This window comes from Brevibacillus sp. FSL K6-0770 (genome assembly GCF_038000275.1).
Lineage (GTDB): Bacteria > Bacillota > Bacilli > Brevibacillales > Brevibacillaceae > Brevibacillus > Brevibacillus parabrevis.
Map to the genome: position 1 here is coordinate 2,553,108 of NZ_JBBOBQ010000001.1, position 114,294 is coordinate 2,667,401.

114 protein-coding genes and 3 tRNA genes (2 of these 117 running past the window's edge) are annotated in these 114,294 nt (G+C 52.8%); 91 read left to right on the plus strand and 26 right to left on the minus strand.

Annotated elements, in window-relative coordinates; genetic code table 11:
- Both leuD and leuC read right to left on the minus strand, forming a co-directional pair.
- Positions 1-434 carry the 5' portion of a 3-isopropylmalate dehydratase small subunit gene (gene leuD / locus NST23_RS12555; RefSeq protein ID WP_122963521.1) on the minus strand. Its footprint begins 151 nt before the window's first position, so only the first 434 of its 585 coding nucleotides appear in the window; it begins with the start codon at positions 432-434; its stop codon lies beyond the left edge, outside the window.
- Positions 431-1,861 (minus strand): 3-isopropylmalate dehydratase large subunit, encoded by a 1,431-nt coding sequence (gene leuC, locus NST23_RS12560; protein ID WP_122963519.1) that lies wholly within the window; start codon positions 1,859-1,861, stop codon positions 431-433. The genes leuD and leuC overlap by 4 nt, the downstream gene beginning before the upstream one ends.
- 116 nt (positions 1,862-1,977) lie before the next feature.
- Here leuC and NST23_RS12565 point away from each other — a divergent pair, with 116 nt between their 5' ends.
- The 4 genes from NST23_RS12565 to NST23_RS12580 all read left to right on the plus strand — a co-directional run bounded on the left by NST23_RS12565 (position 1,978) and on the right by NST23_RS12580 (position 5,418).
- Positions 1,978-2,865 carry a LysR family transcriptional regulator gene (locus NST23_RS12565; RefSeq protein WP_122963518.1) on the plus strand — a complete coding sequence of 296 codons (888 nt, stop codon included), beginning with the start codon at positions 1,978-1,980 and terminating at the stop codon, positions 2,863-2,865.
- Between the two features lie 88 nt (positions 2,866-2,953).
- Positions 2,954-3,301: a thioredoxin family protein gene (locus NST23_RS12570; RefSeq protein WP_122963654.1), complete on the plus strand. Its 348-nt coding sequence runs from the start codon at positions 2,954-2,956 to the stop codon at positions 3,299-3,301.
- Between the two features lie 30 nt (positions 3,302-3,331).
- Positions 3,332-4,240 (plus strand): RluA family pseudouridine synthase, encoded by a 909-nt coding sequence (locus NST23_RS12575; protein ID WP_340963749.1) that lies wholly within the window; start codon positions 3,332-3,334, stop codon positions 4,238-4,240.
- Positions 4,241-4,299: 59 nt separating this feature from the next.
- The gene (locus NST23_RS12580; RefSeq protein WP_122963516.1) at positions 4,300-5,418 is read left to right on the plus strand and encodes a YheC/YheD family endospore coat-associated protein; all 1,119 of its coding nucleotides are present in this window, start codon (positions 4,300-4,302) and stop codon (positions 5,416-5,418) included.
- Between the two features lie 92 nt (positions 5,419-5,510).
- Here the strand turns inward: NST23_RS12580 and NST23_RS12585 are convergent, their stop codons facing one another.
- The 3 genes from NST23_RS12585 to NST23_RS12595 form a co-directional block, all read right to left on the minus strand.
- Positions 5,511-6,260, minus strand: a complete 750-nt coding sequence (locus NST23_RS12585) for an alpha/beta fold hydrolase (protein ID WP_340963751.1) — start codon at positions 6,258-6,260, stop codon at positions 5,511-5,513.
- 600 nt (positions 6,261-6,860) lie between these two features.
- Positions 6,861-7,364: an NUDIX hydrolase gene (locus NST23_RS12590; RefSeq protein ID WP_340963754.1), complete on the minus strand. Its 504-nt coding sequence runs from the start codon at positions 7,362-7,364 to the stop codon at positions 6,861-6,863.
- Between the two features lie 28 nt (positions 7,365-7,392).
- Positions 7,393-7,845, minus strand: a complete 453-nt coding sequence (locus tag NST23_RS12595) for a GNAT family N-acetyltransferase (protein WP_173595832.1) — start codon at positions 7,843-7,845, stop codon at positions 7,393-7,395.
- A 203-nt stretch (positions 7,846-8,048) separates the two neighbouring features.
- Here NST23_RS12595 and NST23_RS12600 point away from each other — a divergent pair, with 203 nt between their 5' ends.
- The gene (locus NST23_RS12600) at positions 8,049-8,447 is read left to right on the plus strand and encodes an NUDIX hydrolase (protein WP_340963756.1); all 399 of its coding nucleotides are present in this window, start codon (positions 8,049-8,051) and stop codon (positions 8,445-8,447) included.
- Between the two features lie 78 nt (positions 8,448-8,525).
- Here the strand turns inward: NST23_RS12600 and NST23_RS12605 are convergent, their stop codons facing one another.
- Together NST23_RS12605 and NST23_RS12610 are read right to left on the minus strand one after the other, a co-directional pair.
- Positions 8,526-10,163, minus strand: a complete 1,638-nt coding sequence (locus NST23_RS12605; RefSeq protein WP_340963758.1) for a helix-turn-helix domain-containing protein — start codon at positions 10,161-10,163, stop codon at positions 8,526-8,528.
- Between the two features lie 126 nt (positions 10,164-10,289).
- A complete protein-coding gene (locus NST23_RS12610; RefSeq protein WP_173595834.1) occupies positions 10,290-11,321 on the minus strand; it encodes an ABC transporter substrate-binding protein in 1,032 nt (343 codons plus the stop codon).
- Positions 11,322-11,600: 279 nt separating this feature from the next.
- Here NST23_RS12610 and NST23_RS12615 point away from each other — a divergent pair, with 279 nt between their 5' ends.
- The 16 genes from NST23_RS12615 to NST23_RS12690 all read left to right on the plus strand — a co-directional run bounded on the left by NST23_RS12615 (position 11,601) and on the right by NST23_RS12690 (position 29,174).
- Positions 11,601-12,971 carry a D-serine ammonia-lyase gene (locus NST23_RS12615; RefSeq protein WP_340963760.1) on the plus strand — a complete coding sequence of 457 codons (1,371 nt, stop codon included), beginning with the start codon at positions 11,601-11,603 and terminating at the stop codon, positions 12,969-12,971.
- 346 nt (positions 12,972-13,317) lie between these two features.
- Positions 13,318-13,986, plus strand: a complete 669-nt coding sequence (locus NST23_RS12620; protein ID WP_173595836.1) for a helix-turn-helix transcriptional regulator — start codon at positions 13,318-13,320, stop codon at positions 13,984-13,986.
- Positions 13,983-15,089: an alanine racemase gene (locus NST23_RS12625; RefSeq protein ID WP_340963763.1), complete on the plus strand. Its 1,107-nt coding sequence runs from the start codon at positions 13,983-13,985 to the stop codon at positions 15,087-15,089. The genes NST23_RS12620 and NST23_RS12625 overlap by 4 nt, the downstream gene beginning before the upstream one ends.
- A gap of 10 nt (positions 15,090-15,099) precedes the next feature.
- Positions 15,100-16,062 carry an ornithine cyclodeaminase family protein gene (locus tag NST23_RS12630; protein ID WP_167470254.1) on the plus strand — a complete coding sequence of 321 codons (963 nt, stop codon included), beginning with the start codon at positions 15,100-15,102 and terminating at the stop codon, positions 16,060-16,062.
- Between the two features lie 16 nt (positions 16,063-16,078).
- Positions 16,079-17,017, plus strand: a complete 939-nt coding sequence (locus NST23_RS12635) for a dipeptidase (RefSeq protein ID WP_173598811.1) — start codon at positions 16,079-16,081, stop codon at positions 17,015-17,017.
- Between the two features lie 30 nt (positions 17,018-17,047).
- Positions 17,048-18,712: a peptide ABC transporter substrate-binding protein gene (locus NST23_RS12640; protein WP_340963765.1), complete on the plus strand. Its 1,665-nt coding sequence runs from the start codon at positions 17,048-17,050 to the stop codon at positions 18,710-18,712.
- 37 nt (positions 18,713-18,749) lie between these two features.
- The gene (locus NST23_RS12645) at positions 18,750-19,682 is read left to right on the plus strand and encodes an ABC transporter permease (protein ID WP_173598813.1); all 933 of its coding nucleotides are present in this window, start codon (positions 18,750-18,752) and stop codon (positions 19,680-19,682) included.
- A complete protein-coding gene (opp3C, locus tag NST23_RS12650; protein ID WP_242771696.1) occupies positions 19,679-20,707 on the plus strand; it encodes an oligopeptide ABC transporter permease in 1,029 nt (342 codons plus the stop codon). The genes NST23_RS12645 and opp3C overlap by 4 nt, the downstream gene beginning before the upstream one ends.
- A 13-nt stretch (positions 20,708-20,720) precedes the next feature.
- Positions 20,721-21,737: an ABC transporter ATP-binding protein gene (locus tag NST23_RS12655; protein ID WP_217021785.1), complete on the plus strand. Its 1,017-nt coding sequence runs from the start codon at positions 20,721-20,723 to the stop codon at positions 21,735-21,737.
- Positions 21,738-21,745: 8 nt separating this feature from the next.
- Entirely contained in the window at positions 21,746-22,723 is a 978-nt protein-coding gene (locus NST23_RS12660) for an ABC transporter ATP-binding protein (RefSeq protein ID WP_217021786.1), read from the plus strand.
- Between the two features lie 5 nt (positions 22,724-22,728).
- Complete coding sequence (locus tag NST23_RS12665) at positions 22,729-24,051, plus strand: serine hydrolase domain-containing protein (protein WP_173598816.1); 1,323 nt, start codon at positions 22,729-22,731, stop codon at positions 24,049-24,051.
- The gene (locus tag NST23_RS12670; protein WP_173598817.1) at positions 24,048-25,001 is read left to right on the plus strand and encodes an alpha/beta hydrolase; all 954 of its coding nucleotides are present in this window, start codon (positions 24,048-24,050) and stop codon (positions 24,999-25,001) included. The genes NST23_RS12665 and NST23_RS12670 overlap by 4 nt, the downstream gene beginning before the upstream one ends.
- Before the next feature lie 18 nt (positions 25,002-25,019).
- A complete protein-coding gene (locus tag NST23_RS12675; protein WP_280648321.1) occupies positions 25,020-25,661 on the plus strand; it encodes an FMN-binding negative transcriptional regulator in 642 nt (213 codons plus the stop codon).
- Between the two features lies 1 nt (position 25,662).
- On the plus strand, positions 25,663-26,733 hold the full coding sequence (locus NST23_RS12680) for a M42 family metallopeptidase (RefSeq protein WP_242771689.1): 1,071 nt from the start codon (positions 25,663-25,665) through the stop codon (positions 26,731-26,733).
- A gap of 72 nt (positions 26,734-26,805) precedes the next feature.
- Entirely contained in the window at positions 26,806-28,407 is a 1,602-nt protein-coding gene (locus NST23_RS12685; protein ID WP_280648322.1) for a serine hydrolase domain-containing protein, read from the plus strand.
- A gap of 320 nt (positions 28,408-28,727) precedes the next feature.
- Positions 28,728-29,174 carry a hypothetical protein gene (locus NST23_RS12690; protein ID WP_122963495.1) on the plus strand — a complete coding sequence of 149 codons (447 nt, stop codon included), beginning with the start codon at positions 28,728-28,730 and terminating at the stop codon, positions 29,172-29,174.
- Positions 29,175-29,254: 80 nt separating this feature from the next.
- On the opposite strand, the gene NST23_RS12695 is transcribed toward NST23_RS12690, so the two are convergent.
- The 3 genes from NST23_RS12695 to NST23_RS12705 all read right to left on the minus strand — a co-directional run bounded on the left by NST23_RS12695 (position 29,255) and on the right by NST23_RS12705 (position 31,593).
- A complete protein-coding gene (locus NST23_RS12695; RefSeq protein WP_340963767.1) occupies positions 29,255-29,425 on the minus strand; it encodes a hypothetical protein in 171 nt (56 codons plus the stop codon).
- Positions 29,426-29,538: 113 nt separating this feature from the next.
- Positions 29,539-30,015 carry a GNAT family N-acetyltransferase gene (locus NST23_RS12700; RefSeq protein ID WP_340965183.1) on the minus strand — a complete coding sequence of 159 codons (477 nt, stop codon included), beginning with the start codon at positions 30,013-30,015 and terminating at the stop codon, positions 29,539-29,541.
- A gap of 126 nt (positions 30,016-30,141) precedes the next feature.
- Positions 30,142-31,593: an amidase family protein gene (locus NST23_RS12705; protein ID WP_340963769.1), complete on the minus strand. Its 1,452-nt coding sequence runs from the start codon at positions 31,591-31,593 to the stop codon at positions 30,142-30,144.
- Between the two features lie 125 nt (positions 31,594-31,718).
- On the opposite strand from NST23_RS12705, the gene NST23_RS12710 reads away from it, so the two are divergent.
- Positions 31,719-32,414, plus strand: coding sequence for an HAD family hydrolase (locus tag NST23_RS12710; protein WP_340963771.1), 696 nt, complete (start codon positions 31,719-31,721; stop codon positions 32,412-32,414).
- Here NST23_RS12710 and NST23_RS12715 read toward each other — a convergent pair.
- The 3 genes from NST23_RS12715 to trhO form a co-directional block, all read right to left on the minus strand.
- A complete protein-coding gene (locus tag NST23_RS12715; protein WP_340963774.1) occupies positions 32,407-32,871 on the minus strand; it encodes an NUDIX hydrolase in 465 nt (154 codons plus the stop codon). The genes NST23_RS12710 and NST23_RS12715 overlap by 8 nt on opposite strands.
- A gap of 20 nt (positions 32,872-32,891) precedes the next feature.
- On the minus strand, positions 32,892-33,095 hold the full coding sequence (locus NST23_RS12720; RefSeq protein ID WP_340963777.1) for a hypothetical protein: 204 nt from the start codon (positions 33,093-33,095) through the stop codon (positions 32,892-32,894).
- A gap of 220 nt (positions 33,096-33,315) precedes the next feature.
- The gene (gene trhO, locus NST23_RS12725) at positions 33,316-34,260 is read right to left on the minus strand and encodes an oxygen-dependent tRNA uridine(34) hydroxylase TrhO (protein WP_122963485.1); all 945 of its coding nucleotides are present in this window, start codon (positions 34,258-34,260) and stop codon (positions 33,316-33,318) included.
- Positions 34,261-34,468: 208 nt separating this feature from the next.
- Between trhO and dut the strand changes: the two genes are divergently transcribed.
- Positions 34,469-35,005: a dUTP diphosphatase gene (gene dut, locus NST23_RS12730; protein WP_122963484.1), complete on the plus strand. Its 537-nt coding sequence runs from the start codon at positions 34,469-34,471 to the stop codon at positions 35,003-35,005.
- Positions 35,006-35,098: 93 nt separating this feature from the next.
- Here dut and NST23_RS12735 read toward each other — a convergent pair whose 3' ends face one another.
- Positions 35,099-35,401 (minus strand): DUF3846 domain-containing protein, encoded by a 303-nt coding sequence (locus NST23_RS12735; protein ID WP_122963651.1) that lies wholly within the window; start codon positions 35,399-35,401, stop codon positions 35,099-35,101.
- A gap of 154 nt (positions 35,402-35,555) precedes the next feature.
- Between NST23_RS12735 and NST23_RS12740 the strand changes: the two genes are divergently transcribed.
- The 6 genes from NST23_RS12740 (at position 35,556) to NST23_RS12765 (ending at position 42,066) form a co-directional block, all read left to right on the plus strand.
- Positions 35,556-35,870 carry a hypothetical protein gene (locus NST23_RS12740; protein WP_173595853.1) on the plus strand — a complete coding sequence of 105 codons (315 nt, stop codon included), beginning with the start codon at positions 35,556-35,558 and terminating at the stop codon, positions 35,868-35,870.
- Between the two features lie 187 nt (positions 35,871-36,057).
- The gene (locus tag NST23_RS12745; RefSeq protein ID WP_173595854.1) at positions 36,058-37,125 is read left to right on the plus strand and encodes a sulfate ABC transporter substrate-binding protein; all 1,068 of its coding nucleotides are present in this window, start codon (positions 36,058-36,060) and stop codon (positions 37,123-37,125) included.
- A 41-nt stretch (positions 37,126-37,166) separates the two neighbouring features.
- Entirely contained in the window at positions 37,167-38,003 is an 837-nt protein-coding gene (gene cysT / locus NST23_RS12750; protein ID WP_173595855.1) for a sulfate ABC transporter permease subunit CysT, read from the plus strand.
- Between the two features lie 12 nt (positions 38,004-38,015).
- The gene (gene cysW / locus NST23_RS12755; RefSeq protein ID WP_173595856.1) at positions 38,016-38,882 is read left to right on the plus strand and encodes a sulfate ABC transporter permease subunit CysW; all 867 of its coding nucleotides are present in this window, start codon (positions 38,016-38,018) and stop codon (positions 38,880-38,882) included.
- Positions 38,879-39,994: a sulfate/molybdate ABC transporter ATP-binding protein gene (locus tag NST23_RS12760; RefSeq protein ID WP_217021792.1), complete on the plus strand. Its 1,116-nt coding sequence runs from the start codon at positions 38,879-38,881 to the stop codon at positions 39,992-39,994. Before cysW ends, NST23_RS12760 begins: the two co-directional genes overlap by 4 nt.
- Before the next feature lie 458 nt (positions 39,995-40,452).
- Positions 40,453-42,066 carry an ABC-F family ATP-binding cassette domain-containing protein gene (locus NST23_RS12765; RefSeq protein ID WP_122963480.1) on the plus strand — a complete coding sequence of 538 codons (1,614 nt, stop codon included), beginning with the start codon at positions 40,453-40,455 and terminating at the stop codon, positions 42,064-42,066.
- Positions 42,067-42,141: 75 nt separating this feature from the next.
- Here NST23_RS12765 and NST23_RS12770 read toward each other — a convergent pair whose 3' ends face one another.
- A complete protein-coding gene (locus NST23_RS12770) occupies positions 42,142-42,333 on the minus strand; it encodes a hypothetical protein (protein WP_063227034.1) in 192 nt (63 codons plus the stop codon).
- Between the two features lie 40 nt (positions 42,334-42,373).
- Complete coding sequence (locus tag NST23_RS12775; RefSeq protein WP_122963479.1) at positions 42,374-44,032, minus strand: PucR family transcriptional regulator; 1,659 nt, start codon at positions 44,030-44,032, stop codon at positions 42,374-42,376.
- A gap of 165 nt (positions 44,033-44,197) precedes the next feature.
- On the opposite strand from NST23_RS12775, the gene NST23_RS12780 reads away from it, so the two are divergent.
- The 17 genes from NST23_RS12780 (at position 44,198) to NST23_RS12860 (ending at position 60,726) form a co-directional block, all read left to right on the plus strand.
- On the plus strand, positions 44,198-44,401 hold the full coding sequence (locus tag NST23_RS12780; RefSeq protein ID WP_063227036.1) for a DUF3311 domain-containing protein: 204 nt from the start codon (positions 44,198-44,200) through the stop codon (positions 44,399-44,401).
- Positions 44,398-45,891: a sodium:solute symporter family protein gene (locus NST23_RS12785; protein ID WP_173595857.1), complete on the plus strand. Its 1,494-nt coding sequence runs from the start codon at positions 44,398-44,400 to the stop codon at positions 45,889-45,891. Before NST23_RS12780 ends, NST23_RS12785 begins: the two co-directional genes overlap by 4 nt.
- A 45-nt stretch (positions 45,892-45,936) precedes the next feature.
- Entirely contained in the window at positions 45,937-47,559 is a 1,623-nt protein-coding gene (locus tag NST23_RS12790) for an amidohydrolase (RefSeq protein WP_340963780.1), read from the plus strand.
- Positions 47,556-48,815 carry a M20 family metallo-hydrolase gene (locus NST23_RS12795; RefSeq protein WP_280648332.1) on the plus strand — a complete coding sequence of 420 codons (1,260 nt, stop codon included), beginning with the start codon at positions 47,556-47,558 and terminating at the stop codon, positions 48,813-48,815. The genes NST23_RS12790 and NST23_RS12795 overlap by 4 nt, the downstream gene beginning before the upstream one ends.
- A gap of 155 nt (positions 48,816-48,970) precedes the next feature.
- A complete protein-coding gene (locus tag NST23_RS12800; protein WP_280648333.1) occupies positions 48,971-49,828 on the plus strand; it encodes a carbon-nitrogen hydrolase family protein in 858 nt (285 codons plus the stop codon).
- Positions 49,829-49,854: 26 nt separating this feature from the next.
- Positions 49,855-50,523: a GNAT family N-acetyltransferase gene (locus NST23_RS12805; protein WP_173595861.1), complete on the plus strand. Its 669-nt coding sequence runs from the start codon at positions 49,855-49,857 to the stop codon at positions 50,521-50,523.
- Between the two features lie 36 nt (positions 50,524-50,559).
- Positions 50,560-51,231, plus strand: a complete 672-nt coding sequence (locus NST23_RS12810; protein ID WP_242771654.1) for a GNAT family N-acetyltransferase — start codon at positions 50,560-50,562, stop codon at positions 51,229-51,231.
- Between the two features lie 109 nt (positions 51,232-51,340).
- The gene (locus tag NST23_RS12815) at positions 51,341-51,586 is read left to right on the plus strand and encodes an LPXTG cell wall anchor domain-containing protein (protein ID WP_340963783.1); all 246 of its coding nucleotides are present in this window, start codon (positions 51,341-51,343) and stop codon (positions 51,584-51,586) included.
- On the plus strand, positions 51,583-52,884 hold the full coding sequence (locus tag NST23_RS12820; RefSeq protein WP_122963471.1) for a sigma-54 interaction domain-containing protein: 1,302 nt from the start codon (positions 51,583-51,585) through the stop codon (positions 52,882-52,884). Before NST23_RS12815 ends, NST23_RS12820 begins: the two co-directional genes overlap by 4 nt.
- A 158-nt stretch (positions 52,885-53,042) precedes the next feature.
- Positions 53,043-53,912 carry an energy-coupling factor transporter ATPase gene (locus tag NST23_RS12825; protein WP_173595864.1) on the plus strand — a complete coding sequence of 290 codons (870 nt, stop codon included), beginning with the start codon at positions 53,043-53,045 and terminating at the stop codon, positions 53,910-53,912.
- Positions 53,909-54,769 (plus strand): energy-coupling factor transporter ATPase, encoded by an 861-nt coding sequence (locus NST23_RS12830; RefSeq protein ID WP_122963469.1) that lies wholly within the window; start codon positions 53,909-53,911, stop codon positions 54,767-54,769. The genes NST23_RS12825 and NST23_RS12830 overlap by 4 nt, the downstream gene beginning before the upstream one ends.
- 12 nt (positions 54,770-54,781) lie before the next feature.
- Complete coding sequence (locus NST23_RS12835; protein ID WP_173595865.1) at positions 54,782-55,618, plus strand: energy-coupling factor transporter transmembrane component T family protein; 837 nt, start codon at positions 54,782-54,784, stop codon at positions 55,616-55,618.
- 61 nt (positions 55,619-55,679) lie between these two features.
- Positions 55,680-56,237: an ECF transporter S component gene (locus tag NST23_RS12840; RefSeq protein ID WP_122963467.1), complete on the plus strand. Its 558-nt coding sequence runs from the start codon at positions 55,680-55,682 to the stop codon at positions 56,235-56,237.
- Positions 56,238-56,240: 3 nt separating this feature from the next.
- Positions 56,241-57,200, plus strand: coding sequence for a P1 family peptidase (locus NST23_RS12845; protein WP_340963785.1), 960 nt, complete (start codon positions 56,241-56,243; stop codon positions 57,198-57,200).
- A 58-nt stretch (positions 57,201-57,258) separates the two neighbouring features.
- On the plus strand, positions 57,259-58,476 hold the full coding sequence (locus tag NST23_RS12850; RefSeq protein WP_122963465.1) for a M20 family metallopeptidase: 1,218 nt from the start codon (positions 57,259-57,261) through the stop codon (positions 58,474-58,476).
- A 128-nt stretch (positions 58,477-58,604) separates the two neighbouring features.
- Entirely contained in the window at positions 58,605-60,386 is a 1,782-nt protein-coding gene (locus NST23_RS12855) for a M3 family oligoendopeptidase (RefSeq protein ID WP_340963788.1), read from the plus strand.
- A 97-nt stretch (positions 60,387-60,483) separates the two neighbouring features.
- On the plus strand, positions 60,484-60,726 hold the full coding sequence (locus NST23_RS12860; protein WP_063227052.1) for a hypothetical protein: 243 nt from the start codon (positions 60,484-60,486) through the stop codon (positions 60,724-60,726).
- 63 nt (positions 60,727-60,789) lie between these two features.
- Here NST23_RS12860 and NST23_RS12865 read toward each other — a convergent pair whose 3' ends face one another.
- The gene (locus NST23_RS12865) at positions 60,790-61,698 is read right to left on the minus strand and encodes a C40 family peptidase (RefSeq protein ID WP_122963463.1); all 909 of its coding nucleotides are present in this window, start codon (positions 61,696-61,698) and stop codon (positions 60,790-60,792) included.
- Between the two features lie 185 nt (positions 61,699-61,883).
- Between NST23_RS12865 and NST23_RS12870 the strand changes: the two genes are divergently transcribed.
- The 4 genes from NST23_RS12870 to NST23_RS12885 all read left to right on the plus strand — a co-directional run bounded on the left by NST23_RS12870 (position 61,884) and on the right by NST23_RS12885 (position 62,889).
- Positions 61,884-61,960 (plus strand) — tRNA-Asp (locus NST23_RS12870).
- A 42-nt stretch (positions 61,961-62,002) separates the two neighbouring features.
- Positions 62,003-62,078 (plus strand) — tRNA-Thr (locus NST23_RS12875).
- A gap of 11 nt (positions 62,079-62,089) precedes the next feature.
- Positions 62,090-62,173: transfer RNA gene (locus tag NST23_RS12880), tRNA-Leu, on the plus strand.
- A 245-nt stretch (positions 62,174-62,418) separates the two neighbouring features.
- Positions 62,419-62,889: an imm11 family protein gene (locus NST23_RS12885; protein WP_173598824.1), complete on the plus strand. Its 471-nt coding sequence runs from the start codon at positions 62,419-62,421 to the stop codon at positions 62,887-62,889.
- 396 nt (positions 62,890-63,285) lie between these two features.
- Here the strand turns inward: NST23_RS12885 and NST23_RS12890 are convergent, their stop codons facing one another.
- Entirely contained in the window at positions 63,286-63,786 is a 501-nt protein-coding gene (locus NST23_RS12890; protein ID WP_173598825.1) for a hypothetical protein, read from the minus strand.
- A 160-nt stretch (positions 63,787-63,946) separates the two neighbouring features.
- Positions 63,947-64,609 carry a hypothetical protein gene (locus tag NST23_RS12895; protein WP_122963460.1) on the minus strand — a complete coding sequence of 221 codons (663 nt, stop codon included), beginning with the start codon at positions 64,607-64,609 and terminating at the stop codon, positions 63,947-63,949.
- A gap of 218 nt (positions 64,610-64,827) precedes the next feature.
- On the opposite strand from NST23_RS12895, the gene NST23_RS12900 reads away from it, so the two are divergent.
- From NST23_RS12900 to NST23_RS12930, 7 genes are all read left to right on the plus strand, one after another.
- Positions 64,828-65,283, plus strand: coding sequence for a hypothetical protein (locus tag NST23_RS12900; protein WP_173598827.1), 456 nt, complete (start codon positions 64,828-64,830; stop codon positions 65,281-65,283).
- Between the two features lie 219 nt (positions 65,284-65,502).
- Positions 65,503-66,090 carry a TetR/AcrR family transcriptional regulator gene (locus tag NST23_RS12905; protein WP_173595872.1) on the plus strand — a complete coding sequence of 196 codons (588 nt, stop codon included), beginning with the start codon at positions 65,503-65,505 and terminating at the stop codon, positions 66,088-66,090.
- A 37-nt stretch (positions 66,091-66,127) separates the two neighbouring features.
- Positions 66,128-67,510, plus strand: a complete 1,383-nt coding sequence (locus NST23_RS12910; RefSeq protein ID WP_340963790.1) for an MATE family efflux transporter — start codon at positions 66,128-66,130, stop codon at positions 67,508-67,510.
- Between the two features lie 260 nt (positions 67,511-67,770).
- On the plus strand, positions 67,771-69,594 hold the full coding sequence (locus tag NST23_RS12915; protein WP_173595874.1) for a glycerophosphoryl diester phosphodiesterase membrane domain-containing protein: 1,824 nt from the start codon (positions 67,771-67,773) through the stop codon (positions 69,592-69,594).
- Positions 69,595-70,196: 602 nt separating this feature from the next.
- A complete protein-coding gene (locus tag NST23_RS12920; protein ID WP_122963449.1) occupies positions 70,197-71,258 on the plus strand; it encodes a methyl-accepting chemotaxis protein in 1,062 nt (353 codons plus the stop codon).
- Positions 71,259-71,301: 43 nt separating this feature from the next.
- Positions 71,302-71,724 carry a hypothetical protein gene (locus NST23_RS12925; RefSeq protein ID WP_063227061.1) on the plus strand — a complete coding sequence of 141 codons (423 nt, stop codon included), beginning with the start codon at positions 71,302-71,304 and terminating at the stop codon, positions 71,722-71,724.
- Between the two features lie 181 nt (positions 71,725-71,905).
- Positions 71,906-72,409, plus strand: coding sequence for a DinB family protein (locus NST23_RS12930; RefSeq protein ID WP_063227062.1), 504 nt, complete (start codon positions 71,906-71,908; stop codon positions 72,407-72,409).
- 481 nt (positions 72,410-72,890) lie between these two features.
- Here the strand turns inward: NST23_RS12930 and NST23_RS12935 are convergent, their stop codons facing one another.
- The gene (locus NST23_RS12935) at positions 72,891-73,547 is read right to left on the minus strand and encodes a TetR/AcrR family transcriptional regulator (protein ID WP_122963650.1); all 657 of its coding nucleotides are present in this window, start codon (positions 73,545-73,547) and stop codon (positions 72,891-72,893) included.
- A 543-nt stretch (positions 73,548-74,090) separates the two neighbouring features.
- Between NST23_RS12935 and NST23_RS12940 the strand changes: the two genes are divergently transcribed.
- Both NST23_RS12940 and NST23_RS12945 read left to right on the plus strand, forming a co-directional pair.
- Positions 74,091-75,257, plus strand: coding sequence for an SMP-30/gluconolactonase/LRE family protein (locus NST23_RS12940; protein WP_063227063.1), 1,167 nt, complete (start codon positions 74,091-74,093; stop codon positions 75,255-75,257).
- 422 nt (positions 75,258-75,679) lie between these two features.
- A complete protein-coding gene (locus NST23_RS12945; protein WP_063227064.1) occupies positions 75,680-76,516 on the plus strand; it encodes a hypothetical protein in 837 nt (278 codons plus the stop codon).
- 132 nt (positions 76,517-76,648) lie between these two features.
- Here the strand turns inward: NST23_RS12945 and NST23_RS12950 are convergent, their stop codons facing one another.
- On the minus strand, positions 76,649-77,968 hold the full coding sequence (locus tag NST23_RS12950; RefSeq protein WP_122963448.1) for a serine hydrolase domain-containing protein: 1,320 nt from the start codon (positions 77,966-77,968) through the stop codon (positions 76,649-76,651).
- A gap of 259 nt (positions 77,969-78,227) precedes the next feature.
- Between NST23_RS12950 and NST23_RS12955 the strand changes: the two genes are divergently transcribed.
- From NST23_RS12955 to NST23_RS13025, 15 genes are all read left to right on the plus strand, one after another.
- A complete protein-coding gene (locus NST23_RS12955; protein ID WP_122963447.1) occupies positions 78,228-78,911 on the plus strand; it encodes a response regulator transcription factor in 684 nt (227 codons plus the stop codon).
- Positions 78,912-79,913 (plus strand): sensor histidine kinase, encoded by a 1,002-nt coding sequence (locus NST23_RS12960; protein WP_274875256.1) that lies wholly within the window; start codon positions 78,912-78,914, stop codon positions 79,911-79,913.
- A gap of 101 nt (positions 79,914-80,014) precedes the next feature.
- Positions 80,015-80,698, plus strand: coding sequence for an ABC transporter ATP-binding protein (locus tag NST23_RS12965; RefSeq protein ID WP_122963445.1), 684 nt, complete (start codon positions 80,015-80,017; stop codon positions 80,696-80,698).
- A complete protein-coding gene (locus tag NST23_RS12970) occupies positions 80,695-83,286 on the plus strand; it encodes an ABC transporter permease (protein ID WP_274875257.1) in 2,592 nt (863 codons plus the stop codon). Before NST23_RS12965 ends, NST23_RS12970 begins: the two co-directional genes overlap by 4 nt.
- A gap of 28 nt (positions 83,287-83,314) precedes the next feature.
- Positions 83,315-84,247, plus strand: a complete 933-nt coding sequence (locus tag NST23_RS12975; protein ID WP_173595877.1) for a VanZ family protein — start codon at positions 83,315-83,317, stop codon at positions 84,245-84,247.
- A 236-nt stretch (positions 84,248-84,483) separates the two neighbouring features.
- Positions 84,484-84,834 (plus strand): hypothetical protein, encoded by a 351-nt coding sequence (locus NST23_RS12980; protein WP_287102100.1) that lies wholly within the window; start codon positions 84,484-84,486, stop codon positions 84,832-84,834.
- Positions 84,835-85,066: 232 nt separating this feature from the next.
- Positions 85,067-86,071, plus strand: coding sequence for a helix-turn-helix domain-containing protein (locus NST23_RS12985; protein WP_340963793.1), 1,005 nt, complete (start codon positions 85,067-85,069; stop codon positions 86,069-86,071).
- Positions 86,072-86,287: 216 nt separating this feature from the next.
- Positions 86,288-86,899, plus strand: coding sequence for a VanW family protein (locus tag NST23_RS12990; RefSeq protein WP_122963439.1), 612 nt, complete (start codon positions 86,288-86,290; stop codon positions 86,897-86,899).
- 157 nt (positions 86,900-87,056) lie between these two features.
- The gene (locus tag NST23_RS12995) at positions 87,057-87,590 is read left to right on the plus strand and encodes a hypothetical protein (protein WP_122963438.1); all 534 of its coding nucleotides are present in this window, start codon (positions 87,057-87,059) and stop codon (positions 87,588-87,590) included.
- 72 nt (positions 87,591-87,662) lie between these two features.
- Positions 87,663-88,292, plus strand: coding sequence for a fumarylacetoacetate hydrolase family protein (locus NST23_RS13000; protein WP_122963437.1), 630 nt, complete (start codon positions 87,663-87,665; stop codon positions 88,290-88,292).
- Positions 88,293-88,572: 280 nt separating this feature from the next.
- On the plus strand, positions 88,573-89,478 hold the full coding sequence (locus NST23_RS13005) for a C40 family peptidase (protein WP_122963436.1): 906 nt from the start codon (positions 88,573-88,575) through the stop codon (positions 89,476-89,478).
- A 232-nt stretch (positions 89,479-89,710) separates the two neighbouring features.
- Positions 89,711-91,291 carry an acyl-CoA synthetase gene (locus tag NST23_RS13010; protein ID WP_122963435.1) on the plus strand — a complete coding sequence of 527 codons (1,581 nt, stop codon included), beginning with the start codon at positions 89,711-89,713 and terminating at the stop codon, positions 91,289-91,291.
- A gap of 109 nt (positions 91,292-91,400) precedes the next feature.
- Positions 91,401-92,234, plus strand: a complete 834-nt coding sequence (locus NST23_RS13015; protein ID WP_173598836.1) for a transglycosylase domain-containing protein — start codon at positions 91,401-91,403, stop codon at positions 92,232-92,234.
- A 308-nt stretch (positions 92,235-92,542) separates the two neighbouring features.
- Entirely contained in the window at positions 92,543-92,791 is a 249-nt protein-coding gene (locus NST23_RS13020; RefSeq protein WP_173598837.1) for a YuzF family protein, read from the plus strand.
- Positions 92,792-92,859: 68 nt separating this feature from the next.
- Positions 92,860-93,753, plus strand: a complete 894-nt coding sequence (locus NST23_RS13025; RefSeq protein ID WP_063227078.1) for a manganese catalase family protein — start codon at positions 92,860-92,862, stop codon at positions 93,751-93,753.
- 100 nt (positions 93,754-93,853) lie between these two features.
- Here the strand turns inward: NST23_RS13025 and xerS are convergent, their stop codons facing one another.
- Positions 93,854-94,966 (minus strand): tyrosine recombinase XerS, encoded by a 1,113-nt coding sequence (xerS, locus tag NST23_RS13030; RefSeq protein ID WP_122963432.1) that lies wholly within the window; start codon positions 94,964-94,966, stop codon positions 93,854-93,856.
- A gap of 173 nt (positions 94,967-95,139) precedes the next feature.
- Here xerS and NST23_RS13035 point away from each other — a divergent pair, with 173 nt between their 5' ends.
- The 5 genes from NST23_RS13035 (at position 95,140) to NST23_RS13055 (ending at position 99,472) form a co-directional block, all read left to right on the plus strand.
- Entirely contained in the window at positions 95,140-95,517 is a 378-nt protein-coding gene (locus tag NST23_RS13035; protein WP_122963431.1) for a (2Fe-2S) ferredoxin domain-containing protein, read from the plus strand.
- Between the two features lie 311 nt (positions 95,518-95,828).
- On the plus strand, positions 95,829-97,022 hold the full coding sequence (locus tag NST23_RS13040; RefSeq protein ID WP_173595882.1) for a glycine C-acetyltransferase: 1,194 nt from the start codon (positions 95,829-95,831) through the stop codon (positions 97,020-97,022).
- Entirely contained in the window at positions 97,019-97,981 is a 963-nt protein-coding gene (locus NST23_RS13045) for an L-threonine 3-dehydrogenase (RefSeq protein WP_340963796.1), read from the plus strand. Before NST23_RS13040 ends, NST23_RS13045 begins: the two co-directional genes overlap by 4 nt.
- A 153-nt stretch (positions 97,982-98,134) precedes the next feature.
- Entirely contained in the window at positions 98,135-98,941 is an 807-nt protein-coding gene (locus NST23_RS13050) for a TrmB family transcriptional regulator (protein WP_340963797.1), read from the plus strand.
- Positions 98,942-98,998: 57 nt separating this feature from the next.
- The gene (locus tag NST23_RS13055) at positions 98,999-99,472 is read left to right on the plus strand and encodes a GNAT family N-acetyltransferase (protein WP_340963798.1); all 474 of its coding nucleotides are present in this window, start codon (positions 98,999-99,001) and stop codon (positions 99,470-99,472) included.
- A gap of 106 nt (positions 99,473-99,578) precedes the next feature.
- Here the strand turns inward: NST23_RS13055 and NST23_RS13060 are convergent, their stop codons facing one another.
- On the minus strand, positions 99,579-101,183 hold the full coding sequence (locus NST23_RS13060) for an S-layer homology domain-containing protein (RefSeq protein ID WP_340963800.1): 1,605 nt from the start codon (positions 101,181-101,183) through the stop codon (positions 99,579-99,581).
- Between the two features lie 151 nt (positions 101,184-101,334).
- Between NST23_RS13060 and NST23_RS13065 the strand changes: the two genes are divergently transcribed.
- Positions 101,335-102,312, plus strand: a complete 978-nt coding sequence (locus NST23_RS13065; RefSeq protein ID WP_122963427.1) for a YpdA family putative bacillithiol disulfide reductase — start codon at positions 101,335-101,337, stop codon at positions 102,310-102,312.
- Between the two features lie 17 nt (positions 102,313-102,329).
- On the opposite strand, the gene NST23_RS13070 is transcribed toward NST23_RS13065, so the two are convergent.
- Both NST23_RS13070 and NST23_RS13075 read right to left on the minus strand, forming a co-directional pair.
- The gene (locus NST23_RS13070; RefSeq protein ID WP_242771620.1) at positions 102,330-102,668 is read right to left on the minus strand and encodes a histidine triad nucleotide-binding protein; all 339 of its coding nucleotides are present in this window, start codon (positions 102,666-102,668) and stop codon (positions 102,330-102,332) included.
- 433 nt (positions 102,669-103,101) lie between these two features.
- The gene (locus tag NST23_RS13075) at positions 103,102-104,388 is read right to left on the minus strand and encodes an acyl-CoA thioesterase/bile acid-CoA:amino acid N-acyltransferase family protein (RefSeq protein ID WP_122963425.1); all 1,287 of its coding nucleotides are present in this window, start codon (positions 104,386-104,388) and stop codon (positions 103,102-103,104) included.
- A 155-nt stretch (positions 104,389-104,543) separates the two neighbouring features.
- Between NST23_RS13075 and NST23_RS13080 the strand changes: the two genes are divergently transcribed.
- From NST23_RS13080 to NST23_RS13130, 11 genes are all read left to right on the plus strand, one after another.
- Entirely contained in the window at positions 104,544-104,984 is a 441-nt protein-coding gene (locus tag NST23_RS13080) for an Rrf2 family transcriptional regulator (RefSeq protein WP_122963424.1), read from the plus strand.
- 265 nt (positions 104,985-105,249) lie between these two features.
- Positions 105,250-105,639 carry a response regulator gene (locus NST23_RS13085; protein ID WP_122963423.1) on the plus strand — a complete coding sequence of 130 codons (390 nt, stop codon included), beginning with the start codon at positions 105,250-105,252 and terminating at the stop codon, positions 105,637-105,639.
- 298 nt (positions 105,640-105,937) lie between these two features.
- A complete protein-coding gene (locus NST23_RS13090) occupies positions 105,938-107,299 on the plus strand; it encodes an ethanolamine ammonia-lyase subunit EutB (protein WP_122963422.1) in 1,362 nt (453 codons plus the stop codon).
- A gap of 22 nt (positions 107,300-107,321) precedes the next feature.
- Complete coding sequence (gene eutC, locus NST23_RS13095; protein WP_122963421.1) at positions 107,322-108,155, plus strand: ethanolamine ammonia-lyase subunit EutC; 834 nt, start codon at positions 107,322-107,324, stop codon at positions 108,153-108,155.
- 76 nt (positions 108,156-108,231) lie between these two features.
- Positions 108,232-108,441: a hypothetical protein gene (locus NST23_RS13100; protein WP_122963420.1), complete on the plus strand. Its 210-nt coding sequence runs from the start codon at positions 108,232-108,234 to the stop codon at positions 108,439-108,441.
- A 112-nt stretch (positions 108,442-108,553) separates the two neighbouring features.
- Positions 108,554-109,498, plus strand: a complete 945-nt coding sequence (locus NST23_RS13105; RefSeq protein WP_122963419.1) for a helix-turn-helix transcriptional regulator — start codon at positions 108,554-108,556, stop codon at positions 109,496-109,498.
- Between the two features lie 74 nt (positions 109,499-109,572).
- Positions 109,573-110,064 (plus strand): GyrI-like domain-containing protein, encoded by a 492-nt coding sequence (locus NST23_RS13110; RefSeq protein WP_173595886.1) that lies wholly within the window; start codon positions 109,573-109,575, stop codon positions 110,062-110,064.
- A 131-nt stretch (positions 110,065-110,195) separates the two neighbouring features.
- The gene (locus tag NST23_RS13115) at positions 110,196-110,798 is read left to right on the plus strand and encodes a TVP38/TMEM64 family protein (protein WP_122963417.1); all 603 of its coding nucleotides are present in this window, start codon (positions 110,196-110,198) and stop codon (positions 110,796-110,798) included.
- A 23-nt stretch (positions 110,799-110,821) separates the two neighbouring features.
- Positions 110,822-111,511 carry a response regulator transcription factor gene (locus NST23_RS13120; protein ID WP_122963416.1) on the plus strand — a complete coding sequence of 230 codons (690 nt, stop codon included), beginning with the start codon at positions 110,822-110,824 and terminating at the stop codon, positions 111,509-111,511.
- Positions 111,512-111,518: 7 nt separating this feature from the next.
- Positions 111,519-112,856, plus strand: a complete 1,338-nt coding sequence (locus NST23_RS13125; protein WP_340963803.1) for a HAMP domain-containing sensor histidine kinase — start codon at positions 111,519-111,521, stop codon at positions 112,854-112,856.
- A 96-nt stretch (positions 112,857-112,952) separates the two neighbouring features.
- Entirely contained in the window at positions 112,953-113,579 is a 627-nt protein-coding gene (locus tag NST23_RS13130) for a LysE family translocator (RefSeq protein ID WP_122963414.1), read from the plus strand.
- A gap of 153 nt (positions 113,580-113,732) precedes the next feature.
- Here the strand turns inward: NST23_RS13130 and NST23_RS13135 are convergent, their stop codons facing one another.
- On the minus strand, positions 113,733-114,294 hold the end of the coding sequence (locus tag NST23_RS13135) for an MFS transporter (RefSeq protein WP_173595888.1). Its footprint extends 668 nt past the window's final position; the window shows 562 of its 1,230 coding nt (coding positions 669-1,230); its start codon lies beyond the right edge, outside the window; it ends in the stop codon at positions 113,733-113,735.

The following is a 114,294-nucleotide window of genomic DNA, read 5'->3' on the forward strand; positions in this document are numbered from 1 at the left end:
AGATCAATCGTCAGCTCGTAATTTTCGCGGCTTTGTGTGCGCAAGAACAGTTCGTCGACTTGCTCTTCGCTGAGCTTGATCGGCAGGATGCCGTTTTTGAAGCAGTTGTTGTAAAAAATGTCGGCAAAAGACGGAGCGATCACGCAGCGGAAGCCGTAGTCGAGCAAAGCCCACGGAGCGTGCTCGCGCGACGAGCCACAGCCGAAGTTGTTGCGGGCGAGAAGCACAGTCGAGTCTTTGTAGGCAGGGGTGTTCAGGATGAACGAGTCGATCGGCGAGCCATCGACGTTAAAGCGCCATTCATAAAACAGGAACTGGCCAAAGCCGCTGCGCTCGATGCGTTTCAGGAACTGTTTCGGGATGATTGCGTCTGTATCTACGTTGACACGGTCCAGTGGCGCGACCAGTCCGGTGTGGATGACAAATGGGTTCATTGGAATACCTCCTCGCTTGCGCTCTCTCTTTTCCATTCACGTACGTCTACGAAGCGGCCTGCGATGGCAGCCGCGGCAGCCATTTCCGGGCTGACGAGGTGAGTGCGTCCGCCACGGCCTTGACGTCCTTCGAAGTTGCGGTTGGAAGTGGAAGCGCAACGCTCTCCTTCTGACAAGATATCCGGGTTCATGGCGAGGCACATGGAGCAGCCGGATTCACGCCAGTCGAAACCGGCTTCCTGGAAAATGAGATGCAAGCCTTCTTGCTCAGCCAACTGCTTGACTGCCTGGGAGCCAGGTACGACCATCGCGTGTACGGAAGGGGAGACTTTGCGTCCCTTGGCAACTTCCGCCGCTTTGCGCAAGTCTTCAATCCGTCCGTTTGTACAGGAGCCGATGAAGACGCGGTCGATTTTGATTTCGCTCATAGGCGTTCCCGGAGCAAGATCCATGTAAGCGAGAGCGTCCTGAGCCGCTTTGCGCTGTGCCGTAGTCTCAAAAGCTTCCGGGTCTGGAACCGTGCTGGTGATGTTCGTGCCCATGCCTGGGCTTGTGCCCCATGTCACTTGCGGTTCGATGGCAGCGGCGTCGATTTCGACACATGTATCGTACGTAGCGCCTTCGTCTGTGCACAGCTCTTTCCATGCTTCCACTGCTGCCAGGAAGTCTTCGCCTTGCGGAACGTAGCGGCGGCCTTGCAGATAGTCAAACGTCGTTTGGTCAGGAGCGATTAGCCCGGCGCGTGCGCCACCTTCAATCGTCATGTTGCACACGGTCATGCGCTCTTCCATCGTCAGCTTGCGGATCGCTTCGCCTGTGTACTCTACGACGTACCCGGTGGCAAAGTCAGTTCCGTATTTTGCGATAATCGCCAATATTAAGTCTTTTGCGCTGACACCGAAAGGCAGGTCGCCGTTCACGCGGACTTCCATCGTTTTTGGCTTCAGCTGCGGCAAGCATTGTGTGGCGAGTACGTGTTCGACCTCGCTCGTCCCGATCCCAAAGGCGAGAGCGCCGAATGCCCCGTGCGTGGAAGTGTGGCTGTCGCCGCACACGATCGTTTTGCCGGGATGTGTCAGGCCAAGCTCAGGGCCGATGACGTGGACGATTCCTTGATCCGGGCTGTTCAGGTCAGCGAGTGTAATGCCAAATTCCCGGCAGTTATCAGTCAGTGTTTCCATTTGCTGACGGGAGATCGGGTCTTTGATATTGAAGCGATCCGCTGTCGGCACGTTGTGGTCCATGGTGGCAAAAGTCAGTTCTGGACGGCGGACTTTGCGGCCAGCCAGGCGGAGCCCTTCAAACGCTTGCGGAGAAGTCACCTCGTGCACCAGATGCAGATCAATGTACAAAAGGCTCGGTTTGCCAGCTTCCTCGTGAATCACGTGATTGTCCCAAATCTTTTCAAACATTGTACGGGGTTTCATTAGTGAATGCCTCCTTCGTGCGAAAACTCTTAACAAGGTTGTATCATGGCAAAGAAAATAGTTCAAAGATATAATAATTATGAGAAGGATAGCTTTTGCCTATCGGGAGGTTTTTTATGGAGTTACGACAGATTCGTTATGTGCTTGCAGTAGCGGAGGAACGCAGCTTTTCGCGTGCGGCCAACCGCTTGCATCTGGCTCAGCCATCGCTTAGCCAGCAAATCGCCAAGCTGGAAAAAATATTGGGTGTGAGTCTGTTTCATCGTTTGCCCCAGCATGTGGAGCTGACAGATGCGGGCCAGCGTTTTGTGCAGGTGGCGCAGACGCTGGTAGACATGTCGGAAGGGCTGGAGCGGGAAATGCGCGCGTATGCAGTGGGGGAGAGCGGCCGACTGCTGGTTGGCAGCTTGCCGATCACGGGCGCTTACGTCCTGCCGCGTGTGTTGCCGACGTTTACCAAGTTGTTCCCCGGAGTCGAGCTGCAACTGATGGAGGAAACATCGAGCCATCTGGAACAGTTGCTCGTGCGCGGAAAAATCGACGTCAGCTTGCTGACGATGCCGATCAGCGATCCTTCCCTGGAGATCATTCCGGCGATCAATGAAGAAATTTTCCTGGCGGTGCCGCCGAATCATCCATTGGCTGGCAAAAAGCAGGTCGACTTGGCCGAGCTTGCGGATCAGCCGTTCATTTTGCTGAAGGAAGGGCAAGGCTTCCGGACGATTTCCTTGCGGTTGTGCGAGCAAGCTGGCTTCCGTCCGCGCATCGTCTTTGAAAGCACCAACATCCAGACCGTCCAATCGCTGGTCGCGGCGGGCATGGGGCTGTCTTTTGCCCCGGAAATGATTACGCTGGCGCCAGGGACGATAGAGCCGCCCGCCTACGTGCGGCTTACGACGAAGCCATACCGGACACTCGTCGTTGCCTATCGCAAAGACAAGCCGCTGTCGCGCCCGGCTGAAGCGTTTGTGCGCTGTTTGGTGGAGCAGGGCGGGGCGTTGTAAAAAGCGGATGAAGTGTCAGCCGCGTGCGACAAACAGGCAGGCTTTGTGCTACACTGTTTCCAAATCATTCTAGGAAGGAAGATCCATGATGAGAGAACTCAAGACAGAAGCAGAATTTGAACAGGCGATTGCCGCCGAGAAGCCCGTCGTGGTCAAATTTTTTACCGATTGGTGCCCGGACTGTCACCGCATCGATCCGTTCATGCCGGAAGTGGAAGAACAATATAAAGAGCAAGTGGACATGGTCGCTGTCAATCGCGATACGCTGCCTGATTTGTCCCAGAAGCACGATGTGTTCGGGATTCCCAGCTTCATCGCGTTCAGCCGGGGCAAAGAGCTCGTTCGCTTCGTCAGCAAGCTCGGCAAAAGCCGCGAAGAGATCGAGCGTTTTCTCGACCGCGCCGTTCAGGTAAACAACGGTTTGAACGCAGAGTAATGCAACGAACATAAGGCAGGGAGATTGACCATGCGATCGATGAAAAAAGAAGGGGAATGGCTCGTCTGCCACTTGCAGGCGGAGGACGACGCCATTCCGATCAGGAACCTGCTGCGCGAGGGATGGAAGCTGCCACGCAAGCAGGTCCATCTTTTGTTTCAGCATAAAGAAGTGCTTGTAGACGGCGCTCCTTGTGCCCAGCACACGCAAGTGCGAGAGGGACAGGAAATTCGCATGCGCTTGTGCCAGCCAGAGCCGCTCGGACTGGACCCGGCGAGCGAAACGGTGCCGATTTTGTACGAAGACGACCATCTGCTGATCGTGAACAAGCCTGCGGGCATGCTGCTTCATCCAACCGAGCCGAACCATCACCTGACTTTGGATCATTTGGTGTCCGGGCACTTTTTCCGCACCGGACTGCAAGCGAAAGTGCGTCATGTGCACAGGCTGGATCAGGATACGTCCGGGGTGGTTTTGTACGCCAAGCACGCCTGGGCGTCGGCCTTGCTGGACGAGATGCTGCGCGAGCGCAAAATCAAGCGGACATACCTCGCTTTCGTCTCCGGGCAGATGGCAAAAGGGAACGGCAAAATCAATGAGCCGATCGGCAAGGACAGGTATCATGCCACCCGCAGAAGAGTCGCGCCCAACGGCGATTCTGCCGTCACGCACTATGAAGTCAAGGAGCGCTACAAGACGGCGACAAAAGTCGAGTGCAGACTGGAGACGGGGCGCACGCATCAAATTCGCGTCCACCTGAGTCATATCGGGCATCCGTTGCTGGGCGACGAGCTGTATGGAGGGAAGCAAGATTTGATCAGAAGACAGGCGCTGCACGCGGCGGTACTGACGCTTGCCCATCCGTTCGGGGGAGAGCTGGTGCAGGCGTCGGCCCCGCTGCCGCTCGATTTGCTCGCTTTGGAAAAGAAGCTGCGCTAAGCGCCATTTTGCCGGATCGTGAATAAACTGCCAAGGAAGAAACGAGAGAGGGTGGCAGGATGAAACGACCCACAATCGGCATCTTGACTTGGCGGGAGGGCAAGCGATTCGCGGAGCCAACCTATTTTCGCCGATTGCTGAAGGCGGGACAAGAACTGGGCTGCACTGCCTTTTTATTTTCGCCAAAAGACGTGTTGGCATCAGGCAAGCAGGTGAGAGGGTACGTCCTGGATGCAAACGGCAAGTGGCAATCGCGCTTGTTTGACCGTCCGGACGCTGTGTTCGACCGTTACCGCTACACACCGACCCAGGCGTTCAAGGATTATGTGGCATTTCGCCGCACAAGCCCGTTCTTGTACGCCAACAATCGTCTGGCGAACAAATGGCGCGTCCATGAGGTATTGCACCGCGATTCGCGCATGCATCGCTGGCTGCCGGAAACGCTTTTGTACAATCGGCAAAATCTCATCAAAATGCTCGGCAGGCATTCGCTCTTGTACGTAAAGCCGTTGAATGGAACAGGCGGACGCAACATCCTCTCGATCGAGAAGCACGGCGGAGGGTATCGTCTGCTTGGGCGCGACAAGCAAAGGGCGAAGATTTCCAAGGTCTTTTCCGACATCTCCGCCGTTTTGCGCTGGACGGATCGGTGGACGAGGCAAGAGAAGTACATCGTTCAGCAAGGCTTGCGGCTGCAACTGGTGCCAGCGCGAGCTGTAGACATGCGGCTTTTGATCCAGAAAAACGGCCAGGGCGAGTGGAGCATCACAGGCCACGGCTTCCGGGTAGGGGGGGAGCGCAGCGCTACTTCCAACCTGCACGGGGGCGGAAAAGCTGTACCGGTTCCCGCCTTTTTAAAGCCCAAATTCGGCGAGGAACGCTCGGCGCAAATCGTCCGTGACTGTGAAGACCTCGCCCATCAAACAGCGGAGACGCTGGAAGATCACTTTGGGCGAATGGTGGAGTTCGGACTGGACATCGGGATCGATGTAGACGGCCGCGCCTGGCTGATCGAAGTCAACCCCAAGCCAGCGCGAGAAATTTTTCGCGAGATGGGGGCTACGGAACAGTACAAACGCGCGATCCAACGGCCGCTGGAGTACGCCATCTACCTGGCGAAAACGCAAGGGCGCGAAGGACGCGAGCCTTTGCTGAAACGAAAGGTCGCGAGTCGGTAAGAAAGCAAGCAGAAAGCGGAGCAAACAGCCGGGCTGATGAAGTTGCGGCTGTTTGGTGCGGGTAAAAGCGGATGAAGCGGGAGATCACTTGATTATCTGATTTGCTTCGCACACACAAGGATCGTCTCGATGACGAGCTGCGGTTCCGTAAATTGCGGGAAATGTCCGCTGTTTTTGGCGACGACATGCTGGCTTTGCGGGGAGAGGGCGAGCAATTCCCGTTGGTTCTCCCACCTTTTTCGCCGCGCTGCTTCTGGCATCATGCGGTTTTCCTTGCCTCCGGTGATGACGTACAGCGGGATGTCAGGGAATGCCGCGTGATCATTCAACTGGGCGACGGTTTGCTGGACAAAATGCACCTCACTGAACTTTTTGTGTGCAGACCAGGAGTCGAACAGGGCGAGCAGTCTGTTGATTGCCTTGACCGCGCTGGTTTGGTATTCCCCGAGCAGGAGATCTTTCGGATGGCTGGCTTCAATCAGGACCATCCCGGATACTTCAGCAGGATAGCGGCGGGCATACAAATTGGCGTACAGCCCTCCCAAAGAATGTCCCACCAGCAAAAAGGGCGGCTCCCAGCCGGCAGCGGCTAGTGCTTCGCGCAGCGTTTCCACAATCGTGACGCCGTCCTGAGGCTCTTGCGGTTTGTCGCTGCCCGAGACGCCCAAGCGATTGTAGGAAAAAACGGAACTTTCCGCAGCCAGAGCGGGGAGGACTCGCATCCAGCCTTCGATGGGACCAGACCCGCCGTTGATCAGCACCAGCTTGGGCGAGTTGTCGCCGCTGATGTTGTATTGCAGCATTCCTTTTGAAGTACGGATGTTCTTGATCTCGATCGCCAAAGCAAGCCACCTTCTTTTAGGTTGATATGGTTACATACGTGGACAAACCGATCAAGTTCCGCAAAATGGAAAAGGTTTTTAGGGGGAATAGAGAGAGTAGGATCGTGCTGTTAGGTGAACCATAATTTAATTATGTAAACTTAATGCTGGTTTCCAACATGCCAAAGTGGAGTTGCCAACTTGCCAGATACCTCGTCTGGCTGTTTTGTCTGAGTGAGGGGAGAGTGGTTGGGCGAATTGCCCAATGCTTGCCGAGATGGAGTTTGGGGGGAAGATTTCGGAGTGTTCGATACAGCTAAACAGCCAGGACCACCCGCTTTCTTGACTGGAACTGGGCATCGCAGAGAGTTTGATCTTAGTGAATATCGCGCCTGATCAAAAAACGATGCGCAGAAAAAGTTATAAACCTCCCATATAAAAAATTCTACGCGATACAACCACACGGGAAATGATTTGTTGTTCCGCAAAAGAACAGGAGCTTATGGTCTTTCAGTGCCAGATGTTAGATTGTTGTTCAGTAACATATCCGCCTTTTCCCCATAAAAAACCTCCCTTGCCACGCCATGGTGGAGGGAGGTGAACCTGAACCGACCAGCAAAGCTATCCGTTTTTCACCGCTTCTGCCACTTCCGGGAGCGGCAGGCGCTCGTACTGGATTACCCGATCGCCCTCATAAGTAAAAACGTGCTGGATCGGCTGCTCGTGTTCCAGCATGTACGGCAAAAACTGCGGAACATTTTCGGCGATCCCTTCGTTCTTCGGATGCAGCATCCAGTCGAGACTCATCCAGTCCAGAATGCCTTCCTCTACGCGAAGTGGCGTCAGCGGACGCTCAAACGTCTCAGGCAGTTCCGCCACATAGGCGTACATGCCGCCAGCGACATCTCCGTCCAGCTTCCACGAAACGATCCCTTTGTAAGTGGCGGAGGACAAGGCAATGCCTGTCTCCTCGAAAACTTCGCGCAGCACGCAGTCAAGCGGAGACTCGTTTGGCGCGAGCTTGCCGCCGACGCCGTTCCAGCGGCCCATCAGCGGCGGTTTGCGCCGATTCAACAGAAGGTATTCGTTTGCATGCTTGAGAAAACAGATGGTGTACGTGTACATATCGTTCCTTTCCAGGTGACGCCCGCTCTCAAATGTCTTGGGAGAAGCGAACCATGTCTGTCAGCTGAATGCCGTTTTCATAGATTTCTTCCTCATAATGGCGCAGAAAGAAGTCCCGGTCAATCCAGGTCATGCGAAAGCCGCATTTTTGGTAGAGGGCCAGTTGATCCAGGCTGGAGTTGCCTGTGCCGACCTCAATCGTTTTGTAGCCGGACACTTTCGCTGTCTCGATGGCATGCAAAACGAGCTGCTTGCCGATGCCCTGTCCTTGACGCGCTTCGTCTACAGCGACGTTGACCAGCTCAATCGTATCGGGGCGCGTAGAGATGAGGACGTAGACGCCAACAAACTGTTCATCCTGGGCGGCAACATAGCACTGGCCCCTTTGCAAATAGTCTTCCACCAATTTTTGCGAAGGATCTGCGAGCAAGAGCAGATCCATGGGCGCTTCTTCATGGGGAGCCAGCTTTCTGATTTCCATTTCGTTCTCTCCTTTTGCCAAAAACCTATCCACATCGGGGAAAAGGAACCGCACTGTCAGCGGCCATTCCTCGCGTGTGGAAAGCTTGTAATTTGTGCTATTATAACAATCGTTGCGAAAGTTTGTAAAATGTGCCAATCCAAAAGCGGAAATCAAGCTACAGGATGGGACCAGTCAAGTCGAGAAAAGAGAGGAAAGCAGCTATGGATTTGATTCACGTAAATGTGGCCTACGTCTTGCTGTATGACCAAGATACCGATAAAGTGCTTATGGTGCAAAATGAGGAGTATTGGAGTTTGCCAGGCGGGAAGCGGGAAAATGGCGAGCTGCTCTGCGACGCAGCGAAGCGCGAGGCTATGGAAGAGACGGGGCTGTCCGTGCAGGTCGGCAAGATTGTGCATGTCAGCGAAAAGGTCATTGGCAACGAGTTTGCGACATTTGTCACGTTTATGGCCGAGATTGTCGGCGGCGAGTTGGGAACGACCGATTCCGAGATTCAGGCGATCGAGTGGAAAAGCATTGTCGAAGCAGAAAAGTTGATGCCGTATTTGCCCAACATCCGTGAACTGATGCGCAATCAGGCACATTACCAGGTAGAATAAATTGCCCAAAAAAGCTCACGGTTGCAACAGCCGCGAGCTTTTTTCATGTGCACACTGATCCACTCCGTGCAAAAAGCACTATGAAGTTTGCCCGAGCAGCACAGGCAGTTCGTCGAGCAAATACTGCTTGGTGATCGGGTCGTCGTAGTTCCATTTGTCGTCGATCAGGTAAGCCTGTCCGTTTTGCACGGCTGGCAGATTGCTCCACTGAGCCGTCCGCTCCAGCTGTTGGCGGGTCTGGCTGTCATTGGCCGACTGAATCAAGTAGACGCGGTCGCCGGCGAACAAGGGCAGTTGCTCCGGCGTGACTTCGGCAAAGGCGACATGTTGCGCGATCAGCTTCCGGATGTTGGCCTGAGCGTTCACCATGCCCGAGCCGTAAAGCGTAGAGAGCAGCCCTTTTCCGGCCATGACGAACAGTTTCCCATCCTGACAAATGAAAGAAGACGCCGTTTCTTCCCGATTCGGCAAAGGTAAGTGCCGTTTGAGCGCATTCAGCTTCTGCTCATGCGTTGCGATCCATTCCTCTGCAAGCTGTTGCCTCCCGACGATCGTGGCAATCGTCCGAAAGCGTTGGTACAGCGGGGCGTATTTGTTGTACGTCACAATCGGGGCGATCCGGGAAAGCTTCCGGATCAGCTCTTCGTCCTCGCAAAAACCGAGCAGGATCAGATCGGGCTGCAACTCCGCGATCTTTTCCCAATCGACCGGGTGACCGATGTCAGCGACGCCAAAGAGTTGTTCCTGGTACAAAATGCCCGAACTGTTTGCTTTGTTGACGCCGACGGGACTTACGCCGAGCGCGAGCAGTTCCCCTGGAGCATCGCCGATCATCACGATCCGCTCCGGGGCAGGCGGCAGGGCGATTTTGCGTCCAGTTGCGTCCCGGTAGCTCAGTCTCTCCTGCTGCATGCGGATGAACTGCCGCGGCGTCACTCCGGTAGCTTGGCGGAAGCGACGGTTAAAGTAGTATTGGTCTTTGAAACCGACCTGGTCCGCAATCTCGTAAAGCCGATCATCCGAGTAGAGCAACAGTTCCTTTGCCCGCCTGATCCGCAAATCGGTCAAGTAATCGAGCGGCTTTTGCCCTGTCAGCGACTTGAACAGATGAGAGTATTGCCAACGGGGAAGGTGGGCGAGAGAAGCCAGCTGTTCCACGGTAATCGGCTCTTGAAAGTGCGTGTGCAAAAAAGCGCGTGTTTGCTCGACAGCAAGCTCCGGCGACAGGCGCGTATCCGCGTTTCGTTTGGCAGCGAAAATCAATTCCAGCAGCTCATGAAACAAAATGCGCTCGCGCATTCCGCCGGGATCGTTGTCCGGGTGACGAGTGGAATACAACGTTTGCAGTTTTTGCAAAACGGGTGAAAACGGATGAACGACAAAATCATCAGCCCCGGCGAACAGCTTTCCCCGATACGGATGAGACGACTGATCCTCCATTTGATAGACAAAGAAATCGAGCCGAAAATAGCTGACGCTTTCTTCCGCAGCGGGCGCAACGAGGCACGATGTATCCGGCGGCAACAGGAAGCAGGTTCCTTTTGCCAACATCAGGCTTGTCTCGTTTACTTGCACGGCACCTGACCCGCCTGTACATGCCAAAAGCGTATGACGAGCGCCAGGCGAAATCCGTTCAGGCTCGGCAGGCGACTGAAACAGCATTTCATGGAACGAGAACAGAAGCGTGCGCAGGGGAGGGATGGCAAGTTGGTTCAAAAAGGAGAGCCTCCTTTTGCTAACAATCGAGAATAATAATCATTATCTATCATACGCAAAGAAAAACAGCCTTTCAACGAAAAGGTTGAAAAGCTGTTCGCAGGCAATGCAAGGTGTCGAAGCGATCTATTTTTTGGCTTGCATAATGGTTGGCAGCTCGCCCAAAATGCGTTGCTTGGTAATGGCGTCGTCATAGCCCCATTTCGCGTCTACGAGATAGGCGTGGCCGTTTTTGACGGCAGGCAAGTTTTTCCACAGCGGGTTTTCGATGAAACGCTCAAATTCGGCTTTGGAGTCGTCGAGCGACACCATCAGGAACAGGTGAGCCCCGGCGACTTCGCCGAGCCGTTCTTTGGAAAACTCCTCAAAAGACACGCCGTTGTCCAGCATTTTTTGAATAGCCTCAGTCGGCTTGAAGCCTTTTGCGTGATACAGGCTGGAGGACAGTCCTTGCGTGCCAAGCGCGTAAAGGCTTTTGCCGCCGTCGTAAAAAATAAAGACGCTGGCCGTTTCGTTCGGCTTCACCTGACCTTGGGCTTGCATGTTGCTCCAGAACTGCTCTGTTTGCTTTTCGTAGTCGGCGATCCACGCCTTGGCTTCTGGTTGTCTGCCCAAAATATCGCCCAACGTCAGCAAGCGCTCCTTCACAGGCCGATATTTGTCAAAAGCGACAGTCGGAGCGATTTTCGAAAACACTTGCAGCCGCTCTTCCTCGATGTTCACACCGAGAATAATCAGATCGGGATTGAGCGCGAGCATTTTTTCCGGATCGCCCGGATGGCCCACGTCCTCGACGCCTTGCAGCTCGTCGCCGAACACGGTCGGCTTCGCATCGATCATATTCAGCCCGACAGGCTTGACGCCGAGGGCGAGCAAATCTCCAGCCGTATTGCCGATGAAGATCACGCGTTCGGCGTGCGCGGGAATTTCCACTTCGCGATTCATGAAGTCTTTGTACAGTCGCGTTTGCTTCTGGCTGTCGCCCGTCGGTTGCGTGGTTGCAGCGGCTCCTTTTGCAGTGGCAGGCGCTTCCGCTGTCTTCTGGGCAGCATCGGTTGGGGCGGGGGTAGGTGCTGATTGCCCGCACCCGGAGAGCAAGAGCGCTGCGGAGAAGAAGACAGCTTGCAAGGTGGCGATGAGTGGTCGTACCTGTATCATTTTGCGAGGACATCTCCCTTGTAAAAATGTATCGATAATGATTATCAATCAACCTCATCTTAGGAGATCGCAGGAGGTTGCTCAATGGACAAACGTAAATTCTTTTAATAGAAAAATAAGAGAAGGGGGCTTTCTTTTCCGGCAAATGGGTTGCTTCCCGCGTTCTTGTTGCACTATCATACTAAAGGACAAGCTTCATCACACAGATGACTCACAGCGGTTGAAAAGACGAAATATTCCCGAATATCAAATGCCTAATGGTGGAGGTTTGCGATTGCGATGGAAAACGGTGTGAGAGTTGAAGGAAAAACAATCGAGCAATGGAAAAGCGAGTATCCGTTGTTGTCCGAGCTGATGGCAACAGCGGAAGTATTTTGGACAAATCCGCGTCTGACTCCGGTGGCGGAAGCAGAAATGACGGTTACGGCGGAAGAGGTGCAAGATGCAGAGGAGCGTTTGCGCCGATTTGCCCCGTTTATCCAGCAGGCTTTTCCGGAAACGAGCTCGGCTTCCGGGCTGATCGAGTCGCCGCTTGCTTCGATCCCCAACATGCAAGACGAGCTGGCAAGGCGTTTTGGTCAGGAAATACCGGGCCGTCTCCTGCTGAAGTGCGACAGCCATTTGCCGATCGCGGGTTCCATCAAGGCGCGAGGCGGGATTTACGAGGTGCTTGCCCACGCAGAAGAACTGGCGAAAAAGCACGATAGGCTGCCCGCAGACGGCGATTACTCCGTGTTTGCCACAGAAGAGTACCGCGCGTTCTTTTCCCAATACTCCATCGCCGTAGGATCGACAGGCAATCTTGGACTGAGCATCGGGATCATCAGCGCGAAGCTCGGGTTTCGGGTGACGGTTCATATGTCTGCGGATGCAAAAGCGTGGAAAAAAGATTTGCTGCGCGCAAAAGGCGTGCAAGTCGTCGAGTATCAATCCGATTACGGCAAAGCGGTCGAAGAGGGAAGAAAGCAGGCAGAAGCCGACCCGCAGTGCTATTTCATTGACGATGAAAACTCCAAGCGGCTGTTTCTCGGCTATGCCGTCGCCGCCGGACGGTTGCAAAAGCAGCTGGAGGAGCAGCAGGTGATCGTGGACAGCGAGCATCCGCTTTTCGTGTACTTGCCGTGCGGGGTAGGCGGCGGGCCGGGTGGCGTTGCCTACGGATTGAAGCTGCTTTACGGCGATCGCGTCCACTGCTTTTTTGCGGAGCCGACTCATTCGCCTTGCATGCTGCTCGGCTTGATGACGGGGTATCATGACAAGCTGGCTGTGCAAGACTTTGGCATCGACAACAAGACAGACGCTGACGGACTCGCCGTAGGACGTCCTTCGCGCTTCGTCGGCAAAGTCATGGAACCGTTGCTCAGCGGCGTCTATACGGTGGCGGACGGGGAGCTGTACAGGCTGCTGCGGGCTTTGCGCGACAGCGAATCCGTGCGGCTTGAGCCGTCTGCGCTGGCTGGCATGCCAGGGCCGATCCGTTTGCTTGCGCAAGCAGCGGGGCAGCAGTACATCGAGCAGCACGGTCTTGCGGACAAAATGAAAAACGCAACCCATATCGTCTGGGCGACAGGGGGCAGCATGGTGCCTGCGCATATTCAGGAAGCGTACTATGCCAAAGGATTGGAATGCGAAGAGCAGAGCCATTCGTAACATCGTTTCATTCATACACGAGAACGCCGTTGGTCTGCGAGGATCGAGGGCGTTCTTTTTTTTAGGCGATGCGTTATCTGGTGTAGAAAAAAATATAAAGAAACGCAGAAAAGACAGAGAAGTTTTTATACATAACTTTTTCTATTCTCGTTCTTGTGAAGTGGGAGGAAAAGCTGTGGTTTCGCTGCGTTAACGGATGATTCCGGCTCTGATCAGCTTTGATAAGAAAGTCTATTCGTCAGAATTTTATAGAAAAAATTATATTTTATCTTGAATAAATTATATAGACAAGTATAATGAGGGATAACAAATAGCACCACCATCCCGGAGGAAAGGAGAGTGAAGCATGGGAAAATACGCCGAGGAACTGCGCCGATACATTCCGATCGCCGATGCCATGGCTCAGACGTTTGGCAAAAACTGCGAAGTTGTGCTCCACGATTTGAGTTCGCCGCAGTCGTCCGTCATCTACACCGCGAACAACCACGTCACGGGCAGAGCTGTCGGGCAATCGTTCAACCATTTGATCACACAAGTTCTCTTGTCTCAAAAGCTGCAAAATGACGTCGTCGCCAATTATCGCACCGAGACGGAGGATGGGCGGACGATCAAGTCGACGACCGCGCTGATCCGCAATGCAGACGGGGAAGCCATCGGCGCTTTTTGCATCAACATCGACATTCACCCACTGGTGAGCACCCGCGAGTTCATCGAGGACTTCATCCGCATGGACGAGGAGCCGCTGGAGCGCGAAGAAGTGGAAGTGGTGCAAAATGTGTGGGAGATCGTAGAGCAGATGATTAACCAGATGATCTCGGAGAAAGACGTGGAGAAAATCGACAAGAACGAAAAAATGCAAATCGTCCAGTTCATGGACAAAAAAGGGGTATTTCTGATCAAGGGCGCGCTGGAAAAAGTCGCTGCCGAGCTGAAAATTTCCAAGGTAACCATGTACAGCTACCTAGACGAGCTGCGCAGGAATCAGAAACAGGAGCAAGAGGAGTTGAGCAGATGAAGCTGATCGGATCAAGCGTGGACGAACTGGACACGCCCGCTCTGCTCATCGATCTGAACCGTCTGGAGAAAAATGTGCAGGAGATGCAGTCGCTCGCCGATTCAGGAGGGGCTGCTCTTCGCCCCCACATCAAGACGCACAAATGCGCAAAAATCGCCCAGATGCAGATCGATTGCGGAGCACAAGGGATTACCGCGGCAAAGCTTGGCGAGGCGGAAGTCATGGCCGACTATGGACTGACAGACATTTTTGTGGCGACGCAAATTGTCGGGAGAAAAAAGCTTGCCAGACTGGAAGCACTGGCGAGGCGAGCACGCATCAGGCTGGCGGTCGATTCGCTTGTTCAGCTAGAACAGCTTTCCGAGTACGGGGGAGAGGCTCGCTCCGTCGGAATCATGATCGAGGTCAATACCGGGTTGCAGCGCTGTGGCGTGGAACCGGATCAGGTAGAGAGCCTTGTCGAGAAAATTATCAGAAAATTCCCTGAAACAAAAATAGATGGAATATTCACTCATGAAGGACAAGTGTATAACGCGGCAGACAGAAGCGAGCTGGAAAAAGTGGCGCGCCAAGCGCAGGAGACAATGGTCGAGATCGGGAGGCGAATCCGCTCGCGCTGGGGCTTTCCCTGCGAGGTCAGTGTCGGTTGCACGCTCGGTTTGCTTGGGGCAGGCGTCGTTCCCGGAGTCACCGAGATACGTCCGGGCACCTACGTGTTTTACGACAGGACGCACGCCGCCTTTTTCGGAGATACGGAGCGCTGTGCCGCGACGATTCTCGGCACGGTTATTTCCAGGCCGAATGGCGAACGTGCTGTGGCTGATGCAGGGGCGAAAGCGATGACAATCGACTCGCGGGCGAGCGGCCTGCTTGCGACCAGCGGTTTTGGGCAGGTACGAGGGCAGCAGGATGTACACATCCGCAAACTGTCGGATGAGCATGCGATTATGGTGCCGGGAACGTCCTTTTCCATCGGCCAGCGCATCGAAATCATTCCGAACCACATTTGTCCAACCGTCAATTTGTACCAGGTGGCTTACGGAATACGCGACGGAAAAGTCGAAACCGTGTTTCCGATCCATGCGCGAGGATGCAATCAATAGGGGTGTAGTCATGGCAAAAGTGCTCGTAATCAATCAGGAATTGTTTGCGGAGATGTTGAGCTTCCGTGAAGCGATGGAGACGGTGGAGCTGGCTTTTTCCCAGTTTGCTCAAGGCAAAAGCGCCGTTTTCCCGTCCGTTCGCGAAAAAGTCGGGGAGCACAACGGGATTTACAGCATCAAATCAGCGTATTTGAGTGAGGAGTCAGCGATTGGCCTGAAGACAGGCGGCTTCTGGAGCGACAATTGGCAAAGCGGCAAAACAAACCATCAATCCGTCATGCTGCTGCTTTGTCCGCAAACGGGCGAGCCGACGTGCCTCCTGGACGCCAATCTGCTGACGGCGATCCGCACAGCGGCGGCAGGGGCGATTGCGGCCAAATATTTAGCCCGCCAAAAGAGTAAGTCGGTCGCACTGATTGGCGCAGGCGTCCAGGCAAGAGCGCAGCTGGAAGGGCTGCTGCACCTGTTTCCGCTTGAAACCGTTTCCGTCTACTCCCGCACAGATGCTTCGGCAGCCAGACTGACCGAGGAAATCACGCGGATGGGACTCGGCGCCAGACAAGCCGCTTCGGCGCAGGAAGCGGTCGAGCAAGCCGATATTGTCGTCACGACGACACCTGCCTTTTCGCCTGTGCTCAAGTCGTCGTGGCTGCAGGCGGGAACTCATGTGAATGCGATGGGAAGCGATACGAGCGGGAAAAGGGAGATCGAGCTGGATCGGCTGCCGGACAAGCTCGTCTGCGATTGGTGGGAGCAAGCTTCGCACCTGGGAGAATTGCAAGGACAGCCTTCCCGCGACAGTCTGTTTGCAGAGCTGGGACAAATTACGAGCAAGGAAAAGCCGGGACGCCAATCGGCGAGCGAGATTACCTTGTTCGACTCGACGGGGATCGCCGTTCAAGATTTGAGCGTTGCCGCGTTTGTGTATCGCAAGGCGAAGGAGACGGGCAAGGGCATGTATGTAGACTTGTAAGGGGGGACAGCCTGTTATGCACGTAGTTGATCTGCATTGCGACACGTTGTTGAAAATGTGGCTGTCAAAAGGCGAGCTTGCTTTCGCCAATGCACCACAGTTGGAGTCGAACAAAGCGCGTTTGCAGCAAGGCGGAGTAAAAGTTCAAGTTTTCGCGCTGTTTCCGCCGCCGGACTTGTCTGTGGAGCAAAAGCTTTCGTCTGTGCTTGCGCAAATGGATTATTTCCATGAGGAAGTCTTGGGGAAAAATCCCGAGATGAAGCAAATCAAGGAATGGGACGACAGCGATCGGCTGCGAGACGGAGAAATCGGAGCGCTGCTCTCGCTGGAAGGAGTGGATGCGATCGGAGAAGACTTGTCCATGTTGACGACGCTGTATCAGTTGGGGGTGCGCTCTGTCGGATTGACCTGGAATCATGGGAATCTCGCTGCGGGCGGAGCGTTGGACAAAACGGCTACGGGATTGACTTCGTTCGGCGTAAAAGTAGTGAATTTTCTGAATGAAAATCGGCTTTTTACAGATGTCTCGCATTTGCATGAACAGGCTTTCTGGGACGTGATCGAGCTGGCAGCTCATCCTATCGCAAGCCACTCCAATGCAAGGGCGATCCTCGACCATCCGCGGAATTTGTCTGATGAACAGGCGCGGGCGCTGTTCGCCAAAGGGGGTCTGGTCCACGTATTTTTTTCTCCCGCCTTCGTCAAGGAGGGACGAAAGGCTGCGATCCCGGACTTGATCCGCCATATCGAACATTTTTGCGGGTTGGGCGGTGAGCGGTACATCGGAATCGGCTCCGACTTCGACGGCATCTCGATGCCCGAACGCATCGAAGGACTTTCCCATGCAGGCATGATGCAAAATTTGCTGCACGAGCTTTCGCGGTACTATACAGACGAGCAAGTGCGCGGCTTTGCCTCGGAAAATTTTATGCGCAACAGACCACAAAAACGGTAAACAGACAGGAGCATAAGGGGGAAAAGAATCATGAGGGTAGCAAGCAAGCGGTTCCTTTGTTTCGTGACAGCCGTTCTCGTAAGCGGCGTGGCGCTCGCAGGATGCAACTTCGGGTCGGCTGGGAAAAATGACGCTTCTCCTGCCAGTGAAGGAAAGCAGGGCGAAGCGAGTGCCGTCAAGCAAGTGCTGAATGTGTCCGAAGGCGCGGAGATCGCCACGCTCGATGTGGCCCAGATTTCCGATGCGGTCAGCTCTACGGTGCTCAACAACATCAACGAAGGGTTGTTCCGCTTCGACGACAAGCACCAACCGATCCTCGCGATTGCGCAGGAGCATAAAACGAGCGAGGACGCTTTGACGCATACGTTTTTGTTGCGCGATGCGAAATGGGCGAACGGCGATCCGGTAACGGCCCAAGATTTTGAATACGGCTGGAAGCGGGTGTTGCGGGAAGTGGGGCCATTCGGCGTATTTTTCGAAATGGCCGGGATTGCGAATGCCGACAAGATTTTGCAAGGCGAGAAGAAGCCGGACGATTTGGGCATCAAGGCGATTGATGCGAAGACGCTGGAAGTGAAGCTGGACAGAGCGAATCCACTGTTCCTGCCGCTTCTGCCACTTGCCCCGTTTTTGCCGCAAAACGAGAAATTCGTGGAAAAAGCAGGCGACAAGTATGGCCTGGAGTACGACCAGGTGCTGGCGAACGGACCTTTTGTTCTGAACGACTGGAAGCACGAGCAAAGCTGGCAATACAAGAAAAACGAATCCTACTGGGACGCCGCGAACGTCCAGTTGGACGAGATCAATGTCTATATCGTAAAGGAACCTTCGGCAGCCGTCAACCTGTATGAAACGGGGAAGCTTGATCGCGTGACAGGTCTGACCTCCTCTTTGGCTGACGCTTACAAAGGCAAGGAAGATTATCAAAAAGTAGCGACTCCGACGACCATTTTTATGCGTCTGAATCCCGATGTTGCCGCTTTCCAAAACGAAAATATCCGCCGGGCGATCGGCATGGCGATTGACAAGGAAAGCTTGACAGACGTCGTGTTAAACGATGGTTCAATCCCGCTGTACGGCTTGGTGCCTGCTGCGTTCTCCCTCTCGCCGGACATGAAAGATTATCGTGTGCTGAACGGACAATTGAACAAAGGAACGGTCGAAGAAGCGAAAACATTGTGGCAAAAAGGCTTGGCTGAAATCGGACAAAGCGGCCTTGCGACGTCCATGATTGTGGCGGATCAGGAATACATGCGACAAACTTCCGAGTATTTGAAAGCGCAGTTGGAAACGAATTTGCCCGGCTTCAAGCTCAAGCTGAAAACCGTTCCGTTCCAGCAGCGGATCAAACAGGAAAAAGCGTTTGAGTATGAGATCGCTTTGTCCACATGGGGGCCGGATTACATCGACCCGATGACGTATTTGGACATGTGGGTGACGGGCGGACCGGCGAACCGGATGAAGTATTCCAACCCGCAGTTTGACCAGCTGGTGGCACAGGCCAACAAGGAGCTGGACCCGCGGAAACGGTACGACATCTTGCTGCAACTGGAAAAAATCATCATCGAAAAAGATGCGGCGGTCGTCCCGCTGTATCAATACGGGGAAGTCATTTTGCAGAGCCAAAAAATCAAAGGGCTGATCTGGCATCCGAGCGGTCCGGAGTTTACGTACAAATGGACGCATATGGAGTAAGGTTGAAAAGCCAGGCGCGGAAATGGGAGGCATGCGGATGAGACTGTATTTTTTGAAACGACTGGGAGTCATGCTGACGACTTTGTTCATCATTGCGACCGTGACCTTTTTCCTGATGAAATTGCTTCCAGGCACCCCGTACAGCAACCCGGACAAGCTGTCCGAGCAGCAATTGGCTTCGTTGAATCAAAAATACGGACTGGATCAGCCGCTGCCCGTTCAATACGCCCGCTACCTGGGGAATTTGGTTCAAGGTGATTGGGGCGTCTCCTTTCAATTCAAGGGGCGCCTGGTCACGGACATCATTTTCAAGCGGATCGGTCCGTCTGTTTTGATCGGCTTTCAAGCCATGCTGATCGGCTCGATTGTCGGACTGGGGCTGGGGATTCTCTCGGCGCTGCGTCAGAACAGCCTGTTTGACCTGGGAGCCGTCACGATGGCTGTCCTGGGCATGTCGATCCCTTCGTTCGTATTCGCGGCGCTGTTGCAATATTACGTGGGCGTCAAGCTCGGCTGGCTGCCGCCCGGACTTTGGGAGGATTACTCTTATTCCATCCTGCCTTCCTTGGCGCTATCCGTGACGGTGATAGCGGCAGTCGCCAGGTTCATCCGCACGGAAATGCTGGAGGTGCTCACGCAGGACTATATTTTGAGCGCGCGGGCCAAAGGGATTTCGGAGTTTGCCGTGGTGTGGAAGCACGTCGTGCGCAATTCGCTGATCCCGGTCGTGACCATGCTTGGGCCAATGGCGGTGTCGATCATGACCGGAACATTGGTGATTGAGAAAATTTTTTCGGTGCCAGGGCTGGGGGAGCAGTTCATTTTATCCATCATGGTGAACGACTACAGTGTGATCATGGGCATTACGCTCTTTTACAGCACGTTGTTCATTCTGGTCGTGCTTTTGGTCGATATGATCTACGGGATTTTGGACCCGCGCATTCGTGAAAAATGGGGGGAAAGCACATGAGGACTTTGCCGGCAACCGGGACGTCCCCGCATGAAATAACAGACGATTTGTTTGTGCACGAGCCATTTGCAGCAGAAGCAGCGATGGAGGTTGCGGCTTCAGCTGCGGATTCGCCCTGGAAGGCTGCGCTCAAACGGCTGGGAAAAAATCGCGGAGTCGTCCCTGCCTTCGTGTTGATCATGGTCATTACGGTGCTGGCTTTTGTCGGGCCGCTGCTGACCCCATACACTTATGACGGGCAAAATGTGGCCCATTCCAACCTGCCGCCGAAAATAAGCGGGCTGGGGTGGCTCGGGTTTGACGGGCTGGACAGCAACGGAGCCGATCTGTACGCGAAACGGAATATAACGGAGGCGCACTGGTTCGGCACGGACGAATTTGGCCGGGATATGTGGATGCGGGTGTGGAAGGGCACGCAAATTTCGCTGTTGATTGCCCTCGTAGCTGCCTTGCTGGACTTGTTCATCGGCGTCCTTTATGGCGGGATCTCGGCTTATTACGGCGGAAAAATCGACAACGTCATGCAGCGCATCATTGAAGTGCTCGTCGGCATCCCCAATCTGATCGTCATTATCTTGTTCATTCTCATCTTGGAGCCGGGAATCACGTCGATCATTTTGGCGATGGCGATTACAGGCTGGGTCGGGATGGCGCGGATTGTCCGCGGACAAATTTTGCAGCTAAAAGGTCAGGAATTTGTGCTGGCTGCGCGGTCGCTCGGGGTTTCCAACAGCCGGATCATGTTCAAGCATTTGATCCCGAACGCGCTGGGGCCGATCATCGTCACTTTGATGTTCACACTGCCGACCGCGATATTTTTTGAAGCGTTTCTGAGCTTTATCGGGCTTGGTCTACAGGCGCCGCTCGCCTCGCTTGGGGTTCTGATCAACGACGGCTACAAAGGGATGCGGCTGTTCCCTTACAAGCTGGTGATTCCCGCCGTGATGATCAGTTTGATCATGATCAGCTTCAACCTGCTTGCGGACGGGCTGCGCGATGCGCTCGATCCGAAAATGACGAAATAAGGAGGGGATGTCGATGAATCAACCGATCCTGACAGTAGACGGCTTGCATGTTGCGTTTCATTCCCAGCGAGGCGAGGTGCATGCGGTAAGAGGGGTCAGCTTTTGCTTGCAAAAGCAGGAGACGCTCGCCATCGTGGGTGAATCCGGCTCTGGCAAATCGGTCACGGCCAAAGCGATCATGCGGCTTTTGCCGAAGCAGAGCACGAGCATCCCCGCCGGGCAGATCACCTATGCAGGGCAAAACGTGCTGGCGTTGCCTCCGCGAGAGCTTCAGTCGCTTCGGGGAGCGGAAATCTCCATGGTGTTCCAGGACCCGATGACGTCGCTGAATCCGACGATGACGATCGGCCAGCAACTGGTAGAAGGGATCAGCAAGCACCAGCGGCTCGACAAAGCCGCCGCCTATGAAAAAGCGGTCAACATGCTGCAACTGGTCGGCATTCCGAACGCGCAGGAGCGGATCAGGGCGTACCCGCACCATTTTTCCGGGGGAATGCGCCAGCGTGTCGGGATTGCGATGGCGCTTGCCTGCGACCCGAAAGTCCTGATCGCCGACGAGCCGACGACTGCGCTCGACGTGACGGTGCAGGCGCAAATTTTGGAGCTGATGAAGTCGCTTCAGCAACGGACGGGGACGGGCATCATTTTGATCACGCATGACTTGGGCGTTGTCGCCAACATGGCGCAAAAAGTGGCTGTGATGTATGCCGGAGAGGTAGTGGAGACAGGGCTGATTGCGGAAATTTTTTACCGTCCCAAACATCCGTACACGTGGGGATTGCTGCGCTCGATGCCTCGTCTGGATGCCGCTGGCACCGAGCCGCTCATCCCGATTCCGGGTACGCCGCCTGATCTCGCCCGCCAGCAACAAGGCTGCCCGTTCGCCCCGAGATGTGCGCACGTGATGAAGGTGTGCAAACATTTTTCGCCGCCACTCACAGAAGTGTCGAGCGGGCATACAGCCAAGTGCTGGCTGCTCGATCAGCGGGCGCAGCAGCAAGAGCGGCTGGCAGGAGTCGCAGGAGGGTGAATGAGGCCATGAACAACCGCGTACTACTTGAAGTGAACCATCTCAGCAAGCATTTCCAGCTCGGGCCGAATCAGACGCTGCGCGCAGTCGATGATGTCAGCTTTCACATTTGGCAAGGAGAGACGTTGGGACTGGTTGGAGAGTCCGGGTGTGGCAAATCGACGGTGGGCCGGACGCTGTTGCAGCTGTACAAGCCGACTGGCGGCGAAATTCGCTTTGCGGGCGAGCGTGTAAGCGACATGACCGAGCGCAAGGGGCACAAGGCGTACACCAGCCAGATGCAAATGATTTTTCAAGACCCGTACTCGTCGTTGAATCCGCGAATGACTGTCACCGAGATCATTTCCGAAGGGCTGATGATCCATCGTCCGAATCTTGCGAAAAAAGAGCGGAAAGAGCAGGTCAGCGCGCTTCTGGAGCTTGTCGGACTCAGTTCCAGACAGGCGAATCGTTACCCGCACGAATTTAGCGGCGGGCAGCGTCAGCGGATCGGGATTGCCCGGGCGTTGGCAGTCGAGCCTTCCTTTATCGTGGCGGATGAGCCGATTGCCGCCCTCGATGTGTCGATTCAGGCGCAAATCGTCAACCTGCTGATGGATTTGCAGCGGCAAAAACAGCTGACCTATTTGTTTATCGCCCACGACTTGTCCATGGTGAAGCATATTAGCGACCGGATCGCCGTCATGTACCTCGGGCAACTGGTCGAGCTTGCCGCAAGCGATGAGCTGTATGCGCGACCGCTGCATCCGTACACGGAAGCGCTGCTGTCCGCCATTCCCTTGCCTGACCCGGTTCAGGAGCAGTCCAGAGAACGAATCGTTTTGCAAGGCGAGATTCCCAATCCGCTGAATCCGCCAAGCGGTTGTCGCTTTCACACGCGCTGTCCGAAAGCGTTCGACATTTGCGCCAAGGAAATACCGAGCTTTGCGGAAGTGCTTCCGCAGCGTTATGTCAAATGCCATTTGTATGGGGAGAAGGGGGAGTGACACAGATGGCAGTGGAAAACTGGCCTGAGTTCGAAGCATACGTCACCAAGCGGATGGACGAAGAGCAAATTCCGGGCATCGCCATCGCTGTTGCGAAAAACGGAACGGTTGTATACGAGCGCGGCTTTGGCTATGCCGATTTGCAAACGAAGCGGCCGATTGGCCCCGACACGCTGTTCGGGTGCGGCTCCGTCACGAAGTCGCTGACGGTGCTGGCGCTGCTTTCGCTGGTGGAAGCAGGGCGCTTATCCCTGGATGATCCGGTATGCGCGCATCTTCCCGAGTTCAAGCTGTGCGGCATGGATGACCCCGGCATGGTAAAAGTCCATCATTTGATGTCGCACACGAGCGGCTTGCCGCCTCTTCCCCGCAAACCGGAAATCAACAGGCTGGAAGACCACCTCACGTACATCGCGGGGCAGGAGTACGAGCTGTTGGGCAAACCGGGCGAGTATTTCAGCTACTCGAACGATGCCTTTTTGCTGCAAGGCGCGATCATCGAACGGCTGACGAACCGTCTCTACCGCAGATTCGTCACGGAAACGATCCTCGCTCCGCTTGGCATGCACCGCTCCACGTACAGTCTGGAAGAAATTGCGAAAATGGCTGACGTCTCTGTACCGTATATGAAAAACAACGAGACAGGCAAGTTGGAAGCGGTGCCGTGGCCGAGTCTGGGAAATTACGAGGTGGGCGGCGGCTTGCGCTCTACGGTCAACGATCTGTTGCGCTACGGCGCGGCTTTTGTAGGCGGCGAAAATCCGGTCGCAAGCGAAGAGCTGCTGCGCAAAATGTGGCAGCCTGTTCATCAGGTTGGCCGCAAGCAATTTTACGGACTGGCGCTGGAGATCGTTCCCGATTATTCGGGCGTGACGCTCGTCAGCCACGGCGGAAGTCAGCAAGGGGTATCGTCTTGCTTCGGTTTCGTCCCGGAACAGGGGCTTGTCGCAGCTGTCCTGATCAACGCGACGGATATGCCAGCAGGAGACATTTGGCTGGCGGCGGTCAACCAGGCGCTCGGCTTGCCGCTCACGCAAAAAGCAAGCCAGGAGCCGCACTATACGGCGACAAAGGAACAACTGGAAAAGCTCGCAGGCACGTATCAGTCCAGAGAGGGGGGCAGCTTGCAGATTGAGCTTGCCCAAGACAAGCCGACTCTCGTTTTTGGCGGCGAGCGCTACGATTTGCGCGCCAGCGACAGTCAGACACTTGTCATGGAAAAGGACGAGTACCCGATCCGGTTTTTTGCCAATGACGACGAGCAGGCGTGGGCGGCCTTTTTCGGATTTCGCATGTGGACTCGTCAAGAGAAGGGGAGGAAGGCATGAGTGTACATCCGCAAGTAAAGGAAGTATTTCGCAAACAAAGCTTGCTTGGACTGCCAGATACCGAATCTATGACGCCCGCAGAAGCGCGTCTCGCTTTTTCACGAGCGCGGGCCAATCTCTCGGAGCTTGAGACGTCTGTAGCAGCGGTAGAGGATCGGGTGATTGCGGTGGCAGAACAAGGGGGAGCAGAGCTGCCGATTCGTTTGTACACCCCAGGCGGGGAAGGGTTGCCGGAGCTTCTGCCTGTGTTCGTCTTTTTTCACGGGGGCGGCTTCGTGCTCGGGAATATCGAGATAACCGATCGCATTTGTCGCTATTATGCACAAGCGGCGAGCTGCATCGTCGTCTCTGTCGACTATCGCCTCGCGCCTGAGCACAAGTTCCCGACAGCCGTCTCGGATGCGTATGCGGCGACCAAGTGGGTAGTTGAGCATGCGGCTTCCTTCAACGGAGACAGCAAGCGAATCGCTGTTGGCGGAGAGAGCGCAGGCGGCAACTTGGCGGCTGTCGTCTCCTTGCTGGCGCGCGATCGCGGCGAGTTTGGCTTGTGCTGCCAGCTGCTGATCTATCCGGTTGTCTCGTTTGCCCTCGATACGGCGTCTTGTCGGGAATGCGGGAATCAATACAACTTGACTTACGACGAGATGCTCTGGTTCCGCGCTCATTACTTGCAGGATGAGGAACAGATCAACGACCCGCTCGCCTCTCCCTTGCTTGCTGCCGATTTAAGCGGCTTGCCGCAAGCTGTAATCGTCACGGCCGAGTTCGATCCTTTGCGCGACGAAGGAGAGCTGTATGCCGAGCGGCTGGCTTCGTTCGGTGTCGCGGCAAAAGCAAAGCGCTACCTTGGCATGGTGCACAGCTTTTTCAACTTTTCCGGCGAGGTAGACGCGAGCAAAGAAGCGTTGGCCGAAACGGCTGCCGAGCTGAAACGCGTGTTTTACACCTGACAGACAAGGAGGTCGACGATGTTTATTCCCCCATCTTATCGCGAAAACGATATAGAGACGCTAGTAGCCTTTATGAAAAAGTACCATTTTGCTACCATCGTCAGCTTCGACGGGACGATTCCGCTGGCGACCCATTTGCCTTTTTTGGTGGAGCATGAGCACGAGCAGGCGAAGATCACGCTGGTCAGCCACATGGCTTTGGCGAATCCGCAATGGCGAACGTTTGCGGAGCAGGACGTGCTGGTCATGTTCCAAGGGCCGCATGCGTATATTTCGCCGCAATATTATGAAAGCCGCTACGGTGTGCCGACTTGGAACTACGCGGCTGTGCACGTCTACGGCAAGCCTGTCATTTATTCGCAGGCAGAAGACGTCGCGCAGACGCTGTTGCAGACGATCCGCACGTTCGAGCCTGCTTATGAAAAGCATTTTGACGCCATTCCACAAGATTATACAGAAAAGCTGAAACAAGAGCTGGTTGCTTTCGAGATCCAGGTAACGAAAATCGAAGGGGCGTTCAAGCTGAGCCAGGACAAGCCGCTGCCGATTCGCCAACGGGTGGCGGACGCGCTGGCACAAAGCCCGGACACGGTGGTGGCAGAGCTAGGGAACATGATGCAGCGCCAGTTGCCCAAAGCAGAATCAGGAGAGGAGCAATGACATGAGTTTGCAAAAATGGCTGACCGAACTGGACGCGATCCCCGGTGTGGCGGGGGATGAGGAGCGGGTTGCCGCTTACTTGCGGGAAAATTTGCTGGATGTGGTGGACGAGCACCAAAGCGATGCGCTAGGCAACCAGTTTTTCATTAAAAAAGGGAGCGATCCCGACCTGAAAATCATGTTGTGCGCGCATATGGACGAGATCGGCTTTATCGTCAGCTACATTGACGAAAAAGGATTTGTCTGGTTTCACCCGGTCGGCGGTCACGATAGCCGCATGGTGATCAACCAGGTGCTGGACATTCATACGGACAAAGGCGTCGTCAAGGGAGTCACAGGAGCGAAGCCGTCCCATATCGTGACGGCGGAAGAGGCGAAGCTGGCGATTCCGCTTAGCGAGCTGTATGTGGACGTAGGGACGGCGAGCCGAGAGGAAACAGAAGCGCTTGGCGTCACGGTCGGCGATTTCGTCACCTTTTCGCGGGAGGGGCAATTTTTGAACGGCGGCAAAGTGTTTACCGGAAAAGCAGTCGATGACCGCTCCGGCTGCGCCGTCATGCTCGAAGTCATGAAGCGGCTCGCGGGCAAACAGCTCACCGCATCGGTCTATGCGGTCGGCTCGGTTCAGGAAGAAGTCGGGATGCGCGGCGCAGGCCCTGCCGCTTTTGCCGTTCAGCCGGACGTTGCGCTGGCGCTCGATGTCGCGCTCACTGGCGGAACGCCGAAGATCGAAGAGAAAATGATTCCGCTGACGCTTGGCGGCGGCCCGGTCATCCTGTTTTACGAGTGGGTCACCGACAACTGGGCGGGAAGCAGCGTCCCGAAAAAGCTGACGAGAAAGCTGGTGCAAACGGCAGAAGAAAATCACATCCCGTACCAGCGTGGCGTGTATTTGAACTGCGTGACAGACACGTACTCGATCAGCCTCGCTGGCAAAGGAACGGTAGCCGGATGCATCTCGGTCCCGTCCCGTTACATTCACTCTGCCACTGGACTCGTGCATCTGGACGATCTGGAAAACGCGGTTCAACTCCTCGTCGCTTTCATTGAAAGCTTTCGGCAGAAGTGGTAGAGTTGGGAAAAAGAGGCAGAGGTCGACTGATGTAACAGGAAGCTGGTCTGCTGAGCCAGAGGAGGCAAGGTTGTGAGTAGATATGATGCGGAGATAGCGGCAAAAATCGATGACTTGTTCGCAGATTGGCAGCAAGGCGTATGCCCGGGCGGACAGGTTGTGGTTCGCAAAGGCGGGGAAATCGTCTACGAAAACTGCTTTGGCTACGCCAGCGTGGAGCATAGGTTGCCGATCACGGGCGAGACGGTGTTTCATGTTGCATCGGTGTCCAAGCAAGTGACAGTGATGTGTGTACTGCTGCTTCAGGAAGACGGTCTACTGAACGTAGATGACGACATTCGCAGCTACGTGTCGGACATGGTTTCGTTCGCCGAGCCTGTATCGGTGCGCAATCTGATGAACAACGTGAGCGGCATCCGGGATCAGTGGGAGCTGCTCATGCTGCAAGGAGTCCGGCTTGATGACACGATCACACAGTCTGACGCCAAAGACGTTATTTCCACGCAAACGGAGCTGAATTTTCCGCCACTTACCCGCTATATGTACTGCAACTCGAATTTTACCCTCCTGGCCGAAATCGCTGAAAGAGTGTCCGGCAAAAGTTTGAACGAGTTTGCCCGTGAGCGGATTTTTGCCCCGCTCGGCATGGCGCAAACGTGCTTCAAGGATCGGTATTGGCAGGTGATTCCAAATGGCGCGGATTCTTACAAGCGCGTCGGCGGGGAGCTGATTCATGCCGTGCTGAACTACGGCACGTATGGCGCCACTTCGCTGCACACGACCGCAACTGATTTTATGAAGTGGATGGCCAACTTCAAGGAGCCGGTCATTTGCAAACGGGAGACACTTTCCGAGATGTTTGCCTGCCCGACACTGCTGGACGGAACGAAGATTCATTACGCGGGCGGATTGATCGTGAATGATCCTGCTCTGTACCAGGGGCGTCCTTTTATCGGGCACGACGGTTCAGACGCGGCATTCCGCAGTTGTACCGTCCGGTTTCCTGTAGAGGATATCGATATCGCCATTTTCAGCAACACGGATACGGTAGTAATCGGCAGGGCTGCGGAGAAAATCGTCGACTTGCTGCTGGGAGTGGAGCGGAGCGAGGTGGAGCCGCAGGTTTTGCCTGACTTTTACGATGCCGATTTTGCAGACGAGGACGTGGCAGGGACGTATTATTCCGACGGAACGTACGCGCTCATCGCGCAAGTGGTGGGCAAGGGAGATCAGCTGTATTTGCTTGAAGAGTACGGAGCTGCGCCCCTTGTTCAGGTGGAGGGAAACCGCTATCAAGCGGGAACGGCCAACTACGAGCTGTATCTCGGTTCAACAGCCGGATTTCGCTTTGGAACGCGCTGTATCCCACTGAAAAAATGGCAGCCTGATCAGGAATGCGAGGCAGACGGGCTGGCATATGCGGGCACGTACGAGAGCGCGGAGCTGGGAACCGCCTACGAGGTGCTGGTCGAGGACGGGGCGCTCTATCTCTCGCATCGCCGGAACAAAAAGCAGCTGCTGCTGCGCACGGCCCCCGATCAGTTTATCGCCGGAGTCGGAGGAAGCTTGTATGGCGTAACTCTCACTTTTGCGCGAGCAGCCAATCAAGCGGTCAGCGGGTTCCGGGTGTCGACGGGCAGAGCACAAGCAGTAGCCTTCGCCAAAAGGAACTAAGCAGGCACTGAGCCAAAAGAAAAACAGGCTGCCGTACGGACTGGAAAGGTTATCCGTACGGCAGCCTTCATTGCGCTTGTCTCCACCATCAGCTTTCCCGCATTTGTCATTGATTTGTCGCCGTTTTTGCGCTTCGTGGCAGGACTCGATGCGGCAGTTGTCGAATGGTGTTACAGATTGAAAAGTTGTGCCGAAAGAGTCCGTCCGCACCTTTGCGGCGGTTTTTTCTACTTTTCAAAAAAAAGCGCCATTTTCTCTGTCGTCTGTGATTAGGGACCGCCCTTTTTTGGCGAAAATGAAATGGTGAAGGAGTGATGAGGATGGAGCAAGTTCTTCAACTCGTGAAAGATTACTGGCCCGTCGCGGTTTGTATCATAGTCTTGATCTTGGCAGCTCAATGGGTCGTGCGCAGCTTGATTCGGATCATCTCGCTTGCAGCCATCATCGGAGTCGTACTGGTGTTGTTTTTTCACTTCAGCCCGGAGGAAGTCATCCAGATGGGACGGCAAGCGGCGGTGGCTACGCAGGAAGTGGTGGACAAGACGATCACGCCTGTGCTCGACAGCGAACTGAAGGATGCAGACATTACGTTTCAGCCGGACGGCACCTACGAGGTCAAGACGGCGAGCATTCGCATCGTAGGCAAAAAAGGCGAGACGAAGGCGACCGTCTACTACAAGGACGACAAGTGGGAAGTGGACATCGGCCAGCTCGGCAAGCTTTTCGAGGACCGACTGGGCAAGGCAGAACAGCAAACGACTATGTAAAGAAAAACGCATGCACCGATTCGGGGTACATGCGTTTTTTGTGGGCGGAAACAGAAAGGGCAGTCAGGGCGCTCAGACTGTCAACCAATCAGCCAGTACCCGCCCCAGTAGAGCACACCGCTGATGACAACCAGACCGAGAAAAAAGCCGAGACGCATCCGCCATTTTCCCGGGGCAGGGCCGAACAGAAATTCTGCGCCAGCCCAGGTGAACAAGAGGATGGCAGCCAGTATGTTGCCGAAAAGAGCCACGGCACTTCCCTCCTGTGGAGACATTCTCGGTTCTATGTGTGTATACGCTTGGAAGATGCTGGGGTTTCAGAGCGTTTCGAGGCGTTGGCGTCACTTATGCTGCCGTCAAGCCGTCAAGCTTCCCGCACCATGATCAGCTCCTCGACATCACAGCCGCGGGCATTGGAAAATCCCGCGTCTTCTCCTGCCTGGCGGAAGCCGCATTTGTGCAGGACGCGGATCGAACCGACGTTGTCTTTGGCGACGCGGGCGTAAACAGGTCGGACGGGGAGAAGCGCGAGAAAGGCGGTAAGCGCCTGTGTCGCGATCCCTTTGCCCCAAAATGGTTTGCCAAGCCAATATCCGACGGAAGGGCTGCCAAATTGCTCGAAGAAAACGATGTAGCCCGCGATCTGTCCATCGGCAAGCACGGTCATTTTCTCAATCGAGTTGTCTGCCAAAATCTTGTTCCAATGGGCGGTAAAAGCTTGCCTGTCACTCGGGTCTTTAGCGGTAAAGGCGGCCATATGGTTTGCCTCCGGGTCGAGCTGCTGCTCAAACAAAATCGGCAAATCTTCCGCAGTGGTCGGGCGCAAACGAACGTTTTCCAACAAAAATTCACCTCCGATCCTACTGAGCTTGGGATTGGCGTTCTGGCGATTGGTTTGCGACACGAATGGGCGAGAGCAGTGTATCGTCTGTGCCGCTCGCCAGGTTCTCAACAAGGAGTTAAGCTATCAAGCTTGCTCCGTCAAGACAGGCGGGATACGCAGCAAAGTCGCTTGCTCGTAGGCGTAGCCCATGCGCAGAAGGGCAGGCTCCGAGAAGGCCAGTCCAGTCAGCATGATGCCAAAAGGCTTTCCTTGCGCAGTGTAGCCGGAGGGAAGGGCAATGGACGGGTAGCCCGCTTTCGCCGCAATGTCACAGCCCGTGTCTCCCGGGAACAGCAGAGCGTCCAGGTCGTGTTCCTTGAGTGCGGCGTCGATCCCTTGGCGTTGCGACATTTCCAGATCGTACAGCCTTTGCCGCAAATAGGCAGGATCGGTCAAGGTGCCGCTGGTTTGCTCGGACTGCTCCAGTACGCTTTGCCCAAACCGGAGCGCTCTTGCTTCGTGCTTGCGATTGAAGGCGACAATATCTTTCAGGGTGCGGATTGGGAAAGAGGCGGGCAATGTTTTCAAATAGGCATTTACACCTGTCTTAAACTCGTGATACAAAACTTGCGAGTTCCAATCGGCATTTTCAGAAGGAATGCTTACGGAATCGATGACAGTAGCGCCAGCCTGCCGCAGCTGCGAGATAGCGGCTTCGTAAAGAGCGGCTTCTTCCTCGTCGCATTCAGCCAAATAGCCGGAACGCACGACACCGATTCGGGCACCTTGCAGTCCGTTTGCGTCGAGGAAGGGGAGGTAATCGCGGTGGGCCAGCCCTGCGCTTTTTCCGGTCACCGCGTCCTGCGGATCGACACCTGTCAGGACACCGAGCAAAATGGCCGCGTCCGTTACGTTCCGCGTCATCGGGCCTGCCGTGTCCTGGCTGTGGGAAATCGGGATAATGCCTTGGCGGCTGATCAAGCCTACCGTCGGTTTGATGCCGACGAGCGAATTTTTTTTGGCAGGGCCGAGGATCGACCCGGAAGTCTCTGTTCCGACAGCCGCTACGGCAAAGCCTGCCGCGATTCCCGCGCCTGAACCGGAGCTGGAGCCGCCGACATCGAACGCAGGATCGTACGGATTGAGAACTTGTCCGCCGCGCGAGCTGTAGCCGTTCAGCATGTTGTCAGCCATGAAGTTAGCCCATTCGGTCAGATTGGTTTTGCCCAACAGGACGGCGCCTGCTTCGCGCAGACGTGCGGCGACAAACGAGTCTGCTGACGCGTACGAATCGGCCAAGGCGAGCGACCCGGCTGTCGTGTGCATGTTGTCTCCGGTCGCAATGTTGTCTTTAATCAATATCGGAATGCCGTGAAGCGGCCCGCGACTGCCGGATATCGCCCGCTCCCTGTCCAGAGCTTCGGCAATATGCAAGGCATCGGGATTGATTTCACTGATGGCGTTAATGGTCGGTCCCTGTTTGTCGTAGGCAGCGATCCGTTCCAAAAACAGAATGGTCAGCTCACGGGACGTCGTTTGTCCTGCTTCTAATGCAGCTTGCCATTCCAGGATGCTTGCTTCATGGTTCGGCGACATAATTTTCACCTTTTTCTGTTTGATTTGATCTTTCTTAGTTTACCAAATGCAGGGAAGCGGGCAAATGGTTGTGGAACAATTACATGCGGGAATGTTCGTATCATTCAAAAAGGAGCGTGATGCAGATGATACAAGCGGTACTATTCGATCTGGACGGCACTTTGCTCGACCGCGACACTTCGCTCATCCGGTTTGTCCACGACCAGTACGAGCGAATTTCCCAGCTTCAGCACGTCCGACAGGAAACATTCGTGCAACGTTTTATCGAGCTGGATCAGCACGGATACGTATGGAAGGACAAAGTGTACGCGCAGCTCATCGAGGAGCTTGCCATTGCGAAGCTGGAAGCGGCCTTTTTGCTGCAAGACTACCTCTGTCATTTTCAAAAGCATTGTGTCGCGTTCCCGCATCTGCATGAAATGCTTGCCGACCTGCAAAAGCAGGGCATCCGGCTGGGCTTGATCTCAAACGGTTTCGGGCAGTTCCAGTACGACAATGTCAAGGCACTGGGCATCGCGCCTTATTTTGACGAGGTGCTCATATCGGAATGGGAAGGCTTGCGCAAGCCTGATCCGGCGATTTTTCACCGGGCATTGGACAAGCTTGGAGTGCCTGCTGAACAGGCGATGTACATAGGTGACCACCCCGACAACGATGTTCGCGCTAGCAGGGCGGTTGGAATGAAGGCGGTATGGAAACGCTGCTCCCAGTATGCAGTAGCTGCCGACGCTCATGCCGTCATTGACGATTTGGCAGAGATCAGCGCATGGGTACTTCCGTCTTTTCAAGGCCAGATGGGGAGAGGCGCAGACTTCACCTGACAATCGGCGGGGTCACTCCATGTACCCAGTCCAAAATGAACGGAGCCTGATGGGGGTTCAGACTGTCCGGCAATTCGTTTTTGGCAAAAAACTGTTGGCGGGTGCTCTCTTCATTTGTCTGGAGCACGCCTGCGTAGTCCGTGACGCGAAAGATCAGCTGGACGCTAAACACTTTATCCCCATTGGCATACTGGGCGAAGCCATTCTTTCCTGAGTAGAGGCCAAACAATTGCCACTGCAAGACAGTCAGACTGGTTTCCTCCAGCACTTCGCGTTTGAGCGTCTCCGCGAACGTTTCGCCAAGCTCCAGCAGACCGCCGGGAATGCCCCAGATGCGGTTGTGTTTTTGTTGCAAAAGGATGCGTCCCGATTCGTCTTCCAAAATGGCTCCGCAGCCGACTGTGAGCAGCGTTTCGTGGCCGATCAGCTTTCGCATGGTCGAGATATAGTCATTCACAAGCGTTGTTCCCTCCATTATCAACTGGACCGAATGGCTTTCCAGGCGTCGAATAGCAAGGTGAGTCCACAGAACAAAGCGCCTACAAAACCGGTTGTCTTGACGGCCGCTCTCACAAAAGCAGGATCGACATTCATTTCGAGCAGAAAAGAATAGTCAAAGTCGAAGTTGACGAACACAAGCCCGACAATGAAGCCGAGAATGATGCTGAGCTTTTTTTCCATGGCATACGTCTCCTGTTTTTTTTTGACACTTCGCCAAGTAATACGAATGAACGAGCTTTTTGGCAACGATAAAACAAAAAATTCAGAAGAAAGCAAGGGAGGGGATGGGCAAAGCGCGATGGCGGAGATTACCGTATTTCGCACCAAACCAGACTGCGGCGCGCAAAAAAACAAGCTGACTGGCACTAGAGCACAGTCAGCTTGTCTCGTTTTCATATCGTTATGCGTTCGCTCCAGCGGCTTGCAGCTTCGCTTTTTCTTCCTCTTCAACGAAGCGGTTGCGCGGATGCTCGCGGCATTCGTCGGAGCAGGAACGCTTGAATTTTTGCTCGCACTCTGTGCAGCAGAAGTGCTGTTTGTTGCAGAAAGGGTTGGCGCAGTTCACGTAGCGATCTTCCACAGTGCCGCAGTAGTGGCAACGGCCGATAACCACATCTTCTTCGGTATGGTTGATCGGTACGGAGATACGCTCGTCGAATACGTAGCATTTTCCGTCCCACAGGCGGCCTTTTACTTCCGGATCTTTTCCGTAGGTGACGATTCCGCCATGAAGCTGGTACACATTTTCAAAGCCTTGATCCAAAAGCACGCCTGTCAGCTTTTCGCAGCGGATGCCGCCTGTGCAGTAGGTGAGGACTTTTTTGTCTTTGAATTGGCTCATGTTTTCCGCAATCCACTCAGGGAACTCGCGGGAAGAATCTACTTCTGGACGAATCGCGCCACGGAAGTGTCCGAGGTCGTATTCGTAGTAGTTGCGGCCGTCGAGGATGACAACGTCCTCTTGCTGCATCATTTCGTAAAACTCTTTCGGGCTCAAATAGTGTCCTGTTTTCTCATTCGGATCAACGTCGTTTTCCAGACGCCAGGTCACCAGTTCTTTTTTCGCGCGAACAAACATTTTTTTGAATGCGTGTTCTTCCGATTCGTCTATTTTAAACCACATGTCCGCGAAGCGCGGGTCTTTTCGCACGTATTCCATGTAAGCGTCGGTCTGCTCGACAGTGCCGGATACCGTTCCGTTAATTCCTTCCGGAGCGATGATGATCCGTCCTTTGAGTCCGTTTTCCTTGCAAAATTGCAAGTGTTCAGCAGCATACTCCTCGTAGTTTTCCAACGGAGTATACTTGTAGTAGAGCAAAATGCGGTATGGTTTTTGTACTTGCAAGGTACAATCCACCTTTCTTTTTTCAATTGTAGTTTATGACGCAACGGTGATTATATCATAATCCGCAAACAAAAGTGTAGAAAAAGACAGGAATTTGTGATCGTTCTATGAAAACGCGGGCAAGTGGCTGAACTTGCTGGATGGTGGCCCATCTTGTACACTATGGAAGGACATTAGCAGAATGGTGATAGATGAGGAGAGACTTTTGATGAATCAGACAAATGATCGCCTGGTTGCCCAGGTCAAACTAAAAAAACTGCACCCGGAGGCAGTCATTCCCCAATACGCCCGTGCCTTGGACGCGGGATTTGACCTCGTTGCCGTCGAAGACGTGTTGATTGCTCCGGGGCAAACCGTCAAAATCCCGACCGGACTTGCTTTTGCACTGCCAGAGGGCTACGAGCTGCAAGTGCGTCCGCGCTCCGGCATTGGCGCGAAAACAAAACTGCGCCTGCCGAACGCTCCGGGCACGATCGATGCGGGATACCGCGGAGAAGTGTGCGTCTTGATGGAAAACATCCGCATTCCGTCCGGCAAGATCGGCAACGTCTGCCTGGATGCGGGAGAAAAAGAAGTGACGGTAGACACAGAAGTGGATTCTCACAGCTATTTCATCAAAAAAGGCGACCGCGTCGCGCAAGGCGTAATCGGTGTCGTGCCTGTTGCCCGTTTCGAAGTGGTAGACGAGCTGGATGAGACTGAGAGAGGCGCTGGCGGCTTCGGCAGCAGCGGCATTAACGGATAAGACAGCCCTAAAAAAGAACAGACCCCTGACTCCGAGCAAGTGTGCGAGACACATGCGCTGACGGAGGAGGGGTCTTTTTGTTTTTGGCAGCTGCTATTTTTTGGCGGCGAGAAACTGGTCGATGACACGAATGTCGTCCTCGCTAAGAGAACGGCCGTCTGCCTTGACGAACACACACGGGCCATATACCCAGTCGAGGTAGCCGTCTGCGGTAATCGGAAAATTGTTGGCCAATACACCTCGTCCGTCTTCATTCACGATCAGCGAGATCCCTTCCAGATGGTCGTCCGTCACCACTTCAAAATCCCCATCGACCAGCTCGGATAAAGCATCCGTATCGGCAATTTCGGCAATCGTTGCGTCCTCATGCGGACGTTTGACATAAACGGTGATCACGATCATTCACTCCTTTTGTCCCATCATAACCGAAAGCCAAAAAATGCGCGAGAGTGTTGGCTGGGATTGCGCGGAATATGTTGCGAGCGGATGGAAAAAGCGGCAGTGCGGAAGGGCAAAAAGGCGGCGAGAAGCGAAAAAACGGTGGTGCGAAGTGGAAACCGGCAGCGAGAAGCGAAAAAACGGTGGTGCGAAGTGGAAAACGGCAACGAGAAGCGAAAAAACGGCTGTGCGAAGCGGAAAAACGGTAGCGAGAAGCGGAAAAACGGTAGCGAGAAGCGAAAAAACGGTGGTGCGAAGCGGAAAAACAGCAGCGAGAATCGAAAAAACGGTGGCGCGAAGTGGAGAATGGCAACGAGAAGCGAAAAAACGGTGTGCGAAGCGGAAAACCGATAGCGAGATGCGAAACAACGACAGCGGGGAGCAAATCACTGGCATTCGGAAGCTGCTCCCCCTGCTTACCGAGTAGCTAAACGAACGTACAGCCACACGCCATACGTCTTTTTTGCGCCGCCGTTTCTCACCTCGCCCAGCTAGTGGGCATAAAGTGGATGGGAATATGATTGACAGCGATAAAAAGGCAGGTATAATCGTAGATAACTAAGTATTCCGAGTAAAATAGTATAGATTAAAAATGAGGAGTGAAGGTCACCAGTATGAACACCACAAAGGGCAATATTCAATCCATCCTGCAACGCATCGGGATCGTTGCCGTAGCTATCGCTTTGGGAGGATGCTCGGCTGCGTCGCAAGGAACAGGGACAAATGGGAGCGGGGAAGCGGGCGGCTCACAGACCGTCGAGCTGCTGAACGTCTCGTATGACCCGACCAGAGAATTTTATCAGGAAGTCAATGCGGAATTTGCCCAGGAGTGGAAGGCGAAAACCGGACAGACGCTCAACGTCAAGCAGTCGCACGGCGGCTCCGGCAAGCAATCCCGATCCGTCATCGACGGTTTGGAAGCGGACGTGGTGACATTGGCTTTGGCGTACGACATCGACGCGATCGCCGAGCAGGGACTGATTGCGGCAGACTGGCAAAAAAAGCTTCCGGAAAACAGCTCTCCCTACACGTCTACCATCGTTTTTCTCGTGCGCAAAGACAACCCGAAGCAGATCAAAGATTGGGATGATCTGGTCAAACCGGGCATCTCCGTCATCACGCCGAACCCGAAAACTTCCGGTGGCGCCAGATGGAACTACCTCGCCGCATGGGGATACGCCCTGAAGAAAAATGGCGGTGACGAAGCCAAGGCAAAAGAGTTCGTGGGAGCCTTGTTTAAAAACGTGCCTGTGCTCGATTCGGGAGCGCGCGGATCGACGACGACGTTTGTCGAGCGCGGGATTGGCGATGTGCTGATCGCCTGGGAAAATGAAGCGTACTTGGCTGTGAACGAGCTGGGCAAAGACAAATTCGAAATCGTCAATCCGTCTCTCAGCATCCTGGCAGAACCTCCGGTAACCGTCGTCGACAAGTATGCGGAAAAGCACAAGACAAAAGAAGTCGCCGACGCCTACTTGCAATTCCTGTACACGAAAAAAGGGCAGGAAATTGCGGCGAAGCATTACTATCGCCCACGTTCCGCGGAAGTGCTCAAAGCGCATACGCCTGCGTTTCCTGAAATCGAAATGTTCACAATAGATGAACTTTTTGGCGGCTGGACAAAAGCTCAACAAACGCACTTCTCCGACCAAGGCGTCTTTGATCAGCTGTACAAACCGTAATCCAGTCCATAACCTATCCTGCCATCAGAGGAGTTAGCTCCATGAGAAAATCATTTTTGCGCAGGGGGTTCCTGCCGGGCTTTGGCATGACGATGGGCTATACCATCATCTACTTGAGCCTCTTGGTATTAATCCCCCTGTCCGTCCTTTTTTTGAAGGCCACTACCATGAGCTGGGAGCAGTTCGTGGGAACGATCCTCGATCCGAGGGTGATCGCTTCGATTCGCGTCAGCATCCTCACGTCTTTTTTCGCCGCTTGTGTCAATGCGGTATTCGGTGTACTGGTCGCCTGGGTGTTGACCCGGTACGATTTTTTGGGCAAGCGGATCATTGACGGAATTGTCGATCTGCCTTTCGCCTTGCCGACAGCGGTAGGCGGGATTGCGCTCACCTCCATCTACGCCGAAAACGGCTGGATCGGGCAGTATTTGGCCGAGTGGGGCGTAAAAGTGGCGTATACGCCGATCGGCATCTGGGTTGCTTTGACCTTTATCGGGCTGCCGTTTGTCGTGCGAACCGTGCAGCCTGTCTTGCAGGACTGGGACTTGCAGATGGAGGAAGCGGCTGCGACGCTGGGAGCCACGCGGTTTGCCACGTTTACCCGCGTCATTTTGCCGCATTTGCTGCCAGCGATCATTACGGGCTTTGCCCTCGCTTTTGCCCGGGCGCTTGGCGAATACGGCTCTGTCGTCTTTATCTCCGGAAACATGCCGCTCAAGACGGAAATCGTGCCGCTTTTGATCATGACCAAGCTGGAGCAGTTCGATTACGCGGGAGCTACCGCCATTGCAACCGTCATGCTCGTCGCATCGTTTGTCATGCTTCTGCTCATTAACTACTTGCAATGGCGAATCAACAAGTTCGATGCGGCACGATAGGAGGTGGGACAAATGAAACATGTAACCGAGCCAGCCTACGTTCGCTGGAGCTTGATCGCAGTCGCTTTTCTGTTTTTGGGCCTGTTTCTCATTTTGCCGCTGATCGCCGTGTTCACTGAGGCGTTCAAGCAAGGGGCGGGTGTTTTTCTGGCTGCGATTGCCGAGCCGGAAACGCTGTCTGCGGTCAAATTGACCTTGCTCGTAGCGGCGATTAGCGTACCGCTGAACGTCACGTTTGGGATTGCCGCCGCTTGGGCGATTGCCAAGTTTTCGTTTCGCGGCAAAAATGTGTTGCTTACGCTGATTGATCTGCCTTTCGCCGTGTCGCCAGTCATCGCCGGGCTGATTTTCGTCCTGTTGTTCGGCAGTCAGGGGGTTGCTGCGCCATGGCTGGCTGCGTTTGATCTGAAAATCATTTTCGCGGTGCCCGGGATCGTGCTCGCGACGACTTTTGTGACGTTTCCGTTCGTGGCCCGCGAGCTGATTCCGGTGATGGAAGCGCAGGGCAAAGACGAGGAGGAAGCGGCTGTATCGCTGGGAGCGAGCGGCTGGAAAACGTTTTGGCGCGTCACGCTGCCAAACGTCAAATGGGGGATTTTGTACGGTGTGATCCTGTGCAACGCCAGGGCGATGGGGGAGTTTGGCGCGGTATCGGTCGTCTCCGGCCACATTCGCGGCATGACCAATACGCTGCCGTTGCACGTGGAGATTTTGTACAACGAGTACCAGTTCGCCGCTGCGTTTGCCGTCGCAACGCTGCTCGCTGTGCTGGCGCTGGTCACGCTGGTGCTAAAAAGCTTGATCGAATGGAAAACCGAGCGGAAGTCCAAGGCGGAAGAGGATTATTACTTTGACGCGTCAGGGGAGAAAGCAGGATGAGCATAGAAGTTGTCAACATTACCAAGTCGTATAAAAATTTTACCGCGCTGGAAAATGTCAATCTGCACATACCCGAGGGGGAGCTGGTTGCGCTTCTGGGGCCTTCCGGTTCAGGCAAAACGACCTTGCTCCGGCTGATTGCCGGGCTGGAACAGGCGCAGCAAGGAAGCATCCTGTTCAACGGCGAGGACAATACGAACCGCGATGTCCGCGAGCGCAAAGTCGGCTTCGTCTTTCAGCATTACGCCTTGTTTCGGCACATGAACATTTTTGACAACATCGCGTTCGGGTTGACGGTGCGTTCACGCAAAACCAGACCGAGCAAGGAAGAAATTCGCGAAAAAGTGCATTCCTTGCTCAGGCTCGTGCAATTGGAAGGGCTGGCGCACCGCTATCCGTCGCAGCTGTCCGGGGGGCAGCGTCAGCGCGTGGCGTTGGCAAGAGCGCTTGCGGTCGAGCCGAAGTTTTTGCTGCTGGATGAACCGTTTGGCGCCTTGGATACAAAAGTCAGACAGGAGTTGCGGCGTTGGTTGCGGCACTTGCATGGAAAGCTCGGCTTGACGATTTTGTTCGTCACCCACGACCAGGAAGAGGCGATGGAGCTGGCTGATCGCGTCGTCGTCATGAACGAAGGGCGCGTCGAGCAGGTCGGTTCTCCCGAAGAAATTTATCTCAAGCCAGCCAACCCGTTTGTGTACAGCTTCCTGGGGCGCGTCAATCTGTTTCGCGGACGCATTCAAAACGGGCGGATCAAGCTGGGCGAGGCGGAGTTCACCGCAGAGCAAGGTGTCAGCGAAGGCCCGGCAATCGGCTACATGCGTCCGCATGATGCGGAAGTGTCGCTGCATCCGCCACAATCAGCTGCCGTTACGGCTGTTCAGGCGCATATCGAGCGGATTACGCTGCTCGGCCCGCTCGTGCGTCTGGAGTTGAGGCGCCTCGATACGAAAGAAGTGTTTGAAGCGGAGATGGGCCGGCAGCGCTTCCTCGAACTTCTCGTGGAAGAAGGCGACGTCGTGTATGTCACCCTGAACAATTTGTCCATCTACGTGGAATCCGAACTGCAATCTGTACCGACACCTGCCTTGACTCCCGTTCACGTCACCGTTTGATTTCGCGCTTCGCACTTCGCCATTCGTCATGGCAAAAACCAGTCTGCCGTTTACTCATCAGCAGACTGGTTTTTGTGTGAGGAAACGAACCTCAACGAATTTTACTCGCCGCGCTGCTTGGAGCGGGTTTCTTCTTTGCCTACAGTAGTGGAAGATCTGGTTTGCGAAGGATTTTCCTTGTTTCCCATCTCATTTTTCACGCCGTTTTTCTTGGACATAACCCCAACCTCCCTCGATCGAGATACAGAGACATCACATAATGTGCCCGAGCGCCCTGATTTTTATTTATCAGGGATTTTCTGGTAAAATAGACAAGGTGGAGGAGGGGAGATTGTCACGTATTTGTCGGCCGACGCCGGAGAAGCGCGCGGCGTTTTCGCCCGATATTTTTTGCAAAATGCAGCTATCTCTGATAAGATAAGTGTTTGAACGATTCAAAAAAGGCAGGTATTGCGACGATGATAAGCACTCAGAACGTGACGCTGCGCTACGGCAAACGCGCACTGTTTGAAGATGTATCGATTAAGTTTACCCCTGGTAACTGCTACGGCCTCATCGGTGCGAACGGTGCCGGGAAGTCTACGTTTGTCAAAATCCTCTCCGGAGAGATCGAGCCGACAAGCGGACACGTTTCGGTGACACCAGGCGAGCGTATCGCTGTGTTGAAACAGAACCACTTCGAGTTTGACGAGTATGAAGTTTTGAAAACGGTCATCATGGGCCACAAGCGCCTCTATGAGATCATGGAAGAAAAGACTGCGCTCTACATGAAAGAAGACTTCTCCGAAGCGGACGGCAACCGTGCCTCCCAACTGGAAGGGGAATTTGAAGAGCTGAACGGCTGGATGGCGGAAGCAGATGCAGCGAGCCTTTTGATCGGTTTGGGCATCCCGACAGACCTGCACGACAAGCTGATGAAAGACCTGTCCGGTACGGAAAAAGTACGGGTATTGCTCGCGCAAGCGCTGTTTGGCAACCCGCACATCCTGCTCCTGGACGAGCCGACGAACCACTTGGATATCGAGTCGATTCGCTGGCTGGAAAACTTCCTCGCCGATTATGAGAACACCGTCATTGTCGTATCCCATGACCGTCACTTCCTGAACAAAGTGTGCACGCACATTGCGGATATCGACTTCGGCAAGATTCAAATGTACGTGGGGAACTACGACTTCTGGTACGAGTCCAGCCAATTGGCGCTGAAGATGGTTCGCGATCAGAACAAGAAAAAAGAAGAGAAGATGAAGGAACTCCAGGAGTTTATCGCGCGTTTCTCCGCCAACGCTTCCAAGTCGAAGCAAGCGACCTCGCGGAAAAAGCTGTTGGAAAAAATTACACTGGAAGACATTCGTCCGTCCAGCCGTAAATATCCGTTCATCAACTTCAAGCCGGAGCGCGAAGCAGGCAAAAATTTGCTTGCCATCGAAGGCTTGAGCAAGACAGTCGAAGGCGAGAAGCTGTTTGAAAACTTGCACCTTGTCATCAACAAGGGAGACAAAGTAGCGTTTGTCGGACCAAACGAGCTGGCAAAAACGACTTTCTTCCAAATTTTGATGGGCGAAGTACAGGCAGACAGCGGTTCTTTCGAATGGGGCGTAACGACTTCGCAAGCGTACTTCCCGAAAGACAACGCTGAATACTTCAACTCCGAGCTGAGTCTCGTGGATTGGCTCCGTCAATACTCGAAAGAGCAGGATGAAACGTTCATCCGCGGCTTCCTCGGCCGCATGCTGTTCTCCGGCGACGAAGCGCTGAAAAAAGCAAACGTGCTGTCCGGAGGCGAAAAAGTTCGCTGCATGCTGTCCAAAATGATGCTGGCGAGCGCAAACGTCCTGATCATGGATGAGCCGACGAACCACTTGGACTTGGAATCCATCACAGCCTTGAACAACGGCTTGATCGATTTCGACGGAACCTTGCTGTTCGTTTCCCATGACCACCAGTTCGTGCAAACGATCGCCAACCGCATCATCGAGTTCACTCCGAAAGGCGTTATCGACAAGATGATGACGTATGACGAGTACCTCGAAAGCGACGAGATCAAGCGTCTTCGCGACGAACACTACGCGTAAAACCTGCTTGTTTCCATAAAAAATCCCGTGTCAAAGGCAGTAGTCAGATGCCAGACACGGGATTTTTTGCGTGGGTCAGTTCGGGGGTGCTGCTTCTTCGACGAACTCGATTTTGTTCAAAAAAGCTTCCTTGCTCGAAAAAATGACGCGTTCCTTGCGCGGCAACGTAAAGAAAACAACGATGTACTGATCATCTATGTATTCGACGATTCCTCGCTTTTTGGGCCGTTCCTTCGTCTTAACCGGCTTGTTCAGCCACTCATCCATCTACATTCCCCCTAAGTCGCTCTGTTGCCATTATACCAGCTTAGCCTTTGGCAAAACCAATCGATTGCACTGTCATGGCGATGCGCAGCAACAGCAAGTCATGGCCGTGATCCGGGTTTAAGCCCGTCAGTTCGCGAATGAGCGCCAGCCGATATTTGATCGTATTTTTATGCACGTACAGCCGTGACGCCGCTTCTGCGTGATTGCCGTCCACTTGCAAAAAGATGTGAAGCGTATCCAGCAGTTGCCCGTTTTTTTCGCGATCGTATTCGTTGATTTTGTCCAAGTATTCCTGAGCGAGCAAGCGTGCCTCTCTGTCCGGCTGCTCGGCAAACAGGATGCGCTCCAGCCCGAGGTCGTGAAAAGCGACGATGGTGGTATTCGCTGCTGCCTTGGCATCAAGCCCGCGCATCGCCGCACGAAAGCTGATTTGCGCCTCGCGATAGCTGGCAGCAATGCCCGTGTGTCCGGCGTGAAACCGCCCCAGGCCGACAAACACGCGCTGTTGCCACGAAAAAGCGAGCAAAGCAGCGAGAACTTGTTTGGTGCTGGTCAGGCAAGCAGTGGAATCACTAGAGCCACTGGCTGTCGGGATCAGCAGCACGATGCGGTTTTGCTGATCGAGTCCCAGCAAAATGGCGTCATCAAGGGCGGACAGGGAAGGAGTCAGAGCCAAAAGCAAGTCGCGGTTGTCGTTCCAGTTCTCGATCCCTGTCCGCTCCAGAGGGGAGACGCCGAGAACAGCGACCGTGTAGTGATCGGCGAGCTTCCAGCCTACCTCATCCGCTTTGCGCGTGAGCACGTCTCGCGCGTGCATCTGATCGCTTAGCAACAGCTGCAAAAAGTCATTGCGAAACCGCTGGTACGTCTCGTTTACGGAACGCTGCCGCTCGATTTCCAGCGACAACAGGGCGGCGCTTTGCTCGATCGCGACTTTTTCCCAGGCGTATAAATCTCGTTCGATGATTCCGGTGCAGATCGCGCCTTGTACGTTCCGCTCCTGAAGCAGCCAGCGCACGTGACGGCCATCTGCCCTTTTGACGAGCGGATTTTTCAGCATGGAAGGCGAAGCGGCTTGTCCGAGCGGGATGTCGTGCCCCTCGTCGGTTGCAAAGCCAAAGCCGCCAGGGGGAGCGTCAGGCGAAGCGGCCCACTTCCATCTCAGGCTCGGCACTTCGATGCTGATCGGCGTTTGCAGCAAGTCTGCGAGCAGTGCCGCGAGCTTGGACACCGGATCATTGGCAGTCAGATGCAGGTGAAACCGCTCGTAGATCGCATGTGTGCGATTCAGCTCAAGGCGCTGTTTGTCGTTGATGTACTGCGTGACAGGCACGATGACGTCCGACCACGCTTTATCCATCGGAAAGGACAAAATCGGCATTTGCCTTTTCGCGGCGTGGGCGAGGACGGCAGCAGGCACGCTCGCCATGTAGCGGCCGAGTTTGATCGCCAGACCAGGCGTTCCGATGGCAGCCAACTCGTCGATCAATTGAATCAAGGTAGCTTCACACGTATTTTGGCGGATCAGAAAAGGAAAGCCTGTCGTCAGCACAAATTCGCCTGCGCGCAGCCATCTGTGTCCATCCGGCGAGTCAAACGAGGTAACCCCAAGCAGTTCTTTGTCGAGAAAGTCTTCCCCGGCAAGCACGGATGCTTTCGTAAAGCCTCCAACTTCGATCAGTTCACGGACTGTTATCACGCCATTTCCCTCCGTCTTTCAATGCTTTTGGCTCAATAAACAAAAGAACGCGCTGTTTTCTGGTCAGCAGGACAAAGGAGAAAATTGAATTTTTCGATAATAATAGAGTACATGTCCAAAGCGCGCGCAGGCAATGGGACAAATCGAGTAAACAGGGGGATCTGCATGAAAGCAAGAGATTGGCTTGGAGTCGTGCCGTTTATCGGCATGCTTGGCGGAGTGCCGTTTGTGAACCGGGTGGAGCCTTATGTGCTGGGCATGCCTTTTGTCTTGTTCTGGATTGTCCTGTGGGTTGTACTGACTTCTGTCATTATGGCGGTCATCCATCAACTCGATCCGGCTACAAAAGAGGAGGAGAGTTCATCATGAACATTGCTCTGCTGATCATTTTTGCCTTCCTGCTGCTGTCGTTCTACTCCGGGATTCGCGCACGCCAAGGCAAAGACATGAACATGGAGCAATGGACAGTAGGCGGCAGAGGGTTTGGCTCGATCTTTATTTTCCTGCTGGTCGCCGGGGAGATTTACACGACGTTCACCTTCCTCGGAGGGAGCGGCTGGGCTTACTCCAAAGGAGCGCCGTCTTACTACGTCCTGTCCTACATTTCGCTTGCCTACGTCATCTCCTACTGGCTGTTGCCCCCGATCTGGCGCTATGCCAAAGAGCACAAGCTCGTTTCCCAATCCGATTTTTTCGTGAGCAAGTACAACAGCCCGATGCTGGGGATTCTCGTCGCCGCCGTTGGCGTGATCGCGATCATTCCTTACCTCGTGCTGCAATTCAAAGGGCTGGGCATCATCGTTTCCGAAGCCTCGTACGGCACGATCTCGCCAGCAGCCGCTGTCTGGCTCGGAGTCATTGCCGTTACCATCTACGTCATGCTCTCCGGCATCCACGGCTCGGCCTGGACGGCGGCGATCAAAGACATCATGATTTTTTTCGTGGTCATTTTTCTCGGGATTTATTTGCCGTATCACTATTACGGTGGCATCCAGCCGATGTTTGCAGCCGTGCATGCGGCTAATCCGGGCTTTTTGACCTTCCCGACAGAAGGGCTTAGCACCTCCTGGTATATTTCTACCGTACTCATCACGGTTTTTGGTTTTTACATGTGGCCGCACACGTTCGGTTCCGTGTTTTCCGCCAAAAACGAAAACGTGTTCCGCAAAAATACGATCATGCTTCCGCTGTACACCTTGATGCTGCTGTTTGTGTTCTTCGTCGGCTTTACGGCGATTTTGCAAGTGCCCGGCTTGAAAGGGGCAGATGGGGATTTATCGCTTTTGCGTTTGTCGCTGAAGACGTTTGACCCGTGGATCGTCGGCATCATCGGCGCGGCTGGGCTGCTGACGGCTCTCGTTCCAGGCTCGATGCTGCTGATGACGGGAGCGACCCTTTTGGCGAAAAACGTCTACAAAGTCATGGCGCCAGCCACCTCGGATGTCCAGATCGCCAAAGTCGCCAAGCTGCTCGTTCCGGTTTTGTCGCTCATCTCGCTGTACTTTACGCTCAGCGGCGGAGACACGCTCGTCACCTTGCTGTTGATGGGCTACAGTCTGGTGACCCAGTTGTTTCCCGCTTTGCTGTTCAGCTTGGGCAAACAGCCGCTCGTCAATAAATACGGGGCGTTTGCCGGAATTGCAGCCGGAGTGTTGACGGTCGCCTATACGACGGTCTCGCAGGCGACGCTCGCGACGCTGTTTCCGCACTGGCCTTCCGTCATCCAGGATCTGAACATCGGGGTCGTGGCGCTGCTGGTGAACATCGTCGTGATGTTCGGCGTGACGCTTATCACCAAACCGCTGTTCGTCAACGGACAGCAGGCGGCCAATACGGAAGGAACGCCTACGTTCAAATAAAGCAAAAGGCCCAAACACGGCTGACGACAAAAAGGAGGAAATGAAATGGCAGAAACGGTGTTTCTCAATGGACATGTAGTGACAGTGGATGCAAACAATCGGATCGCAGAGGCGGTAGCTGTCAGAGAGAACCGCATTGTCGCGGTCGGAACGACGGAGGAGATCAAGCGCTGGATCACCCCGCAGACAAACGTGATCGATCTGCAAGGCAAAAGCCTTTTGCCAGGCTTTATTGACGCGCATTTGCACATGACGATTTACGGCACGAACAAATTGGGGGTGGACTGCAAGGCGCGCGGCATTCGCTCGATTGACGAACTGCTCGCCGCACTCAAAGAGCAGGCGCAAAAAACCCCGGCGGGCGAGTGGGTGCGAGCGTGCGGATTCGATGAAAACGGGATGGCAGAGCAGCGCTATCCCACTTTGGCCGAGCTGGACGACGTCTCGACCGATCATCCGATTTTTGTCATGCGCACTTGCGCCCATCACAGCGTGGTCAACAGCAGGGCACTGGCGCTTGCCGGCTACGATCGGCACACGCCTGACCCGCAGGGCGGACGGATTGACCGCGATGAGCGTGGGAACCTGACAGGCTTTTTGGTCGAGACGGCACACATGAAAATGTTCGAGCAGGCTGCCTTTTCCGAAGCGGAATACAGGGAAGGGCTGCGGCTGGCTTCGGAAGACTTTGTGGCGGCAGGAATCACCAGCATACACGACGCGGGCGGGTATGGCCCTGAAAACTTCCGGGCGATGCAAAAGGCGGTGCTCGCCGGAGACGTCAAGGTGCGCATCTACGCCATCGTCTGCTCGTTGAATCAGTCGGAGGAATTTGTGCGGCGGATGATCGACGCGGGAATGGTGACTGGTACTGGCGATGAGCGCTTTCGCATCGGCCCGGCGAAAGTTTTTACAGATGGAGCGAGCATTGCGCCGACGATGGCGATGCGCGAGCCGTTCACCAGTCGCCCCGACGATTGCGGAATCCTCTACTATGAGCAGGACGAGTTGAATACGATTTTGGGAGAGGCCCATGCAAAAGGGTTCCAGATTACTGCCCATGCACAGGGAGATCGTGCGATTGACATGCTGCTCACTTGCTTCGAAGCCGCTCTCGTTGCCCATCCGCGCGAAAATCACCGCCACCGGATCGAGCATGCAGGCGTCTCTTCTCCTGACTTGCTTGCGCGAATGGCGAAACTCGGTGTCGTGCCGATCCCGAACCCGGCGTTTATTTACGACCATGGCGATTCGTACGTGCGAAATATCGGGGAGCGGGTTCGCCACATGTTTCCGGCCAAGGATCAGTTTGCGTGCGGAATCGTGGCCGCAGGCGCTTCGGACAGCCCTGTTACCGATTTTAACCCGCTGATCGGGATTCATGCGGCGGTCAATCGCCAGAGCAAAACGGGCCAATCGGTGGGAGCCAACCAGCGAGTGAGTGTGCCGGAAGCGATCCGCATGTTCACCTGGAACGGGGCGTACGCCAGCTTTGAGGAAGGGCAAAAAGGCAGCATCGAACCTGGCAAGCTGGCTGATCTCGTCGTGCTCAGCGGCAATATTCTCGCCACTCCGCATGACCGGATCAAGGAACTGAAGGTCGAACAGACGATGATCGACGGCAAGCTGGTTTACCAAAGACAAGACGAGGAGGTTATCCAGGCATGACTGAAAAAGCGAGGACGCTTGCGATCAACGCAGAACGATTGCGCAAACGGATCGAGGCGCTGGCCCAAATCGGCAAAATCGGCGAGACGGGCGTATGTCGGCTGGCTTTGTCCGCAGAGGATCGGGCAGGGGTGGACTTGGTGCGCTCGTGGATGGAGGAAGCGGGACTTGCTGCCCGGGTGGATCATTTTGGCAACCTGATCGGGCGAATGGCGGGGAAAAGCCCGGAAGCGCCTGTGCTGATGATCGGCTCGCACATCGACTCCCAACCGTACGGCGGCAGATTCGACGGCGTGATCGGCGTGCTGGGCGCTCTGGAAGCCGTGCAGACGATGCGCGAACAAGGGATCGTGCCGCAGCAACCGATCGAAGTGGTCGCGTTTTGCGACGAGGAAGGCTGTCGGTTTCAAAAAGGCTTGTTCGGATCAAAAGGAATTTTGGGACAATGGGCTGAGGAAGATTTGGCGCGAGCCGACAAAGATGGCGTGACACGCAGGGAAGCGCTCGTCGCCTTTGGCTGCGACCCGGATCGGTTGGCCGAATCTGTCTATCCGGAAGGCAGCATCGGGGCTTACCTGGAGCTGCATATCGAGCAAGGCCCTGTGCTCGATGGCGCGGACGAGCCGATCGGCATTGTCTCCGGGATCTCCGGCCCGCTTTGGTGGACGGTGGAGCTGACGGGCTTTGCCGGACATGCCGGATCGGTGCCCATGCCGATGCGAAAAGACGCCTTGGTCGGCGCAGCGAAGGTCATTCTCGCGGTCAACGAGCTGGCGAAGCTCGACCCTGCGGCGCCTACTGTCGGCACGGTAGGGCATTTGCAGGTGTTTCCTGATTCGCGCAACATCATCCCGGAGCGCGTGCGTTTTTCCGTCGACTTGCGCGACATCGACCTGGCCCGGCGCGACGAGCGGGAAATGGCGCTGCGCGAGGCGATCGCGACGGCAGCAGAAGAAGGCGGCTTGCAATACACGATTACCGAAGATACGAACAGCGACCCTCGCTACTGTGCGGACTGGATCAAGGCGATCATGCACGAAGAGAGCCGCGCACTCGGCCTAGAGCCGCGGGAATTGATGAGCGGCCCGTTTCACGACGCCCTGGCGTTATCGTACGTATGCGACTACGGGATGATTTTTGTCCGCTGCAAAGACGGAATCAGCCATAACCCGCAAGAGTTTTCCACCTACGAGGATATCGCGCTCGGGACAGAGCTGCTGTACCAAACGGCGCTGCGCATGAGCGCGAGCAGCTAGACGGACACCGCGCCGCGGCCGCATAAAAAATCGCCTGCCGATCCACTGGCAGGCGACTTTTCGTGAAGCGAAACCTTTGCGGCGCATGGAAAGGAAGACTTTGCCGATCGTTTTTGATATATTTTAAGGATAAGAAAACAGGAAGGAAGAATGCAATGAAAATGCGCGTTTCCGCTGTGCAGTACCACTTGCACACGATACATAGTTTTGCAGATTTTGCGAATCAGGTCGAGCACTACGTTCGCAACGCCGATGAGTACGAAACCGAGTTTCTGCTGTTTCCCGAGCTGTTCACCACCCAGCTGATGTCCATTGGCGATGAGCAGGGACGCGCTTTGCCGATTACCGCGCTGCCTTCGTTCACCGAGCAGTACGTCCAGCTGTTTTCTTCCTTGGCGGCCAAGTACAACATGCACTTGATCGGGGGCACGCACATCATCGAGGAGAACGGCAAGCTGTACAACACGGCTTTTCTGTTCTACCCGGATGGACGAGTCGGCCAGCAAAAGAAAATCCACATCACCCCGTGGGAAGTCAAAGGCTGGAACATGGGCGCGGGCGACTCCCTGCAAATTTTTGAAACCGACAAAGGCAAAGTCGCGATGATCATTTGCTACGACATCGAGTTCCCAGAGTGGGTGCGGATTGCCAAAGCGCGCGGAGCGGATGTCATTTTCTGTCCGTCCTGCACAGACGACCGCCACGCCTTCCATCGCGTGCGCTACACCAGCCACGCGCGCACGATCGAAAATCAGGTGTACGTCGTGCTGACAGGCACAATCGGTTCGCTGCCGACTGTCGACTTTATGCGCGCCAATTTTGGCCAGGCAGCGATTCTGACGCCAAACGATGTGCCGTTCCCGCCGCGCGGAGTGCTTGCCGAAGGGGAGATCAACCACGACATGCTCGTGACTGCCGACCTCGACCTGTCGCTTTTGTATGAAGTGCGGGAAAAAGGCTCCGTGACGACCTGGCGTGACCGCCGGACAGACTTGTACACCGATTGGAACTAGCATCAGCGCACGTAAGGAGGATGGCAATGTACCGCAAAGAGCTGTATGTGTTTGAAGGGGACAAGCCGCGCAAGGCTGTGATCCGCAACTACAACCGCTCCGACTTTTTCGAGCTGATCCAGATTCAGGCGGAGAGCTTCCCGCCGCCGTTTCCATCCGAACTGTGGTGGAACCAGGAGCAGCTCACCAACCATATCACGCTGTTTCCCGAGGGCGCGATTTGCGTTGAGGTAGACGGAGTGCTGGCCGGATCAATGACGGCGCTGCTCGTGTCGTTCGATCCGGCGCACCCCGAGCACAAATGGGCGGACGTGACGGACGACGGCTATATCAGGAGCCACAATCCTGGCGGCGACACCTTGTACATCGTGGACATATGCATTCGGCCAAGCCACCGCAAGCTCGGACTGGGACAGCTGATGATGCAGGCGATGTATGAGCTGGTTGTGCAAAAAGGCTTGACGCGCTTGCTCGGCGGCGGAAGAATGCCGGGCTACGGACGCTATGCGAACCAATGGACGCCAGAGCAATACGTGGAGCATGTGGTTTCGGGCGAAGTGAAAGACCCCGTCATCACGTTTCTGATGCGCTGCGGGCGCGTGCCTGTGCAGATCGTGGCCGATTATTTGGAGGACGAGGAATCCCGCAACTACGCCGTGCTGATGGAATGGAAAAACCCGTTTCTGGCACGATAAGCCAAAAGAGAATCATTTTTCAGGAGGACGAAACCGATGGAATTTGTACGCATTCAACATATCGACAACCCGCTGTTCGCCAACATGCACCGCTTGATGCAGGACGTTTTTCCGCCGGAGGAAGTGCTTGACTACGATCTGTGGAAAGAACCGCTCGAAGACCCGTCCATCCGCGTGTTTGTGGCCGTTCATGAAGGAGAAGTGGTAGGCGCTACCGAATACCGTTATTACCCGGACATGAACGTCGCCATGACCGACTTCACTATCATTGGCCGCGAAGGACTGGGAGTGGGCCGCTTCCTGGCGAGAGAGCGCCAAAAAGACTTGCTCGCGCTCGCTGCGGAAAACGGCAAAGAACTGTACGGCATGTTTGCGGAAATTTACGACCCGTACCGCGTGGAAGAGCACAGCTTCGGCGGCATCAAGCCGATGGACCCGTTCGTTCGCCGCGAAGTGCTGTCCCATCTCGGCTACAAGCGCACCAATTTCCAATACGTCCATCCATCCTGGCAAAACGACGGAGAAGCAGTCGCAGGACTGGACCTTGGCTTCATGCCGACCAATGAAGAGCAAACCACGCTGGAAGCTGATTTGATCGTCACTTTCCTCAAGCGCTACTACGCCGTCCTCCCGCAAAAGCCGCAAGCTTGGCTGGACATGGTCGCAGAGCTTGAAAGCAAAGACAGCGTGGAGCTTTTGCCGATCTAAACGAACGATCTGACAGCAAGAACCGACACTCCTGTGGGGCTATTCATCGTGGCTTCACGGGAGTTTTTCTTCTACCGCCCCTAACATTGTCCATAGAGGAGGGAAGAGAGTGAATGCGCCAAACCTCGCATCCATTCTTCTCTACATAGCCGTCCTGTTCCATCTGTTGCTCATGAGCGGCTGGGTCAGCGCGAAAATGTCTCAGCCCATCCAGCTTGCGATGCTCGCTTTGATGCTGCTCGCCCTGTTCGTCTTGCGGAAAAAGAAGCGAAAAACGAAGCGCCGGACCAGACGGCCGCCAGCAGAAGTGGCTGCTCTCGTGGACCGTGCCGAGGAAGGAGAGCCAGGCCAATGATTAGCGACATTCACATTCAAGCCATCCTCGATGCTTCTCATGACGGGATCATCGCAGTCGACCACGACTATACGATCATCTGGGTCAACCAGAACGCGACAGAAATACTCGGGTTGCCGTCCCATGTCGTCGGCGAAAAAATAACCCGTTACATCCCGAACTCGGACATGTTGCGCATTTTGGCGACCGGAAAAAAGGAAATCGGTGACATTGCTACCGTGCTGAATCGGCAAATTATTATCAATCGGCTGCCGATTGTCGTGAACGGAGAGATTGTCGGAGCTGTCTCGACCTTTAAAGAGATTACGGACATTCAAAAAATGGAGATGCGCATTCGCAAGCAAAGCATGGAAAGCGGCTTGGAAGCCAAATTCCGCCTGGAAGATATCGTCGGGCATTCCAAAGCGATGCAAGAGGCGAAAGAATGGGCCGAAACGTTTGCCAGAACAGATGCGACTGTGCTGATTCAAGGGGAGTCCGGGACAGGCAAGGAGTTGTTCGCCCAAGGCATTCATCTGAGCAGTCAGCGAGCGACAGGGCCGTTCATCGCGGTGAACTGTGCCGCGCTTCCGGGCAATCTGCTGGAGAGCGAGCTGTTTGGATACGAAGAAGGGGCTTTTACCGGAGCGCGAAAAGGCGGGAAGCCCGGCCTGTTTGAGCTGGCCCACGGAGGCACGCTGTTTCTCGACGAGATCGGGGAAATGTCCATCACGATTCAGGCATTGCTGTTGCGCGTCCTTCAGGAAAAAAAGGTGCGCCGGGTCAGCGGCGAGCGAATCGTGCCTGTCGATGTGCGCATCATTGCCGCAACGAATCGGAATCTGGAGCAGATGATGGAAGAAAAGCTGTTTCGCTCCGACCTGTACTATCGGCTGAACGTGCTGACGTTGGAGCTGCCGCCTTTGCGCGAACGCACGGAGGACATCCCGCTTTTGATGGAGGCCATCATGGAGGAAATCGCGCAGCGAGGAGACAGGCGGCTGCAAGGCGTCGATGAAGCGGTGTACCATTTTCTCGGGCAATACGACTGGCCGGGGAATGTGCGCGAGCTGCGCAATGTCGTGGAACGGATGGTGCTGTTGTGCAAAAGCGACTACTTGCGGCTGGAAGACACGCAGTTTCTGTCCAAAAAACTCGCCCGCAAACAAGCGCTCAGACAGCAGCAGGATGATGAGGAAGAGATGATTCGCAAGGTTCTGGAAGCGACAAAAGGAAACAAGCGAGAAGCAGCGAAGATGTTGGGAATGGATCGCACGACGCTGTGGAGAAAGATGAAGAAGTATGAGGAATGGAACTAATGTTGCAAACGCAACGGAAATGATGCTGGATGCAACAGGTGAGCCAACAAAATTTGTGTAATTTACAGAAAATTTAAAACATAAAGACTTGGCACGGGAGTTGCTTACTTTCTAGGCATAGCATACATACGCACACCCGTGGAAAGGGAGGGAAGCACATGTCTATGGAGCCTATCATACGTGTTGAAAACGTCTCGTTCGCCTACCAGGTGAGTCAGGACCAGCAAATCCCGGTGCTGCAAAACATCTCTCTCGAAGTGTACCCCGGTGAGTATTTGGCGATCATCGGGCACAATGGGTCTGGAAAATCGACGTTGTCCAAACACCTCAACGGCATTTTGACGCCAAAAGAGGGCGATGTCCTGGTCAATGGCATTAACACGAAGGAAAAAGCGCGGATTCACGAAGTGCGCAGCCGCGTAGGAATGGTGTTCCAGCATCCTGACAATCAAATTGTGGCGACGATTGTGGAGGATGATGTCGCATTTGGCCTGGAGAACATCGGGGTAGGCTTGGAGGAAATGAAGGAGCGGGTCGATTTCGCTCTGGAAGCGGTCGGGATGAGTGCTTTTCGCCATCGTCCGCCGCATCATCTGTCCGGCGGGCAAAAGCAGCGGATCGCCATTGCCGGCATTCTCGCGATGAAGCCGCAATGCCTCGTTCTCGATGAAGCGACGAGCATGCTCGATAGCTACGGCCGACAGGACATCCTGGCAGTCGTTCGCAAGCTGCACGGCGAAGGGATGACGATTGTGACCGTCACACACCACATGTCAGAGGTGGCGGAGGCGGACAGGGTCGTTGTGATGGAGGGCGGCCAAATCGTGCTGGAAGGAACGCCGCGAGAAGTGTTCGCGCATCAGGACAGGCTGCGCGAGCTTCATCTGGACGTTCCGGACGCAAGCCGGATCGCCGCACTGGTTCATGCGGAGCTGCCAGCGTTTGCCCCCGATCTGATCCACAATGCGGAAGTCGTGGCGGAAGTCGACCGCCTGTACGTCAGACAGGCGGAGGCGAGCGGGTCATGACACAGCCGATTGTAGACGTGCAAAAGCTGTCCCATGTGTACATGCAAGGAACCCCGCTATCGCATGTGGCGCTGAATGAAGTCAGCCTGCAAGTGCAAGCGGGCGAGTGCCTGGCGATCATCGGTCATACAGGCTCCGGCAAATCGACGCTGATCCAGCATTTCAACGGCTTGATTCGGCCGCAATCAGGGAAAGTCATCGTGAACGGCATGGATGTTTCCCAGCCGAAAATCGACATTCGTTCCTTGCGCAGACAAGTCGGCCTCGTTTTTCAAAACCCGGAAGACCAGCTGTTCGAAAAGCTGGTCGGAGACGATGTGGCCTACGGTCCGTTTAAAATGGGACTTCCGCTGGAAGAAGTGAAAAACCGCGTGAAATGGGCGATGGACCTCGTTGGCCTGAACTTCCAGGAAATGAAGGATCGGCCGACTTACGCACTGAGCGGCGGTCAAAAGCGCAAGGTCGCACTGGCAGGCGTTTTGTCTTTGCAGCCAAAAGTGCTGGTGCTTGACGAGCCTACCGCTGGTCTCGATCCCCGTTCCCGCCTGGAACTGCTCGGGCGAATCAGACGCTTGAATCGCGAAGAAGGACTGACGGTAATTTTTGTTTCCCACAACATGGAAGAGGTATCGCAGCTCGCGGACCGCGTCTACGTGATGGCAAATGGCAAGGCGGTCTGCGAAGGAACGCCGCGGCAAATTTTCGGAAACCAGGAGCTGCTGCGCGAGCATCATATCGGCACGCCGGAATCGGTCGATATTTTGTACCGTCTGCGCGAACGCGGCTACGACATCAATCCGGGAGCGTTTTTGCCGGAAGAAACCGCCTGCGAAATTTTGAAGCTGATCCAACGCTAGGGAGGGGAGTCCATGTCTGCGGAATTTGAATTGACGCGCAATATTACCATCGGCCAGTATTTGCCGACTGCTTCTGTCGTGCATCGCCTCGACCCCCGGTTCAAGCTTGGCGCTTTTGCCATCCTGATCGTAGCGATTGCCATCTGCAACACATACGTCGGCAACCTGTTTGCGCTGGCGGTGTGCCTGTGGCTGTTCCAGGTATCGAAAATCCCGCTGCACTACGGCATTTCCGGCATCAAGCCAGCGATTCCGTTCATCATTATTTTGGCCATCATGCAATTGCTTTTTTACGGCGAGATCGCCAATGGCGGCACGGTCTACTTCCAGTACGGCATTATCTCGATCTCCAGCGAAAGCATCCGGCTCGTCATCGTCTCGGCGATGCGCTTCGTGGAAGTGATTTTCCTCTCCAGCGTGCTGACGCTGAGCACCTCGACGACCGAGCTGACACACGGGATGGAGCGGCTTTTGGGGCCGTTGGAAAAAGTCAAGTTTCCCGTCCATGCGTTTGCCTTGATCATTACGATCGCGATTCGCTTCGTCCCGACGTTTGCGATGGAAATGGAAAAAATGATGAAAGCGCAGGCTTCGCGCGGCGCAGACTTCGGCACGGGCGAGTGGTGGCGGATCGTGCAGCGCACCAAAGACATGTTCCCGATCATCATTCCGCTATTCAATGTTGCGCTGTCCCGCGCCGAGGATCTGATTTTGGCGATGGAAGCAAGGTGCTATATGCCAGGTGCATCCCGGACGCGTTATACGCAGTACAAGGCAAAAGGTATCGACTATGCGGCGTTGGTTGCAAGCGTAGTCATTTCCGTCGTCATGCTGGGAATACCGTGGTAGTATTCGGGAGTTCTCCCTACAGAGGGTTCCATATCAATCGCAGGTAAAAGGAGGAGTACGCATGGAAAAAGGATTGACCGTACGCAAGATCGTCATTGCCGGGGTTCTCGGAGCGATTGCGATTTTGCTCGGGGTGACGCGCCTCGGCTACATTCCTGTTCCTACGGCGGCAGGCAATGCCACCATCATGCACATCCCGGCAGTCATTGGCGGCATCATGGAGGGCTGGGGCGTTGGAATGATCATTGGTCTCATTTTTGGAGTTTCTTCCTTCCTGAACGCCACTGTTCCGCTCTTTAAAGATCCGCTGGTAGCGATCCTCCCGCGCTTGTTTATCGGGGTGACGGCGTATTTGACCTACGTCGGGTTGAAAAATGTCAACCAGTACCTCGCCATTGGTGCAGCCGGATTCATCGGAGCGTTGACGAACACCGTCCTGGTGCTCGGGCTGGCCGTAATTCGCGGCTACATGCCATTCGGGGTAGCGGCGACTGTTGCCGTTACGAACGGTTTGCCGGAAGCGGTCGTTTCCGTGATCGTCACCTTGGCGGTCGTGGCAGCGTGGAAAAAGCTTGGAAGCTCCGGGAGACAAAAATCAAAAATTTCAGGAGATTTTTAGCCAATGACAGGAACGATTGTCGACGTGTCAGGCGTCAAAGTCGGGCACGCCCAAAACGAAGAAGCATTGACAGGCTGCAGCGTCATTTTGCTCGACAAGCCGTCTGTCTGCGGCGTGGATGTCCGGGGTTCTGCCCCGGGCACCCGCGAGACGGATTTGCTTGACCCGCTCAATCTCGTGAGCGTCGTGCATGCCATCTGCCTTTCCGGAGGCAGCGCGTACGGCCTCGACGCCGCCACAGGGGTTATGCAGTATCTAGAGGAAAAAGGCGTTGGTCTGGATGTTGGCTACGGGGTCGTGCCCATCGTGCCTGCTGCGGTTTTGTTTGATCTTGCCGTCGGGGATCATCGGGTGCGGCCGGATCGCCACATGGGCTATCAGGCGGCAGCGGCGGCGACTTCGGAAGCGGTCAGCGAAGGAAATGTCGGCGCGGGTACAGGCGCTTCGGTGGGCAAGCTGAACGGGTTTGCCAACGCGATGAAAAGCGGTCTGGGCAGTGCTTCGCTAAGCTTGCCGAACGGTCTGGTCATCGGTGCGCTCGTCGCAGTCAACGCGGTCGGGCATGTGATGGAGCCAAAGACGGGCGAGATTCTCGCAGGCCCTTTGGATGAGCACCGCGAGATTCGCGACAGCGTGGACATGATGCTCCAACACGCTTTTTCCCCGATTCCCCCGGGCACGAACACGACGATTGCCGTCGTCGCCAGCAATGCGAAGCTGACCAAGGCCGGGGCGCAAAAAGTCGCGCAAATGGCGCACGACGGGCTTGCCCGCACCATTCGGCCGATCCATACGATGTACGATGGCGACACGATTTTTTCCGTCGCGACAGGAGAGATGGAAGCTGCGGTAGATGTAGTGGGAGCCTTGTCGGCAGATGTGCTGGCTGCGGCTGTCGTGAACGCGGTCAAGGCGGCGAAAGAAGCGGGCGGTCTTCCGGCCTACAGCAGCTTTCACAACTGACGAAAACAGAAAACAGCCTATTGATCACGCATAGGGACGCAGGGGAGGAGACGGTCTGATGAATCAGGTAATATCCTTTGTAGACGAGCAAGAGGTTGTGCGCTTGACGCAGGAGCTGGTGCGGATTCCGAGCGTGTTTCGCCCGGAGCAGGCGGGGGCAAACGAGGAGCGGGTCGCTTTGTTTGTGGCCGATTACCTGCGCAAGATGGGGCTGCAAGTCTTTTACGAAGAAGTCGTTCCAGGACGTCCGAATGTCATCGCTTTTTACGACTCGGGCAGACCGGGGAAAACGTTGCTGTTCGAAGCGCATACCGACGTCGTGACAGAAGGCGATCGCGATGCCTGGAGCTACGATCCGTTCGGTGCGGCTATTTCCGGCGGGCGGATTTACGGACGGGGCGCGTGCGATACAAAAGGAAACCTCGCCGCCGCGATTTGCGCGGTCAAGGCCATTCAACGTTCCAAGGAAGCGTTTGCGGGCAAAATTTTGTTGTGCATCCCGTGCGATGAAGAAGGCATGATGATCGGGATCAAGGACTTTATCAAAAGGGGCTGGGCAAAAGGCGTCGATGCCGCCATCATCTGCGAGCCGGAAGAAAACCAGCTGTGCATCACCCAAAAAGGAGCGATGCGGGCGATCTTGCGTACATATGGCAAAATGGCGCACGGCGCGATGCCGCTGACAGGGATCAATCCCAATACGCGGATGGCCCGAGCCATCGTGGCCCTGGAAGAGCTGGAGCGCCGGGAGATGGCGAGACTGGGCGAGCACCCGATGCTTGGCTGGCCGAGCATTACGCCAACGATTGTTCAGGCGCCGGTCAAAGGCGATGCGCAAATCAACGTCGTGCCCGATCAGTGCATGACGACGCTGGATATTCGGACTGTTCCCGGACAAGAGCATGAACGGCTCCACGAAGAGATGCAAGCGATTTTGCAAGCGTTGGCCAGAGAGGACGACAAATTCAAGGCGACACTGGAAGTCATCGAGGAGCGTCCGTGGACGTTGACCGCGATGGAAGCGGAAGTCGTCACGTCCGTTGCCAGCGCCTACCGCGAGATCACCGGAAAGGCACCGATTTACAACGGAGTGCCGGGAGCGACGGACGGAACCTTTTTGCACAAGGCCGGAATCCCGATCTTGACGACCGGAGCGGGCGATCGCCACATTCCGCATCATGCCGATGAGTACGTGGACATTGATGAGTTGGTGGAATCGACTCAGCTGTTTGCCTTGTCTGCCTTGACCTTCTTGACACAGCCTGTCCGTGCGTGAGAAAAAGCTGACTTTGCCAAAGCGTGTGGCAAAGTCTTTTTCGCGTTGCAATTTGATAAAAACTTGCTTAATCTATCCAAATTTTTTTACAATAGAGACTGATACATACGCAAGAGGAGGCCGGGCCTATGAATATGCGCTGGAATTTGGATGTGTTGTACACATCGTTTGATTCGCCGGAGTGCAAGCAAGACTGGGAGAAACTTTGCCGGGAGATGGACGAGGTAAAAAGCTGGGCGCAAGCGAGCCTGCAAACGGCAGATGGCGCTGTGCAAAAGATGGAGACATACATTGCGAAGATGACTTCGATTTTGCAGACGCAATATCGCTTGTACGCTTATGGCGAACTGACCGCGAGCGTTGACGCCAAAAATGAAAAAGCGCTGCAATTCATCGAGAAAATCCAGGATCAGTCTGTTGAACTGGTGGAGCCGGGCGTCCTGTTCCAAAAATGGCTCGGCCAACTGGACAATCTGAGCGAGCTGATCAGCCAGTCCGACCTGCTGGAAACCCATCGCTACATGCTGACGGAACTGTCCGAGAAGAGCAAGTACATGCTCAGCGAAAAAGAAGAAATCATTTTGGCCAAAATGAAAAACACAGGTTCCAATGCCTGGACGAAGCTGCAAGAAATGCTGACGTCGACGCTTTTGGTCGACATTACCATCGACGGAGAGGCGAAGCAATTGCCGTTGCCTGTCGTTCGCAACATGGCGCATGAAAAAGATGCGGCCCTGCGCAAAACGGCTTACGAGGCTGAACTGGCAGCCTACAAGAAGATCGAGGAATCGTCTGCGGCGAGCCTGAATGGGATCAAGGGCGAAGTCATTACGGTAGCGAAGCTGCGCGGCTATGAATCGCCTCTGGAAAAAACGCTGCTCGACTCGCGCATGGACAAGGCGACACTCGACGCGATGCTGACCGCAATGAAGGAAAGCTTGCCAGCTTTTACAAAATACTTCCAGGCCAAAGCGAAGCTGCTCGGCCATGAGAACGGTCTGCCGTTCTACGATTTGTTCGCTCCGGTTGGCGAAGCGGACATGCGCTTTACGTATCAGGAAGCGCGTGATTTCATCGTGACGCACTTTGGTAGCTTTAGCGAAAAACTGGCGAATTATGCTGCCCGCGCGTTCGACAACCAGTGGATTGACGCCGAGACTCGCGAAGGCAAGCGCGGCGGAGCATTTTGCTACAACCTGCACATGGTAGGAGAAAGCCGGATCATGGCAAACTACACGGGCAGCTACAACGACGTGAGCACATTGGCGCACGAGCTAGGCCACGGCTATCACGGAGAATGTCTGGTGCAGGAAGCATTTTACAACAGCGATTATCCGATGCCGATCGCGGAAACCGCGTCGATTTTATGCGAGACGATCATCGCCAAAGCGGCGTTGGCTCAGGCAACCCCGGAAGAAGCCTTTTCGATTTTGGAAAATGACATCTCCGGTGCAAGCCAGGTCATCGTCGATATTTACAGCCGTTACTTGTTTGAAAGCGCTGTGTTTGCCCGCCGTTCCGAAGGCTCCCTGTCGGTTGGCGAGTTGAAGGAACTGATGCTGCAAGCGCAAAAAGACGCATATGGAGCAGGGCTGGATTCTTCCGTGCTGCATCCGTACATGTGGGTGTGCAAACCGCACTACTACAGCGCCGATTTCAACTTCTACAACTTCCCGTACGCATTTGGCCTGCTGTTTGCCAAAGGGCTGTACGCCGAGTATGTGAAGCGCGGTGAAGCGTTTGTGCAGCAATATGACGAGCTGTTGTCCGTGACCGGAAAAATGAGCATCGCCGACGTCGCTGCGATTATGGACGTAGATGTTCGCTCCGTTGACTTCTGGCGCAACTCGCTCGCCCTGATTGCCAAAGATATCGATACGTTTGTAGAGCTGGCGGCTGCGCGCGCCTAGCTGCAGGAAAAAGCCCGATCTGAGCATCGGGCTTTTTTTGTGCGCATAGCAACTTGCTGACAGGGAGAAAGTAAGAAAAAACAAATGAGGTGATCACGTGGTAAACGGATTGCAGTTACTCGACCTACTACGGGAAACAGAGAACAAAATGCTGCATCTACATAGAGCCATCGACAGGGTCAGCAGCGAACCGGATTTCAAGGAATCGGTCAGCGTTCTCACCGTAGTGGTGCGCGATTACCAGCTTCAGCTCGACAAAATGAAGCAAGCTCTGGGCAAGATCGAAATCGGGGCGAACCAACAGCCGCCCCAGGCAGGACATAACACCGAAATTCACTGAGCCGATCCAACATGCGAACAGCCCACAACCTGATGACAGGTGTGGGCTGTATGCGTGGATTCCTTATTGCAGATCGATGTAGCGCTTGACGCCGTAAAATGGATACAGCTTGTGCATGTATTCCACTTTTCCGTAGCGAACGTCATCCCCGTTTGCGTGGACGATCGTTCCGTTCCCTAAATAAATCGCTACGTGGGAAACGCGTCCTTTTCCAAGCGCATCATAGAAGAGCAGATCGCCCGGTTGGGCTTGATCCAGCGGAATCGATGTCCCGCCGCGAAATTGTTCTTCGGATGTGCGAGGAAGTGTAACCCCAAGGCGGTTAAAAACGTAAGAAGTAAAGCCGCTGCAATCAAATCCGTCCGGCGTGGTCCCGCCAAGCACGTACGGAGTTTTCAGCAAAGGTTCAAAAATCGTTTCCAGATGCTTCAGGCTGGCGGAATCAACGTCACCAGAAAAAGTAACATCCGGAGTGAGTTTTGGACTCAGGTAAGAGGTGAAGACGTACGCTTCATCATCTTCAAATTCGATTTTTGTCCATTCACTGCCAGTTTGGACGACCTCAACTACATCACCAAATTTGAGCTTGCCTAATACTTTTGCATCGGTGGACGCTTTTTTGCGAACATTGAGAACGTCAACCGTCACACGAGCCTTTTCGCCAGCGGTCAATTCTGCTGGTTCTTCCTGCGCGAAGTCGGAAGGCGCGGTTACGACATCATGAGGAGCGTCGGAGTCACCACTTGTCGACAGACTGCCATCAGGCAAAGACAACGTCTGACCAATCGACAGCTGGTCGCTTTGCAGTTGGTTGACTTGCATGAGCTGGCTCACGGTAGTCTGGTGCTCGCGGGCGATTTTACTCAACGTATCACCTGCTGATACCACATACACTCCTGAGGCGGCGTGGGCAGCAGTAGGCAGCAGAGTGAAGAGGGCGAGGGAGGTGAGTAGCTTCGAAGTAAGTTTCATATCATCGTCTCCACCAATCTACTATTTTCTGCATATCTAGATAAAATTCTAGCGGATTTTCAATGGTAAATCTATGAAAAAATGATGTTTTAAAAAAGATTTCAAAAACTATTGCATAATTGATAGGGAACATGCTATATTACAAGAGTGCCCACGAGAGTGAGCAAAAAATGGAAAAACCACATGGAGCTGTGGTGAAGTTGGAGTTCACGCCGGTCTGTCACACCGGAGGTCGCGGGTTCGAGTCCCGTCAGCTCCGCCATTCTTTTACGAGAAGCATGGCGAAAAGCAAATCAGCAAACATGCCGGTATAGCTCAATTGGTAGAGCACCTGACTTGTAATCAGGGGGTTGTGGGTTCAAGTCCTATTGCCGGCACCATATTTTCATATGCGGTCGTGGCGGAATTGGCAGACGCGCTAGATTCAGGTTCTAGTGGTGGCAACACCGTGGAGGTTCAAGTCCTCTCGACCGCATCAACTGCGAACATAATAAAAGACCCTTAAATTGCTTAGTTTCGTAATTTAAGGGTCTTTTATTTATCGTCACCGCTCCGGCTAGATTCCTCGGCGATTCCGTTGCTGCCTGTACTCTTTTGGAGAATACTGGTGAACCTATGAGCAATTAGAGTTAAAATAGACATGCTGGCTTATTCTATGAGGGGGGGAAGGGATGAAATATTTTCTGCTCGGACATACCTATCCGGACGGCGGCTACATCGATGGCGATGTCGTATTTGACCCTCCGCTTGAAACATACTACCAAGTCGGAGCATGCAGTAACGACCTCAGGGGCTTTTTTTGCATCGGCTGAATTGGCTGCGCTCTTGAAGCTTCATAAATGTGACGTACAGATCATACAAGCAGATACGCGCTACTCCAATGGCAAGAATACCGAGAAAACATATTTTCTCGTTCATGCAGAGCAACGCTTGTCCTGCTTTGACTATCAGCAGTCGGAATACGCGGGCAAGGCTCTGGCTCTGGAGCGGCTGGCGCAGGGCGAGCATCCCGATAGCTTCTTAGTCAAGGGAGTCCGGTCCGTAGTTATTGATGAGAAGTGCGCGGCAGACGCCGATTTCTTTTTTCTCAAGAACGTTGTTCTGGTTGACCCGATCGTGTCGGAGACGCTTGCCAAGTCGATGTTAAACGAGCGCTTGAAGGTGCACCTGGAAGAGCTTGTCATCCAATAAAACCGGGTCATCCGCATGCGTTACAGACGTTTCTTCATCCCGCAGGTTAATTTCTGAGACGGACAGCTCGACGTTGCTTGGTATGAGGTCAATGTCGTACGTTACCAACAGGTGACTACGGGATTTTTTCTGTGAAAAACGTCTCGGCGTTTTTAGGAAAGTGGATGTGACCGCTCATGACCTGTATGCTTGAAAAATTCAACGTGCTTATCGTTTTTAAAATGGAAAGATCCCGGCCAAAGTTTGTCATTGGCCGGGATCTTTTTCACTTCACAACTTTGCGTATCGTGTGTATGAACATAAGTGTTGTACGTAATTAACAATAATGATGTACAACTTGATCATTGCAAACCATTGAATTTGCTTGCCAGTGTCACGGATCGAAGTGTTGTGTGTTTAGACCATTACTTTTCGCACAAAAAGCGCGTTCGGATATTGTTTGGTTTCCAGGAAAACGCGAGGTCGAGTCTTCGTGATGATCTTCCAATGATTAATCCAAACTCTCCCTTTTGGGGCGAGGCGGTTTTGTAGAGAACAGACTAATAGACCATTTTTGGCATCCAAGCCTGATGGCGTGTTCACTTTATTTATTTTGACAACGACACAATCGCCTACACGCAGATTCGGATTGGTAGTAGAGGGACATTTTAAGGCGAACGTCGGGTTATTGATGGTCCGCAGCACCTGGTTCACATTTTGCAATTTGCGTGTTTGCCGTACGAGTTTGCCAGTCTTTTGATTCACGACGAAATGAATGATTGTAACGGTATTCGGCGGCTTGTTGCCATCCGCAATCGGTGCAGTCAAAACTCCGTCATGCACTTTCCAAACGCCCGCTTGTTTGTACACGACTCCGACGCATTCTCCTTTTTTCAGATTGAGGTTTGGATTTGCCATCGTTTGGATCGCTTCCTTTCTAGTATCCAATACACGTCAAAGGGTGGGGCAACAGACCTGATCCTGTTACGGAAAATTCAACAATAGGCAGGCAAGTTTAAATAGGGGGACTTGTAACGGGGAATGTAACCGCCATTTGTAGTCCCCTGCAATCTTTCATTTAGTTACGGCAAGTATATTTAAATTCAGGGCCTGTTTGAATAAAGTAACCGCTGCGCACTTGCCCTGCCCAGTTTTGCAAAGCCTCCTTCCACTGAACACTATCAAAAAACTCATTCACGGTTACACCGGTTGAAGAGTGCCAGGTCAGTGGCGTGTAGGGAGCAAGCGGACCGGCATCACCCCAAATTCCTCCTGCTGAAATCGTATCTTGTTTCACAAGGAGCAAAGGGAGCCCGTATTGCAGTGCCATGGAAGGTTCAATCTGCAAGAAGGGGGTATAAGGTTCTCCTTGACCTGTTGCACTTGTTGGCTTTAATAAAGCAGCTGCCGCACCGTAACTGGAGTTGATCATCGTCCGGATATTTTCCAAGGTTGTATTCGGATATTGGTCGGTGTTCGGTATCGTCCTAGGAAAAAGCAGAACTTTTTTGATTTCCTTAAACATCCGAATGATGAATTTTTGCTCCGGTGATAACGGTGGCTGCGACGGTCCAAGAGTAAACAGGTTTTGGTGGCTAAAAAAAACAGGGATTCGAAAAAACGCGCTTGCTGCTTCATTTAAATCATTCATATCCGCGTAAGTCTGTCTATACTCTTCGTTGGATAAAGGTTCCTTTAAAGAGCTATCAGTATATTTTACCTTTAGTTTGTCTTTGCTCAATTTATTTCACCTCCATGCGATAATCTATTCGAAAATGCAGATGGAGGATTGGACAAAAAAACGAATGAATCGTAATTGGTCTGTTCCCCATTCGCGGGGCAAAGGAAAGAAAAGGAGCGAGATGATCGATGGGCAGGAAGCTATTTTTGTTCCAGGGTACACTTGTCCGTTGCCGACTTTTTGTTTCCAGCATTTGTTGATAGAGGAGGTGACAAGCGATGGCAGTAAAAAAATCTTCCCCTGTCAAGAAACTGAAACTGAAGCATAAACCTAAGAGAATCCGTGCGCGAGTGATTCGTCTTGAAAGATTCTCCTTGAGCGGCAATGTAGGTGGGGCCAAGTCCTTTCAAATCGCCCCGAAGCAACGAAGGAACATTCAAGTGATCACAGTCGGGATCATTTCTTCGGCTTTTCTCGTGCTGAACGCTGCACGTTTTCATTTCCAAAACCGGAGTATACGACTGAGAGTGCAAGTGCGGGGAGCGCAAGCCTTTTTTCAGTCAACGTCCAGCAAACAGGATTTTCCGGGACCGAACAAAGTGCTGTTTGTTGAATCGGAGGAAGCGCGAGCAGTGGAGCTTGTGATTTCGGCTGTAAACGTCGGCAATAGCCCTGCTTTCCTGCATCCGCAAGATGGCTGGTGGCTGGATTTTCTCATCAACAAGCAAGGCTAGAGACGAAGGATTTTTACGATAGAGCGGATCTTCATGATGGGAAGACAGCAAGCTCAGCAAAATGGTCAGATGATTCGTACAACAAAAAGAGTAATAACCTCAAACTGACTACGGTCAGTTTTTTGTTGCTGCTTACATTTTCGCATGGTATTATGTTTTTGTTCCAAAAACTGACTGTGGTCAGGTATTGAGAGAAGTCATTCGAAAGGTGGGACGTTTGTGAGCCGAAGAGAAGAGATTAAAAAAGTCGCGGTCAGTCATCTTCTGCAGTACGGGTTCGAGGGAACGAAGCTTGCGGATATTGCCGATGCGGTCGGGATTAAGAAGCAGTCGATGTACGCGCATTTTGCCAGCAAAAAAGAGCTTGTCATAGAGATTCACGAGGAAGCGACCAAGCAGGAGATGGCTTTTCTGACCTCTTTCTTCGATGAGCACAAGGGGGAGCCGATGCGCCCGCTGCTTGATCGGTTTGTGATCGAAATGAAAGACCGCTATCTGGACAATCAAAATGTCAAGCTGATGTTTCTGATGGCTTTCATGCCTCCGGAGCAATTGCGGGAGCTGTTCATTACGATGTATGAATTGTACTCGTATCACTTGCTTCATTTGTTGGAGCTTGCTTTCCGGAGAGATTCGACTATTCAGGCCGACGCCAAGGCGAGCGCTTTGGCTGTGCATACCATTTACGAAGGGGCGACGGCCAAGCTCATTTTCGAAAATCCGGATTATTTTCTCCATGTGACAAATACGACCTTTTCCTTGCTATGGCGAGGAATTGTTCCGGGCAGCGACGGGCGGGAAGAGTGAGTCTGCCCAGTTTCAGCTAATCGAATAGAGGTGCAGGATGAATACAAATCAAGATCATAACCAGTTGTTGTCTTTGGAAACCGATTCTGTGGGGAAAGTTTTTGTCCGTTACTTGGTTCCTTCTGTCATCGGTATGCTCATGATGTCAGTGAACGTTGTTGTGGACGGCATTTTTGTCGGGCAACGGCTTGGTGAAGTGGCGCTTGCTGGTGTCAACGTTGCATTTCCGCTGTTCTCCATCTATTTTGCCTTATCGTTGTGGATCGGCATCGGAGGGGCGACGATTTGCTCGCGTCATTTGGGAGCCAAGCAAATCAAGGAGGCACGCTCCGTATTTACCCATTCGTTGACGCTGATTTTCGGCTTGACGTTGCTGCTGGCAGCGCTCGCTTTCCTGTTCCGCGAGCCGTTGGCTGTCTTTCTCGGGGCGAACGACGATACGTTGCCTTATGTGAAGGAATACATGAACGTACTGCTGGTCGGCGGGTTCGCCATTACTGTGCAAAACACGTTCAGTGTCTTCGTCCGCAACGACGGCAACCCGAATCTGGCGATGATGTCACTGCTCGTCACCGCATTTTTCAATATTGTTTTGAACTATGTGTTTCTGTTTGTGCTCGATTACGGAGTAGCGGGCTCAGCACTTGCGCTCGTCATTGCGGCGACCTTGGGAGCTATCGTGCTGTCCCTGCATTTTTTGCGCAAGGATACGGCATTGCGTTTCGCCGTTCCGCGTTTTTCCCGGGAACTGGCGAAAGAAACGTTTACGATTGGCTTCCCCAGTTTTGTGGCGGAAATCGGCATCGCTGTCTTTACCGCAGGCTATAACATGGCGATGGTCCGCTGGGCAGGGACGGTGGGCGTATCCGCGTTCTCGATCTTGAATTACATACATAGTGTCATGCTGATGACGTTTCTCGGGATGGGCTCGGCCATCCAGCCGTTGATCAGCTATTATCGGGGAGCGAAGCTGGTGGAGCGGCAAAAGGCGACAATGAGGATCGCCGTTCGCACCGCTTTTGGAACCGGGCTTGTTGTATTTCTGATCGGGCTGGTCGCCGCGCACGGCATCGTCGCAGCATTCGGTTCGTTCGCCGAAGAAGTGCAAGAGCTGGCTGTTACGGGTATTCGCCTGTTTTTCGCAGGGTATTTGTTCATGGGCATCAATTTTGTCATGATGACGTATTTCCAGGCGACGGATCAGGTGCGGATGGCAACCTGGATTACAGTAGCTCGTGAAATGCTGCTGATGGTCGCCATTTTGCTTACGCTGCCTCATTGGCTCGGCACATCGGGGATTTGGCTGGCGATTCCGCTTTCGGAGCTGATCGTTTTGCTGACGGTCTACGCTTACGTGCGTCGACGTTCCAGAAGCTTGCCTGCAACTGGCTCGTCCGTGCGCGGAAAATTGGAAGGGTGACTGGTGCCAAGGCTGAAAGAACGAACAACTTACAGGAAGCTTGGCAATACACGCGCTGCTACGCAGGGTTACTTGAAGCTAATATTTCCTACTAATACAAATTTTTTCTTTCCATCCTTCTACCATTTCTGTCAATTGGTCAAAAAGATCGGGGATTTGGCGGCGTAGAAGTGCGGGAGCAAGCCGTCATGCGGCGGAGCCAAGGCTTTTATGCTAAAATGAAGCGACCTGATATCTTTTTTGAAAGCAGGAACCAAAACATGAGCACTACCAAGAAAGCCCCTGTACATAGTCTGATTGCCGATATTTTCAAAACGTTGGCTTTTACGTACCGGGAGATTTTCCTTTTCGAGCTGCTGTACAAGGTCATCACGATATTCATATTCATTCCGGCGATTTCGTTCGTCTTCCACAGTCTGCTTCGGTTGGGTGGATACGCTGGTGCGACGAATTACGAGCTGCTGTCTTTCGTTATGAGCAGGTACGGTTTTTTATGCATGCTGATATTAATTCCTGCCGCTACGATATTGATCTTTTTGGAATTCTCGGTGCAGATTATAATCTCGTATTATGGGCAAAAGAGACAGAGAATCGGACTGATTCCGGCATTTTTGCAATCTGTTTCGTATATCCCTTCGCTTTTCAAGTACGGTTTTGTTGGCTGGGCCGTTTACTTGCTGCTGTTTTTGCCCCTGTTGAGCGCGGGAGGAGGCTCCACCTTGCTGCCTTCCTTGCAAATTCCGAACTTTATTTCGGGAGAGCTGTTGAAAACGGGCTGGGGAACGCTGCTTTATGCAGGGGTGTTTGCCGTCCTGACCTTTTTCAATATCAGGTGGACTTTCCTGTTGCATATGATCGTCATCGAGGGAACGAGCAGCTTCCGGCAGGCCGCCAAAAGAAGCGCAGCGATCCTGAGAAAGAGCTACCTGAAAATGTTTGTGGTGCTGCTGTCCGTTTTTCTGTTGTTTATCATCGTCGTAGTCTTGATCCTGGCCGTAGTGATTTTCCTCTACGTCATGTTGCCGCAAGGGGAAGCTTTTGCCGAAACGGCGCGATCTGTCGTATCGAAGGGCGTTGTCATTGCGTTGTACCTGGCGATTTTGTTTGTATCGCCCATTTACATCACCACGCTGACCCGTATATACATGGCGAAAGCGGACCCGCGGCATGCCGTCTTGCAAATGCCGGAAGGAAGCGCCGTTGAAAACCGTTCACCCCAGAGCTATCAGCTGTTTCACAGGCATGGAAAAAAGCTGATTGCGTTCGGGTCGATCATCGCCTTCGGAACGGCAATGGTGCTGGCTCCCGCCCTCAGCGAAGTGGCCCCTGGCGAGCAAAAGTTGACGGTGATGGCCCATCGCGGCTATGTTGCGGAAGGCCCCGAGAATACGATCGAAGCGATTCAAGGCGGGATAAATGCTCGCGCGGATTATGCAGAAATAGACATCCTGGAAACGAAAGACGGGCAACTGGCTGTCATTCACGACACCAATCTGAAAAGACTGACGGGGCGCAACGCAGAAGTGTATGAGTTGACGATGGATGAGCTAAGGCAGCTTGAGGTCAAGCAAGGCACTTTCACAAGCCGGATCAGCACCCTCGAAGAAGTCATGCAGGTCGCTCGCGGAAAAATCAAGCTGAATATAGAAGTGAAAACACACGGGGAAGAACGCGACCTGGTCAACACATTTATCAAGACCATCCGCGCCAATGATTTTCAGAACGAATGCGTCGTCCAGTCGCTGGATTATGGAATCGTTCAGGAGTTAAAAGAGGCGGCTCCAGAGCTTCAGGTCGGGTTCATCATGTTCGCCGGGGTCCCTGATCTGGAACAGCTCCATGCCGATTTTGTCGTCATGGAAGAATATATGGTCAACGAATCCATCGTCGCTTCTGCCAAACAACATAACAAACCTCTCTACGTATGGACGGTGAACGACAGGGACAATATGGAGCTTTTTTTCAGTATGGGCGTGGATGGGATTATCACGGATGAGCCGGAGGAAGCGTTGTCCGTTGTGGAAGAGCTGAGAAGTGGATCTGTGGTTTCGTTCACCAATTGGCTGACTTTCCTGCGGATTTAGCGAGCAAAGGACAGTCCGCGCAGATGCAGTCTGATTTGATAACGATTATTTCCAATAATCGGATATATCTGCTTCTATGTGCCGTTCTATCTTTTGTTGTTGGACGGAGGTGGAGTTTGTAGAACTCGTAGAAAAGACGAGTGCATCTACATTGTGGCGCTTGTCCGATAATTTTCTTTGACTCGAAAACGATTTGTGTTACAATAACAAAGGCGATTGAGACGGAAACAGTCTTGATCACACCAACTTTCGCATTCTCTAACAGATTGCCTGGACGCGGTCCAGGTTTTTTTATGGGTTTTTCACAAAAATGCATCTGTACAAAATAAAAAGGGGCTGTCCCACAAGTCGATTTTCGGCTGAGGGACACCCCTTGTTTAGTGAGGGGCGTCTATTTTTTCGACAAATTTTAACACAAAATGCCAAGAAGCTTAACGATACTGGTATAAAATACCCATATAACGCAATCATTTGAGAAACAATGAGTAATTATTCCTAGTTATGTCTGCGGTTAAGGCAGAAGATGATGCAACGTAATAGCGGCTTTGCGTAAGTAAGAGATTAAGAAGTATCAGGCTTAGAAGATCAGGAGGGAAAGCGCCTTGTTAAAGACAACAAGAAGCCTGTGGAGCAAAGTTTCAATGAGCTCGAAAAAGAGCATCGTTGCAGAGACGGAAATAGTTCCTTTCTCAACACAATTGGCCAGTTCCGCTTTTGATGAAAGAATCGAAAAGTTTGTGGCGTGTACAGAGGAAATTAACGAATTTGTGTTTGCCTCTTCCTCGGAACTACTGGAGGAAATCAAGGGCGTTCGAAATGGAATCGATCAAATCTTTTTGGCTACCTCGGAGCTTGCCAAAGGAGCTGTCAATAATTGCAATTCCATTGAGCGGGCTGCTGTTTCCGGCAAGAGTATTCTGGATATTATTGAAAAGATTTCAGGCGATTTGACAACGTCTGCCATCATGGTCAGGCAAGTGAATCAAGCGATTGAGGAAGGCAACTTGATGATTGAGAAGCAAAAAGAAACCATGAGAATAAACATGATGGTCATTGAAAATCTGGTCGCTTCCATGAGTAATGTGAAGCAAAAAGCCAGTCAAATCGAAAAAATTACCAAACTAATCGATGAGATTGCTCAGCAAACCAATCTTCTCTCCATTAATGCTTCGATTGAGGCTGCACGAGTTGGGAAGAACGGGAGCGGGTTTGCTGTGGTAGCCAGTGAAATCCGCAAGCTGTCGGATGATTCTAAGAAGCAAGCGACTGGGATTAATAAGATCATTTTCGACATTAATGAAGCAATTGGCATTACGTATTCGGAGTTTGAAACCATTAATGAGATTGTACATGATCAGAATGAAGTAGTGGCTAACGTTACTGCTTCTTTTGCTACCATTGGTCACTCCGTTATTCATATCGATGAAGATATCCATAACACGATGCGCGAAATGAGAAGCTTGAATGAAAATATGCAGCATGTGCAAGCTTTATTCGAAAATATTGGGGCAGTTTCTCAGGAAACGGCTGCTTCTACGGAACAAGTGTCAAGTACCATAGCGGAGCAGTCTGGGTATATCAAAAGTGCTAGTATCAAAATTCAAGAACTGAACAATATGGCAGAAGAGATGCGCCGAGTTGTAGAAGAGTTCAAAGAAATCTAAATAGGTGAACCAGCGTTGTTCACAAACCAAGGAGGAAGAACAAATGAAAGAAGGTTCAGGGACGTATCGGATGATTGTGGACAAAGAGACTCGTATCTTTATTGCTTTTGCCGAGGGGCTTTTTGATTTGGAGCAGGGCGGGGCTTTCTGCATGGAGTTTATGAATACGGCCAATCAAATTCCGAACCAAAGCGAATACGCACTGATTGTGGATGTCAAGGACGTCAAACCATCCTCTACAGAGGTACAAACCGCTCTCGTCAACGCCTTGACTCTTTATGTGTCGGACGACTTTTCGTTCAAACATAGATTTATGACCAAATTAACCTCTGCAATCGCCCAATCTCAAATTGCGAGACTGACGAAGCAAATTCCCGATTTTGACCGTAAGCTGATGTTTGTCAATACCAGAGAAGAAGCGTTAAGTAGGCTAGCGGATATTAACAAAACTTTGTGGAGAAAGTAGACGTTGGTTTCGTGACGACTTTCGCTTCATAATCGAGAGCATAAGCGGATTGGGAGGCAACAATGGGAGATACGTACAAGTTTGAAATGATCGCCAATCTGTTCGCTTTCGTGTTTGGGAGGATTATCCATTTGTGCGGCGAACTGATCATCAATAACGATCAGGGAGGTGGAGGTTGGCTATGTTCCAAACCTTGGACCATTTTGTAAAATCGTGGGAGTACGAAGCCGCAGCAACACAAAGAGTGCTCAATCATCTGACGGATGAGTCGCTGAAACAGGAAATCACTCCGGAGAACTGGAATTTGGGACGCACGGCCTGGCATACGGTAGCGGCCATTCGCATCATTACTTCCAATACCGACTTAACATTTGAAGCTACAGAAAAAGATTGGCCTGTTCCTACTTCGGCGTCATTCATAGCAGAGCGTTACCAGCAAGCCAGTCATGCCTTTGTGCAGGCTGTACAAACGCAATGGAGCGACGATGCTTTGCAAGAACGGATAGATTTTCTCGGTCAAAAAATGCCCAATGGAGCGCTCTTGATGTTTTTGATTTTGCACCAAAGCCATCATCGCGGACAAATGACCGTTTTGATGCGACAGGCAGGTTTAACCGTTCCAGGGATTTACGGCCCGGCAAAAGAAGAATGGGCGATTTTCGGGATGGAAGCCCCGAAAATGTAACGTGAGTAAAACGGCATATAATCGCAGTAGTCTAAGACTTTATGCGCAAGGTCTTGCACTGCTGCTTTTTTATGTGTGCAGAGAGAGGTGAAAGGGTTCCAAATCGAGGTGGAGCAATCCTCTTTTCTTGAAGCCGTTTCTTGAAGCCGTGAAAAAGGTAGAGGCAACCTGTCTGCCAGCGGAAAAGTTCAAATCCACAAGCAGATTTGTCCACAGGAACTATTCTCGGAGTGAGCTTGACCATCTTGCAGAGCTGATACAGCAGCCCGCTGAGGTGAACCGTATCACAAATAGTGGTAAAGCAAAGAATGGAAGTTGAAATTATCATGGAATGTACGCTTAAAAGACAAGAGGCTGTCCCAAAAAGTCGATTTTCGGCTGAGGGACGCCCCTTATTCATTTCAAAAACGTTGATAAATCAATGTTTCCGCTTGCTTAATGTTAGCTAATCTGCCTTTTTTAAAAAGCCTCTTGCCGTTTTTTAAGTTTTATTCGGAATTAACGAGTTTACAATGAAAGACAATGTTTGCCTATATACCGCATGTGCAGACTGTACATCTCCCAAATGTCCCCCCATGTAAAGATGAATGACACCATGGAGCGAAGCCCAGAATACGCGTATAACTAATTCAGGGGCATACTGGCCAGCGATGAGACCTTGCTTTTGTGCATTGTTGATCACTGTCAATAATTGCTGCATGGCCGTTTTGGTACCATTTAGGCTTTCCTCATCCGGTTTGAAATCCGCGAATGCGCCTCCGAACATCAATTTATAATAACTTGAGTAACGCTGCCCGAACTGCCAAAAGGCTTCGCCTAAATTCTGCAAATGCTGTGCAGGATCAGCAGCTTGCGGCGTTCCGTCTAATTCGTTAGCGAGAAGTTTACAACCGTCCAGATACAACTGCTGAGCCAATCCCTCTTTATTGACAAACAAGTTATAAATGATTTTTGTCGAGCAACCCATTTGCTGCGCTACTTTACGTACCGTAACGGCTTCCGGACCTTCTTCTTGCAAGAGCATTGCAGCAGCGTCAACAACGAGCTTGCGGAGATTTTCAATATTTTGCAAGCGGGCTTCTTGGTAAGTTTTCAACACTCGTGAGTTCGCAGTGGAGGAGATATCTTGATCGCTAATAATCATCACCTTCGGTTATCAGGTTTTCGTCAGGAAACAAAGTTTCTGACGCTCTTGCAAGGAATTTTATACAGTTGTTAAGCGATTGTCAATGAGACGGCAGATGTTCAACGATATTCAAAGAGCATGTTGACTTTCTAATAAAGCACGGATACAATGAGATCGAATAGAAACACTGTTACCAAATGAAAAGATTGTTGTTGCGTCCCTTGAGCATCGGCAATAGTAACTTTTGCTCATTCGGTAACGGTGTTTCCAAAATAAAACGAAGTATCTAAAGGGAGAGTGGCGTTATGAAGATTTAAGGTAAATGGACGCGCATCATGGGAGCTTCTTCGGTATTGGAGAGCCATTCGCGAGGCAACTGGCCAAACAAGAAAAACGTTTAGCATCAAAGCCGAGGCTATAGTTATGGATCTTGCGAGAGAGGGAACCCAGCTTTAGCCGAAACTGGAGAAGCATTCACGCTCTTAGCTTGATAAAAGCAATATTTTGGAAGTCAAAATCTAAAATCACGCTTAAATGAAAAAAGGAGTCACGCTAATGCCTAATACACAAGTTCGATCCGTTACATCTGCTGGAGAAGTGAATCGCCCTAAACGCTCACGATTACGTGCGAGGATATACAGATGGGGGCTATCGCTGCTCGCAGTGCTCGTTCTAGGAATACTCGTTTTCTTGCTTGTACCTTCACCGATCCAGCCTGCAAAATGGTTAGCACCGACGGCTCCGTCTTTTGAGGAAACGGGTCCGTGGAAACAAAACAGGAAACTCAGCTCGGCTCAGCTTGTGACTGATGCTCCGCAATTCCCTGAATTTATTACATTCGATAAAGCAGGTCAGCTATATACAGGAGATTCGGATGGGAAAATTTACAAGGTTCCTTTCGATGCAGAGGGGAATCCGCAAAAAGCCCAACTTTTTGCAGACACCAAAGGAACCCCTAATGGGCTTATATTCGATGCCAAAGGCGATTTGATCGTTACTGACATCAAGAGAGGACTACTTTCCATTAATCCATCCGGGAACATAGAGGTATTGGCTGATCAAGTGGATGGTAAGCCGATCTATCTAGCTAACGAGCTTGATATTGCCAAGGACGGCTCCATTTATTTTTCGGATACTTCGAATTATGGTAGTGTAACTTTCAAAGAAATTGCCGAGAACAAGCCGCATGGTCGTTTGCTGAAGTACGATCCAAAAACCAAGCAAACGACCGTCTTGTTAGAAAACCTTTATTTTGCAAACGGAGTTGCCTTGTCTGCGGATGAAGATTTTGTGTTAGTGGCCGAATCGTATCGTTATCAATTAACCAGATACTGGATTAAAGGACCGAAGAAGGGTACATCTGATATTTTCGCAGATAATCTCGCAGGCTTTCCAGACAACATTACGCGTGATGATCAAGGTCATTTCTGGGTAGGTATTTACACGACTCGCATTTCTTTTGTAGATCAGATGCATAGCAATCCTTGGCTAGCCAGTACCATGGCCAAATTGCCGGAGTCGCTGCTTAGCGGGGCTAGCGCACCGGCAAAGCATGGGCTTGCTGTAGAGCTCAGCCCGCAGGGGGAGCTGATCGGAAGCTGGCATGATCCGGAAGGCAAACTGTATGGCGTAACTACGGCTGTAAGCCATAACGGATATTTATATATAGGAACGGCACCGGGAGGCAGCAAGGGTGTTCATCGCGTGCTTTTAACAAAATAATGTTTGGATCTTGGCACGATCCACAGCTCCCAAAAGACGGCGATTCGCACGATCACGATACTGCGCGGGCGGAAGTGAGAGCAGTGGGGCGCGCTGTGCCGTGCCGTAGCAGTATCAGTATCACCCGATTAATCCATTAAGCAAAGAAGCATCCTGTATGATTTCCAAGAGTTGGGATGTTTGACCCTGTTGCCAATCTTTTCATGTGATACAATAAGCTGAACGGGTAAGAGGAAAGCTCTACCAGATTGATTTGCAGACCATTCCGGCTGAAACGCACTGCTTTTGCGAGAAAACGAGAAACTGCGCTGGAACAACAATGGAAAGGGCGATTGGATTTGCTCGTCAGCCAATAAACGATAGAGGCAGGCTCATGGGAGAAAAGGAAGAGGCTTGAGCCTGCTCACCAACGGAGGAAAAACTTGCTAAAGTGGGATAGCGATATATGGGGAAAGCTGACAGGACCTTACAGTACCGCAGACAACGTACCTGTGTTATTACAGCAATTGATACAGGAATATGACCAGGGCATTTTTGACGAACTTTTTCAGGAACACTTGTTCCACCAAAATACGATCTATACGGCTACATATGCGGCGATGCCGTTTTTGGCACAAATAGCCTGCTCTACATCTGATGCGGAAGTGCGCAAAGAGCTGTTTATCAATTGCGGTGTCATCGAGGCAAGCCGCGATGAGCGCGACGAGGACCCATTTCCCGAATCTTGGGCGGAGTTGGCTGAAGATGCAGGCAGCTCTGTCTGTATGGAATTGTATCGTGAATATGAAGAGGCCATTGCGAAGCTCAAGGCGCTAACAAAAGAAGTATTCTCCTATGCAGCCGATTCTTCCCTGGATGAGACGGAGAAGCGTTATATTTTGGTGGCGGATGCCGCTTATCGAGGTTCGCATGCTGTTGCCAATATGTTGATGACTTTTATGAACGGCGACGAGTATGTGGCCGTGTGCCCGGCCTGCACAGAAGATGTATACATATGGCCTCAGGAAGATCATCCGGCAAAAATCCTGCAAGTGTTTCAACAAGATCCCGTCTTTCACACGGAGCAGACACCCCATGAAATCGTTCCGGCCCCGTCTTTTGCAGAGGAAGAAATTCGAACATTAGCGGAGCAGGCGGAAGCGATCGGGGAGCAAACATTGGTGAGGCAGCTGCATTATTTAGCGGGGGAAACAGTATGTCCACACTGCCGCGAGAACATTTCTGTATGGCCGTCTTTGCTTGGCACGTTTGTTGGCTAGAGCACAAGTCGTATGAACCTATTGGATTTCTAGGAGCTGTCATGTTGTGACAAGCTCCTTTTTATTTTTCGCTGGATAAGCCAGCCGAGGTGTTAAGGGGAGGCTTGACCGGAAAGGGAGTGCTTTATCCGGTCATGTATGGCCCAACGATTCTACCTTACACGCCTTATGAATATCGCCGTAATAGTCGGTGTACTCCAGCTGTGTTATTTCGCCGGACGCTGAATGATAAAACGTAAGCTGTTCATAAATGGTTTCCGTGATAAAAGTTGTCTTGGTAGAGTCATGACTGACCGGAGTAAGCTTGAATTTATATAACACGCCATACATTTTCGGAACCGTTAAATAAAGTTCCTGATTTTTCGCAGAAACTTCCAGGGATATATTGATCTTGTTTTCAATGAAATAGCTTCCCGTTAGAAAGTCCAGCTTTGTGAACTCAATACGGTCAGCGGGGGGTGGGAAAGTGACATGTTCCTCAAATATGGTTTTTGCTATTTCTCTACTTAAATGTGTGACAGGGGTAACATTTAAATTGCTCAAAAAGATGATCGTAACTTGATTCTCCAAAAATCTGAGGAAATCACTAAAGAATCCGCTAATATCTCCAAAGTGGTGCATACATTTTCTACCGAATAATTCAGTGATCATCCAACCACAAGCATAGGAGCCGAGATTCGGAGTAAACATTTTCTCCGATAGTTCTTGGTTAAGAAGCTTCGCTGATTGTAAGGCTTGATCCCAAATAAGCAAATCTTCCGTAGTAGAGTACATGCCATATGCTCCTAACGGAAAAGACATATCTGGATGGGCGGGATGAATCGGTTCTTCCCAAAATGAATATCCGGAAGCCAAACCAGGTATAACTTTTACGCCATCATCACATCCCGTATGATACATACCCAACGGAAGACAAATATGCTGCTGTAAATATTCAGCATAGGACATGCCTGAAACAGCTTCAATGATGGCAGTCAATAACGCATAGCCAGAGTTTGAGTAACCGTAGTTACTTCCAGGCTCAAAGTCCAAATCTTGCTCTTTAAATGAATCGATAAGTTGATGCAACGAGGAGGGAAGTCTCATGGTACGCAACCAAAAGTCTGGATGACTTGTATAATTGGGAATGCCAGATGTATTTGTTAAGCAATGATAAATCGTGACGCCGTTCCTATTGGGATAATAGGGGAGATACTTGCTGACATAATCCGTTATGTTCAATTTTTGTTTCTCGTGTAATTGAAAAATGCACATAGCTGTAAAAGCCTTCGTAATGGAACCGATGCGAAATTTCGTGTTAGGCGTATTCGGTACCTGATGTTCCCGATTCGCCATACCAAATCCTTTGTTTAGGAGAATTTTTCCATTGGAAGCAACCAATATTGACCCGTTCAGGTAACCATTTCTCTCGTATGACTCGAACCAATGATGAATCCGTTCCTCTACTGTCATGAGTTTCCCCCTGCCTATGAAGTTACACAACGCAACATGCTAACTATCAACATGATAACAAATAACTTAGGAATTAGGAATTTTCTGGTGGAAGGTCGGATAACTCATTCCGCAATCAGAATCAAGCAACCAAAACAGCCGTTTCGCCATTCACGCGCGTCGAAACGGCCATTTTTTTGCCTGTTGCAGAAAAAATTTGTTATAATGCCGAAATTAAGTCGGAAAATGAATGTGATTCTATCATAAGGATGATCTGCGGATGAAAATTTTAGTAGTCGAAGATGACAAAACGATCGCGTCCGGTCTGGAATATTCGCTGCATCAAGACCACTTTTCCACCGTGCTTTGCCATGATGTCGCCTCAGCGAAAAAGGTGCTCGCCGAAGACATCGATCAATTCGCTTTATGCTTGTTTGATTTATCGCTTCCGGACGGAAATGGCTATGAACTGTGCAAAATGGTGAAAGACCGCCGAGACATCCCGGTTATCTTTTTGACGGTGATCGACGATGAAGTCAATGTCGTGATGGGGCTTGACATGGGGGCCGACGATTATATTACCAAACCTTTTCGGATTCGCGAGCTTCTCTCCCGAATCAAGTCTGTCTTGCGCAGATACCAGAAGCTGTCTCAAACGAAAACGATCATAGACATCGACCATGTCCGCATCAATACGTTGGAGGGCAAAGTGCATAAAAACGGCACTGAAATTCCGTTGACCGCCTTGGAGTATCGCCTGTTGCTGATTTTTGGAAACCATATTGGACAAGTGCTCACAAGAAATCAGTTGTTGGAGCAAATCTGGGACGTGGCTGGCGACTTCGTGAACGATAATACGTTAACCGTTTATATCAAAAGGCTGCGGGAAAAGCTGGAGGATGATCCGCAACATCCGACATTGATCAAAACGGTCCGCGGTTTCGGCTATAAGGTTGGTGAGTAGATGCTGCGAAATCGGGAAATTCAAATGTTATTGTTCGTCATGGGCTTGATCAGTGTAACGGCGCTCGTTGCCGCTGCTTTTATTTCGCCTGTCGCCGCAGCGCTCGTGTTCATTTTATCGATTTTGCTCATGGGCAGCAGTTTGTTATTTACCAGATGGAGATATCGCGAGCTTGACAAGCTGTCCGTCTATTTGCGGGAAATTAGCAACGGCAATGACTCCCTTGACGTTCGCGATAATCAAGAAGGCGAGCTGAGCATTTTAAAAAACAATATATACAAAGTGACGCTCATGCTCTCGGAGCACCGCTCGCTTTTGCAACGGGATAAAAGGCAACTGACGGATGCGATTTCCGATATTTCGCATCAGCTCAAAACGCCGCTCACCTCTATGACGGTCATGGCGGATTTAGTAAGCGACCCCGACCTCCCTCCGGCCAAAAGAACGGAGTTCACCCACAATATTCGCATCCAGCTGGAACGCATCGATTGGCTTGTTTCTTCCTTATTAAAGCTGTCGAAAATCGACGCGAAGACGGTCCCATTCAAAAAAGATCGAATCCCGGTGAACAGCCTGATCGAAAAGGCGCTGGAGCCGGTGATGATTCCGCTGGACATCAAGCGACAAACGGTTTCCATCGCAGGCGATGCCGACGTCTCTTTTGTCGGCGATTTCAATTGGACAGCCGAGGCAATCATCAACATTTTGAAAAATGCTGTGGAGCACACGCATGAAGGCGGAGCAATCGCGATCACCTTTTTCGAAAACGCGTTGTTTACCGAAATAATCATTGCCGACAACGGAAAAGGCATTCCGAAAGAAGATTTGCCGTATATTTTTAAACGTTTTTACAAAGGCAAGAACGCCAGTGAAGGGAGCATCGGCATCGGGCTTGCGATGGCGCACAGCATCGTTGCCAGCCAGAACGGCGTGATCGATGTGACGAGCAGCAGCGAGAAGGGGACCGAGTTTCGGATGAAATTTTATAAGCAAGTGATTTAGCGGCAGTCCGTAAGTGACTAAATTGTCACCTTCATCGTCACTTGAAAGTCATTTTAGCCCATTAAAATGATAGCCATCAGCACAGCTATGGAGGTTTGACAATGGAAATTTTAAAGATTGAGCATTTGTCCAAAACATACGGCAAAGGCGAGTCGGCGGTGAAGGCGCTTGACGATGTTTCTTTTTCGGTCCAAAAAGGCGAATTTGTCGCGATTATCGGCCCGTCCGGCTCGGGAAAATCAACGCTTCTGCATATGCTGGGCGGCGTAGATCGGCCGACTGGCGGCAACGTTTTTGTGGAAGAGACGGACATGTATGCCTTGAACGAAACACAGCTCGCCATCTTTCGGCGCAGACAAATCGGTCTGATCTACCAGTTTTTCAATCTGATTCCCGTCCTGACGGTGGAAGAGAACATGACGTTGCCGCTCTTGCTGGATCAACAAAAGGTAGATAAAAAGCAGCTGGACAGTCTTGTGAATACGTTGAATTTGCAGCATCGCTTAAACCACTTGCCCAATCAATTATCCGGCGGGCAGCAGCAGCGGGTTTCGATCGGCCGCGCGCTGATCAGCAATCCTGCGATCATGCTGGCAGACGAACCGACCGGGAATCTGGACAGCAAAAACAGCAGCGAGATCGTCGACTTGTTAAAAATGTTGAATAAAACTTATCATCAGACGCTGATCGTCATCACGCACGACGAACGCATCGCCTTGCAAGCCGACAGGATCATTTCGATTGAAGACGGAAGGATTGCCAAAGACGAGGTGATCCGGCGATGAACATTGTCCATACGCTAACCATCCGGCATTTGCAGCAAAACAAGAGACGAACGCTCGTAACGATCATCGGCGTCATCATTTCCGTCGCGATGGTGACCGCTGTTGCTACGCTCGTTTTTTCCTTTGCGGATTTAATGATCAGGCAAGCCATCGCAGATAATGGGGAGTGGCACGTCCAATATCAAGATGTAAACAAAGAACAGCTTGCGGCGATCCGCGACGATGAGGCAACCAAAACCGTTGCGATCACACGAGATCTCGGCTATTCCCGATTAGCAGGGAGCCAAAATGCAAACAAGCCGTACTTGTTCATCAAGCAATATGATGCGCAAGGCTTCGCGCAATTTCCGGTTGAATTGAGCAAGGGGCGTCTTCCGCAAACGGACAAGGAAGTCGTTATTTCCGAAGCCGTTGCCACGAACGCCAAAGTGAAGTACGAAATCGGCGATCGTCTCACCCTTCACGTCGGCGAACGCTTCGAGAACGGGGGCGATCATCCCCTGGATCAAACCGAACCGCTGCGCAGGGCAGAAAACCAGTTGACCGAAACGTTGCAGCATCTAAAGACAAGAGAGTACACGGTGGTAGGCTTCATCAAGCGTCCACAATGGGAAACGGCGTGGGCACCGGGGTATACGGTCATTAGCTATGTCGATGAAACCATCATGGGGGCAAACGATCGGGTTAATGCAGCGGTAGCTTTGCAGAAAGTCAATCCGACCTTGTTCGCTCATGCGGAAAATTTGGCTGAGAGCAACCAGATCGAAACCGTTCACTATAATAACGACTTGCTTCATTATTACGGCTTGTCCAAAAGCGAAGCGTCGTACAGCATGATGTTTTCATTAACGGCGATTCTGATGGCGGTCATTATGATCGGCTCGGTGTCGCTCATCTACAATGCTTTTGCCATATCCGTCTCGGAACGTTCCCGCCATTTAGGGATGCTTGCGAGCGTGGGGGCTACGAAAAGGCAGAAGAGAAATTCAGTGCTTTTTGAAGGTGTCGTTATTGGCTTGATCAGCATTCCCGTTGGCATCCTGTGCGGTCTTGCCGGGATCGGGATTACGATTTGGTTCATAAACTCCATGATTCAAGGGGCATTATGGACGGCGGAAAAGCTGACGCTCGTCGTCACACCGTTATCGATCCTGATTACCTGTGTTGTTTCGATGTTGACGATTTTCATTTCGACGTATCTCCCGGCTGTCAAAGCATCCAAGATTTCCGCCATGGACGCGATTCGCCAAACTACCGATGTAAAGCTTACGGCCAAAGCGGTGAAAACGTCAAAGCTCGTTCGCAAGCTGTTTGGCATCGAAGCGGAGATCGGCTTGAAAAACTTGAAAAGGAACAAACGGAGATACCATGCCATCGTTTTTTCGCTCGTCATCAGCATCGTTTTGTTTTTATCGGTATCGTTTTTTACCGCCAGTCTGAAGCAATCCATCGAACTGTCGCAGGAAGGCGTCAATTACGATATGGAAGTATCGTACGGCGATGGAAAAAGAATCGACGACAGGCTGGTTCAATCGATTGCCTCCCTTGATAACGTAACGGAGTACAACGTGATTCACGCGTTGTACCGAAACGCTTGGGTCGACGAAGCGCTCATCGCCGATGAATTGCGAGAGAAGGTTAAGCAGGATAGGAGTTTGCTCCGGAACGGAAAATATGCTTACGATATAATAATTCACGCCTTAGACGATTCGAGTCTGCAAGCTTATGCCAAAGCGGTCGGCGCAGATTACGAACAGCTTACGAATCCGGATCAGCCTGCCGCGATTGTGCTGGATACGATTCATTACAAAGAGATGGCTACGGGGAAATATGTCCAAGCGAAGGCGATCTATACACAAGTCGGTGAAAGTATCGAGTTTGCGAAAAGCGATAAAGAAACGGGAGAAAAAACGAAGGGAAACAAAGTGACCGTTGCTGCGTTGACGGATCAAGCTCCTATGGGGATGAACACGCCAGAAATAGGCTGGTTAAACATCGTCGTTTCGGAACGCGTCATGAATCGACTCGCTGATGCCGAGGAGCTGGCTCACGTTCAGACCTTTCTCCATTTGAAAAGTACGGAACCGTTGAAAACGCAGCAAGAAATCGAAGAGCTGCATGAGACAAATCTGCACGTCTACAATTTGTATCAATCCAGAAAAAGCAAAGAACAACGGATTTTGTTGATGTCCGTCTTTTCCTATGGCTTTATCGTATTAATTTCAGCGATTTCCATTGCGAACATTTTTAACACGATCTCGACGGGTGTAGCCCTTCGCAAGCGAGAATTTGCGATGCTGAAATCTGTTGGAATGACGCCAAAAGGCTTTGCGAAGATGCTGAACTACGAAAGTATTTTTTACGGGGTCAAGGCGCTGCTGTTTGGGCTTCCCATCAGCTTCGTCGTGATGTATCTGATCTATCGAGCATTGGCGAACAAATTCAGCTATGGATTCGCCTTGCCCTGGATGAGTATTCTGTCTGTCATTGCCGCCGTATTTGTCATCGTCGGCTCCGCCATGCTGTATGCCGGCGCGAAAGTAAAAGGAGAAAACATTATCGATGCGTTGAAGCAAGAGCATGCATGATAGGCAATCGTCTTTGGAGGAGCAAACCATGACTACCCAGCAGCGCAAGATCATTCTTGCCATAACGATACTTTATACCATGGTGATTCTGTATTTTATCTTTCTCGCTTTCGGCAGGTTAGATACGATCGGGCAAATGACCGACTACACCTTTCTTTTTGTACCGGACAGTTTTTTCAAGCTGCCAAGTATAGCAGATTTGCTTCATCCTACACTGATGGATTTTGTGGATTTTGGCAACATTGCCGCTTTCATCCCTTTTGGCGTGTTGATTCCGTTGCTATACCGGACCAGCTTTGTTCGATTCATCGCATGGTTTTTGCTGTCCATTCTTGTGCTGGAAACCATTCAGGCGCTCACTTTGCTCGGCAGCTTCGATGTGAACGACGTCATTCAAAACTCATCAGGGGCAGCAATCGGATTCGGGGCGTACAAACTGGGCATGCGGACCAAAAACGTCTGGAGAAATATAGCTGCGACAGGCATTTCCATTGTCGTCCTGATGATCGGGGTGTGGGGATTTTGCGCGATTGTTGACAAAGTGTTCACCAAAGAAGCAGGACCTTTTGTGGCGTTACATGAACTGACAGATAGCACCGGAAATCCAGCAACGGGAAGCAAACCATACAGCTTTAAAATCGGCGGTCAACAGGTAGAACCTATATACAATGTGTACAGCGCCGAAGGCAAAAACAGGGAAACGTACACGTATACGTTGGGCAACAAGGAGCTTTTTCTCTCCTTGTATTATGGGATTCCTGACCAAAACGATTTTACTGGAAGCATAAGGGTTGCCGTCGATGGACATGAGTTTCTGTTCGCGGCTGCAGAAGACCAACTCCATGAGCCGGGAGTGTTTGAAATTTTCCTCGAACAAGCAAATGAGCTGACGATCACCATTGAGGGAAATGAACAATTATGGGATGTGGGATTTAGAGAGATGAAATATTTCTGGAATTGAGCCAGGCATTACGCAACGGGGAAACTATTTCCTTGGCCAGTTTCCTCACAACAGCGGCAGTCCAGGACTTCGTTTCAGGTCTTGGCTCGCCGCTGTTTCTTTTATGGAAACCAGCAACAGACAAATTTGTATAAACGCCACTGTCGAGAAAGTGCATTGAGAGAATGGGGGGCATGGGATACAATGCTTGTGAATCAGTGATAATGAGAATCATTTATATTGTAGGAGTGGTTGATGTGAAGCGGTTGAGTTCCAGAAAAACGGGTCTGCTGGCGTTCGCATTGTCAACGGCGATTGCGCTGACAGGCTGCGCGGCAAAAGAAGGGGCGAGCGGACAGGCAGTGCAAAGCGACTCGTTGCCGCAGCTTGACGCTGATCATCTGATTATTTTGCCGTCGAATGGAACGTGGGCAGAAGCGGGCAACGAGCAGGCATTGCAGGAGCTGTTGAAAAATCCGGTCTGGCAGACGGTCCCTGCGGTGAAAAAAGGCAACGTCTATCCGGTGGAGCGTTCTTACTGGCAGACGGGCGCGATTATGGCGAACCACAAAAAAATGGACGAGCTGCTGAAGCTGTTTGCCAGCTAAAACAATAGCGCGATTGACGCAGAAGAAAGTTTTTCAACATAGGTTGAAGAGCTTTCTTTTTTTCGCTACAATCGGAGTTGATGATAATGAATTTCATTTTCAAAAAGTGAAAAAGCTCATGGTAGATACCTAGCAATCAGTTTACTGGCTCGCTTTTTCGATGCACAGGTAGAAGCCGAACAGCGCCGATGAGCCAGGGGAGCCGTACAAGCACTTTCCTTGCTGGGGAGCGGTGCAAGGTGTTCCGTTTTCGCTCTGTCTGGAATGGCTGGATGAAATGATGCGCTGTCGTTTCGCGCAGAAGGAGACAGCGGCGTTTGCCTGTCAGGTTCGGTTTCAGCAATTGCTTTTGTTACTGTTCCAAAACAAGCGGCTGTCTGCCGATTCCGCAAGCGTGCCCGACAAGCGCGGAGCCGTGGAGCGCTCGATCCAGCACATGCTTCATTATTGCCAGGAGATGTTGACCGTAGAAGAGTTGGCGCGTATCGTCCAGGTGGATCGTTGGCGGTTTACACGATTGTTTAAACAGGCGACAGGGCAGCTGCCGCTCGATTTTTTGAACGACGTGCGGATTGAGCGCACGAAAAAAATGCTGGCGCAAACCGACGACCGTTTGCAAGATATCGCTGCGCATGTGGGGTTCAACAACGAATATTACTTGTACGAGCAGTGCCGACGCATCTCCCACACGTGCGTGTTGCCGCAATCAAGCGAGAATTGGCGCTTTTTGCTGCGCAAAGTAGCCGATTATTTCGGGCGGACAGAGCAGGCGGAGGAACAGATTGCTGCCTATGAAGCAAAAGCCCAGCGCGCGCGCCGTGATTTGCAAGGCATCGCGGACAAGCAGTCGGTTGCTTGCCTGCGCATTTCCGCCGACCATATTTTTCTGTACGCAAATGCAGAAAAAGGGTTCAGCGGCTCTGTATTGTATCGTGATTTGGGGCTGCATCCGTATCGGCAATACCCTGGTTTTACCGAGACGGAGCATGCACCGATGGTCAGCCTGACCAGGGAGCAACTAGCGCATCTGCAAGCTGACCATCTGTTTGTGACCTTTGACAAGTGGCATACGCAAGCGCCCGGAGCGGAGCGTGACATACTCGCTGATCCTGTGTGGAGCGCACTTCCAGCCGTTCGCAACCAGCACGTTTACGAGGTCGACTTTTTGACGTGGATGAACAACGGAATGATTGCCAACACCAAGAAGCTGGAGCAGGTCGTCCAGGCATTGGGCTGAGAGATCATTCCCGTTTGTGCAAAAGAAAAGCCACATAGCCAGGACAGACCGCCCGGATGGGAGCGGTCTTCCTTTTTCTAGGCAAGCGGTCCAAGATTTGCAGGTTGCTCGCTCATTCATGCATGGGCTACAGTAGGATAGCGAGGTTGTGGCTTGGTTCTTGCAAGCCCGACTGATACACAGACAGCATGAATGGAAGCGAGGGAGAAGAGGAGCATGAACAAACTTCGGCTTTGGCGAGTAGGTGTGATGACGGCTTTATTGTTTTCCGGATGGACGCACGCTTTGTCCGTTCCTGCCTTTGCCTTGGATACGGCTGAGCTTTCCTTGACTGAGCAGCGCGAAGCCTTTTTGGACAAAATGGACATCAAAGACAAAGACGTCCTCGGCTTTTACCATACGACGATGAAAGACAGCACAGATGCACGCAAGCACAACATCAAAAAGGCGATGAAAAAAATCAACAACGAGAAGATCGCGCCACAAGCTGTCTTTTCTTATAATAAAGAAGTCGGAAACTCCAATTTGGAGGAAGACGGCTGGAAGCAGGCTGGCGTCATCTTGAACGGACAGCTTACAGACGATTTCGGCGGCGGGATTTGCCAAGTCTCCAGCACCTTGTACAACGCGACAGCGGAGGCGGGAATGACGATCGTCGAGCGCCACAATCACAGCAAGTCTGTGGGCTACGTGCCAGCGGGCCAGGATGCGACCGTTGCCTTCGGTGTGCTTGATTTTCAATTTCAAAATCCGTACGATTTTCCCGTTAAAGTGAAAGCCAAAACATACAAAGACAGCGATGTAGTAATCGCCATCGTGCGTGCCTAATCGCGAATAGCCAGGCAAATCCGGGGAGGACATCAAATTGGGATGTACCTCTCTGTTTTTTTGTCTTCAGGAAAAGTAAAATAATGGATAGAGCCACGCACAATTTGGTTTTGAGGCAGGCATTCGTGACCATACTGTGTGAAAAGGAGGTGCCGCAATGTACGTACAGGTGACAGGCGAGAAAAAGAACCAGCGCGTGCTCGTGATGGGGGAGCCTCTCAGCTCTTGCCAGCAAGATGAATACTATCTTTTGCCGGGAAGGTTTGTCGGAGCACTGAAGCCGGAAGACTTGCCTGTAGGAATTGCATTCAAGCTTCAAGGCGCCCTTCCTTCTGGATACGGATTTTATCGCGAAGACTCTGTTGTCTTTCGCCGGAAAAACGATGCTTGCGCTCTCTGGATCGAGGTGACTTCCACTTATGTCATCTCGGAGTGGGATGGATTGTTTTCGCTCGACGCAACCGTTCTGGCGCGCAAAGCGGTCATTGAGCAGCACCAGCAACTGGAGTTCGTCCTGTATGAAAAGAACGAACAAATGGTCAGGCTCCGCTACGGGTTCATGTGGGCTTCTGATGAAGCAACGGATTTGGAGAGCGCGCTGGAAGCGATTTGCGATACCGTATTTGAAGTGGAGGCCAGAGGAAACGCAAGGCTGTGGCCGGGCTATGACAACTGCTTTGACGAGTATTGAGCGGCTTTTGCCGTCCTCTCTGCCATGATATAGTAAATGGGAGCGACAAGCTTTCATAAGGAGAGGACAAAAATGGAACAAATCCGCAATATATACTGTGTGGGCCGCAACTACCGACTGCACGCGGCTGAGCTGGGGAATGACGTACCGAAAAAGCCGATGATTTTTGCCAAGCCGACACACGCTTTGGCCATGACGAACGGGCAGGAAATCGCGCTGCCTGGCACGCGCGGCGAGCTTCATTATGAAGCGGAGATTGTCGTGCATATCGCAAGACCGTATGAGCCAGGCTGTGCGCTTGAGCAGGTGATTGACAAAGTCGCCTTGGGCATTGATTTTACGTTGCGCGATGTGCAAAGCGAGCTGAAAAGCGCTGGCCATCCGTGGCTGCTTGCCAAAGGGTTTAAAAATTCCGCAATCTTGACGCCGTTTCAGCCGTTCTCGGGGCTGTCTGCCTTGCAGCAAGCCGACTTTTCGCTGCATAAAAACGGCGAGCAAGTTCAGCGAGGCAATATTAGCGACGTCATCTTTGATCTGGAAACGATTTTGGCTTATGTAGAAGAACATTTCGGTCTGGGAGCTGGCGACATCATTTACACGGGAACACCAGCTGGTGTCGGGCCAGTGGCAGACGGCGATGTGCTGACACTCAAATGGGGCGACGAAGAGCGGGGCCAGTTTACCGCCAGATTGAAAGGATAACAAGCCTTACTCCGCCAAGAGAAAACCCATCTTCTGACATGATCAGGCAGAAGATGGGTTTTTTTCGTGCATCGCGCCATTGAAATCGTTTCTCAATGGATTCTGGTGCTATGGAACTAAAAGGCAAGAACAGCCTACTTTGCCGCTTGTTTTCTGAGTAGTCCGATGCTACTAATTCCTGAATTGGTAAATTTTACGGTCTTATCCTCCTGTTTCCTCCTGCGGTAATCTGTCCATGTACCCAAGACGGGTGCCACAACATAACAAGGAGGAAAAGAAAGTGACGAAACGAGATTGGGTAATGAAGTCAACAATAGCAGTCCTACTGAGTACGTCCCTGTTAATGGGTGGTCAAGTTGGACAGGCGGCCGCTAAGACGCAAGATTCAAAACAATCTGATGTAGTCAATATTGCCACATCGCTGATTGGGAAAGATTATGAATATAAAGCAAAAGGTCCAAAACAATTCGGTTCCGCAGAGCTGGCTACGTATACGTACAAACAAGTCGGCATCACAATCGGCAGCACGATCTCAAGCTTGTCCAAGGCAGGCAAAAAAGTCTCCCAAGACAGCGTTGAGCCGGGAGACCTGGTATTCTTCTCATCGACAGGAAGCGGAAGCGCATCTTTTATGGGAATATACATAGGCAATGATCAATTCGTCTATTCCTCCCAAGGCGAGGATGCCGTTGTCGTGAAAAGCTATTCCGAGTACAGCGACAAATTCGTAGGGGCTCGCCGCATTTTGGAAGAGACAAGCTCTTCGGATAATTCCGGAGACGATACACAACAAGCTCCAAGCGATCTTGCCAACAAAGTAATCAAGATCGGTGAAAAGTATATGGGAACGAAATACAAGTACGGTTCTTCCAGCAGCAGCACCAAAACGTTTGACTGCTCTTCCTTCACGCAGCGCGTCTTCAAGGAAGCGGGAATCACGTTGCCGCGCGACTCCCGCCAGCAATCCACAGTAGGTACGACTGTGTCCAAGAAGAACCTGCAAAAAGGTGACCTGCTCTTCATGAAGGCTTCCGCCAACAGCTCCTCCGACCGGATCACGCACGTGGCGATCTATGCTGGAAACGGCAAAATCTTGCACACGTACGGCAGTCCTGGTGTGACATACTCCAAGTACGATGGGACGAACTGGGAAAAGCGTGTTGTCAAAGTCAAGCGCGTTCTGTAACCTTCATACAGTGTCATCAGTTCGAATCGGCTCTCGTGCATCTGCATGGGGGCCTTTGTTATGTATGACGTAGGAAGTGCCATAATCGTTTCGCCCGTATGGCGTGCCAATTTTTGTATCATGACGCTGTTTTTCTTTTGTTTGAATAGAGTGTAAAGAGGAAAAATTAAAAAAACGTCGAAGTGTCTTTTTACATACGTAAACAAAGGTAAACAAAGTGGGGGTGTGTCATTTGAAATTGAACATGCCAGTCAAATACAACTTCGCGGCGCAAGTCGATGAGTGGGCGAAAAAGAACCCGGAAAGACGCGCTGTCTGGGAACTGGACGAGCAAGGAAACGAACACATTTTGACCTATGAGGAGTTGCGCCGCTATTCCAATCGCATCGCCAATGCACTTGGCTCCATCGGGATTGGCGAAAAGGATCGGGTGCTGGTGCTCGTCTCTCGCGGCACACTTGCCTACGGACTGTACCTCGCCTTGCTGAAGCTGGGCGCCGTCATCATGCCCGGATCGGAAATGCTGCGCTACAAAGACATCGAATATCGGGTGAACCACGCCAGAGCGAAAGCAGTCATCAGCTTTGACGGGGTGATGGACGAGGTGGAGCCGACTCGCGGCAACTGCCCAAGCTTGACGCATTACATCACAACAGGAGCAGGCAAAGACGGCTGGGTATCGCTTGCCGGACTGATGGAAGGGCAGAGTGAAGAATGTACCGCAGCAGATACGGACGCTGACGAGCTTGCGTTTTTGTCCTACACGTCCGGGACGACAGGCGGGCCAAAAGGCGTCATGCACGTCCACGGCTGGCCGTTCGCCCATCTGGCGGTAGCAGCCAAGCAGTGGCTCGATGTGCGCGAAGGCGACCTGGTCTGGGCGACAGCAGGCCCTGGGTGGGCGAAATGGATCTGGAGTCCGTTCGTATCCACGTTGGGGATGGGAGCGACGGCGTTCGTCTACAAAGGACGGTTCGTTGCCGAAAACTATTTGACTATTTTGCAAAATTACCCCGTTTCCGTGCTGTGTGCCACGCCAACCGAATACAGGCTGATGGCAAAAGTATCCGATCTGTCGCAGTACAAGCTGCAAGCGCTGCGCTCGGCATGTTCGGCAGGCGAGCCGTTGAATCGGGAAGTGATTGACACGTTCCGTCGCGAATTTGCGTTGACGGTGCGCGACGGCTATGGACAGACGGAAAGCACGCTTTTGGTCGGCACCTTTGTCGGCATGGAGCCGAAGCCTGGCTCGATGGGCAAGCCTTCGCCAGTCGTGCGGATCGCGATTATTGACGAGGAAGGGCACGAGCTGCCCGTCGGCAAAGTCGGCGATATTGCCATTGACCGCAATCTGGTGGCGCTGTTCAAAGGGTACCTGGACGATCCCGAGCGCACGGCGAGAGCTTTCCGTGGCGACTGGTACGTTACGGGCGATCAGGGGCAGATGGATGAGGACGGCTACATCTGGTTCGAAGGCCGCTCGGATGACATCATCATCTCTGGCGGCTATACGATCGGGCCATTCGAAGTGGAAGATGCGCTGGTCAAGCATCCGGCAGTGGCCGAGTGCGCGGCGGTTGCCAGTCCCGATCCGGAGCGCGGACATGTGGTGAAGGCGTTTGTGATTTTGAAAAAAGGCCAGACGCCGTCTGACGGGCTGGTTGCCGAGCTTCAGGATCATGTCAAGACATTGACTGCGCCGTACAAATATCCGCGCAAGATCGAATTTGTCCAGGAACTGCCGAAAACGACATCGGGCAAGATCAGACGGATCGAGCTGCGCCAGCAGGAGGCCGGAACGCACCGCTATTGATCGGGGTAAGCCTTACGAAATTGTAAGCTTGCTGTAAGTGGATTCGATGGGAGAAAACATCCCCCTTCCTTACAATGAAGGTGTACTGCAAGGCAAGGGGGAATGTAGCATGAACCAGCTTTCCGTCCCGGTAGGGGGAAACGCGAATCCATATGCAGCAGCAACCGTAAACCAGCCAGTGCGAAAGCGGGCATGGTCGTGGAAAAAAAGAGCGGGCATTTTGCTCGTTTTCATGTTGATTGTCACGATTTTGACTCCGGTTGTCTTGACCTGGGCCGGCAACTGGTGGATCGATGACCAAAAGCTGGCGGCCGTGCAGCACCCGGCTCACGGTGCCTACGTCAAGCTCGACGAGATGCCTGATTATGTCTGGAAGTCGTTCGTGGCGATTGAAGATCATCGGTACATGCAGCATCCGGGAGTCGATCCGTACGGGCTTGCCCGGGCGATCTGGATCGATGTTCGCGAAGGCGCCTACGTGCAGGGGGGCAGCACGATCACGATGCAGCTCGCCCGCAACCTGTTTTTGACCCATGACAAAACGATGGGCAGAAAAGTCAAGGAAATGGCGATTGCCTTGCAACTGGAACAGCGCTACAGCAAAAAAGAGTTGCTGGAAATGTACCTGAACGTGATTTACTTCGGACACGGGCACTACGGCATCGGCGAAGCTGCCCAGTTTTACTTCAACAAATCTGCGGCAACAGCAGGGGGAAAAGTTCCGCTGACGATCGGGGAAACCGCGATCCTCGCGTCTTTGCCAAAGGCGCCGGAAGCGTATTCGCCTGTGAAGCATTGGGAAAAGGCCAAGTCCCGTCAGGCGGTTGTCCTGAACAGAATGGCGGAGCTGAACGTCATCGATCAAGAGACGCTCAAAGCGGCCAAGCTGGAAAACGTAGTGGTTACGGGAGCGAAGAACAGCAAGGGCAAGTCTTCGCTGTAACTCCATCCTTACACGATTAATGAAGCGAGGCTCGGTCTTCTGTCTGAAAGGCAGGGGGCCGGGCTTTTTTTTGCGGGGGGCACTCGTCAGTTACAGAGGAGGCGGCAGGGTTGCTGTTCACTCATCTGTCGAAGGGCAGGCAGTAGGGTTGTAGCTGTTTGCTCATCAGTCACAGGGCAGGCAGTAGGGGTTGTAGCTGTTCACTCATCTGTCGCAGAGCGTGCGGCATGGATGAGCTGTGCTCTCACCCATATCCCGAACGCTGCATAAAGTAAGGGGAGGAACTACAGGAAGGAGCCACGAGTGTCATGAATGCGTATCCATATCAGCCCCAGTCCCAGCCGGGATCAAACACCCCGTCGATGACGTCGTTGATTGACCCGTTCGTGTATCAAACGTTGCTAGGCGTTGTGCAGCGTGATGTTACCATCCAAACGACGCAAGGAAACCTCCGAGGAAACGTAGTCAACGTCCTGCCCGACCACGTCGTTTTGCGAGTCGGCGGCTCTACGTTTTTCGTGCGCATACAGCAAATCGTCTGGGTCATGCCGAGTTAGTGACATGATACAACCTTTCCCCCTCATAAAACAGTAAAGACAGGAGGATGACGGGGGAGGGAATCGCGTTGTTTACACGGATTAACCGATTGGCTATCGAGCTTCCGGAGCCGGAATACGGAGACGCCAACGCCGCTGCGGCCGTCCAGGAGCTATTGGGCGGCCGTTTTGGCGAGATGTCGACTTTGAACAACTATTTGTATCAATCGTTCAATTTTCGCGGGAAAAGGAAGCTGAAGCCGTTTTACGACCTCGTCGCGAGCATCACGGCAGAAGAGGTAGGACACGTCGAGCTGGTATCCAATGCGATCAACTTGTGCATGAAAGGCATTACGCGGCCTGGCGATCCCGACACTACACCGCTCGCAAACGGCTTGAACAAGCGCAACACATACCATTTCATTGCCTCGGCACAGACCGCGCTGCCCGGTGATTCGATGGGCAAATCGTGGACGGGCGACTACGTGTTCACCAGCGGCAATCTCGTGCTCGATCTGCTGCACAACTTTTTTCTCGAATGCGGGGCGCGCACCCACAAAATGCGCGTGTACCAGATGACCGATCACCCGACGGCACGAGCGATGATTGGCTATTTGCTCGTCAGAGGCGGCGTGCATGTGGTGGCCTACGCCAAGGCGCTGGAAATTGCTACGGGAGTCGATTTGACGAAAATGCTTCCTGTCCCGGATTTGGACAACGAGCAGTTTGACGCGACTCATCCGTATATTGCCATGGGGCTAAACCGCAAGCTGTTTACGTTCAGCTACCAGGACTATCAGGATATCGCGATGATCTGGCGCGGACCTTTGCCGGACGGATCAACCGCGGAGGTCATTCAAGGCGTCCCGGATGGCGGGCCTGTTCCCGATCTGGATGAATTGCCGGAGGAGTTTGCGCCAGGGGTGTCGCGGGAAGACTTTTTGGAAATTGCCAAACGGTTGCAGCGATCAGCCGGGCTGTAGGGGAAAAAGAGGATGAACGCAAAGGCAAAACAAAGACCAATCAGCTTGAGTTCGCCAGGGCGAGGGCTGATTGGTCGATTGCTTTTTTAGGGGAGTCAGGTCAGGTTGTGCGATTGACCGCTTTCTCCAGCGCATCTTCGAGGACGTGGGCGTATTGCATCGTCGTCTCGATTTTCGAGTGTCCCAACTGCGCTTGCAGCTGGTGAGGGTCGGGATTCAGCCGCAAAAACTGGGTGGCAAAGCTGTGCCGCAGCTTGTGGACGGACAGATCAGGGATCCCGAATGCTTTCGCGTATTTTTTGACCAGCTTTTGTACCGAGCGCACTTCGATTCGGTGGCCGTGCGGCTTCGTTGGCGATACGGCGAGGAAAACAGCGTCCTCCTGGGAGCCAGGATGATACTTGTCGCGCAGAGCCAGGTAACGGCCGAGATACTCCTTGCCCCAGTCGCTGAAAAAGGGAGCGTCTTCCTTCTTGCCTTTTCTGATCATTTTCAACTGATTTTTTTCCATGACGATGTCGGACAAGTCCAGGCTGACGATCTCCGAGACGCGAAACCCGCCAGAGAGAATCAGCGCGATCATTGCCGTATCCCGGTCGCGATTTTGCAGGTGGTACTGCCGCTTTTTTTCCGTGTCACAGTGGGCGAGGTAGCCGTTGTAAACAAAATCGACGAACTGATAAATTTCATCGTCGATCAAAATTTTGGCCCGGATGGCGTGGGCGCGGGCGAGCGGTGTCATCTCTGTTGCGTCCAGCTCGATTTTGGCCAGGACATTGCGCTTCAAATACGCCTCGCCATGCTCGTCTTCCGCCAGCGCAGCCAAATAATGAAACAACGACTTCAGGCTGGAAATTTTTCGGCTGATCGTCCGGTCGCTGTACTCTTTTTTCGCGCTGCGCGTCGGGTTGGTCAGCAGGGCGGCGCGTTCGTACAGATGCGATTCTTGCAAGTACAAGACGTAGCTTTCGATCGTCTCCTTTTTCAGCTCGTTCAGGTCAGAGAGGGGCATGTCCTTGAGCTCTGTCGCCTGCGTCAAACCTTCTGTCATCATCCAGCGAAAGAAAAAGGCGATGTCGCGCAAATACCCGAGCAAGGTGGAAGGGGAGCTTTTTTTCGTCTTTTTATGGTCGATAAATTTTTCTACATACCAGGGAAAAGACCCGATTGTCTGGAGCAGTTGCAAGGCATCTCGCTGCTTGGTTACGGACATGTGATCCACCGCCCTCCAAAGATTGGAATAGTTGTATACGAACATATATTCTAGCAAAAAGGAAACGTTCTGGGAATTGCAAATTGCGCTATTTACAGTCATGATGAGAAAAAGTAAAGTAGAAAAGTAAATAAAACGTAATCGTTACGATTATTTCGCGGGAGGAATGTTCATTGGCAACGTGGGATTTGTCTCAAACGCGTCACCATGTGTTGCTCTGCAATGGCGGGAGCTGTATGCGCAACGGGGGCGAGGAAGTGACGGTAGCGCTCCGGGAGGCGATCACCGAGGCTGGTCTGGACGACTATGTACATACGAGCCGCACGCGCTGCAACGGGCGCTGTGAGGATGCCTGTGTCGTAGTCGTCTATCCGGAAGGCATCTGGTATCAGAACGTGACCCCGGAAGACGCCAAGCAGATGGTCGATCAGCATTTTCGCCTGGGTCAACCGATCGAAGCTTTGATGACGCATCGCTTTGCAGGGGATGGCTTTGCCCGCACATCCGATGCCAAACCGGGGATGTTGAAATCGGCCAAAGCGAAAAAGTAAGCAAGAGCCACGCTCCACTGGAAAAGAGGAGGGTGGTTTTTTGTTGCGCGGCTTTTGTCTAAGATTCCAACAAAAGGAGAACTTATGTAGGAATAGGTCTTTCTGCGATTTGCCTGAAAGCGTCATCAAATATGTCTTTGTGATATGGACATTTAAAGAAAATGGTGGTAACCTATTAGTAAATAAGGTTGATTTAAAGGGATTTTCATAAGAAAAATATGTCCGCGTAGGGTGCACATTTGTTTTCGTGGGAATTACTTCCACGATGGTCAGATGTAAGGCCCGATGGTTGGATGCTGGAGGGATTCTCGTTGGCGAGCAAAACATTGGAGCATTTTTTACACGAAAATCTGGCTGATTTGAAAAGCAAAGGTCTGTACAACGTCATCGATCCTTTGCAAAGCGCAAACGGCCCTGTCATCACCATTGCGGGAAAAGAACTGGTTAACCTGTCTTCCAACAACTATTTGGGACTGGCAACAGACCAGCGCCTGATCGAAGCGGCGACTGCTGCTGCGCAAAAATACGGAGTTGGAGCAGGGGCGGTTCGCACCATCAATGGTACGCTTGATCTGCATGTCAAACTCGAAGAAAAACTCGCTGCCTTCAAGCATACAGAAGCAGCCATCGCTTATCAGTCCGGCTTTAACTGCAACATGGCAGCTATTTCTGCCGTGATGGACAAGGACGATGCGATTTTGTCAGACGAGCTGAACCATGCGTCGATTATCGACGGCTGCCGTCTGTCGCGCGCGCAAATCATTCGCGTTAACCACTCCGACATCGACGACCTTCGCGCCAAGGCGAGAGAAGCGAAAGAGTCCGGTAAATATAAAAAACTGATGGTCATCACCGATGGCGTCTTCTCGATGGATGGCGATATTGCCAAGCTGCCGGAAATCGTCGAGGTGGCCGAAGAATTTGACCTCATTACGTATGTAGATGATGCTCACGGTTCCGGCGTTCTCGGAAAAGGCGCTGGAACAGTCAAGCATTTTGGCTTGTCCGATAAAATTGACTTCCAGATCGGTACGCTCTCGAAAGCGATCGGGGTAGTCGGCGGTTATGTCGCTGGACGCCAGGAGCTGATTGACTGGCTCAAAGTACGCAGCAGACCGTTCCTGTTCTCCACTGCATTGACGCCAGCCGACGTGGCTGCAAGCATCGCCGCTATTGAAATTTTGCAAAGCAGCACAGAGCTTCACGACAAGCTGTGGGATAACGGCCACTATTTGAAAAAAGGCTTGAAAGAGCTTGGCTTCAACATCGGAGCGAGCGAAACACCGATCACGCCTTGCATCATTGGCGACGAACAACAGACACAGGAGTTCAGCAAACGTCTGTACGAAGCGGGCGTGTACGCCAAGGCGATCGTGTTCCCGACCGTGCCAAAAGGAACAGGCCGTGTACGCAACATGCCGACTGCCGCTCACACCAAGGAAATGCTGGATCGCGCCCTTGGCATCTATGAAAAAGTTGGGAAAGAAATGGGGATCCTGTCATGAAAAAGATATTAGTTACGGGAGCATTGGGGCAAATCGGTTCTGAGCTGATCATGAAGCTGCGTGAAGTTTACGGAGCCGATCAGGTTGTCGCGACAGATATCCGCAAAAAAGAAGCTGACCCTGTGGTGGATTCCGGGCCATTCGAGATTTTGGATGTAACGGACGGAAATCGCATGTTCGAGCTGGCGAAAACCCATCAGGTCGATACGATCATGCATTTGGCTGCACTGCTTTCGGCTACCGCTGAAGCGAAACCGCTGCTTGCCTGGAACCTGAACATGGGCGGACTGGTCAACGCGCTGGAAGCAGCTCGCGAGCTGAACTGCCAGTTTTTCACCCCTAGTTCCATCGGCGCATTCGGGCCGTCCACGCCAAAAGACAAAACGCCACAGGACACGATCCAACGCCCGACGACGATGTACGGGGTCAACAAAGTGTCCGGAGAGCTGCTGTGCGATTACTACTACCAAAAGTTCGGCGTCGATACGCGCGGCGTTCGTTTTCCGGGACTGATCTCCTACGTGGCGCCTCCAGGCGGGGGAACGACCGATTACGCGGTAGATATTTACTACAAAGCGATTCTCGACGGGGCTTACACTTCCTACATCGGCAAAGGCACGTACATGGACATGATGTACATGCCCGATGCTTTGAACGCGATCATCGCGTTGATGGAAGCAGACCCATCCAAGCTCATTCACCGCAACGCGTTCAACGTAACGGCGATGAGCATCGAGCCGGAAGATGTAGCGGCAGCGATCCGCAAGCACATCCCGACGTTTGCGCTCTCGTACGACGTAGACCCGGTGCGTCAGGCGATCGCCGACAGCTGGCCTAACTCGATTGACGCGACAGCAGCGATGAATGAGTGGGGCTTCAAAGCCGAATTTGATCTCGAAAAAATGACCGAAGACATGCTGACCAAACTGCGGGGAAAGCTGCTGCAGCAGGTTGGCTAAACGAATAGCATCAAAGAGGAAACCGTCGCTTTGCGTAACAGGCAAAGCGGCGGTTTTTTTATGGCATTGGCCGGAGCAGCGCGAATCAGGTTGCTTCGTCAAACGGATTGAGTTATAGTGGTCATATTTATTACAACTAAAAAGGGTGTTGTTATGGAGCTGCTACTGGACAAGTTTGAGGAAATCGGTTTTTCCAAAAATGAAGCAAAAGTATACGTGACTTTGCTGAAAGAACCGCTGCAAAACGGGTACGAAATCAGCAAAAAGAGCGGGGTTCCCAGGTCGATGGTGTACGCGGTTATTGCCAAGCTGGTGAGCAAGCAGGCTGTCATCGAACTGCGGACAGAGCCGCCAACGTATCGGCCTGTGCCGATCAAGGAACTGATGGCGAATCTGAAAAAACAGCATGTCGAGACGATTGACTATTTGGAGCAAGAGCTGCAAGCGATGGAAAAGCCCGTGGAGGTTCACGTGATCAGGCACATGGAGGAGCGGGCGAAAATTTTGTCCGCCATGCAAAGCTTGCTCACACAAGCAAAAGAGGAAGTGTGGCTGTCGGCGTGGGAAGAGGAGCTGGATGAATTGAAGGGGGCGGCCGAGGCGGCACAAGCGCAAGGAATCAGGCTGTTCTCCCTGTTGTTTGCCGATCAAAAAACGGCTTCTTTCGGCAACGCCTTCTATCACGAAGAAACTTCCGCGATCGAAAAACGGCGCATGGGCCAGCGACTGACCATCGTGATCCAGGACGACCGGCAGGTGTTGATCGCCAGCTTCCTCGATGGCCGCGTGCCGCAAGCGATTCAGACGACAGACCCGATGCTGATTTTGCTTGCCAAGGAGTACATTCGCCACGATATGACGCTGAAAGCAGTGAGTGCGAAATGGGGCGTTGGCAACTTGGCAGACTTTTGCCAAAGCGATGAACGGTTGGCGTATATCGTTCACAGCGCAAGAAAATAAGCAGCGATTTTTCACATCGAGACAGACAAAACAGACAGGCAGGAGAGGAAAGAACAGATGATCGAATTTCGTTATGTGACAGAAGAACACGAGGCAGAGCTGGAGAGCGTGAAGCAGCTTTTCCGCGAATACACCGAGTCGCTCGGGCTTGACCTGGGCTTTCAGGACTTCGAAGCAGAATGCGAATCGTTGCCTGGGAAGTATGCGGTTCCAGATGGGGTGCTGGTCCTCGCGCTGGCAGACGGAGAAGCAGCGGGCTGCATCGCCCTGCGCAAAAGCGAGGAACGGATTTGCGAGATGAAAAGACTGTATGTGCGCGACCGATATCGCGGGTTGAAAATCGGCAGGGCGCTCGTGCAAAAAGTGATTGAGGCAGCGGAACAGCTTCCGTACGATTTCATGCGGCTCGATACGCTGGCGACGATGACGAGCGCGCAGGCGTTGTATCGGGCGTTCGGGTTTTCCGAGACGACGCCTTACATCTACAACCCGCTGGAAGGCGCCATGTTCATGGAGCGAAAATTGCGTTAGTGCGCTAGGCTAGAGGTTGCGTACGATCGTGGGCACCCCCGCTCTCACAAAAATAAACCGCCTCCGCTGCACGTATCGTCAGCGGAGGCGGTTTTGCTGTTGTCCGTCAGGAAAGTTTGGCTCGCACCTGTTTCAGCTTGATCGCATTGGCGATGGCCGGCCACACATCGGTAGACTCGGAGCCTACATACCAGTAAGCCAGACCGCCGATTTGCCATTGCAGGCTTGCTTGAACCTTGAGGCCCAGCGAACGGCTTTCTTCCAGCCAAATCGAATGGGTCACCCCTTGTTTGCTGTACGCAGAGCGGTACTGTCCGAGGCTCGCATCCCATTTGGTGCTCGCTCTGTATTGCGAGAGCAGCTGATACGACTCGGGGATGCTGATATCGGTCGATTGCACGCCGCCTTTTGCCTGATACCAGTCTCTGGTGTAAAGCGGCAGACCGACGATCAATTTTTGCACCGGAATATCATCCAACAAATCTTCCGTCACTTTTTTCAACCACGGAAGCGAAGCGACGGAGCCGGCTTTCGGGCCACCCACCCAATGCTCCTCGTAAGCCATGACGATCAAATAGTCTGCGGCTTTTGCCAGTTTGGCAAAGTCGTAAGGTTCACTCCAATCGGTTTTGGTATCAGGTGGAATATCGACGGAGACGACAGCTCCTTTGGTTTGCAGCGCAGTTGACAGCTCCTGGATGAACAGCGTGAAGTTGTTGCGGTCAGCAGGTGAAAAGCCTTCAAAATCAACGTTGATGCCATCCAGCTCGTACTTGTCCACAAAGGCAGCGAGCTTTTGCACGATTGCCTTGCGCTTGTCCGCACTGGACAGCGCTGCATGTGTGGCGGCGGAATCAAAGCGATTTCCGAACAAAGGCCAGATCTGCTTGCCGTTTGCGTGTGCCCAGTGTACGAGGGCAGCGTCGGAAAAGTCGCTGAGCGTACCGTCTTTTTGCAGGAAGTACCAGCGTGGCGACAGCGTGTTGACACCGCTTTTCTTGACTTGGGCAATAAACTCGTCCGTGGTGGACTGGTATTGCCAGCCAAGCGAAACCAGCGGCGCTGACGTACCAGGTTTTTTGTTCAGCTCGGTCAAAATACGCTGCAAAATGACGGCTGTCTCTTCACGCGACAAGGCATCGTTCGGACGGAAGTTGCCTTCGTAGCCGACGAGCCACTTGTTCTGGAGCGCCTTGGCGACCGCAGCTTTTGCCCAGCTGGAGATGGAAGCGGCGTCGCTGACGGCTGGATTGGCTTGTGCCGGAACATTTTGCACGAGAGCCCGCACGAGAAAAGTCGCTGCTTCTTCGCGCGAGATCGTGCGTTTCGGCCCGAAGGCAGTAGCGCTGATCCCGCTTGAGATGCCTGCCGCAGCCGCTGCCTGCACCGAGCCGTACGCCCAGGAATTTTTCGCGACATCGGTGTAAGCGGGGATGTTGCTCGCAACAGGCTGGATGCCCAGCGTGCGTGTCAGCATCGCGACGAACTCGGCACGAGTGACCGGACGAGTCGGATGGAAATAGCCGTTTTCATCTCCTGCGATTACACCTGCCTCGTGCAAGGAGCGGATTTGCTCTTTGGCGTAGCTGTTGGCAATGTCCTTCAACGCTTTTGTGGAAGCGGTTGAGGCAGGGACGCCGACAGCCAGAGTCAGGCAGTATGTCAGAAATGCCAGAGAAACCAACCAAATATGTATGTTTTGTTTTTTCATCATACATCCAGTATAAGGAGACAAAACCAATCTTTCATTGGTCATTTATTGGTAAGAGAACAGCCGGGAACTCTTTTGCGGAAATTCCGATATGGTATGATAAGGATTGGAAAGAGAAGAGAGAGAAATGAAGAAGTGAGGCGGAAGAGAAATGGAAGACGTACTGATTATTGGCGGCGGGCCTTGCGGTCTGGCAGCAGCCATCGCTTGCAAAAAAGCCGGACTTGATCCGCTTATTATTGAAAAAGGGTCGCTTGTGCATTCCATTTATCGCTATCCGACGTACATGGTTTTTCACAGCACGCCGGACTTGCTGGAGATTGGCGGCATTCCTTTTGCCACAGCCAACGATAAACCGACCAGGCAAGAAGCGCTCAATTACTATCGGCTGGTAGCCTCCCGCGAGGACTTGCGCGTGCACGTATACGAAACCGTGACAGAAGCGAAGCGCGTGGGAGAAGGTTTTCACGTTACGACGACGGACCGTTTTTCCAAGACACATCACTACGAAGCGAAAAAGCTGGTCATCGCTACTGGCTACTTCGACAATCCGAATCGGTTGAACGTGCCGGGGGAAGACTTGCCGAAAGTTTCTTCTTTTTACAAGGAAGCGCACCCGTACGCCGGCTTGCAAGTGGCGATTGTGGGCGGCAACAACTCCGCTGTAGACGCCGCGATGGAACTGGAACGGGCAGGGGCGCATGTCACCGTCATCTGCCGCAGAACCGAGCTGTCAGACAAAGTCAAGGCGTGGACTCGTCCGGTGTTTGAAAGTCTCATAAAAAAAGGCCGCATCCAAATGTTTTTCGGAGCGACGGTTTCTGCTATCGAGGAACGGGCGATTCACGTCAATACGGCTGACGGTGAGATTACGCTTGCCAACGATCACGTTTTCGCGCTGATCGGCTATCGTCCCGACCGGACGTTCCTGCGGTCGCTCGGCGTGCAGACGGATGAGGAGACAGGCGTGCCAGCCCATGATCCCGAAACGATGGAAACGAACGTTCCGGGTCTGTACATAGCGGGCGTGATTGCGGCGGGCCACCACGCCAATGCCATTTTCATCGAAAACGGCAGATTTCACGGCGAAGGGATCGCCCGCCACATCGTCTCGCAAAACAACGCCTGACGAAAAATGTATTCGTGCTAGAACTGCCACTCCAGCTGTCTGCCGCCAATGAGGTGGTAGTGCAGGTGGAACACCGTTTGCTGTCCGTGTTTTCCGATGTTCGTCACGACGCGGAAGCCGGACTCGGTTACCTCCATGGTATCGGCTACCTTTTGCAAGGAGAGGTGCAGGTGGCCGATCAGCTCTTTGTCCTCCGGTTCAATCGCCATTACGGACTGGATATGTTTTTTCGGGATGACCAGCACGTGGACTGGCGCGACAGGGTTGATGTCATGAAAAGCGAGAACATGCTCGTCCTCGTACACTTTCTTGGAGGGAATGTCACCGTTGACGATTTTGCAAAAAAGGCAATCCATTTGTTTTTTCATCCTCTCTGAAATTTGAATAGTCACATGTCTAAAGCCTACTTCGTCACGGGAGTAGGCTTTACCTGTTGGAGAGGCGGAAGTTTTTGGGAGGGAAGCTTCCGACGCTTATGCTGCGATCTTGCTTGCGAAAAAACAAAACCCTCCACCCATTGCGGGAAGAGGGGAAATCTATTTATACATTCTTCTGAGGAGCGCATAGCATTTTTGCAGCAAAACTTTGCCAGGATGCCGGAAGCTGCTCCATGAGCGTGTCAACTTCCAGCGCGTCATGCGAAAAGTTTGCCCGATTCTTGCTGTGAATCGCCTGAGCTGTCCTTGCCTTCTCCAGTTCACATGGCTTCACCGCCGTTTTTGAAAAGTCATGACTAGCTGTTCTCTACAGCTTATGTAAGCGGGCAAGAAAAAGCATGTGCTTATGCGGTCATGCAAACGTTTCTTCCAAAAACGCGAGCACTTCTTTCCACGAATGCTCGGACGCCTGCGCATTGTTTTTCGGCGTTCCTCCGTTCTGTGCGATTCGCGTCGTAGGAATGTACGGAAACCGAATGCCATGACCCGTGTCGGCGTAGCGCAAATGCACGACCGGATGGGCAAACTGCTTGGCCTTCAGCCGTGCTACCATGCGCTCGCAATGTTCGGCAGCAGGCCACCAGTGATCGTCGTCAGCGGAAAGCAGCAAAATCGGGCCGTTGATCTGTTCCACAGGAATTTCGGCGTCCGCAAGCCACTCGCAGGCGCGCCACGCGTCTTTGTGAATTTGATCGATGCGTTGTCCGGCATCGAGCAGCTCGCGGAATTGGCGGGATTGCTCCTCTGTCCATGGAACGAATGGCAGAGGTTCGCCGCGAAACGACCAGGACGATTGCGGTGAAAATATCTCGGAATCGGCAAAAGCCCTGTCTGTCCCGATGTTGACGGTTGAGCTGGGGCTGGATGCGATGACGGCGTGGATACCCGGTTCGAGCGACGCGGTGACCAAAGCAAGCTCGGCGCCTTTGGAGCGGCCAAACACAGTTATTTTGTCAGGATGCACGGTTGGCTGCTGCTTGAGCCAATGCACGGCGCGCTGGACGTATTCAACCGGAATTTGCTGAATGTCCGTCGGCAAGTCGTCGCATTGAAAATAGGCGAGAGCAAGCGCCGGATAGCCGTGAGAGGCGAACAAGGCGGCAAATTGTGAACAGGAGCCGATCCCGCCCTCGCTGCCTCCCAGGACGAGCACGGCAGGCTTCGGCTCAGGGTGAGGCTTGCTGAAAAACAGACCGACCAGGCCGTCTTCCTTGACTTTTGTAATCGAGACGTCGCGGGAAACGAAAACGCGTTTGACAACAGCCTTGGCGACTGGTTTTTGATTGACTTCTGCCGTCAGGTGAATCTCGGTAGAGCGGGGAGTAAACTGGAAGTCATCGAGTGAATAGGCACTGTAAAAGCGCAGTGTTTGCACGTTCATCGACCAGAAAAGCCCCATCGGATCGATTCCTTCGTACGTTCCGAACAAGGGAGCCTGGGAGACGAGATCAACAGAGCCGTTCTCGTCCGCCTGAAAAATCGCATGGGAAGACGCTGTCAGTTCTCCTCCTGGCAATCCGTTCGTCAGGGTAGCGTTGAGCGTGATTAACTGATGCGGCTGAAAACCGCTTAGTGTAATATGGACAGGAACATCGAGCAAGGCCGTTGCTGGTGAAACATCGATCTGTGGATGCATCATACAGTCAACACTCCTCATCAACAATATGGGATTTTATGACACCGTAATTATAGTAGAATTCACAAATGCGCCACAGCAGCAAATGTGACGGAACGGTTAACTTGACTTCCAAATGAAGGTGTAACTATAATCATTACAACGAAAGGGTGACCGACATGAAAATCAGCAGCCGTTTTTCCATTGCGGTTCATATACTATCACTTCTCTCTATCGATGCAAACTCCCATCATACGTCCGAGTGGATCGCCGGAAGCGTGAATACGAATCCGGTCATTATCCGCCGGGTACTCGGCCAATTGAAAAAGGCGGGCCTGGTGAACGTCCGGGCCGGAGCAGGCGGCGCATCACTCGCCAAAGAGCTTGCGAGCATTACCTTGCTCGACATTTACCGGGCGGTTGAGGTCGTGGAAGAAGGCCAGCTTTTTCACATTCATGACCAGCCGAATCCAGCCTGTCCGGTGGGGGCGAACATCCAGTTCGTCCTGGAATTGATCCTGCTTCGTGCCGAGCATGCGATGGAAGCGATTTTGCAAAGCGTTACGATGCAGGAGCTAGTCTCGGATTTGCGGCAAAAGATTACGGAGCAGGCCAAGTAGAAAGTCTGCTAGTGCGACGGTGAACGGAAGGAATGCCCAGGTCGTTTCTGCGGTCGCGAGGATCGATAGAAAATCAGCAAGCCGCTTTGAAAAAACGGGACGGCAGGCGGCAAAGGACGGGATTAAGGGTAGAAATAGCCAACGGTAATAAGATATAATGAGAGTATTCAAAAAGCTGCAAAAAAACCCGACAACGGCGTCGGTTGCAGGTTTGACCGTATGATGAGCAGTTGGCACGTCCATTCTCTTAGCGGGAGGTGGAGTATTGCGTCAGCGTTACCGAATCATAATCATAGACGACGACCCCATCACGCGAATGGACCTGGTCGAGATGTTGCAGGAACAAGGCTACAACGTTGTGGCTGACGGGAAGAACGGCGAGGAAGCCGTTGCTCTGACGCAACTGTGGGACCCGCACCTCATCATCATGGATGTAAAAATGCCTGTTATGGATGGATTGACGGCAACAGGGATCATCAGAGGACAATCGGATGCATCCATCCTCCTGTTAACGGCATACAGTCACAAAGACGTGGTAGCAAAAGCGAAAACAAAAGGAGTTTGCGCGTTTTTGGTCAAGCCGGTCATGGAGGAGGAATTTCTCCCGGCGGTGGAAACGCTCCTTTTGGAAAAACAGCATACGCTTGAAAAGTGAATCGCAACAAAAGCAATGGCGCTTGAATGAAGACGGATGACCGTCTCCTTTTCCAGGCGTCTTTTTGACGTATATGGACGAAAGAAACAAGCGCAACGACGCGCTCGAAAAGCAGCAAGCATATCCCCGCCAGGCATATTTTGGGTAATATCATCCGCACGAACGCGGTTGCTCAATGATGAGCTGGTCTCACACGAATTTTTCCGGGGAGAAACGCGAAAGTATGCAGGATGGCCGTTTTCACTCAAAGAATGTCGGGCGGACAAAAAGTTCCACCAAAGAAAGCGAGTGAAGCGAGATGAAATTGGCATGCGTCATCCGTAAAGAACATTACCAGTTCACATCCGTTCGCGATGTATTGGCCAAAGCGAGCGAGGAGAAGTCAGGCGACCACATGAGCAAACTTGCTGCAAATTCCGCACTGGAGCGGATGGCAGCCAAAGTCGTACTGAGCGAGCTCCAACTCAAGGACATTTACGAAAATCCGGTGATTCCGTACGAAAAGGATGAGGTCACCCGGATTATTTACGACGATTTGAACTTGTCGATCTACGAGGAAATCAAAAACTGGACAGTGGGCGAGCTGCGCGAGTACGTTTTGTCCTTCTCGACGGGCATGCCGGAGCTTACCCGCATCAGTCGCGGTCTGACGAGCGAGATGATTGCTGCTACAGCCAAGCTGATGTCCAGCATTGACCTGGTGATGGCTTCGCAAAAAATGAAGCACCAGGCGTATTGCAACACGCTGATCGGCGAGCCGGGCAGACTGGCGTTCCGTTGTCAGCCCAACCACCCGATTGACGATCCGGAAGGCATTCTCGCCTCGATGAAAGAGGGCTTGTCTTACGGCTCCGGGGATGCTGTTATCGGAATCAACCCGAATAACGATTCCGTTGAAAGCGTTATCAAGCTGCTGAAAATGTCCCACGATTTTATGCAAAAATGGGAAATCCCGACGCAAAACTGCGTGCTCGCCCACATCACGACCCAGATGCAGGCGCTGCGCGGCGGCGCTCCTATCTCTTTGATGTTCCAGAGTCTGGCTGGCTCGCAGCGGGCGAATGACGCATTTGGCGTCTCCAAAGATTTGCTGGATGAAGCAATGGAATTGATGCTGCGCAAAGGTACGGCGTCGGGACCGAACGTGATGTATTTTGAAACCGGGCAAGGCTCGGAAGTGTCGCTGGACTCGCACGAAGGAGTGGACATGCAGACGCTGGAGGCGCGCACATACGGTTTTTGCCGTCACTGGAAGCCGTTCATGGTCAACAACGTCTCGGGCTTCATCGGGCCGGAAACGCTGTACGACGGCAGACAAATGATTCGCGCCGATCTGGAAGATTTGTTCATGGGCAAGCTGCACGGCCTGCCGATGGGAATTGCCCCTACCTATACCAACCACATGTACGCGGACCAAAACGACCAGGAGATCGCCGGAATGCTCACCACGCTTGGCGGGGCGAATTTTTACATGGGTGTGCCGGGCGGAGACGACGTCATGCTGAGCTATCAGGATACGAGCTATCACGACGATGCCAGCTACCGCGAGCTTTTGGGCTTGCGTCCGTTGCGCGAGTTTGAAAAATGGATGGAAAAAATGGGACTGATGGAAAACGGGCGGCTGACAGAGCGTGCGGGCGATCTATCGGTGTTCGACTAACGATTGGGGGAGGGCAAACACGATGAGACAGATCAACATGGATGACCTTGTCCAGCGGGTCATGGATGAGCTTTCCAAAAAGACGCAGGAAGTCATTCACTTCCCGGAGCAAAAAGTGCGCGGGGTAGACAATCCGAACAATGCGGAAGCGCTGGAGCGGGCGATGAACAGAACTCCGGCGCGGATCGGGATCGGCCGGACAGGCACGCGGATGAAGACAACCAGCTACTTGCAGTTCCGCATCGACCAGGCGGCAGCACATGACGCGGTGATGAAAGCAATCAGCCCGGAATGGCTTGCGCGTCTGCAACTTCCTGAGCTGCATTCCAGGGCGACGAGCATGCAGGAGTACCTGATGAACCTCGATTCGGGGCGGATGCTGTCCGATGAATCGGCGAAGTGGCTGGAACAGCATGGCGACAAAGGAAAAGACGTGCAGATCGTCATTTCCGACGGGCTTAGCACGTCTGCCTGCGAAGCGACCATTCCCGATTTGCTGCCCGCTCTGCAACAAGGCTTGGCGATGCGCAACATCAGCGTGGGCAAGCCGATCTTCATCAACAAAGGCCGCGTCTGGATTCAGGATCAGGTCGCCAAAATCGTCGGCTGCAAAGTCGTCATCTCCCTGATCGGGGAAAGACCGGGGCTGGCGACGGCAGAAAGTCTCAGCGCTTACATGATTTACAAACCGGATGCGAATACGGTAGAATCGGATCGTACGGTTATTTCTAATATTCACCGGGGCGGGACTCTGCCGATTGAAGCAGGAGCTTATCTTGCAGAGCTTTTGGAGGAAATTTTGAAGTATCAGGCGAGCGGCGTAAAATATATGCAGCTTCGCGCCAAAAACGGCTAGATTACTACTGGCGAATCCTCCGGTCTTGCACTAGAATACATAGAAGATAACCAATTTCTATGAGGAGTTGCTACGCATGACCGAGCCAAACCAAAACGAACTGGAAACGAAAGAAGAAAAACCGGGAAAAATCAGTCTCCAGGAAGCGATGAAACGCAAATTGGCGGAAAAGAAACAGGCACAGGCGCAAGCAAACAGTCCTGTGAACCAAAAAGCGAAAAACCAATCGATGAAAAGCCAGCTGACCAAGAAGCCAAACAATCAGCGCAGACGTATGGGTGTCTAGTTTTTCCTCCAAACGAAAGAACGAACAAAGGAGAATTTGCAGCAGGGCAATTTGCTGCGGGTTCTCCTTTTTAAATAGGCTCCTCTGGAAGCGAAAAAAGGTGGAACGAGATTTGAAAGTAGAACGATTGCTGGCGATCGTCATGATGCTCCTGAACAAAAGGCGAATGAGCGCTCGCGAGCTTGCCGACCATTTTGAAGTGTCGCTGCGCACCGTATACCGTGATTTGGAGACGATCAATGCGGCGGGCATCCCGATTGTTGCCTATCCGGGCACAAGCGGAGGCTACGAAATCATGGAAAACTTTACGATCGATCGGCAATACCTTTCGGCCGACGAGCTGGTTGCCGTGATTGCTGCTTTGAAAGGCGTGCATTCTTCCACAGACGACAAGCAAATCGGTCAACTGCTGGAAAAAATCAAGGCATTGCTCGCAACGGCTCCGTCTGCCTTTCAGGGCGGGGAGCATCCGGTGGTGTACGACTTCAATCCGTGGGGCAGCACTCCGGCCATCGAGCAAAAAGTGAGCAGCTTGCGCGAGGCGATCCTGTGCCGCAAGCGAGTCAAAATCGTCTATACGAAGATGCAGGGCGAGTCGAGCGAACGGGTCATCGAGCCAGTGAGGCTGATCATCAAAGGTTACGTCTGGTACGTGTACGCCTTTTGCCAAAGCAAGCAAGAGTTTCGGCTGTTTCGGCTGTCGCGCATCGCTGATCTGGCGCTTTTGCCGGAGGAGTTTGCCGCCCGTGATTGCCAGCTGGAAAAGCTGCAATGGGAAGAGCAGTGGAATTGCGGGGAACGAATCGCGCTGGTTCTGCAATTTGCCCCGCGCGCTCACGTCCGGGTAAGAGACATGTTTGATCCGCAATCGATCGAGACGGCTCCTGATGGGAAAATGACGGTTCGCACGACGATGACAGACGATGAATGGCTGGCAGGCATGCTGCTCAGCTACGGGGATAGTCTGAAGGTGCTGGAGCCAGCTCACATCCGGCAAAGAATCGCGGATAGCGCCAAAAAAATAGCGGCATTTTATGGGGATGAGCCGGAACGTTGACAAACAGTTGTCAAGGTAGGGCAGTTATACTGGACGATGTAAGCTACTTTTTCCGGACAGGAGCGTGCAACAATATGAACCCCAAAATCGTCAAACTGGGCCACATGCGTGTAGCAGGACTGCAAATACGGACAACCAATGAAGCGGAGTGCGGGCCAAACGCGAAAATTGGAGCGCTATGGAATCGCTATTACCAGGAAGGCTATCCGGCGAGTACGCCAGGACAAAAGGACTCTGCTGTCGTGCTTGGCGTCTACGCTGACTACGAGAGCGACGAGAACGGGGCTTACTCCCTGCTCGTCGGAAAAGAAGTCGAGGCAGAAGCGCCGTTGCCTGCTGAACTGACTGTGAAGGAGATTCCTGCTTCCACGTATGCCGTCTTTACGACAAGAGTCGGCCCGACGGTGGAAGTGATCACGGAAGCGTGGAAGCATATATGGGAATGGTCCCAGCAGCCGGGTGTAACACGGACGTTTGCCGCCGACTTTGAGCTGTACGATGGCGTGCGCTGCGCGGACATGAATCAGGCGCAGATCGATATTTACATCGGCATCGCCGACGAGTAGTTTTTTGCACATGGTTTCTTCGCTCAGTCGCTTCCCCCGTCGGAAGCGATTGTTTGTTTTTTTCCATGATTTCTTCACAAGTTTCGTATACGCTTATAGGAACAGCATGTGAGAGGAGTCTGTAAGCGTAGATGGATTGGTTGATGAATATAGAAGGCTTGGCCGAATGGATTCGCTCCTGGGGCGTGCTTGCGATCGTCGGCAGCATCGCGCTGAATATCGTGATTAGCGTGGCAGGCGTGCTGCCATCGATTTTTTTGTCCGGGGCAAATGCGGTTGTCTTCGGCCTGTACGGCGGTTTTTTCATCTCTTTGACTGGGGAGGTGCTGGGTGCGGGGATCGCCTTTTTCTTCTACCGCTATGTGATCAAAAAAGCTGACAAAAAACAGAAACTGGCGTCATTCCAATGGGTGTCGGCTATCAACGGTGCGACGAGAGGCAAGAAGACACTCGCTGTCGTTTTGTTGCGGCTCAATCCGCTGATCCCCTCGGGTGTGATCAATCTCGGCGCAGCCATGACGAATATGTCGTTCGCTGACTTTCTTCTGGCGACATTGCTCGGAAAAGTGCCTTCGATGGTGTTTGAGACGTTCGTCGGACACGATCTCATCTACTTTGGGGAAAACAAGCTGCGGCTTTTGCTTGCTCTCGTGGCGGGCGCCCTTGTCCTGCTGCTTTTCTGGCGGCGAAAACCAGCGCAATCCGAGCAAACCGGGCAATCTGAGCAGCCGTAAAAGAGAGGAAAGGAGGACAGGGCATGTCAACCATTTTGCTGGTCGATGACGAGACGCAAATCCTGGAAATTTTAACATCGTATTTGCAAAAAGACGGCTACCACGTGTTGACCGCGATGACAGGCGAAACCGCGATTCAGATCGCCGATTCGGCTGCGGTCGATTGCATCATTCTCGATTTGATGCTTCCCGATGTCAGCGGGGAAGAGGTTTGTCGGCGGATTCGCAAGCATTCCCGCGTCCCGATTTTGATGCTGACCGCAAAAAGTCAGGAGGCAGACCGGATTCATGGCTTGGAGATCGGTGCGGACGACTATTTGATCAAGCCGTTCAGTCCGCGCGAACTGGTTGCTCGTGTGCGTGCTGTCATGCGGCGAGCGGGCGATTATTCAGCCCTGAGCGATGAGTTTGCGGCAGGGCAGCTCATCATTTCCATTCGCGACAAAACGATTCGCAAAAACAACATCGCGCTGGACGTCACTCCGAACGAGTATCGCTTGCTCACGACGCTGGCTCGCCATCCTGGGCGTACGTGGAGCAGGGACGAGCTTGTGCGCGAGGTGCTTGGCTACGATTTTGAAGGGTACGATCGCACGATTGACACGCATGTGAAAAATTTGCGGCAAAAAATCGAGGACGACCCGAAGCAGCCTGTCTACATTAAAACGATATACGGGCTGGGCTATCGGTTTGACGTCCCGGTGAAGAAATGAGGTTCGGATGAAACGGATTTGGCTGAAGCTGGCACTCGCCTTCATGGCAGTAGGCGTGGGGGCCGTCCTGATCACGACGCTGCTTGCCGTCAAAGAGATGGACGATCATTTTTTGATGTACACGGATGAAGTAAAGAGCCGACAGAGCGAGGAGCTTGTCCAGGCAGCTTTGACAGCCTACCGGGACAGCAAAGGCTGGGACAGGCAAGCCTTTTGGCAGCTGGAAGCGATCTCCTCTGTGCTGGGCTTGCATCTCGTCCTGTACGATCCGCAGGGAAGCAAGCTGGGGGAATGGGGGCAAGTCACGGGTGCCGGAGCGGACTTCGACCGTGCGACCCAATCGATTACGCTGTACGATGACAAGCAGACAGTTGTGGGGCGCATCGGCATCAGCCACAAAGATCAAAATGCGTACAAGGCGCTGGAAGGACATTTCCAATGGGCTCATAAAAATACGGCGATTTGGACGACGGCAGTCCTGCTCGTGCTCGTTGTGCTGCTCTGTATCCCGCTGGCTCGCTCCATGGTCCGTCCGGTTGAGCAGGTGAGCGCGGCCGCGCAGCAAGTAGCGAAAGGGAACTTGCAGGTTCGCGTGCCTGCGCCTGAACAAAAAGACGAGATGGCTTCCCTCGTGCTGGCGTTCAACCATTTGGTGGCGAGTCTGAACGAGCAGGAAGAGCTGCGCAAAAGGCTTACTTCGGACATCGCCCACGAGCTGCGCACTCCGCTCAATACGCTGCTTGCGCAAACGGAAGGGATGATCGACGGAATTTGGGAAGCGAGCCCGAAGCATCTGGAGCGTACGCGCGCGGAAGTTTTGCGGTTGATTCGGCTGGTGAACGATTTGGATCAGGTGATTCAGGTAGAAGCGGGAGCGTTGCCGATCCGCCGCGAACCAGTCTTGCTGCGGGCCATCGTGGAGGAAGTCAGCGAAGCGATGCATGTCGCTTTTGCCCGTTCCGCGATTCAGTTTCAACTGGAAGGCGGACAGGACGCGTGGATTACGGGCGACAGGCAACGAATCGCGCAAGTCATCACCAACCTGTTGACGAACGCTTGCAAGCATACAGCGCCGAACGGCCGCATAGCCGTGACGATTGCAAAATCAGCGGATTCCGTCAGGCTGGACGTACGGGACAACGGCTCTGGAATCGCTCCGGCTGATCTGCCGCACGTCTTTGAACGGTTTTACCGGGGAGATCGCTCACGTGCGCGAGAGCGGGGAGGAGCCGGTCTGGGGCTGACGATTGCCAAAGGGATCATGGAGGCGCACGGCGGGACGATTACGGTGGAAAGCAGTCTCGGTGCAGGGACTGTGTTTACGCTGCTGTTTCCGGTGCGCTAGACGGTTGTAAGCACATGATCCTGTCGCCACGAATCTCGCGGCGCGATATAATGAGAGCATCCATAGACAACGAGAGAGAAAGAGGAGGGGAGCTGTTTGTTTGATCTGGCGACAATGAGCACGTTTTTGGCGGTCGTGATCGGCCTTTTTTTAATTCCCGGCCCTGCGGTGCTGCTGACGGCTACACGGACTGTTCAGGGCGGCCGTCGGGCGGGCATCATGGCGGGACTCGGGATCGCGACGGGCGATTTCATTCACACGATTTTTGCCGCGGTCGGTTTGTCGGCGATCTTGATGACATCGGCATGGGCGTTCAACATCGTGAAAATCGCCGGGGCTGTGTACCTCGTCTATTTGGGCATCAAGGCGATCATGGAAAAGCCGAGCGATCCGCAGCTGCCGAAAGTGTCGCCTTTGCCGCCGGGCAAGGCGTATATGCAAGCAATCGTGGCTGAGCTGCTGAACCCGAAGACAGCCCTGTTTTTCCTCGCGTTTTTGCCGCAGTTCGTCCATCCCGAGCGGGGAGCATCTGTGGTGCAGTTTTTGATCCTGGGACTGATTTTTGCGATTCTCGGATTTTTTTACACGACGCTGATCGCCCTGTCGGTTCGTCCGCTGGGGCACTTGGTCAAGCGCATCTCCTGGCTCGGCCGTTGGAGCGGAAAAATCATCGGCTCCGTCTACATTTTGCTTGGCTTGAAAGTAGCTCTGCAACAAAAGTGAGGTTGGCCGCAGCCGCATGTTCGCGGTCGCTAGAGCCATCACAGCTGCTGGCAAGGCAACTGCACAGTGCGACAGCATGAAAAAGCACGAAAAACTCCCTCCTGCTAACACCGGACAATCTCGCCGGACGAAAGCGGAAGGGAGTTTTTTGCGCTATTTGGCTGCAAGCTGCGGGTCGGAGGACTGCTGTGCCGCTTGCTTTCCGAGCTGGCCCGGCCTTTTCGTGCGAATGACGATAGCCGTAGCGAGCAAAGCGACCCCGTTGATGATGAACACGTAGCGGATCGGGATGATTCCGCCGAGCACGCCGCCCAGCACAGGGCCGAGCATGGTCGCCAGCTGGTTGACGGATTGGTTCAAACTGAACGCTCTGCCGCGGAACTCAGGGTCGGTCACCTTGACAATCATCGCGTTGATCGAAGGGTACACCGCGGCAAAAAACAAGCCGTACGCGAAGCGCAAAATCCCGAAGCCGGACAGACTGGTGAAGAAAAACTGCAACAGGTTGCCGACCGCGCCGCCAAGCAAGCCGATGAACAAAATTTTCGTGTAGCCGACTTTGCCGCCGAGCTTACCCCACTGCGGCGCAGCAATGACGGTAGCGATTCCGACCGCGGCGAAAATGATTCCGGCGCTGAGCGATGCTTCCTGCTGCGATGCGCCAAGCTGCAAGACGTACACCGTCAACAGCGGCTCCAGCAGCATGACGGAGATC

What these genes read in the sequence shown, in the direction of transcription:
- leuC (WP_122963519.1), bottom strand. Translation starts at nt 1,861, where the DNA reads ATGAAACCCCGTACAATGTTTGAAAAGATTTGGGACAATCACGTGATT.
- NST23_RS12565 (WP_122963518.1), top strand. Translation starts at nt 1,978, where the DNA reads ATGGAGTTACGACAGATTCGTTATGTGCTTGCAGTAGCGGAGGAACGC.
- NST23_RS12570 (WP_122963654.1), top strand. Translation starts at nt 2,954, where the DNA reads ATGAGAGAACTCAAGACAGAAGCAGAATTTGAACAGGCGATTGCCGCC.
- NST23_RS12575 (WP_340963749.1), top strand. Translation starts at nt 3,332, where the DNA reads ATGCGATCGATGAAAAAAGAAGGGGAATGGCTCGTCTGCCACTTGCAG.
- NST23_RS12580 (WP_122963516.1), top strand. Translation starts at nt 4,300, where the DNA reads ATGAAACGACCCACAATCGGCATCTTGACTTGGCGGGAGGGCAAGCGA.
- NST23_RS12590 (WP_340963754.1), bottom strand. Translation starts at nt 7,364, where the DNA reads ATGTACACGTACACCATCTGTTTTCTCAAGCATGCAAACGAATACCTT.
- NST23_RS12595 (WP_173595832.1), bottom strand. Translation starts at nt 7,845, where the DNA reads ATGGAAATCAGAAAGCTGGCTCCCCATGAAGAAGCGCCCATGGATCTG.
- NST23_RS12600 (WP_340963756.1), top strand. Translation starts at nt 8,049, where the DNA reads ATGGATTTGATTCACGTAAATGTGGCCTACGTCTTGCTGTATGACCAA.
- NST23_RS12610 (WP_173595834.1), bottom strand. Translation starts at nt 11,321, where the DNA reads ATGATACAGGTACGACCACTCATCGCCACCTTGCAAGCTGTCTTCTTC.
- NST23_RS12615 (WP_340963760.1), top strand. Translation starts at nt 11,601, where the DNA reads ATGGAAAACGGTGTGAGAGTTGAAGGAAAAACAATCGAGCAATGGAAA.
- NST23_RS12620 (WP_173595836.1), top strand. Translation starts at nt 13,318, where the DNA reads ATGGGAAAATACGCCGAGGAACTGCGCCGATACATTCCGATCGCCGAT.
- NST23_RS12625 (WP_340963763.1), top strand. Translation starts at nt 13,983, where the DNA reads ATGAAGCTGATCGGATCAAGCGTGGACGAACTGGACACGCCCGCTCTG.
- NST23_RS12630 (WP_167470254.1), top strand. Translation starts at nt 15,100, where the DNA reads ATGGCAAAAGTGCTCGTAATCAATCAGGAATTGTTTGCGGAGATGTTG.
- NST23_RS12635 (WP_173598811.1), top strand. Translation starts at nt 16,079, where the DNA reads ATGCACGTAGTTGATCTGCATTGCGACACGTTGTTGAAAATGTGGCTG.
- NST23_RS12640 (WP_340963765.1), top strand. Translation starts at nt 17,048, where the DNA reads ATGAGGGTAGCAAGCAAGCGGTTCCTTTGTTTCGTGACAGCCGTTCTC.
- NST23_RS12645 (WP_173598813.1), top strand. Translation starts at nt 18,750, where the DNA reads ATGAGACTGTATTTTTTGAAACGACTGGGAGTCATGCTGACGACTTTG.
- opp3C (WP_242771696.1), top strand. Translation starts at nt 19,679, where the DNA reads ATGAGGACTTTGCCGGCAACCGGGACGTCCCCGCATGAAATAACAGAC.
- NST23_RS12655 (WP_217021785.1), top strand. Translation starts at nt 20,721, where the DNA reads ATGAATCAACCGATCCTGACAGTAGACGGCTTGCATGTTGCGTTTCAT.
- NST23_RS12660 (WP_217021786.1), top strand. Translation starts at nt 21,746, where the DNA reads ATGAACAACCGCGTACTACTTGAAGTGAACCATCTCAGCAAGCATTTC.
- NST23_RS12665 (WP_173598816.1), top strand. Translation starts at nt 22,729, where the DNA reads ATGGCAGTGGAAAACTGGCCTGAGTTCGAAGCATACGTCACCAAGCGG.
- NST23_RS12670 (WP_173598817.1), top strand. Translation starts at nt 24,048, where the DNA reads ATGAGTGTACATCCGCAAGTAAAGGAAGTATTTCGCAAACAAAGCTTG.
- NST23_RS12675 (WP_280648321.1), top strand. Translation starts at nt 25,020, where the DNA reads ATGTTTATTCCCCCATCTTATCGCGAAAACGATATAGAGACGCTAGTA.
- NST23_RS12680 (WP_242771689.1), top strand. Translation starts at nt 25,663, where the DNA reads ATGAGTTTGCAAAAATGGCTGACCGAACTGGACGCGATCCCCGGTGTG.
- NST23_RS12690 (WP_122963495.1), top strand. Translation starts at nt 28,728, where the DNA reads ATGGAGCAAGTTCTTCAACTCGTGAAAGATTACTGGCCCGTCGCGGTT.
- NST23_RS12705 (WP_340963769.1), bottom strand. Translation starts at nt 31,593, where the DNA reads ATGTCGCCGAACCATGAAGCAAGCATCCTGGAATGGCAAGCTGCATTA.
- NST23_RS12710 (WP_340963771.1), top strand. Translation starts at nt 31,719, where the DNA reads ATGATACAAGCGGTACTATTCGATCTGGACGGCACTTTGCTCGACCGC.
- NST23_RS12720 (WP_340963777.1), bottom strand. Translation starts at nt 33,095, where the DNA reads ATGGAAAAAAAGCTCAGCATCATTCTCGGCTTCATTGTCGGGCTTGTG.
- dut (WP_122963484.1), top strand. Translation starts at nt 34,469, where the DNA reads ATGAATCAGACAAATGATCGCCTGGTTGCCCAGGTCAAACTAAAAAAA.
- NST23_RS12745 (WP_173595854.1), top strand. Translation starts at nt 36,058, where the DNA reads ATGAACACCACAAAGGGCAATATTCAATCCATCCTGCAACGCATCGGG.
- cysT (WP_173595855.1), top strand. Translation starts at nt 37,167, where the DNA reads ATGAGAAAATCATTTTTGCGCAGGGGGTTCCTGCCGGGCTTTGGCATG.
- cysW (WP_173595856.1), top strand. Translation starts at nt 38,016, where the DNA reads ATGAAACATGTAACCGAGCCAGCCTACGTTCGCTGGAGCTTGATCGCA.
- NST23_RS12760 (WP_217021792.1), top strand. Translation starts at nt 38,879, where the DNA reads ATGAGCATAGAAGTTGTCAACATTACCAAGTCGTATAAAAATTTTACC.
- NST23_RS12765 (WP_122963480.1), top strand. Translation starts at nt 40,453, where the DNA reads ATGATAAGCACTCAGAACGTGACGCTGCGCTACGGCAAACGCGCACTG.
- NST23_RS12770 (WP_063227034.1), bottom strand. Translation starts at nt 42,333, where the DNA reads ATGGATGAGTGGCTGAACAAGCCGGTTAAGACGAAGGAACGGCCCAAA.
- NST23_RS12780 (WP_063227036.1), top strand. Translation starts at nt 44,198, where the DNA reads ATGAAAGCAAGAGATTGGCTTGGAGTCGTGCCGTTTATCGGCATGCTT.
- NST23_RS12785 (WP_173595857.1), top strand. Translation starts at nt 44,398, where the DNA reads ATGAACATTGCTCTGCTGATCATTTTTGCCTTCCTGCTGCTGTCGTTC.
- NST23_RS12790 (WP_340963780.1), top strand. Translation starts at nt 45,937, where the DNA reads ATGGCAGAAACGGTGTTTCTCAATGGACATGTAGTGACAGTGGATGCA.
- NST23_RS12795 (WP_280648332.1), top strand. Translation starts at nt 47,556, where the DNA reads ATGACTGAAAAAGCGAGGACGCTTGCGATCAACGCAGAACGATTGCGC.
- NST23_RS12800 (WP_280648333.1), top strand. Translation starts at nt 48,971, where the DNA reads ATGAAAATGCGCGTTTCCGCTGTGCAGTACCACTTGCACACGATACAT.
- NST23_RS12805 (WP_173595861.1), top strand. Translation starts at nt 49,855, where the DNA reads ATGTACCGCAAAGAGCTGTATGTGTTTGAAGGGGACAAGCCGCGCAAG.
- NST23_RS12810 (WP_242771654.1), top strand. Translation starts at nt 50,560, where the DNA reads ATGGAATTTGTACGCATTCAACATATCGACAACCCGCTGTTCGCCAAC.
- NST23_RS12820 (WP_122963471.1), top strand. Translation starts at nt 51,583, where the DNA reads ATGATTAGCGACATTCACATTCAAGCCATCCTCGATGCTTCTCATGAC.
- NST23_RS12825 (WP_173595864.1), top strand. Translation starts at nt 53,043, where the DNA reads ATGTCTATGGAGCCTATCATACGTGTTGAAAACGTCTCGTTCGCCTAC.
- NST23_RS12830 (WP_122963469.1), top strand. Translation starts at nt 53,909, where the DNA reads ATGACACAGCCGATTGTAGACGTGCAAAAGCTGTCCCATGTGTACATG.
- NST23_RS12835 (WP_173595865.1), top strand. Translation starts at nt 54,782, where the DNA reads ATGTCTGCGGAATTTGAATTGACGCGCAATATTACCATCGGCCAGTAT.
- NST23_RS12840 (WP_122963467.1), top strand. Translation starts at nt 55,680, where the DNA reads ATGGAAAAAGGATTGACCGTACGCAAGATCGTCATTGCCGGGGTTCTC.
- NST23_RS12845 (WP_340963785.1), top strand. Translation starts at nt 56,241, where the DNA reads ATGACAGGAACGATTGTCGACGTGTCAGGCGTCAAAGTCGGGCACGCC.
- NST23_RS12850 (WP_122963465.1), top strand. Translation starts at nt 57,259, where the DNA reads ATGAATCAGGTAATATCCTTTGTAGACGAGCAAGAGGTTGTGCGCTTG.
- NST23_RS12855 (WP_340963788.1), top strand. Translation starts at nt 58,605, where the DNA reads ATGAATATGCGCTGGAATTTGGATGTGTTGTACACATCGTTTGATTCG.
- NST23_RS12865 (WP_122963463.1), bottom strand. Translation starts at nt 61,698, where the DNA reads ATGAAACTTACTTCGAAGCTACTCACCTCCCTCGCCCTCTTCACTCTG.
- NST23_RS12885 (WP_173598824.1), top strand. Translation starts at nt 62,419, where the DNA reads ATGGCGATGTCGTATTTGACCCTCCGCTTGAAACATACTACCAAGTCG.
- NST23_RS12890 (WP_173598825.1), bottom strand. Translation starts at nt 63,786, where the DNA reads ATGGCAAATCCAAACCTCAATCTGAAAAAAGGAGAATGCGTCGGAGTC.
- NST23_RS12900 (WP_173598827.1), top strand. Translation starts at nt 64,828, where the DNA reads ATGGCAGTAAAAAAATCTTCCCCTGTCAAGAAACTGAAACTGAAGCAT.
- NST23_RS12910 (WP_340963790.1), top strand. Translation starts at nt 66,128, where the DNA reads ATGAATACAAATCAAGATCATAACCAGTTGTTGTCTTTGGAAACCGAT.
- NST23_RS12915 (WP_173595874.1), top strand. Translation starts at nt 67,771, where the DNA reads ATGAGCACTACCAAGAAAGCCCCTGTACATAGTCTGATTGCCGATATT.
- NST23_RS12925 (WP_063227061.1), top strand. Translation starts at nt 71,302, where the DNA reads ATGAAAGAAGGTTCAGGGACGTATCGGATGATTGTGGACAAAGAGACT.
- NST23_RS12930 (WP_063227062.1), top strand. Translation starts at nt 71,906, where the DNA reads ATGTTCCAAACCTTGGACCATTTTGTAAAATCGTGGGAGTACGAAGCC.
- NST23_RS12940 (WP_063227063.1), top strand. Translation starts at nt 74,091, where the DNA reads ATGCCTAATACACAAGTTCGATCCGTTACATCTGCTGGAGAAGTGAAT.
- NST23_RS12950 (WP_122963448.1), bottom strand. Translation starts at nt 77,968, where the DNA reads ATGACAGTAGAGGAACGGATTCATCATTGGTTCGAGTCATACGAGAGA.
- NST23_RS12955 (WP_122963447.1), top strand. Translation starts at nt 78,228, where the DNA reads ATGAAAATTTTAGTAGTCGAAGATGACAAAACGATCGCGTCCGGTCTG.
- NST23_RS12960 (WP_274875256.1), top strand. Translation starts at nt 78,912, where the DNA reads ATGCTGCGAAATCGGGAAATTCAAATGTTATTGTTCGTCATGGGCTTG.
- NST23_RS12965 (WP_122963445.1), top strand. Translation starts at nt 80,015, where the DNA reads ATGGAAATTTTAAAGATTGAGCATTTGTCCAAAACATACGGCAAAGGC.
- NST23_RS12970 (WP_274875257.1), top strand. Translation starts at nt 80,695, where the DNA reads ATGAACATTGTCCATACGCTAACCATCCGGCATTTGCAGCAAAACAAG.
- NST23_RS12975 (WP_173595877.1), top strand. Translation starts at nt 83,315, where the DNA reads ATGACTACCCAGCAGCGCAAGATCATTCTTGCCATAACGATACTTTAT.
- NST23_RS12990 (WP_122963439.1), top strand. Translation starts at nt 86,288, where the DNA reads ATGAACAAACTTCGGCTTTGGCGAGTAGGTGTGATGACGGCTTTATTG.
- NST23_RS12995 (WP_122963438.1), top strand. Translation starts at nt 87,057, where the DNA reads ATGTACGTACAGGTGACAGGCGAGAAAAAGAACCAGCGCGTGCTCGTG.
- NST23_RS13000 (WP_122963437.1), top strand. Translation starts at nt 87,663, where the DNA reads ATGGAACAAATCCGCAATATATACTGTGTGGGCCGCAACTACCGACTG.
- NST23_RS13015 (WP_173598836.1), top strand. Translation starts at nt 91,401, where the DNA reads ATGAACCAGCTTTCCGTCCCGGTAGGGGGAAACGCGAATCCATATGCA.
- NST23_RS13020 (WP_173598837.1), top strand. Translation starts at nt 92,543, where the DNA reads ATGAATGCGTATCCATATCAGCCCCAGTCCCAGCCGGGATCAAACACC.
- xerS (WP_122963432.1), bottom strand. Translation starts at nt 94,966, where the DNA reads ATGTCCGTAACCAAGCAGCGAGATGCCTTGCAACTGCTCCAGACAATC.
- NST23_RS13045 (WP_340963796.1), top strand. Translation starts at nt 97,019, where the DNA reads ATGAAAAAGATATTAGTTACGGGAGCATTGGGGCAAATCGGTTCTGAG.
- NST23_RS13050 (WP_340963797.1), top strand. Translation starts at nt 98,135, where the DNA reads ATGGAGCTGCTACTGGACAAGTTTGAGGAAATCGGTTTTTCCAAAAAT.
- NST23_RS13055 (WP_340963798.1), top strand. Translation starts at nt 98,999, where the DNA reads ATGATCGAATTTCGTTATGTGACAGAAGAACACGAGGCAGAGCTGGAG.
- NST23_RS13060 (WP_340963800.1), bottom strand. Translation starts at nt 101,183, where the DNA reads ATGAAAAAACAAAACATACATATTTGGTTGGTTTCTCTGGCATTTCTG.
- NST23_RS13065 (WP_122963427.1), top strand. Translation starts at nt 101,335, where the DNA reads ATGGAAGACGTACTGATTATTGGCGGCGGGCCTTGCGGTCTGGCAGCA.
- NST23_RS13070 (WP_242771620.1), bottom strand. Translation starts at nt 102,668, where the DNA reads ATGGATTGCCTTTTTTGCAAAATCGTCAACGGTGACATTCCCTCCAAG.
- NST23_RS13075 (WP_122963425.1), bottom strand. Translation starts at nt 104,388, where the DNA reads ATGATGCATCCACAGATCGATGTTTCACCAGCAACGGCCTTGCTCGAT.
- NST23_RS13080 (WP_122963424.1), top strand. Translation starts at nt 104,544, where the DNA reads ATGAAAATCAGCAGCCGTTTTTCCATTGCGGTTCATATACTATCACTT.
- NST23_RS13090 (WP_122963422.1), top strand. Translation starts at nt 105,938, where the DNA reads ATGAAATTGGCATGCGTCATCCGTAAAGAACATTACCAGTTCACATCC.
- eutC (WP_122963421.1), top strand. Translation starts at nt 107,322, where the DNA reads ATGAGACAGATCAACATGGATGACCTTGTCCAGCGGGTCATGGATGAG.
- NST23_RS13100 (WP_122963420.1), top strand. Translation starts at nt 108,232, where the DNA reads ATGACCGAGCCAAACCAAAACGAACTGGAAACGAAAGAAGAAAAACCG.
- NST23_RS13110 (WP_173595886.1), top strand. Translation starts at nt 109,573, where the DNA reads ATGAACCCCAAAATCGTCAAACTGGGCCACATGCGTGTAGCAGGACTG.
- NST23_RS13115 (WP_122963417.1), top strand. Translation starts at nt 110,196, where the DNA reads ATGGATTGGTTGATGAATATAGAAGGCTTGGCCGAATGGATTCGCTCC.
- NST23_RS13120 (WP_122963416.1), top strand. Translation starts at nt 110,822, where the DNA reads ATGTCAACCATTTTGCTGGTCGATGACGAGACGCAAATCCTGGAAATT.
- NST23_RS13125 (WP_340963803.1), top strand. Translation starts at nt 111,519, where the DNA reads ATGAAACGGATTTGGCTGAAGCTGGCACTCGCCTTCATGGCAGTAGGC.